The organism is Maridesulfovibrio sp. (genome assembly GCF_965230075.1).
Lineage (GTDB): Bacteria > Desulfobacterota > Desulfovibrionia > Desulfovibrionales > Desulfovibrionaceae > Maridesulfovibrio.
On record NZ_OZ245945.1, the window covers coordinates 1,668,616 to 1,783,958 of the forward strand.

Here is a 115,343-nt window from a genome sequence, read left to right on the forward strand (position 1 = left end):
TTTGATTTTCCCGGACCTGACTATCACCGAGAACCTTGATATGGGTGCGTTCCTGCGTGACGACAAGAGCGGGGTCAAGGCTGATATGGATCATGTCTTCGAGCTTTTTCCTATTCTCTATGAGCGGCGCAAGCAGCTTGGCGGCAACCTCTCTGGTGGAGAACAGCAGATGCTGGCAATTTCCCGTGCGCTCATGGCCCGCCCCAAGCTTCTTCTTCTCGACGAACCGTCCCTCGGTCTCGCACCACTTATTATCCGCCAGATCTTCGAGATCGTGAAAAAGATTAACGAGGAAAGCGGCACCACTGTTTTTTTAGTAGAGCAGAACGCAAACCTTGCCTTGAAGACTGCCCACCGCGGCTATGTAATGGAAAATGGAGAAATTATCCTCTCCGATACCAGTGACAAGCTTCTCGCCAACGAAGATATCAAAAAAGCATACCTTGGACTTTAATTCCATAAATTAAAATCCCCCGGCAGAAATGTCGGGGGATTAGTTTTTCATTAATATTATCTTTGAGTTGTGGTGGATATGTGTATGTGAAAAAAAGCATTTGCATTGTGGTGAGACACATAAGTGTTGACAAAAGTCGGCCTTGCAAATATGCGGTGCCGAACACTTTTAACAACTTTTCTGTTACGGCCTTGAGTCCGGGACAAAAAAGTATATAATCAGTTTATCAAAGATTGAAACTCCCGGCAGGGAAGAACCTGCCAAAACCCCTGAGAAACTGATGGTGCCGCTGCCCGGTAGATCGCCAACAAACGACCGGAGCGGGCCTTTGAGAGGAATCATATGTAATGATTTCTCTTTTCTTTTAGCTAATATTTCAAATCATTTTGCGAGGGCAATATGGAAAAGGTAGTAGGTCAGGCTCTGACTTTTGACGATGTTCTGCTTTTGCCCGCCTATTCGGAAGTTCTTCCCGATAGTGTGGACGTATCCGCCAAACTCACCGAAGAGATCACTCTTGGAATCCCACTGGTCAGTGCCGCAATGGATACTGTCACCGAGTCCAAGATGGCGATCCAGATGGCCCGTCACGGCGGTGTCGGCGTTGTTCATAAAAATATGAGCGTACGCGATCAGGTCCGTGAAGTTGAAAGGGTTAAAAAATCCGAGTCCGGTATGGTTACCGACCCCATCGTGGTTCATCCCGATGACACTGTGGGCAAGGCTCTCGACCTCATGGCTGAATTTAAAATTTCCGGTTTCCCGGTTGTTAAAGGTGAGCACCTTGTAGGTATCATCACCAACCGTGACGTCCGCTTCATCACCGACCGCAATGCGCCCATTTCCGAAGTGATGACCAGCCGCAACCTCGTTACCGTGCAGAAAGGCATTTCTTCCGAAGAAGCAAAACGCCACCTGCACACCAACCGCATTGAAAAACTGCTGGTTGTTGACGAGGAAAACAAGCTTACCGGCCTGATCACCATTAAGGATATTGATAAGGTCAAGAAGTACCCCAATGCAGCCAAAGACTCTCAGGGCCGCCTCCGTGTAGGTGCCGCTGTCGGTGTTGGCCGTGATCTCATGGAGCGCAGCTCCGCACTGATCGCTGCAGGCGTTGACTTCCTGACTCTTGATTCCGCACACGGTCACTCCAAGGGTATCCTTGAAGCAATCAAGGAACTCCGTTCCTGCTACCCCGATGTACAGATCATCGGTGGTAACATCGCAACTTACGATGGCGCCATGGCCCTCATCGATGCAGGTGTAAACGCTGTTAAAGTTGGTATCGGTCCCGGTTCCATCTGCACCACCCGCGTTGTTGCAGGTGTTGGTGTTCCGCAGATCACCGCTATCATGGAAGCAGCCCGTGCCTGTCAGGAACGCGGCATCTGCGTAATCGGTGACGGTGGAATCAAGTTTTCCGGTGATGTTGTGAAGGCTCTGGTTGCGGGTGCAAATACCGTAATGATGGGCTCCATGTTCGCTGGTACTGATGAAAGCCCCGGTGAAAAAGTTCTCTATCAGGGTCGTAGCTACAAACTCTACCGCGGCATGGGTTCCATTGACGCAATGAAGAAGGGTAGCTCTGACCGTTACTTCCAGAAGGACACCAACAAGCTGGTTCCCGAAGGAATCGTTGGACGCGTTCCTTACAAAGGACCCGTATCCGACAGCATCTACCAGATGATCGGCGGACTCCGTTCCGGTATGGGCTATGTGGGTTGTGCTAATATCGCTGAAATGGCTGAAAAAGCACAGTTCACCCGCATGTCTGCCGCCGGTTTCAAAGAAAGCCACGTTCACGATGTAATTATTACCAAGGAAGCACCCAACTACCGGGTTGATTCCTATTAATCAGGAGTCGTCATGCAGCACGATAATAAAGTAATTATTCTGGATTTCGGTTCTCAGTTTACTCAGCTGATTGCCCGTAGAATCCGTGAAGCGGGTGTATATTCTGAAATTCACCCCTGTAATGTTGATCCCCAGAAGATTAAGGATCTCAAGCCCGGTGCACTGATCCTTTCCGGCGGACCTTCCTCCGTCCTGGAAGATGAATCCCCGCAACTTGATCCTTCTCTGCTGGAGCTGGGCATTCCCGTACTCGGTATCTGCTACGGTATGCAGCTCATGACCAACGATCTCGGTGGTCGCGTTGTTTCTTCCGAAGACCGTGAATACGGCCGTGCGGATTTCAAAGGCGATTCCAGCTGCACTATTTTTGAAGGAATTGAAGACATTGAAAAGCTCACCGTATGGATGAGCCACGGTGACCGCGTTGAAGCTATCCCCGAGGGATTCAAGGTTTGCGGTACTACCGAGTCCATTCCCTTCGCAGCAATGGCTAACGAAGAAAAGAAAATGTACGCCCTCCAGTTCCACCCCGAAGTGGCACACACCGAGAGCGGTACTACCATCATCAATAACTTTGTTTTCAAAGTTGCAGGCCTCAAAGCTGACTGGACCATGTCTTCTTTCGTTGAGAACTGCATCGAGGAAATGCGCGAAAAGATCGGTGACAACCAGGTTGTGCTCGGTCTTTCCGGTGGTATTGACTCCACTGTTGTTGCTGTTCTTCTGCACAAAGCCATCGGCAAACGTCTGCACTGCATCTTCGTAGATAACGGCCTGCTGCGTATGCACGAGCGTGAAGAAGTTATCGGCTTCCTCGAAGAGCACTTTGAACTCAACGTTAAATGCGTTGATTCCGCAGACCTCTTCCTCGACAAGCTCAAAGGCGTTGAAGATCCCGAGAAGAAGCGCAAGCTCATCGGTTACACCTTCATTGATGTTTTCAACGAAGAAGCCGGTGCACTCAAGGATGTAAAATTCCTCGCACAGGGTACTCTTTACCCCGATGTAATCGAGTCCGAATCTTTCAAAGGCCCCTCCGCGGTCATTAAGTCCCACCACAACGTTGGCGGACTGCCCGAAGATATGGACCTCGATCTGGTTGAACCCCTGCGCGAACTCTTCAAAGACGAAGTCCGCAAGGTTGCCTACGAACTGGGTCTGCCCGAGTTCATTATCTGGCGCCAGCCTTTCCCCGGCCCGGGTCTCGCTATCCGTGTTCTGGGTGAAATCACTGAAGAGCGTCTTGAAATCCTGCGTCAGGCTGACAAGATTGTACAGAACGAAATGCATGCTTCCGGCTGGTACCGCAAGGTATGGCAGGGTTTCGCTGTTCTGCTGCCCCTCAAGACTGTCGGTGTAATGGGCGATGACCGTACCTATGAGCACGTCATTGCACTGCGTATCGTAGACAGCATCGATGCAATGACCGCTGACTGGTCCCGCATCCCCAACGATATCCTCGCCCGCATGTCCAACAGGATCATCAACGAGGTAAAAGGTGTTAACCGCGTGGTTCTGGATATTTCCTCCAAGCCGCCGGCAACCATCGAGTGGGAATAATTTCCTACTTTATGCTGAATTAATTAAGTGCCTCCGACATTATGTTGGAGGCACTTTTTTTATGATTTTCCCCATAGCTGCGATGCAGAACACAAGATAAGTAGGAAGTTCTATTAAATCAGGACAATTGTACGCTATGTTTCTTTTGGCGTTAATTTGCAAATAGTTAAGAGATAGCCGATTACACTGAATTTCTGTGGAGATAAGACGTAGATAAAGTTTTCGAAATCGGTTACAAGACGTCAGCAAATTTTGAAAAAAGCCTGTGCAGAGTTCAGTCGGGCCTGTGTCGGCTTTCCGCGCGTTAGCGTGTTTTTATTGTCGCAACGAAGAAGGAATTAATATGTTCGGTATCGGTTCTACAGAACTTATCGTAATTTTGGTTGTAGCCCTTATTCTCATTGGACCCCAGAAACTGCCGGAACTTATCAAGAATCTTGGTAAAGGCCTTTCCGAAGTTAAGAAAATGTCCAACGACGTAAAGAGCACTCTGGATGCTGAAATTTCTGCTGCTGATGAAGAAAGGGCACAGAAGGAAGAGGCGGAGCGCGAGGCTGCACGCAAGAAAGCTGAAGCAGAAGCTATGGAAAAAGCTCGTCAGGCTGAAGCTGAGAAACAGCAGGCCGCTGATGAGACTGAAAAAGTTGCTGAAGCACCTAAGACCGAGAGCGAGAAAGCATGAGTTCAGCGGAGAAAGATTCGCGTGAAGTAGGGCAGGAGAGTCCTGAAGAAAAAGAGCAGGCTGAAGAGACTGCCGCAGAATCCCTGAATCCCGAAGAGGAAACCGCCGAAAGAGCTGAGTCCGAAGCCGGACTGCCTGCTGAAAAAGATGCGGACGGACTCGCAGTGTCTGAAGAAGATTCTGACGGTGAAGAGGACGAGGAAGGTGATGACGAGCTTGATGAAGAAGAAGCTCCCATGACCTTTCTTGAGCATCTGGAAGAACTGCGCCGCCGTTTTGTCAGGATTTTTATTGCCTGCGGTATCGGTTTTCTGGCTTGCTATTCTTTTGCAAAGCCGCTTTTCTCCCTGCTTATGGCACCGCTGGTTGCAGTGCTACCGCCTGATTCCACATTGATTTTTACTTCCCTGCCCGAAGGTTTTGTTACTTATCTTAAGGTGGCAGCTGTAGCCGGTATTTTTGCTGTATCTCCTTATATATTTTCCCAGATTTGGGGCTTTATTGCGCCCGGACTTTATGAGCATGAACGTAAGTGGATGATCCCGCTTGCCTTCCTATCCGCATTTTTCTTTGTGGGCGGGGCGTTGTTCGGGTACTACGTGGTCTTCCCCTTCGGCTGTGAATTTTTCATGGGCTTTGCTGATGAGTTCATTAAACCCATGCCGACCCTGCGGGAATACTTAGGCTTTTCGCTCAAGTTGCTCTTTGCTTTCGGTATTATTTTTGAGCTGCCGTTGTTCATCTTTTTCCTCGCCAGACTGGGCGTGGTAACTGCTGAAGGTCTGCGCAGCAAGCGCAAGTACGCCATTCTTGTTTGCTTTATCTGTTCTGCAATTCTGACTCCGCCGGATGTCATGACTCAGACATTGATGGCCGGACCGCTGATTATCCTTTATGAAATCGGTATCTGGGTTGCTTATTTCTTTGGTAAGCGCGGCGGCAGGAAACTCAAAAATGCTGATCCGGAAAATGATGGTCCGGATGATTCCGGTCCTGATGACGGAAGCTCTGCTGAAAACGCAGAAGCTGAATCCCCCGCAGAAGAAAAGCCTGAGGCAGCTGAGTCTGAAAAGAAAAAGAAGTCCAAGGCGACTGACTCAGGTTACGACGAAGATTTGATTGAAATGTAATGGCCTTGAGCAGGCCGCACCATAAGAGAGGTTGGTTTTGTCACAGAGATCCGCAGCAATTACCCGTACCACTAAGGAAACCGATATTTCTTTAAAGCTTAATATCGATGGTGAAGGTAGTACTAATATCGATACCGGAGTTGGGTTTGCAGACCATATGCTGACCCTGATGAGCTTTTGGGCCGGGTTTGATCTTGATCTCAAGTGCAAAGGCGACCTCGAAATTGATTCGCACCATACCCTTGAAGATATTGCGCTCGTTCTCGGGCAGGCTCTGTCCGAGGCCATGGGCGACAAAAAGGGCATCAACCGCATAGGTTTTGCCAAGGTGCCCATGGATGAAGCGCTCGTGGAAGTTGTAATTGACCTTTCAGGACGAGCCTATCTTGTGTATGATGACGACATCCTGCCCCCGATTATTGCCGGGGATGAAAGGGACGTCTGGCGTGAATTTTTCAAGTCACTGGCTTTCAAGGCCGGTATGAACCTGCACATCAAGTTTGAATACGGACGCAACGGCCATCACCTGCTCGAAGGTGCATTTAAGGCTCTGGGGCTTGCTTTCCGCAATGCTCTGTCCGTTGAAAGACAAGGTGTTTCCAGTACAAAAGGGAGTCTCGATTAATGAAACGGCTTTTCCCTCTGCTCATTCTCTGTGTTTTCGCCCTTGGCGCCCTTAGCGGCTGTGCCACCAAGAGCGATCTTGTCAAACTCCCACGCCCTGCCGGAAAAATTGCCGTAGCCGGGTTCACCAACCCTGTCTTTAACTGGGAATTGCTGGCGGGCTATCTGCCGCACGAAGGCAAGCCCATTAATAAAGACATTCTACAGCAGCTTGATGCCAAGATGGTTGGAGTGCTTTCCAAGCATGGTGTAACCGCTTTTGCGCGTCCCGCGATTACCCGCCAGTGTCAGGAAATCGAAGTTTTTGAAAATTTGGGCGGCCGCCGCGAAGCCGCTTTTGCTTATTGGGTGAAGGTCGGTCAGTGCATGAGCGCCGACTACATTCTGGTTCCCCAGATTCTCTTCTGGCAGGACCTGCGCGGCATGCAGAAGGCTGATTTCAACATCCAGCCCGCATCTGTAATTATTGATCTGTATCTTATTGATGTTAACAACAAGCGCATCATCAGAAGATTTCATTACGATGAAACCCAGCAGACTCTTATGGAGAATGTGCTGGAAGCCAAAACTTTCTTCAAACGTGGCGGCAAATGGGTTACCGCAATGCAACTCGCTGATGAAGCTCTTGAGACAGGACTTATGGAGCTTGGTTTATGATCGTTTTTCCCGCTGTAGATATCAAGGACGGCGTATGCGTACGCCTCTCACAGGGACAGGCTGACGCTGTCACCGTATTTTCCAGTGATCCCGTTGCCCAGGCCAAGTACTGGGAAAATCAGGGCGCAAGATATCTGCATGTAGTTGATCTTGACGGCGCATTCAGCGGAATGCCCAAGAACTTTGACCTCATCAAGGATATTTGCAGCCAGCTCAGCATTCCGGTGCAGCTCGGTGGAGGTATCCGTGATATTGAAACCGCATCCAAGTACCTTGAAGCAGGCGTGAGACGTCTGATCATCGGTACCATGGCCCTTGAGGACGAGGAAACTTTCGCAGAGCTTTGCGCCAAGTTTCCCGGTCAGATCGGTGTTTCCCTTGATGCCGTTAACGGACAGCTCAAGTCTCGCGGTTGGGTGGAAGATGCAGGTATCTCCATCTTCGACATTATCCCCCGCATCGAAGCAGCCGGGGCAGCATTCATCATCTATACCGACATCAGCCGTGACGGTATGCAGACCGGTGTAAACGTGAATGCCATGGCTGATCTCTGCGCAAAGACCAAGCTTCCTGTTATTGCAGCAGGTGGTGTTGCAACCCTTGAGGATGTAATCAACCTCCAGCCGCTGGTATCTAAAGGCCTCGAAGGCGCGGTTTCCGGTCAGGCTATCTATACCGGGACTCTCAATTTCGCTGAAGCCATGGAATGGATTGAGAATAACTAACAAGGCTTGCTGCTTCTGAAACTACATGATAGTCATTTTCAATTGGTGGACAGTAGTTTGCCATCCTAAGAATTCTATTATCCAGAATAAATGAAGGAGATTGATCATGAAAAAAGTAGAAGTAAAAGGCATGAGCTGCATGCATTGCGTAAGTTCTGTTGAGAAGGCTCTCAGTGCCATTGAAGGCGTTACTGATATCGCAGTCAGCCTTGAAGATTCCTGCGCAACTTATGAAGAAGCTACTCCGGTAGACGAAGCCAAGGTCAAGGAAGCAATTACCAAGATCGGTTTTGAGGCTGGCGAAGTTAAGTAGTTTCTGTTTTATAGAATTGAATTGAAAAGCCCCGTGCTCTGAGGAGTGCGGGGCTTTTTTGCATTTTTCGAACAACTGATCGCAGTCGCAAAAATGAATCATATGAAAATTGGTTGCCAGTAAATTTAAACTAAGTTAGTTGGTTGTCAGTTAGATAAAAAATAAGAGAGGCTTTTGGATGAAAAATACTTTTGCTTTTCCCGGCCGAGAATTGTTGGTTTCGGAGATTGTAAAATCAGATAACTGCACTCTTATTGACGCCGATGGCAATCAGTACATTGATCTGGAAGCGGGCATATGGTGCACCAGCATTGGCCATGCTAATCTGGCAGTGAGGGATGCTGTCGTTGCGCAGATAGATAATATTTCGCATGTTGGCTTTTGCTATAGCTCTAATGTTGTTGAGCGAGCTGCCGGGTCGGTGCTTGAACTCGTGGACCATGTCGGCGGCAGATGCTCCTTCCTTTGTTCGGGAAGTGAATCCGTAGAATATGGGGTCCGCGTGCTCCGCTCGCTGCTGCAATCGAAGCGGATCATGACTATGTCAGATTCATATTTCGGCGCTTATGGTGATGCGTCTGCAATGGATTCCGACAAGTGGTTTCTCTTTGATTGGAGCGAATGTGAGCGTTGTGCTCATGAGGTTTGTTCCAAGGATTGTTCTGTTTATTCCGCCATTCCATTTGATGATGTTGGGGCTTTTCTGTTTGAACCCGGAAGCTCGTCCGGGATGGTCCGTTTGCCGCCTGCAAAATTGATCAGCAACATAGTTCAGGACGTATCTGCCGCTGATGGATTGTTAATGGTCAATGAAGTTACCACGGGCGTTGGAAGGACTGGAAAATGGTTCGGATTTCAGCATTATGAGATGCAGCCGGACATTGTCGCTATGGGAAAAGGCATCGGAAATGGTTACCCCGTAAGCGCTGTTTCGCTCAACAGTCGTGTTGTCGACCTGCTTGGACCTGATGCCGTTGCCTATGGACAATCCCACCTCAATGATCCTTTAGGCGCTGCTGTAGTAGAAGCAGTGATTAACGAGATTAATGAGCATAATCTGATTCAGCATGCTGAAGTTCTTTCAGATGTTCTTATGGATGGTTTGCAGCGAGTCGCTGCGGGATCAGATTTGATCGAATGTGCACGCGGTCGGGGGCTGATGGCGATTCTTATTATGGCCGATCACGTGGATGTTTCACAAGTGGCGGAGCTGCACAGGCGGTTGGTTTTGCGGGGATTCATAGTGGATCATCGTCTTGGAACCAATGCTTTACGGATGCACCCAGCTCTTACAATCGGTGTGGAAAAAATCTACAATTTTATTGCCGTGCTTGAAGAAGTAGTGAGGGCCATGGAGATTGAATTGGGGTGATGTTGTAGGATAAATTTATGAGATAGTGGAAAGCCCCACGCTCATATGAGCGCGGGGCTTTTTAGCGTTTTCTTAGCGTTATGTTAGCGGCGTAGTTTGTTTCGCAGGGCGAAACCGAATAGGGCGGCTTGGAGGGTTATGAACGTAACTGAGATGCCTTTTAGGAGGTACTGATAACCTTGGGAGTCAGGCAGGCTAATTTTAATTAAGGGCATGTACCACATTGCGTGTTTTAGCCAGTCTTTGTTTGCCCAAGGGGTGAGGCTTATAATGAACTGAAGAAGAATAGGTATAAAAACTAGTACAAATAAGATTGTTCCAGCTCTGATTGGTTCTTCTCCGTAGCCGCTAATGAATTTGTATGTGTTGAGGTAGAGTTTAGATGCTACTTTGTTGATGTCTTTTTTTATCTTTTTGAAATCATTATAGCCGATTCCTGTTGCTGTCAGTATAAGTGAAAGTCCTACAGCAAAATTGAGCAAATATTCGTGTTGCATTTTTAGGAAGAAAGCACAGGCTGGAATCATAAAAATCGCAGTGATCAGTACGTTCCAGAATGGTGTTGAACTAACGCAGTCTAAGCTTTTGCGGGTCATTTCTTTTTCGCGGTAGTGCCAGTGTGAGGTCTGTTCTTCGTCTGCACTTTCGCGGGCGATTCTTTTTAGGCGGCGGTAGATTTCTGCTAGGGTGGTGTTAGTGCAACCGAGAGCCTGTTGCTCTCGTTCATCTAATATGGGGGCAAATCTTTCTTCGCCCCAGTTGCAGTCGATGAATTTGAAAGATTCGATGTTTGTTTCTGTGAATTTGAGGTTTGAAAGGTTTACTGATTCAAAAAGGATTGTTTCTTTTGATATTGCTCCCGTAAAAGTTGTTTCTTCAACGAATGTAGCTTTGCGGAAGTATGACCATTCTTTAAAGAAAGTTAGACGAAAATAAGCGCCCTCTTTGAATTTTGACTGTTCGAAGTTGCAATAGTCGTGGAATATTGTTTTCCGAAACGATGAATGCTTTTCAAATGTAACATTATTGAAAGAAGCAGATCCGTGGAACAGCATTTCGTCAAAGAATGAATATAAAAAATTGGAATTACTAAAGTCTGCTTGTTTCAATGATTCAGCTTTGATTAAATTTATATTTTTGCAGTAACAAAACGAGAAAAAGATATTTTCATGAAATTTTGAACTTCTGAAATAGGCTTCCTCGCTGAATTTTGACCCGAAGAAATCTGCGTTGCCCTTGAATTGTGTACCGTAGAAAGAAGTGTCTTTAATAAATTGTGTTTTGTTGAAATAAGCGTTCCCCTTGAATTGTGCCTCATTGAAATAAGCTTCTTCTTTAAATTTTGCTTCGTTAAAATCCGCGTCAAAGGTGAATTTTGCTTCGTTGAATTCCACGTCATTGTTGAACCTAGAGGCGTAAAAGTTTGTATTTTTGTTGAATACTGCTTCATTGAAATCAGCACCCCCTGTTATTAACACTTCGTCGAAATCTGCATCTCCATTGAACTGTGTTTCGTAAAAAACAGCTGTCCCGTAGAAGTGTGCGCTACGAAATGACGAATCCATTTGGAATTGTGATCCACTGAAATCAGCTAGCCCTTGAAATTGTGAGTCGCTGTAATTTATTGGTGGTAAGGATTTATCATTCTGTCCACTATATTGTGAAAATGAAATATCGTAAGGAATAATAGTGCCTGAAAAATTACATCTAGGATTCCAGTCAAACGGGTCCCACTCATCCCGCTCCTCATCCTCCCCCTCCTCAATAACCCCATCAATTCGCGCAAATACCAACCCATTAAATTGCTCCGCCCTCATCAAAGCAGGCTTCTTGCCGCCTTCCCGCTCGTCATACAACTCAACAAATTTACACTCAGCAGGAGCATGAAAAATACAATATTCTTTCCCCTCAGCATCAATATAAACGATGTCGTAATCTTCACACCAATTACTATGATCAGCCCCAACGCAGCAGCCCATGAGTACCTCTTTTGAATGACGAATTTCAGTAAGTGGTGGTCTTATATCTTATAAGGTTACGTTTAATCCAGCGTAAAAGAGCGGGCTGGAAGGATTCTCGTAAAACTGTATACGCACCAAATAAAAAACGCCCGATTCTCAAAAGAGAACCGGGCGTTAAAAAGTCTTTTACGACTTACAGAAAAGACTACCAGCGGGGGCGTGCTTCTCTGGGGCGTGCTTCGTTAACCTTGAGGTTACGACCGCCGAAGTCTTTACCGTCGAGTGCTTCGATAGCATCGATAGCGCCGTTGTCGTCCATTTCTACGAAACCGAAACCACGGGGGCGACCGGTTTCACGATCTTCGATGAGCTTAACGGATACAACTTCACCGTAAGCTTCAAAGGAAGCGCGGACTTCTTCTTCAGTAGCGGACCAGGGCAGGTTACCAACGTAGATATTCTTAGACATTCTAAATTCTCCAAAAAAAGTAAAAAGTATATTAGTGCCCGTGCACCAAAAAAAAGGGCCGCGTACAAGATGCGTACTCGGCTCCTCGATAGACATGTTCAATTTAAACCAGCGCTAGTCACAGTCTGACCGTGCCTTCACGGGTACGGCTGGTATGTATTGATCGTTTAATCAACTATTTTTGATCTAAAGTCAAGTAATACCGGGCAAGAAAGTGCATATAATGTGCATTTAGACTAGAATGTGCATATAAGTTATTTAAAAATAAGGTGAAAATCCTTAGATAGAAAATAGAAAATTCTGAGCAAACAAAAGCCCCGCACCTATACGAGTGCGGGGCTTAACTATTTATATTGAATTACTTCCTAGAGCTTAACTTTAGGCAGCTCGGGGAGGTTCTTTTCAAGTACGTGTGCAGCCTGCAGCATGGTCTTTTCGTCGAAGGCGGGAGCCATGAACTGGAGACCTACGGGCATGTTGGTTTCCTTGCCGAATGCAACGGGCAGGGACATACCGGGCATTCCCACGAGGTTTAGGGAAATGGTGAAGATGTCCTGCAGGTACATCTGCAGGGGATCGGAAGTCAGGTCACCTACAGGGAAGGCTGTGGTGGGGCATACGGGGCCGGCGATGAGGTCGCAGGACTCGAAGGCCTTGTTGAAGTCTTCGCGCAGCAGGCGGCGAATCTGGGCGGCCTTGCGGTAGTATGCATCGTAGTAACCAGCGGAAAGTACGTAGGTTCCGATGATGATACGGCGCTGTACTTCGTCACCGAAAGCTTCGGTGCGGGATTTGGTATAAAGCTCTGCCAGTTCCTTGGGGTCTTCAGTGCGGTGACCGTAGCGTACGCCGTCGAAACGGGACAGGTTGGAGCTGGCTTCAGCCATTGCGATGATGTAGTAGGTAGCAATGGCGTATTCGGTCATGGAAAGCTTGACCGGAACGGTCTTAGCGCCCAATTCTTTGGCCTTGGCGATCGCTGCGCGGCAGGCTTCGTTGACTTCTTCGGAAAGACCTTCGCCCCAGTATTCTTCGGGCAGGCCGATGGTCAGGCCGGAAAGGTCCTTGCGCTCTTCGAGAGCGGCTACGAAATCTTCCATGGGCTGCTCAGCGGAAGTGGAGTCACGCTGGTCATGACCGCCGATTACGTTGAGTACTCTTGCGGCATCTTCGACAGTCTTGGTCATAGGACCGATCTGGTCGAGGGAAGAACCGTATGCGATGAGGCCGAAACGGGAAACGCGACCGTAAGTAGGTTTAACACCTACACAGCCGCAGAAAGATGCGGGAAGACGGATGGAACCACCGGTATCGGTACCGAGTGCTGCGTAGCACTGGCCTGCGGCGATGGTTGCACCAGAACCACCGGAAGAACCGCCGGGTACGCGGCTGGCGTCCCAAGGGTTGGTGGTGGTTTGGTAGGCGGAGTTCTCAGTGGTGGAACCCATGGCGAATTCGTCCATGTTGGCCTTACCTACGATGATAGCGCCTGCTTCCTTGAGTTTGGCTACTGCAGTGGAATCGTAGAAGGGTGTGAAGCCTTCGAGGATTTTGGAACCAGCGGTGGTCGGTACGCCCTTGGTTGCCAGTGCATCTTTGATAACAACCGGGATACCCCAGAGCGGCTTGGATGCGTCAGGACCAGCGGCGTCCAGCTCTTCGGCCTGCTTGAGGGCTTCCTTGTTGCAGGTGTGGAGCAAGGCTTTGGTTTCGGGTTCGCTTTTGGCGATCTGATCAAGGCAGGCTTTGACGGCTTCAGTAGCGGTCACTTCCTTGGCCATGAGCATGGCGTGGATTTCAGTGAGTGATTTTTCTATGAGTGCGGACATTTTATATCTCTGCGTATTTTAATTAAACAATTCTAGGTACAACGAAGTACTTGCCGTCAGAATCCGGGGCATTGGAAAGAACTTCATCACGGGTGTGTTCTTTCTTGACCTCATCCTTGCGCAGTCTGGTGGTGTGTTCCACCGGGCTGAACATGGGTTCCACTTCGCTGGTGTCGATTTCGTTCAACTTGTCCATGTATGTGAGGATGTTATTGAGCTGTCCTGCAAAGAGTTCAGTTTTTTCTTCTGAAAGATCCAGCCTTGCAAGGCGCGCCACACGGGCAACTTCCTCTAAATTGAGTTTCTCATCACTCATTTTTATCTCCTTATTTTTGCCTCCGGCGGCCAGAGGGGAAAAACTTTTGGGAAAAGTTTTTCCCCTCTGGACTCCCCTTTTCAAAACTTTTTATCGGGGCTTCGCCGCAGGAGACAGAATATTTGCTTTTGATTCAATCCATTATCCCCACGGCCAATTGTGCTGGGTGGGGTGTAGATACTACGCTCGGCGAAGCCCTATTAAAAGTTTTTGGGATTCTTAAACCTTTTTTACAAAAAAGGTTTAAGGCTCCCGGCAGGGCCGCCGGAGGCAATCTATTGTTCAGTATTTTCTAAAGCGGCAGCTTCTTCTTTCTTGGCTTCCAGTTCAGCCTGCTTTTCTTCCCAAGCGCTCACACGTGCTTCGCGACGGGCTTTAGCCTTGGCGAGGGTGTTGCTGACCAGCTCTGCATCGATGCGGGTCTTGCCGTTCTGCTCGGGACGGAACAGGTAGAGCTTTTGACTGGCTTGACCTTCAGCATTCCAACTGATGGGCGCGAGGCTGAAATCCATGTGCTGGGCATCATTGATGCGGGCGTTGACGGTTTCAGCGGTCCAGCTTCGTTGAATGTGCCGAGCTTGCCTGCGAACTTGATGAAGTCGTAACCCAGCGCAACCCAGAAGTCGGGAGTGCCGAGACCTTCACGGTTCATTACCTCTTTGAGGCGTGAAGCACCGTCACTGGCAGGCCACCATGCTCCGGGGGCAACGGTGAGGCGCAGGTTGCGCGCTTCCACGTCACGGGCGGAGTTCAGGGCCTGACTCCAGAGTTCAGGGCCGAGGAAAACGAGGGTGTCTGCCTCATGAAAAAAGAAATGCGGGATCATCAGCTGTGCCTGATGCCATGTATCCGGGATGAATACCGCACCGAAATCTGTTTCCGGCAGGGGCGCATCTTCGCCCAGACCTTCAGCCTCGTTCTGAGCTTTTTTCTGGGGAGCGCGGACCAGATTGCCGACCACCTTGCCCCATTTAGGGAAGTCGCGCGGTGGGTAGGATGCCATGCCGGTGATTTTCGCGCCGCGCATGGAAGCCATGTTAAAGAATTTCTTGGACATCTGACGGCCGAATTTTTCCTGCGGATAAAGCACGGCCAGTTTGGTGATCCCCAAATCGTTGACTGCTAGGTCGAGGGTAGAGCGGATCTGGTCTTCAGGGCTGGAGAAGAATCTCCAAGCCTGCTTGCCTTCCTCAAGATTGCCGGGCTTGGCAAGGAAAGAGAAGGTGACTTTGTCCGCGTAAGTTCCGGCTTGCTCCAGCTGCTTGAAAGCTTTAACGCTGATGGGGCCGCCGATGGTGGTGTACCATGGGGGCAGGTTCTGGAGCCTTTCCAGCCAGTCGGGTGCTTCAGTGTTGATGACCTGCACATCGACGTCGAGACCTGCCTTGGTCATTTCCCACTGCGCAGCTCCGGCACCGCGTACGATTTTCCAGCCGTATTCCTGAAAGCGCCCGGAGATGGGCAGCACAAGGGCGATGCCCACGCGCGGAATACCGTATTCTCCTTCAAGCTTGTTCAGGATTCCGGTGAAGAAAGTTTTGTCTGCGATCTGGCCGTTCTGGATGATGCCGCTCATGGTGCGCCATGACATGGGCCAGTATTCCATGTCTTCAGACTGACGAACTGCTTTTTCGAAGACGAGCAGTTCGTAAGGAAATTTCAGATTGTTGCCGCTTGGAACGAGTTCGTTCATTACATCGATCTCGGCCTTGCTCTTATCTTCAAGACCTTTCATGAACCATTGCTCCAGCTCCTGCTTGTTGCTTTCTTCGGGGGCAATTGCGTAGAGCCGTTCAAGCGCTTCCAGAGACCCGGCATCCTGTGTCATGGAAGACAGTCGTTTACCTGCAGTGGAGCGGATTTCCCAAGGCAGGAAAGGATCTTCCATGGTCTGGGAAAGATGGGTTCTCAGCTTGGGGAAATCTTTGATGGCAGTAAGGGTGTCGTAATAGTAACCCTGCCAGACCGGTGAGCTAATGGCATCTTCGGAAAGCTTCTGCCACTGTTCAAGACGGGCTTCTGCTTCATGGTAATGACCGGACTTAAAGGAGCTGACCGCCAACCTTTCCGTGGCCGGGAGGATTACTCGCTCGGGAATGTCGGTGCGTTCCAGCAGTCTGGTATAGAATAGTTCACTGGTGATGTAGTCCTTGGTCCGCCAAGCCTTGTCTGCTTCGCTGACAAGGGCAGGAGTGGTCATCATTTCAGTGGATACGGTCGGCATTTTAACGGGCTGCTTCTGAAGCGAAACACAGCCGGCTGCGGCAAATATAAATGCCGCCAAAATGACGATGGCAAAAATATGGTTTGAAAGGCGTGTGGCCTTATCTCTATTCATTGATTTTTCCATGCAAAGTTTGTGGCCCATGAAAGTGAATTCGTCAAGGGAAGGTAAAAAAAATCCGGCCTTCATTAATTAATGAAGGCCGGATTAAATTATACTTTACTAATCAGCTATGCAAGCTTGCACGGGAATTATTTTTTCTCGTCTTTAACTTCGGTGAAGTCTGCGTCGACTACATCTTCGTCTGCGCCTGCTGCACCGGCATCAGCTGCACCCTCAGGGCCTGCTGCGCCTTCGGCTCCTGCATTCTGCTGTGCATAGAGCTGTTCAGCCAGCTTGTGGGAAGCCTGAGCCAGAGCGTCAGTTGCCTGCTTGATGGCTTCGGGATCTTCGGTTTCGAGAACCTTTTTGAGGTCTTCGCTTTTAGCTTCGATGTCAGCTTTAAGTTCTGCATCCACGTTTTCGCCTACTTCACGCAGGGATTTTTCAGTGGTGTAGATCAGGGAGTCAGCTTGGTTGCGAGCTTCAATGAGTTCCTGCTTTTTCTTGTCGTCTTCAGCGTGGGACTCAGCATCCTTGACCATTTTCTCGATGTCTTCTTCGGAAAGACCGGAGGAAGCGGTGATCTGGATGGACTGTTCTTTACCGGTGCCCATGTCCTTAGCGGATACGTTTACAATACCATTAGCGTCGATGTCGAAGGTAACTTCGATCTGGGGTACGCCACGGGGAGCTGCGGGAAGTCCGGTCAGCTCGAAACGGCCGAGGGTCATGTTGTCGGCTGCCATGGGGCGCTCACCCTGCAGAACGTGGATGGACACGGAGGGCTGGTTGTCAGCCGCAGTTGTGAACACCTGGCTCTTACGGGTGGGGATGGTGGTGTTTCTTTCGATCAGGTTAGTGAAAACACCGCCCATGGTTTCGATACCCAGAGACAGGGGAGTAACGTCGAGCAGGAGAACGTCTTTAACGTCACCGGCGAGGATACCACCCTGAATGGATGCACCCATTGCAACAACTTCGTCCGGGTTCACGGAACGGTTGGGCTCTTTGCCGAAGAATTCCTGAACTTTCTGCTGTACCAGAGGCATACGGGTCATACCACCGACGAGGATAACTTCGTCAATGTCAGCTGCGGTCAGGCCTGCATCTTTCAGTGCTTTCTGGCAGGGAGCCTTGGTGCGATCAACAAGGTCTTCAACCAGTTTTTCAAGCTTGGCGCGGGAAATTTTGACCATGAGGTGCTTGGGACCATTCTGGTCAGCGGTGATGAAGGGCAGGTTTACTTCGGTTTCCATTGCTGTGGAAAGTTCTTTTTTAGCTTTTTCGCCAGCTTCTTTCAGGCGCTGCAGAGCCATACGGTCAGCGGAAAGGTCGATGCCGTTTTCACGCTTGAATTCTTCAACGAGGTACTGAATTACAGCGTTGTCAAAGTCTTCACCGCCGAGGAAGGTATCACCGTTGGTAGCGCGAACTTCAACAACGTTGTCGCCAACTTCGAGGATGGAAATATCAAAGGTACCGCCACCGAGATCGAATACCGCGATTTTTTCGTTGGCTTTCTTGTCGAAGCCGTAAGCGAGAGATGCTGCGGTAGGTTCGTTGATGATACGTTTTACTTCAAGACCAGCGATGCGGCCAGCATCTTTGGTTGCCTGACGCTGGGAGTCGTTGAAGTATGCGGGTACGGTGATAACTGCTTCAGTGACAGATTCGCCGAGGTAAGTTTCAGCGTCTTTCTTGAGCTGCTGCAGGATGATTGCAGAAACTTCAGACGGGCTGTATTTTTTGCCTTCGATTTCAACCCAAGCATCGCCACCTTTACCGTCTACGATGGGGTAGGGGCAGTGGTCAGCCCATTTTTTTACTTCAGGGGAGCTAGCCTGGCGGCCCATGAGACGCTTGATAGCGAATACGGTTTTTTCAGGGTTGGTAACAGCCTGACGTTTAGCGATTTCACCAACGAGGCGTTCTTTATCAGTGAAGCCTACGATGGAGGGAGTGGTGCGGCCGCCTTCTGCGTTGGTAACACATTTGGGGTCCTTACCTTCCATAACGTAAACGCAGGAGTTGGTAGTACCGAGGTCGATTCCGATGATTTTAGACATATATAAATTCCTCCAGATGTATTTTCAAAATTACTGCATTATGATTTAAGACCTGATTTCTGCTTGTAAAGAGGTCAGGCTATAAAAATCAGGATAATTTGTTCACCATTACTTTTGCAGGGCGAATGACGCGTTCTTTAAGCACGTAGCCGCGCTGCATGATCTGGGCGATGGAGTTGTCGGGAAGATCCGCAACCTGTGCCATTCCCATGGCTTCGTGAAAATTGGGGTCGAACTCTTCGCCGACTTTGCCCACAGCTTTAAGGCCGTGCTTAGCAAGGGTTTCCAGAAACATCTTTCTGGTCATATCCACGCCGATTACGAAGTCCTTGCAGGCATCGAGGTTCTGGGCATGGTCAAGGGCGAGATCGAGGTTGTCGAGCACTGGCAGCAGGTCGGAAAGGATGGAGTCTGCCGCGAACTTTTTCAGTTCATCAGTCTCGCGGGCGAGCCTCTTTTTGATGTTTTCCGTTTCAGCAAGTGCGCGGAGTCTTTCTTCCTTGGCTTCTCCCATCACATCGCATGCGGGGCATACGTGTTCCCGGCAGAGGGCTTTGAGTTCATCTTCGCTTAAAGTCACTTCATTCTCAGCTTCCGCAGTTTCTTCTGCTTCAGTTGCTGCGGTTTCCTGTTCGTTCATTTCTTTATTATCTTCTTTTCCAGACATGGACTCTCCGGTGTCATGAATTAGCGGCCTGAGAACCTTGAAAAAGGACAGTCAGACCGCACAATTAGACAAATAAGCATCCCGCATATCTTGTCAACACATGAAAGGGGATCAAAGGGAACTTTTTTTCAATTCATGCTGTTTTACGGCATTTTGAATCGTCCGTCCTCGTAAATAGTCACTTTTTTGCCGTCGGCAAGGTTTGCAGTAACAATTTTTTCTTCTGTGTTCACGAGATCCCAGTGGATTGAGGAGGTATTGAATCCCAGCGAGTCCATCATCATTTTGTCGAGTATTTCCGGAGGGCCGGCAAATGTTTCGCTCAGGGACTGCCCCAAAGCAATGTGGCAGCTGCCCTGATCTCCACCGAAATTTTCATCAAGGATGGTCTGGGCCATGAAGTGGTCAACCCGTGAGATGGAAGAGTCGGTCAGTGAGAATTCGCCGACCCTACGTGCACCTCCGTCCGCCCGGAGTTGGTCGAGCAGGAATTTCTCCCCGCCCATGGCCTTTACGCGCATGGCGATGCCGTCCATGAATTCAATCTGTACTCCGTAGGTAGCTTTATCCATATATAATGAAGGCAGGTCCGCGTAATAAATTCCGTTTACGGTTCGACAGTCGGGAGAGACGTATACTTCATATCCCGGGATATTGTCTCCGGCGGCTCCCTTCCAGCGCCGGTTTTCACCGGGAGAAAAAAAGAGGTCGCAGAGTTCTGACTGCATACGAATGGTTTTTATATCCAATGAAGTCAGCCAGCGGGCAATCTCGTTGGTTTTGTCTGAAATTTTTTGCCATTCCCGGGCAGGGTCGGGCATGTTCAGGTAGCAGGCCCGCATCAGCCGGGTGGTATAATCTTTGAGGGAAAGACCGGACTTTGCAGCCAGTGCCGCAGTGGGGTAGGCGCATTCGGTCCATGCCAGCTTGCCGTGCAGCTTGCGTTTTTCAATGGATTGCCGAAAAGGACGTGAGCCATTGCGGTTTTCCATGATTGAGCGCGGGTCGACCTCGGTCATGGCCTCTATTTCTTCCGGGGCGTGGATGCGCACAACGCCAGCTGCGCTCGCGTAAAGCTCCTCTTTACCTGGAGGATGGAAGGTCAGCTGACCGTAACTGGAGTTTATGTACAGTTCCGCTTTCATGGCCGGCGTTAGTCCGGTTTCCATGACAGGGTGCAGGTGCTTTTCTATGAGCAAGGCAAATAGGGCTTCTGCCAGCGGTGTTGCCAGATAGTCATATTTAATAATGATAATGTCTTTGTTGTTTAGTCCGTTTTCTTTCTGGCTATCCAATGCCCAGTAAAGAACTTTTGCATATTGGCGCAGGTCTTCGTAAGAGAATAAGTTTTTCATATAAAAGTCTGAAGGGTTAGAAGGGTCATTGATTTATTCAGTCTAAAGGTTCTGCTCAATCTAATCCACAATTAAAATTGTCACATCAGGTTGACATGGTACAATGCATACTTAAATAGTATGAAGTTTTATATGTCAAAAGTTTCATATTAAATTAGTATAGTTTGAGATTGACTTTCAATCGTCTGCGTGTCTATGAAACTCAATTCTCTCAGCGTTAAAGTAGACTGGGCGCTGTTGAAAATGCTATTCATATTCATGTACATAGATATAGAGCAAAGGCAGTAAAGGGGAGTTATGTCTGTATCACTAAGAACAATGAGAAAGGACCAGAAAGGTATTGTTGTTGCGGTTAACGCCAGCGGTGAACTAGGCCGCCGTATCCGCGACATGGGACTTGTCCCCGGCACTGAGTTTATGGTCGTGGGCCGTGCGCCCCTCGAAGATCCTGTTGCCTTGCGTATGAAGGGCTTCACACTGACCCTGCGTAATAACGAAGCTGATTACATCGTAGTCCAGCCGGAGGATTAGGACATGGGTAAGGAATATTTTGTAGCTGTTTCAGGTCAGCCCAACTGTGGCAAGAGTACCATGTTTAACGCCCTGACAGGGGCAACTGCGCGGGTGGGTAACTACCCGGGGATTACTGTAGACCGCACTGAGGGTCGTTATTGTACTCCCGAGTTCTGTGCCAATCTGGTTGATCTTCCCGGTACATATTCCCTTACTTCCTATTCCATGGAAGAAGTTGTCGCTCGTGATGTGATTGTTGATGAGAAGCCGGATGTGGTTATCAACATGCTCGATGCTACTTCCCTTGAGCGTTCTCTTTATCTTGCTGTTCAGTTTATGGAAATCGGTGTTCCGGTTGTGCTCGGCCTGAATATGATGGACGAGGTACGCAAGAAAGGTATCCGCATTGATACCAAGAAGCTTTCCGATCTCATGGGCGTTCCTGTAATTGAGTGTATTGCCCGTCGGGGAGTCGGTAAAGACGAACTCATGGAATCCGTTCAGAAGGTCGTAGAAGAGACCAAGGGGGAATGGAATCCGGTAAATATTTCATATGGTCACGACCTTGATCCGGTTATTGAAGAGATGACATCGATGATCAAGGAAAATGAATTCATGACCGACCGCTACGATCCTCACTGGCTGGCGGTTAAGTATCTCGAAGAAGATGAAATTGTTATGAAAAACGGTCGTAAGGCCGGGCCTCTTGCGGAGCAGCTCGAAGAGAAAGTTCAGAAGGTTTCCGAGCATATTCAGAAAACCCTGAACACTTATCCTGAGGCAGTTCTTGCTGATTACCGTTACGGTTTCATCAACTCCATCCTGAAGCAGGGGGTTATCAGCCGTGAAGATGACCTGCGCTTCGACTTTTCCGATAAAATTGACCTTGTATTGACCCACAAATTTCTTGGCCCGGTGATCATGCTTTTGATCATGTATGGCATGTTTTACATTACCTTCAATGTCGGTGCTGTGCCGCAGGGCTGGGTTGAAAACGGTTTTGCATGGTTTTCCAATACTGTCGGCTCGCTATTGCCGGACGGTTTGCTCAAATCAATGGTCACATCCGGGGTCATTGACGGCGTTGGAGCAGTCATGGGTTTTACCCCGCTGATCCTGATCATGTTTGCCATGCTCGTTTTTTTGGAAGACCTCGGCTACATGGCTCGTGTTTCCTACATGGTCGACCGTGTCTTCCGTTCGTTCGGACTGCATGGAATGTCGATTATGCCATTTATTATGTCCGGTGGTCTTCCGGGCGGCTGCGCTGTCCCCGGGGTTATGACCTGCCGTACCCTGCGCAGTCCTAAGGAACGTATTGCTACTATCATAACCGCTCCGTTCATGATCTGCGGCGCTAAAACAACCGCATACCTTATGCTTGTCCGCGCATTCTATCCGGACAATGCGACCACGGTTATGTTCTGTCTGGTGCTTGTTTCGTGGCTGTTGGCTCTTTGCTTCGGGCGTTTGTTGCGCTGGACAGCACTTAAAGGTGAGTCCACTCCGTTTGTGATGGAGTTGCCGCCTTACCGTATTCCGACTCTGCACGGGGTGGCTATCCATACCTGGGATCGTGTTTGGGAATACGTTAAGAAAGCCGGTACCGTAATTCTCGCTATTTCTATCCTGATGTGGGCTCTGATGACTTTTCCGCAGTTACCGGCCGAACGTGTTGCGGCTTTCGAAACCCAGCGCGTTCAGGTTGTGGAGCAGAGTGCTTCATGGTCCGGTACAGCGCAGGAAAAAGAAGATAAAGTTGAGCAGGAACTTGTGAAAATTAGCTATAACGAAGGTGAAGCAGCCCTCAAGCATTCCTATGCAGGACGTTTGAGCGAAGCTATCTCTCCTGTAACCGATGTCGCGGGATTCCCGTGGCAGGCTAATATCGCTTTTATCGGTGCATTTGCAGCCAAGGAAGTCTTTGTGTCCACCATGTCTACCGCTTATTCCCTTGGTGACGAAGACCCGGAAGAGGCTCTTTCTCTTAGTGAGAAGATTGCAGCAGACAAGGCTTGGACTACTCCGGTGATCTGGTCGGTGTTTATCTTCCTGATGGTTTACGTGCCGTGTATGGTTACTGTGGCAGTTATTGCCCGCGAGACCAATTGGAAGTGGGCAACATTCTCGGTATTCGGGTCGCTTGCTTTCGGCTACACGCTTTCAGTGATTATTTATCAGGTAGGCAATTTGCTGGTCTGATTATAGAAAATATATAGAAAATAGCAAAAGGCGGAATGTTCGGGTGGTAACGAACATTCCGCCTTTTTGCGTGTGGTGTGAGTGGTATAATGAGGCGACTAAAACATCTTAAAGAGGTTCGTAGTAGCAGCGTTTGGGGCTGTGAACTTTGCCTGCTTCTCTGAGAGCCTTAATGGCTTTAGAAACGTCCTTGGATTCTTCGCCAATTGCTTTGGCTACATCACCGGGACGAACGGGCTTACCTGCTTCTTTCATTGCTTCAAGTACTTTATCTTGCATTTGGGATCTCCTTATTTGTTGCTGTTGGTAATTATTACTATTTAAGTTTGCGTTTGCTGTCAACACAAAAATTAAGCCCGCATGAGATTTTCATGCGGGCTTATAATTAACGGTGGTGTTTCGCTAATATGCGAAACCTTACTGAAAGGTTTTGGGCTTCTTAAACCCTTTTGCAAAAAGGGGTAAGGCCCCGGCAGGGCTCTCGGAGGCCTTAACTATTACTCTGTGCTAAAAGTAAGGCCATCATCCCCGGCATCAATATTAATTACATGCTCCTCACGTAATTCCCCGCCGATGATCTTTTTCGCCAGCGGAGTTTCCACGTGCGATTGCAGGTATCTTCGCAGCGGCCTTGCCCCGTAAATGGGATCGTAGGACGCATGGGCGATGAATGCCTTGGCCTTGTCGGTGACTTCCATGGACATCTTCTGCTCTTCAAGACGCGCACGCAGTCCTGCCAGTTGCAGGTCCACGATCTGGACGAGGTCTTTTTCAAGCAGCGGCTTGAAGAGCACGGTTTCGTCCACGCGGTTCAGGAATTCGGGCCTGAAGTGTCCGCGCAGTACGTTCATTACTCCGTCCTGCACACCGTTCTTGAACTCTCCGTTAGCCTCAATCCCCTCAAGCATGAGCTGGGAGCCGAGGTTGGAGGTCATGATGATAATGGTGTTCTTGCAATCCACGGTGCGGCCCTGTGAATCAGTGATCCGTCCATCATCGAGGATTTGCAGCAGTACGTTGAAAACATCGCTGTGCGCTTTTTCGATTTCATCAAAGAGCACTACGGAATAGGGCTTGCGGCGGATGGCTTCGGTAAGCTGACCGCCTTCGTCGTAGCCGATGTAGCCCGGGGGAGCTCCGATGAGCCGTGCGACCGCATGTTTTTCCATGTACTCGGACATGTCCATGCGCACGATGTTTTCTTCACTGTCAAAGAGCGCTTCAGCAAGGGCCTTGCAAAGCTCGGTCTTACCAACCCCGGTGGGGCCGAGGAAGATAAATGAACCGATGGGCCGTGAAGGATCTTTCAATCCGGCACGGGCGCGCAGGACTGCTTCGGATACCGCGCGGACAGCGTCATCCTGACCGATTACCCGGTCATGCAGTATTTCTTCAAGGCGCAGCAGTTTTTCGCGTTCACCTTCCACAAGGCGGCTGACCGGAATTCCGGTCCAGCGGGAGATGATCCCTGCAATGTCATCGGGGCCGACAAATTCCTTGAGCAGACGTTTGCTGTCCGCAGTTACTTTGTCGTCTTCGCCTTCGATATCATTAGAGATAGCTTCCAGCTGGCTTTCCAGACCGGGCAGCACGGAGTATGTTAACTCCGATGCTCGTCCAAGGTCGCCTTTGCGCTGGGCTTCTTCAATGTCAATTCTGGTCTTCTCGATCTGGGCCTTTAGGTCGCGTACAGTATCGATGGAACCTTTTTCTTTTTCCCATTGCTCAACCAGTTCAGACTGCTTGATCTTCATTTCGGTGAGAGTGTCTTCCAGCTTGGAAAGACGCTCACGGGATGCTGCATCATCTTCTTTGCGTAGAGCTTCTCGCTCGATTTCAGCCTGCAGGATCTGGCGGTTGATCTTGTCCAACTCGTAAGGCTGGGAGTCGATCTCGGTCCTGATCATTGCTGCGGCTTCATCAATGAGGTCGATGGCCTTGTCCGGCAGCTGGCGGTCACTGATGTAGCGATCAGATAGTCCAGCAGCTTCCACTAGTGCGCTATCGCTGATGCGCACGCCATGGTGTACTTCGAACCGTTCTTTCAGGCCGCGCAGGATTGAGATGGTGTCTTCGACTGTCGGTTCCTCAACCAGAATGGTCTGGAAACGGCGTTCGAGGGCGGGGTCCTTCTCGATATATTTGCGGTACTCGTCAGTGGTGGTTGCGCCGATGCAGTGTAGTTCACCACGGGCCAGCATAGGCTTGAGCAGGTTCCCTGCATCCATTGCGCCGTCAGTTTTACCCGCGCCGACAATGGTGTGTATCTCATCAATAAAGATGATGATCTGGCCTTCGGATTCCTGAACTTCCTTGAGTACGGCTTTGAGGCGTTCCTCAAATTCACCGCGATATTTGGCACCCGCAATGAGCGCGCCCATGTCGAGCATGAACACGGTCTTATCTTTCAAACCTTCAGGCACGTCCTGTTTGACGATACGTTGGGCTAGACCTTCGATGATGGCGGTTTTACCGACCCCGGCCTCACCGATCAGGATGGGGTTGTTTTTGGTGCGCCGGGAAAGGATACGGATTACGCGCCTTATTTCGGAATCGCGCCCGATAACTGGATCAAGTTTGCCTTTGCGGGCTTCTTCTACCAGATCGCGTCCGTATTTCTTGAGCGCATCATAGGTGGCTTCCGGGTTATCGGTTGTGACGCGCTGGTTGCCGCGGATTGAGGTCATGGCTTCCAGTACCTTGTCTTTGGTCAGGCCGAAGGTCTTGTTGACCTTGCCTGCTCCGCTGGAGCCATGCTCGTCCATGATGGCGAGGAAAAGGTGTTCCACGCTGATGAATTCGTCCTGCATACGCTGGGCGATTTCTTCAGAGGCCACAATAATCCTGTTCAACCGCTGGGTAACAAAGACCTGTCCGGGCTGTGCGCCGGGGCCGCTGACCCGCGGAAGTTTGCGGATTTCATCCTCGACAGCTTTTTTATAGTCTGCGGGATTAATGGATGATTTTTCGAGAATTTTGGAAACAATCCCTTTCTCTTGCTCGATGAGAGCGAGGAGGAGGTGTTCCACTTCTATCTGCTGCTGACCGTTTTTAACAGCCAGAGATTGTGCCGCAGCAATTGCGTCGTTGGTTTTTTGTGTGAATTTGTTCGGATCCATATATAGTCTCCTTTTGCTTTATCTTAGTTGACTTGCATTCAGATTCACAACTCTTTTCAACCCGCTTGGGTGAATTTTGGACGCACTTTTACTGTTCTTCAGGGAGAGAGGGTAGCCCTCCCCCTGAAGTTATCCGGCGTATTAGGCAGGAGTTTGAATCTATTATTAAACTCGCAAGTCATTGCGGTTTTAAATTAACTTTTTCATTTCTTCGATTTGCGACTCAAGTTTTTCGACCCTATCGAGCAGGTCTACAATGATAGATCCGCCTGTGGGGGTTACATCAAGGTCCTTGCAGAGCCTTGAAAGCTTGGTCATGCGATAGAGATCGCGTGTTTCAAAGAGATAATGTCCGTCTCCGGTTGTTCCGGGGCGCACCCATTCCATGCTGATCAGTTCCAGTACCACGGCTTCTTTCAGTCCGGTCATTTCCATAACCTGAGTGATGACCAGTCGTTTGGAACTGGATGGAGGCTGCGCTTCTGTACGTTCTTTAATGTCCATAGCGGGCCTCCTTTAGAATGAGCGGGGTGAGAAGTCGGACTTCTCAGCCAGTTCTTCCCAGAGTTTTTTCATTTCGTCGGTCTCTGCCTTGGGTACCTGAATCATGATGCGCACAAACTGGTCGCCTTTCTTGGCGCCGGTGCCGAGTCCTCGGCCCTTGATGCGCAGCTTCTTGCCACTACCAAGACCAGCGGGAATGTTCATTTCAACCATACCGTCGAGGGTGGGCAGCTTGAATTTTCCACCAAGCGCAGCTTCCCAAGGGGCAAGTTTCAGGTCGAGGATAACGTTGCTCTCTTCAACCTTGAAATCCTTGTGCGCTGCAAGCTTGATTTTCAAGTACAAGTCACCGCGAGGACCGTCATGCGGTCCGGGTGATCCCTGACCGGAAAGGCGGATTTTCTGGCCTTCCTTGATACCTGCGGGAATCTTAACATCCAGAGTCTTGGACTGCACCATAGGATGACCGCCCGGTCCGGTTGCCTTTTCCTGCACGGTCACGGATTTAGGACCGCCTTTATATGCTTCCTCAAGGGTCAGCAGCAGGGTGGTTTCAGAGTTTTCGCCTTTGCGAGGACGCTGCTGGTGAAAACCTCCACCGCCAAAGCCCTGCGCACCGCCGAATCCTCCGGCCCCGCCGAACTGTGCGCCGCCACCGCCGAAAATGGTTTCAAAAAAGTCGCTGAAATCGCCGCCGCCAGCACCGCCGAATCCTCCGAATCCGCCGCCACCACCGAAGTTCATATTCTCGTAGCCCGGAGGCGGACGGAAATTCTGCCCGTGCTCCCAGTCCGCGCCGAACTGGTCGTACATTTTACGCTTTTCCGGGTCCTTTAGAACTTCGTAAGCTTCGTTGATTTCCTTAAACTTCTTTTCAGCTTCCGCATTATCCGGGTTCAAGTCCGGGTGGTATTGCCGTGCCAGCTTCTTGAAAGCCTTGGCAATCTCATCCTTGCTTGCGGACCGGGAAACTCCCAGAAGTTTGTAGTAGTCCTTATATTTCACGCTCATCTTGTAATTACTCCTTGAGTGATTGGGCGATCAACTTTTTCATCGCCACTCTACCAGAATAAAACAGAGTTTGCGCAAGTCAAGCGTAATAATTGAAATTTGGGTGAGGAAAAGTTTCGAGAAAACCATAAATATAAGTTTTGCGTTGACTTTTATAGAAAGAATATTTTTTATATCACATCAGGTTGAAAGAGTAATAATTATGATGCTTACGTGAGGTGGATAATGGGCTTGGAGTTTTCTCAGTTTCAACTGTTTATGGGCGATTCATTTGCTAAGATTAAGGATCTAAGATGTCTTGGTGGACTCTGTGATGAATTAGTATCTATCAAAGATACTGATTATTACGTTGATAGTCTTTCATTTGAAGATGATAGGTTTATGTGGCTCTACATTCGATATGGTAAATCTAGTCCGCGTTCGGATGATGTATATAATCGAAAGACCGGAAATATGGAGTCAAATCCAAGAAGTATTGATCAGTCTGAGTTGAAAGGCCAATTTTTTATTGTTTATGATTCTGACTTTATGAGATTGTATTTGTCTAATATGCAGAAAAAGGGCTTTTTTAAGGAACTATTAAAAAGAGAGTCTGATAAAACTGTCGAAATTAAAAGCATACTTATTTCTATTGATGAGTTTTTAAAAAAGATTAAAATAGTACAGGAAATGGCTTTTACGCGAGAGCAGAATTTAATAAATTCAGTGGAAGATGTGTTTTCGTCTCAGTTTGATTGTTTTGGCCTTGGGATGCCAGTAGAGGCAAGAGTAGCAGCGAAGTTTAATGCTCCGCTTACTTCTAAATTTAAAGAATTTATGAAAAATTTTTCCACAGATAATTTAAAGTATAGTGGGCTGGTGTGTATTGGTAAAGATGAAAAGGATTTTGAGTTTACTTTTAATACTAAAACATTTCAGCAGAAATTAAATGTAGATGCAGAACGTGGAGAGAATGGCTTGTTTTTAGATTCTGAAGTAAGAGATAAAATTATGACACAAATTAAAAGTATTAATGTACGCGAAGCATAAGATTATATTTTTATTATTTTTTGTTTGTTCTTTAATAGGGCAAATTTATTTCGAAGTTAAGATTGATAGCTCTGTACTATCATTTCTTGCAGTGTATTATTCCATATCGTTTGCTTGCTGCACATTTGGTGTCTCAACTTTGTTTGGGTCAAAGTTGTCTGTTTATTTATATGATACAGTTGATCCGAAAATTAAAACACAGCGTATTTTGCAAACAGTTAAGGAATATTATAAATTTATTGTTTGTATAAACTCAGTTGCTATGGCTACAATTTTAATTGTATATTTGGGTGCAAGGTCCAAGTTTTTTACTGAGTTGTTTAAAGAAAAGGTTGTTGTGCTGGATATAAATTATTTTGCAGTCTCTTTGTTCTTTATTTCTTTATATGCAACATATTTAGTAATTGTTATTATATTAGAGGGGATGGAGAAAGAAGCTAAGCTGGAAAATTCAAAATAGTTCCTAAAAATCCTCCGGCAACTCATAATCCTTCTTCTCAGGTACATAACAATAAACACACCGATCCTTCTTCACAAAAAAACGAATCAATATCATCCCGGCAATAAACCCACCGACATGGGCGGCCCATGCGACCTTTTGTGTTCCTTCGGCAAAATGACTGGATACACCGGAGAATACTTGAATCAGGAACCAGAGTCCTAGGAATAGTGATGCCGGAATCTTAAAGAAAAACGGGATGATGATTACAGGAAACAGGGTCAACACCTGCCCGTGCGGGTACAAAAGCATGTATGCTCCCATAATCCCCGCAACTGCACCGGATGCACCTATTACGGGCGCACTGGCAGATGGATTGATGATCATCTGTACTGCAATGGCGATGATCCCGCAGACCAGATAAAATATGAGGAATCGCCCATGTCCCATGGCGTCTTCGATATTGTCTGCGAAAATCCAGAGCATCCATAAGTTTAAAATGATATGCAGCCAGCCGCTATGCAGGAACATGTAGGTGAAAAGCGGCAGCACCCCGGCATCGGGATACCCGGCGGCGACTGCCCATTCAGGATGAAAGAATCTTGCCGGGACAACTCCCAGCAGATGGAATAGAGTCAACCTTCCTTGTGGAGTCAGCATCTGCTGAAACGCAAAGACAATGATGTTCGCGATCATGATTCCGCGCAGTACGTATGGAGTAGTCAGGCAGGGGACGTTGTCGCGGATTGGGATCATGGGAATTCGCCTTTGTTGGAGCTTGAGATTTATGACTTTAAATTCAAGCTTAACAGAAAAAGATCATGATCTCCATGGGGATAAGATTATAAAAAACGACCCCCGCAGCTTAGAGCCGCGGGGGCGTGACGAGATTGAGTTGGTAGGTAAACTAGGGGTACTCACTCCCTAAACACAACCTGATGCCGAAAGCGGGGTTGGACCTTGCGTAGAATTCTTTTATGTATAATGGACTTGCATCCTAACAATTAAATTGTGTTCATTCTTCCGACTACGGTCCTGACCACTCGCCTCAGGTCTCACTTATAAAGTAACACATGGGGCGGGTAAGTCAATACTCACAGTTGTGAAAAGCTAGCTTTCATCAGGGTTGAACAGCTTTTCGAGGTAGTTCTCGAATGATGTTTCCTTGTCCTTGCGCAGGCCTGCCAGAACTTCGAGAATCCTGTCTGTTTCCGAATCAAGTTTAGTCAGCTCAGCGTCATTTTCAATGACGGCGGTGCAGCAATCCATCTTGGACTTTTCGTCCCACTGCCATGAATCAAAAACAGCGAGCATTTCAGGGTCGATGCCGCGTTTTTCGCGCAATTCACCGGTTCTCTTGCCTTCAGGCGTGCGAATCCCGATTACCGCATCGACCAGCTTTTTAGTATGCCAGCCGCCTTCCAGCAGCAAGGGTACTTCAGCCACAGCCAGCGGTTCGTTGGTGTTGATTTTGAAGAATTCTTTTACATCGTGCTGCACAATGGGATGGATGATGTTCATTACTTCCCGACGCAGGTCTTCGTTCTCGCGCATGGCGGTGAAGAGGGCGGCTTTGTCGATGTCTCCGGTTTCGTTGTTGAGAAAGCGGTTACCGAATCTCTGGCGCAGCAGTTCCCATCCTGCGCCATCCTTCTCATATGAGCGGGCTACGGATTCATCCGAGCTGAAGGTCGGTATACCTTTGTCAGCAAGGATTTTGAGCACTGCTGATTTTCCGCCGCAGGGCATGCCGATCAAGCCGACGCGTTGTACGGACTTATCAAGTGCCTTAAGCATAGTGATGAAATCTTCCGGGGGGGCTTGGGTGAAGCTGAGTTCTTCGCCGGATTCCGGATGCGCAAATGAAAGGGAGTAGGCATGCAGCATCTGACGTTCGGCCAGTTTTGCCAGCTGCGGCTGTTCCTGTTCCCAGCGTGCATGAGGCATGGAACCGTATACCTGATCGCCTACCAGCGGATGGCCGATGTGAGCCATATGGACCCTGATCTGGTGGGTGCGCCCGGTGAAAATTTGAACCTTAACGAGGCTGGCACGTCCGGCGGGATCGGACCAGAGAACTTCGTATTCGGAACGGGCATCGCGTCCGCCCTTGAGCACTACGGCCATCTTGGTTTTATGTACCGGGTGTCGGCCCATGGGTTGGTCAATCTCACCGAACTCCCGTTCAGGTACACCGTGCACAATTGCCAGATAAGCTTTGCTGACTTCGCGCTCGGCAAAGGCGGTGGACATGGCCAGACGGTCATGTTCATTCAGGGCCACGGTAATAAGGCCGGATGTAAACTTATCCAGACGGTGCACAATTCCGGGACGCCATTCGTCCATGTCACGGATTTCCGGGAAGTGGTGGATCATGCGGTGAACAAGGGTCCCGGTAGGGCAGCTGGGCGCTGGGTGAGTGGTCAGTCCGGCAGGTTTGTTGATAACTGCGATTTTCCCATCATTATATATAATTTCCAGCGGCAAGTCCTCGGGGACCAGCGAGGTGAGTTCAGCTTCACCTTTGAGGATAAGTTCTTCATTTCCCATCAATTTCTGGTTCGGTTTTTTGCAGACCTTGCCGTTAATCTCAGCAAATCCGGCTTTGATCCAGTCTTTTACTTTGCCCCGGGAAATCCCTTCTTCTTCCAGAGCACTTCCCCAGAATTTATCAAGCCGGGTGTTTCGATCTGAAAATTCTGCGTTCTTTGTCCACAGAAGCTGGTTCTCATTTTCTTGAAAATCTTCATTATTGCACATGTAATTTATTCCATATTGGGTTATATTCGTATTCAGTAAACGACTGCTTGTTAGTAATTTTCAGTTATGCCAAGTAGATATGGTTTAACTGGAAAATAATTTAAAATTTGCTTGACTGTCAAAGCTGTGTCTTATAGAAACACGAAGTTTTGACTTTTCGGATTTTATAACAAATAACATGGGATCAAGGAGGCACCGTGGCGGTACATGTGGTAGACCATCCTTTGGTAAGACACAAGCTCGGCATTCTCCGTGAAGACGGCATCAGCACTAGCCGTTTTCGCGCACTGGCTCAGGAAATTTCCAGGCTGCTTACTTATGAAGCAACCAAAGACCTCGCAACCGAAGCTAAAACCATTAATGGTTGGGCCGGTGAAGTTGAGGTTGAGGAAATCAAGGGTAAAAAAATCACCGTAGTTCCTATTCTCAGGGCCGGCCTCGGTATGATGGACGGCGTTCTGGACATGGTTCCGGGTGCCCGTGTCAGTGTTGTCGGCTTTTACCGTGACGAAGAGACTTTGCAGCCTGTCGAATATTACGTCAAGCTTGCAAGCAACATTGATGAGCGTATCGCTCTTATTCTTGACCCCATGCTCGCTACCGGCGGAACCCTGATGGCAACAATCGATCTTCTCAAGAAGTCCGGTTGTACCAATATTAAAGGTTTGTTCCTTGTAGCAGCTCCCGAAGGGATCGAGAAAATCGTTAAAGCTCACCCGGACGTGGATATTTACACGGCGTCCATCGACGAAAAACTCAATGATGCAGGATACATTCTCCCCGGTCTCGGAGACGCGGGCGATAAGATATTCGGCACTAAGTAAATGTTTTTAAAGGCACCAAATACGGTGCCTTTTTTTTGGGAAAAATATAACGGAGATTACTAATGAGCACATCCAGTACTGAATATAATTTCAGGGCAAAAGACGTTGTCCTTGGCGCACAGATGCTTTTCGTCGCATTCGGCGCACTTGTCCTTGTTCCCCTGCTGACCGGGCTTGATCCCAACGTAGCCCTTTTTACCGCCGGTGCCGGTACACTGGTCTTTCAGGTAGTTACCAAGGGTAAGATTCCCGTATTTCTGGCATCCTCTTTTGCCTTCATCGCACCCATCATCTACGGTGTTCAGACTTGGGGCATTCCGTCCACTCTCTGTGGTCTGGCTGCGGCAGGTTTCTTCTACGTTGTACTCAGCTTTCTTATCCGCTGGCGCGGTACCGATGTCCTGAAGCGTGTCCTGCCTCCGGTTGTTACCGGTCCGGTCATCATGGTTATCGGCCTGATCCTTGCTCCGGTTGCAGTATTCATGGCAGTCGGTAAAACCGGCGATGGTGCTGTTGTGCTGGTTCCCGAAAAGACCGCGTTGATCGTATCCATGGTTTCCCTCGCTGTTACCGTTGCAGTCTCGCTCTTAGGTAAAGGCTGGCTCAAGCTGATCCCTATCCTCTGCGGTATCGCAGCTGGTTATATTACTTCCCTTTTCATGGGACTGGTTAATTTTGATGCAGTATCTGCTGCACCATGGTTTGCAATTCCCAACTTCACCGCTCCTGAATGGAACCTCGAAGCCGTGCTCTTTATTGTTCCGGTAGCAATTGCTCCTGCCATTGAGCACTTTGGTGATGTTCTCGCCATCAGCTCCGTTGCCAACAAGGATTATGTAAAAGAGCCCGGTATCCAGAACACTATGCTCGGTGACGGTCTGGCTACCTCCCTCGCGGCTTTCCTCGGCGGACCTCCGAACACCACTTACTCCGAGGTTACCGGTGCCGTTGCCCTGATTAAAGTTTTTAACCCTGCGATCATGACTTGGGCTGCAATCGTTGCCATGTCCCTCGCCTTCTGCGGCAAGGTCGGTGCATTCCTCTCCACCATCCCCGTTCCGGTAATGGGCGGCATCATGGTTCTGCTCTTCGGTGCGATCATGGTTGTTGGTATGAATACTCTCGTTCGTGCCGGTGAAGATCTCATGGAAGCACGCAACCTTGCTATCGTGGCTCTGATCGTAATCTTCGGTGTGGGCGGTATGTCTCTGCCGACACCTTTCAGCGATGAGTTCAGACTCGGCGGAATCGGCCTTGCCGGTATCCTCGGTGTTTTCTTGAACCTCGTCTTGCCGCAGCCGAAGAAAGAAGAATAGCAATAAGCCGGAGTGGTCCGGCATTGTATAGGTTTGACTTGTGAGAGACTTGTCCGGAGACCCATCGGGGGTGTCCGGGCATTTCTCATTTTTTACTTGCTGGGGAAAGAGCTGCTCTGTAGTTTGTAACCGGAACGAAGTTTTACGGTTGATATACTGTTACAAATAATAAGTAATTTGCGGAGAATGGAATGGATACAGGGTTTAAATATCCTGAATTGAAAGAACTGGCAGCTGGGCGAAAAGTTGCCATGGCAGTCAGCGGCGGTGCGGACAGCCTGCTGTCTATGGTTCTGCTCAAAGAGAGCGGGGCGAATATTGTGGCGGTCCACGGTTGTTTCCTTGGTAAAGAAAAGGCCGAGGTTGCTGTCACCGGGCTGGAGAAGAGATGTGCGGAGCTGGATGTGCCGCTGCATGTCTTTGATCTGACAGCCGAATTTGACCGTTTGGTGGTCGAGCCATTTGTTCAGGAATATCTTAAGGGAAATACCCCCAATCCATGTGCTCTTTGTAATCCTGAGATCAAGTTCGGTGTGCTCTATAAGGCTGCGCAGGACCTTGACTGCGATTTGCTTGGAACCGGGCATTACGTGCGTATTGCCGAAGACGCAAATTATGGAAAGGTGCTGGCCCGTGGTGCTGATATGGGTAAAGATCAAAGCTATTTTCTTTCCCTCGTTCCCCGCGAATCCGTTCTGAATGCAGTCTTTCCCCTTGGCGCCCACAGTAAGGACCAGACTTATGCCGAGCTGGATAAGCGTGGTGTAGAGATTCCGTTACCTTCCGAAAGTCAGGAGATTTGTTTTGTCCCTGACGATGATTACCGCCAGTTCCTGATTGACCGCAAAGTTAAGCTTCCCGGGCCGGGGGTAGCAGTTCTTTCTGACGGTACAAAAGTCGGAAAGCATGAAGGTCTTTGGCGCTACACCCAAGGCCAGCGACGAGGCTTGGGTATTTCATGGAAGGCTCCGCTCTATGTTCTGGATAAGGACATGAAGCGCAACCAACTTATTGTGGGCCCCCGTGAAGAACTTGATGCAGAGGGGTGCGTTGCCGACAACTTTAATTTTCTGGTCGATTTTGAGCGCTGGCCTGAAACCGTGTTCATTCAGACCCGCTACCGACAGCGATCCAAGCCCGCAAGGGCCGCACAGGTTGGCAGTAGCATAAAATTTGATTTCATTGAGCCGCATTCCCGGCCCACACCGGGACAGATTGTGGCTGTATATACAGAAGAGGGCGCTGTGCTCGGAGGTGGTATCATCCGGGAATAGCCCCGGGAGATACGCGCCGTGTTTATTGAGACGCAGAGACTTGTTTTAAGGCCCCTAAAGCAAAGTGATGCCGGATTTCTTTCCGGTATGATGAAAGATCCTGATGTTTATCGCTATATTCTTAAGCAGGAGCCGTGGTCCGAAGGTAAGATAGATTCTTTGCTGCAAAAGCAGGAAGAGTTATTTGCCATACAGGGCTACTGCCTGTTCGGAGTGGAAATGAAGGGGAGTAGAGCACTGACCGGTTACTGCGGGGTGCAACCGCTGGAAGATTTTTCCGAATCTCTGCACGGTGAAGTCGGCATAAGCTGGGTTTTTCAGAAAGATTATTGGGGAGCAGGACTGGCAACTGAATCCGCTTCTGCTTTCGTTGATTATGCTTATTTCAAAACAGACCTTCAGGACATAAAAGCCCTTATCCATCCTGCTAATCGTGGTTCCATGCGTGTGGCATCGAAATTGGGATTTGAGTTTGATGATCTCGTTTTCCGTAACGGCAGGTTGCGGATAATGTATTCACTTCTGAAAGAAAAGTACTCTAACGAACTCCTTGCTCCAGCCGGCTGTGTTGTGGGGCATATGCATTCCGGATTAATTTAATGCTGCTGGGTGAGTGTTCAGTTAATTTGAGGAAGCCTTATATCTTGCGGGGCTTAGGCTGTAGTCCAATTCTGAAACAGATATATAAATAATTTACAATTCACGGGTTGACCTTTGCGTAGCAGGAGAGTAGTAACTAACTCCTGAAAGCGGTTACAGGCTTGTTGCCTACCGAACATTTTGTCCTCAAGGGGCAACGTGAAGTTAAAAATCTAATACGATTCTACTGGAATTTATTTTTAAATCAGTTTAAGTATTTCTCATGGCAAAGGAAAAAAGAATACCGAAGCACAAGGGCGTATACATTCTGCCCAACCTTCTCACCGTGTCGAGCCTGTTTTGCGGGTTCCTCGCGATGAACTGGGTTGTGGAAGGTGCATACGAAATGAGTGCTGTCGCCATTCTGGTGAGCTGTCTGTTTGACGGTCTCGACGGAAAGGTGGCCCGGCTGACCGGAACCAGCAGTGAATTTGGCGTACAGCTCGATTCGCTGGCGGATGCGGTTGCTTTCGGTGTTACTCCTGCGTTCATGGTTTACCACTGGCAACTTCACCAGTTCGGAAGACTGGGTATGCTGGCGGCCTTCTTATTGATGGCTTGCGGTGTGCTCAGGCTCGCCCGTTTCAATGTTCAGGCTGCGACTACTTCCAAGGCTCATTTCATCGGTCTGCCCATCCCTGCGGCTGGCTGTACCCTGTCCACCCTGATTCTGTTTGCCCCCTATATCCCTGAAAATATCGCACAGAGTGTACTGCCTATGTTCACTCTGGTGCTTGTATATTGTCTCGCATTTCTGATGGTGAGTACTGTCCGCTATAATTCTTTCAAAGAATTCGGCGTATTCAAAGCTCATCCCTTCAGCTCCATGGTTACCGTTATTGCGCTCTTTACCATGGTTGCCTCTCAGCCCAAATTTCTGGGTTTCGTGATCTTTGCCGGATACATTATTTCCGGTCCGATCTACACCATTTTTATTCTATCCCGCAGAAGCAATAAGCTACTAGGAAAGTCCTCCAAAGAATTGTCATAAGCTTTTTCCAAGGTAGTTCCACAACTACATCCAGAATAAGCTTGTACGGTACCAAAATTCTTTAGGGGACGGTAAATTACTAAGTAGTTTAACCTGTTTCACTGTTTTATTCCCTATTTTTATTATACACTGCAAATATTCTGTACTTGCAGCTTCCTTCAGGAGATAGATAAATGTCTGATAAAGTTTATATTTTTGACACTACATTGCGTGATGGCGAGCAGTCCCCCGGTGCAACCATGAACATGGGTGAAAAGATCACTATGGCCCGTCAGCTGGAAAAACTCGGTGTAGACATTATTGAAGCTGGTTTTCCCGCAGCAAGTCAGGGCGATTTCGAAGCTGTAACTGAGATCGCAAAATCTGTAGGCGACATTCAGGTTGCCGGACTTTGTCGCGCATTGAAAGCTGATATTGATCGCGCTTTTGATGCAGTCAAGCATGCCAAGAATCCCAGAATCCATACCTTTGTTGCTACTTCTGATATCCATATGAAGCACAAGTTCAACAAGGAACCAGAAGAGATTCTGGAAATGGCTCGCAAGGCTGTGCGCCACGCTGTATCCCTGACTCCCAATGTTGAATTTTCCGCTGAAGATGCATCCCGCTCCCGTTGGGATTTTCTCGCACAGGTTGTTGAGGTTGCTATCGCTGAAGGCGCAACGACCATCAACATTCCTGATACAGTAGGTTACGCCCAGCCTGACGAGTTTGGTAAACTGATCGAATACCTGATCAAGGAAGTACCTAACAGCGATAAGGCAATCTTCAGCGTACATTGTCACAATGACCTCGGATTGGCCTGTGCCAACACACTGGCAGCCATCAAGGCCGGTGCGCGTCAGGCGGAAGTGACTCTCTCCGGTATCGGTGAGCGTGCTGGTAACGCCGCTTTAGAAGAAGTGATCATGGCTTTGCATACCCGCAAGGACTACTATGATGTGGAAACTTCCATCCTCACCGAAGAGCTGTTCCCCTCCTGCCGCAGATTGGCGACCACCATCGGTCAGCCCATCTCGCCGTATAAGGCAATTGTAGGTGCTAACGCATTTGCTCACGAGTCCGGTATCCATCAGGACGGCATGCTCAAGAACCGTCAGACCTACGAGATTATGACTCCGGAATCCATCGGTAAGAAGGGCACATCCATTGTTATCGGTAAACATTCCGGCCGTAATGCTCTGGGTTCCAAGCTTAATGAAATGGGCTACCAGTTGGATGATGAGCAGATCGCACGGGTCTTCTCTGCGGTTAAAGCTCTGGCTGACAAGAAAGAAGAAATTTTTGATGAGGACGTCGAAGCTCTCGTTCTGGAAGAGGCTTATCGTATCCATGACTTGTACCGGGTAAAGGAACTCTCTGTGTTCTCCGGTACTGCCGGAGTTTCTCCGCACGCAGCAATCGTGCTGGAAGACTTCAGCAAGGATAAGGAAAATCCGAATACCATTCAGGAAGTCGGATTTGGTGATGGTCCCATCAACGCGGTGTTCTCTACTATTAATAAAATGGTCAACAGAACACCTAAACTGGAACTTTATTCCGTAAACGCGGTTACCGGCGGTACTGATGCGCAGGGTGCGGTTACGGTCCATATTACTGATAACGGTTTTAAATCAATCGGGCGCGGTTCTGACGAAGACATCATCGTCGCCAGTGCCAAGGCTTACGTCAACGCAATTAACAGGGCTGAACGCATGAAACAGGAGAAAGATAATGCCTAAAACTTTAGCTGAGAAAATTTTACAGGCTCATACCGATGAAACAGTGAAAGAGCCGGGCCAGATTGTCCGCTGTAATGTTTCCATGGTGCTGGCCAACGACATTACCGCCCCTCTTGCCATTAAATCATTCAAGGCCATGGGCGCAGATCAGGTCTTCGACAAGGACAAAGTTGCCCTCGTCTGTGACCACTTCACTCCTAACAAGGACATTGATTCCGCAGAGCAGGTCAAGGTCGTCCGCGATTTCGCTCATGAAAAGAACATCACCCATTATTATGAAGGCGGTGAGGTAGGTGTTGAGCACGCACTGCTCCCCGAGCTGGGACTCGTAGGTCCTTCCGATATCGTAATCGGTGCTGACTCCCACACCTGTACTTATGGTGGCCTCGGTGCATTTGCAACTGGAATGGGTTCTACCGATATCGCAGGCGGGATGGCTCTCGGTGAAACCTGGTTCAAGGTTCCCCCGACTATTAAAGTCGAGATCGAAGGTACTCCTGGCAAGTACATGGGTGCAAAGGATTACATCCTCAATCTCATCGGTACTATCGGCGTATCCGGCGCGCTCTACAAGGCTCTGGAATTCAGCGGTTCCGTTGTGGACAATCTCTCCATTGAAGGCCGTATGACCATTGCTAACATGGCAATCGAAGCTGGTGGTAAGGTTGGTCTGTTCCCGGTTGATGCCAAGACCCTCGAATACTGCAAGGCCGCAGGACGTACTGGTGATGTTGAAATGCGCGCTGATGAAGGTGCAAATTACGAACGTGTGGTCAAGATCGACGTAACCAGCATGAAACCTCAGGTTGCCTGTCCGCACCTGCCTGATAACGTCAAGCCCGTTGATGAAGTCAAGGATATGAGAATTCATCAGGCGGTCATCGGTTCCTGCACTAATGGACGTATCGAAGACCTGCGTGAAGCAGCAGCAGTACTCAAAGGCCGCAAAGCTGATAAGAATGTACGTTTGATCGTACTGCCTGCTACCCCGAATATCTGGAAGCAGGCTCTGCGTGAAGGTCTCATCGAAACTTTCATGGAGTCCGGTGCAATCGTAGGTCCCGCAACTTGCGGTCCCTGCCTCGGCGGTCATATGGGTATTCTTGCTGGTGGTGAAAGAGCAATTGCCACCACCAACCGTAACTTTAAGGGTCGCATGGGTAGCCTCGAGAGTGAAGTTTTTCTCTCCAGCCCCGCAGTAGCAGCAGCGTCTGCAATCACCGGTATCATCACTGACCCCGAAGCCTTATAAAGAATAGGAGAATTTAAATATGTCTATCAAAGGAACAGCACACAGAGTCGGGGCACATATTGATACTGATGCTATCATCCCGGCTCGTTTTCTGGTTACCACCGATCCTGATGAACTTGGTGCGAACTGCATGGAAGGTCTGGAAGAAGGCTGGATTAAGCGCGTTAAAAAGAACGATATCATGGTTGCCGATGAGAACTTCGGCTGTGGTTCTTCCCGTGAACATGCACCCATTTCCATTCTCGGTGCCGGAATTCCGGTCGTAGTTGCCAAGAGCTTCGCCCGAATTTTTTACCGTAACGGCTTCAACATGGGTCTCATTCTCCTTGAAGTAGGCGATGATTTCGAAAATCTTGGCGATGGCGACCAGCTCGAAGTTGACGCAGAAAAGGGCGAAATCAAAAACGTGACCACAGGCGAAACCATCACTTGTGCTCCGGTTCCCCCGTTTATGAAGGGCATCCTCGATTGTGGCGGACTGGTAGAATACGTTAAAGATCGTCTCTCTAAATAGATCTAATCAAGATGCAGGTCAGGTTGTGTATAGAGCGCGTTCTGATCATATAAGGTGGCGAAGCCATATTAAAAAAGTTTGGGATTCTTAAACCCTTTTCAAAGGGGTTAAGGCCCCCGGCAGGGTCGCCGAAGGCATCATCAATATAAAGCGCGATAGCGCATCATATAGGAATTTCAAAATGAAAATATGCGTAATGCCCGGTGACGGTATCGGGCCGGAAATCATGGAGCAGGGCGTTAAAGTCCTGAACGTAATCGGCGAAAAGTTCGGTCATAAATTCGAAACCACCGAAGCACTGATCGGCGGCGCAGCCATCGACGCTACAGGTGGCCCTTTGCCAGAAGAGACCATCAAGGCTTGCAAAGAGTCTGATGCTGTTCTGCTCGGCGCTGTGGGTGGTCCCAAGTGGGATACCATTGATCCGGCTATCCGTCCTGAGCGTGGCTTGCTCGGTATTCGCAAGGAGCTTTCCTTGTTCGCTAACCTGCGTCCTGCAGCGCTGTTTTCCGAGCTGAAAGAAGCCTGTTACTTGCGTGCTGATATCGTTGAGCGCGGCCTCGATGTCATGGTCGTGCGTGAATTGACAGGCGGTATCTATTTTGGTGAGCCGCGCGGCACCAAGACCGAAAATGGCGAGCGCATGGGCTACAACACCATGGTTTATTACGAGCACGAAGTTAAGCGCATTGCCAAGGTTGCTTTTGAAGCCGCCATGAAACGCGACAAACGTTTGTGTTCCGTAGACAAAGCCAACGTTCTGGACGTTTCCCGTGTCTGGCGTGAGATCGTCATCGAGGTGTCCAAGGATTACCCCGAAGTTGAGCTGAGCCACATGTATGTTGATAATGCTGCCATGCAGCTGGTGCGCGATCCTTCTCAGTTCGACGTGATCGTGACCGGAAACCTGTTCGGTGATATTCTTTCCGATGCAGCTGCGGCAATCACCGGGTCCATCGGCATGCTGCCTTCCGCATCACTGGGTGCTTCCAATCCCGGTCTGTACGAGCCCATCCACGGTTCCGCACCGGACATCGCAGGCGAGAACAAAGCCAATCCGCTGGCAACTATTCTCTCCATTGCTATGATGCTGCGCTACTCCTTCAACATGGCAGAAGAAGCAGATTGCATTGAAGCCGCAGTTGAGAAGACCCTCTCTGAAGGACTCCGTACTGGAGATATCATGGATGAGGGCGGTAAGCTCGTAGGCTGCACCGAAATGGGTGAAGCCGTTATTAAGAATTTGTAATGCCTTCGGCGACCAGAGAGGTAAACTTTTGGGAAAAGTTTACCTCTCTGGACTCTCCCTTCAAAACTTTTTAATAAGCTGCGCATATAGATTTCTAGGGCTGTCTTTGGTTGAAGGTAGTTGTGTTTTTTGAGCAGGCTGGTCTAATTGAGACCGGGCTGCTTTTTTGTTTGGTTAGTGTTTGCGTTGGAAAATTTACAGAGCCTTTAATTCTATTGTATCCTGTTTATTATGATTAAATTCAAAAGCGAACGACTTGTCTTGCGTGGATGGCAGGACAGTGATTATGCTCCTTTTGCCCGTATTAACGCGGACCCTGATGTTATGCGCTATTTCCCGGCACCTCTTTCTGAAGCGGAAAGTAATGCTAACGCAGATACCATGAGAGCCTTGATTGGTGAGCGCGGCTGGGGATTCTGGGCGGTCGAAATTCCGAAAGTTGCACCGTTTATCGGTTTTGTGGGGCTGCATATTCCTTCTGTGATACTTCCGTTTTCTCCGTGTGTTGAGATCGGTTGGCGTCTCGATAAACAATTTTGGGGTCATGGTTACGCTACTGAAGCAGCACAATTTGCGTTGGAGTATGGTTTCACTGATCTTGGTCTGGAAGAGATTGTTTCTTTTACTGCCACGCAAAATAAACCGTCACAGGCTGTGATGAAAAGACTCGGCATGAGTCGTGAAAGTGAAACGTTTGAGCATCCGTCAGTCCCTACTGGCAATCCTTTGCGTGAGCATTTTCTCTATCGGTTACAAAAGGCTGATTGGGCTGAAACGCAGCGGTCATAAATAGACTTCGTAGGGCTTAAAATTATCCCAAATTGTGTTTTTGGGCTCGTTGTGCGTCAAGGGTTTTTAGCGATGTGTTACTAAGTGTCTGATAATCGGTTGTTTTTATAGTATTGAATTTGTTGGCCTCCTTTATGCACTGTTAAGTGAAAAGAATAATTAATTTCAGAACAGGAGGCAGTATGCTTATCGCTGTAAGTGCAAATAACTCTAATGTGGACAGCCCGTTTGAACCTCGTTTTGGCAGGGCTGCGGGCTTCGTTGTTTTTGATAGCGAAACAGGTGAAAGTCGTTTTGTGGATAATTCCGGTAATGCTCAGGTTGCTGGTGGAGCCGGATTGCAGACTGCACAGTTATTGGCTGATCAGGGTGTTAGTGTTGCTATTTCTGGCACTTTTGGTCCTAAGGCGGAGCAGGCTTTGCAGGCAGGACGTATTGAAATGGTTACAGTCCAGTCCGGCACCGTGCGTGAACTGGCCGAGAATTATGTGGCTGAATTCGGTGGTGAAGGTCAGCCCGTTGCAGATCTTAAAAGGTCTCCTAATAGCTTGAGTCGTTTTGGTGGCGGTTGTCGTCGTATGGGCGGAACCGGGCGCGGAATGGGCATGGCTGGTGGCGGTCGTGGCATGGGCGGCGGAGGCCGTGGCATGGGTGGCGGCGGTCGCGGTATGGGCGGCGGTCAGTATTAGCTTACAGGAGGTTCAGGATGACTAAAATCGGAATGATCCGCTGTGAAAAGAATGAAAATAAATGTCCTCTGACCAATTGTATTAAATGTCATGACCAGACAATTCAGGGATTCAGCGGGTATGATGTCTGTTCGCTGGCAGGAGTTTTTACCTGCCGTTGTCCCGGCGATAACTTCACGGATATGGTCAAGATTTTAAAAGCCAAAGGCGCGGAATCTGTTCACGTTGTAACTTGCGCCTTTTCTAAAAAAGAACAGGAGGGCTGGAAACTCGGTAACGGGTTTTGCGAAAACATTGATGCTCTGGCAATTAATGCGGCAGCGGAGGCAGGAATTCCCGTAACTAAGGGCACAGCCCATCTCCCAGAAGGGTATACACCGGAGGTATTTAAATAATATTTTTTTAATAGATTATCTTGAGTGAATAAAAAAAAGTCCCCGCACGGTTGGCGTGCGGGGACTTTTTTTTTATTTGTAATGCTGAAAAGCAATCTAGATCAGGCCGCTTTCTTTAAGCTGGGCTTCCAGTTTGGCACTGCTGGCATCAGCTAGGGGAACCAGTGGCAGCCTGAAGGAAGTCTCGAATTTACCCATCATGCCCAGCGCTGTTTTAACCGGGATGGGGTTGGTTTCAACGAACATGACCCTGTTCACAGGCTGCATTTTGAAGTGCAGTTCCTGTGCTTTCTTCATGTCGCCTGCGCGGTATGCCGCACACATGTCAGACATGGTTTTAGGCATGATGTTGGAGACAACGGAGATTACGCCGTGTCCACCAAGAGAGAGCAGGGGCAGTACAGTGAAGTCGTCACCGGAAAGTACGGTGAATCCCTCGGGGCATTTTTCGATTACATCAGAAACCTGACCGAGATTGGCGGTTGCTTCCTTTACACCGACTACATCGGGAACTTCGTTCGCGATCATGGCGATGGTTTCCGGCATGCAGTTGAGTCCGGTTCTTCCAGGCACATTATAAAGGATGAAGGGCATGGATGCCTCTTCGGAAAGGGCTTTGAAATGCGCCAGCAAGCCCGCCGGAGTCGGTTTATTATAGTATGGGGTAATCTGGAGGGTGGCGTCTGCGCCTGCCTGTTTAGCAAGCTTAGTCAGGTTTACGGCTTCCTTAGTATTGTTGGAACCCGCGCCAGCGATGACCGGGACACGTCCCTTGGCCTGCTCGACACAGATTCTAATAACCTCACCTTGTTCTTCATGGGTCAGTGTTGCCGCTTCGCCGGTAGTACCACAAGGTACAAGACCGTCGATTCCCTGTTCGATCTGCCACTCGATCAGTTCGCGGTATGCGTCCTGATCAATCTCTCCGTTCTTGAACGGAGTGACCAGAGCAGTGAATGCTCCTTGGAATGTCATGTTTAAGCCTCCAAATTTAATTTACTTATCATCCGAAATACCACTGAGCAGCTTTAAGACTTCCGGCTCCTCACGAAGCTTTTCAGTCAAGGTCTGCAGAAACCATTTTACGTTCTGGCCCGAAGACCATTTATAGTCTTCATCTCTGGAAGGCCAGTCGTAAATATCGATTCTGTTGACCGCTTTTCCGGTAGGGTAGCTGCGAACCCACAAGGTCTTACCTTTTGCGGTAAGGCTGCCGGAAAGTCCCGGTCCGTCACCGCTCCCGAGGAGAATATCCGGGGGAGCCTCGCCAATGACCGGATTGGCGAGAAATTTTTTCTCCCTGAAGTAACCCCATGAACTCATGGCAATTACCAGATCAGCTTTATTCCTGCTTTCTTTGATCAGTGTGGCGCATTCATCAATAAGATCATCAGGAAGGTCGTCAGATCCTTTTTCAAGGTATGGAAGGACGATTATTGCCGCCTTCTTATCATTAGCAAGAGGCTTGTAAGTAACCTGTGCTTCCATGTTGCCGATCCAGTTTTCCGGAATTCCTTTAGGTGAATTTTGCAGAAAACTCATTTCAGCAGGACTTAGAATTCCTAAATCATAATTAATGATTTGGAAAGCTTCAGTCAGCGCATTTCGTTTTTTATCGGAAACTTTTTTGCCGGAAGTCGGCAGAAATTCAAAAGCACCGCCCAGTATCAGGACGTCATGTTTCTGTGCTACCCGCAGATCCATTAAATAACCGGCCCTCCGGGCCAGTCCACCAAGGGTTTTGTTTCCTCAGGTGGGGCAGGGATTCACAGTCCCGAATGTGTTGGCGGTGTCTGCAATAGACAATAGTACATCCTTGCCAGCGTGGGAAATTGAGGTTCCCATGCTGGCAAGGATAAGAAAAGCAAATATGAGAAGGCGCATTAAGCGTTCAAATATTCTTTCAGTTCTTTACCGGGACGGAAGAAAGGCAGTTTTTTGGGGGTAACGTCAACGACAGCACCTGTTTTAGGGTTGCGGCCGGTGTACCCTTTGTATTCCTTCATCTTAAAGCTGCCGAATCCTCTGATTTCAACTCTGTCGCCGCGAACAAGTGCCTCTTTGATGGCATCTACAAATGCATCAACAATTTCGGCTGATTCATCCACGTGGAGACCTTTTTCTTCCGCAAGACTCTTGATCAGTTCGCTTTTGTTCATGTCCTCTCCCACATCGTGTTGAGTGTGACAAGCTAGTGTTTTACCATTTCTAATACAACTATGCCGAAAAGTTACCCTTTTCGTCAAGCATAATTAATCGTCCAGTGTCGGAAATTTTTTCATGACAGGTCTTTCGCTGAGTCTGCCCATATTTTCCATTCTGATTTTCTGAATTTTGACCGCAATATTCAGGATATCCCGGCTTGCTTCAGATTTGGGAGCATACTTAATGAAAGGAATCTGCCGTCTTACAGCTTCTGTTACCGCAGGATCATAGCGCACATAGCCCATATTTTTCAACTTAATATTAAGAAATTTTTCGCAGGCCATATTCAGGCGATCAAAAGTTTCTCGCGCTTCTTTTTCGTTGGAAGCTTGGTTTACTACTATGTTGAAATCACTGACATTGTGCTGAGAATGAAGAACCTTTATCAAGGCGTAGCTGTCAGTCAGAGAGGTCGGTTCCGGGGTAATGACCACGATTCTCATTTGGGTCATGGCCGCAAAAGAGAGCACGGTTCCGTTGATTCCGGCTCCGAGATCTAGCACCAGATACTGGTAGCTGCCTACAAGTTCGGTGATCTTGCTGAACAGGAGATCCTGCATGTCTTCATCCATCTCCACCAGTTCCGGAACACCGGAAGCTGCAGGCAGGATGTCGAATTTCTTTCCCTGTTCAATGGGGATGACAATATCGGACGGCTTGGCACCGCTGGTGAGCAGGTCCTGCATATTCGATTCCGGAGAAATTCCAAGCAGAACGTCGAGGTTGGCCAGTCCGAGGTCACAGTCCATAAGCAGCAGGCTGTTGCCCCCGGTGTTCAAGGCGTAGGAAAGATTAAGGGATAGGTTGGTTTTACCGACTCCACCCTTACCGCTCATGATAGCAAGGCTTAATGTTTTATTGGCATTGATCATGTCTTATCTTTTCCTTTAATTCCCAGTGAATAAGAATTTTTTTTCATTGGCGTGCACAAGGGTTTCCTTGGTCACTGTTTCAAAATCAAGAATATCGGCAGAGCAGACCTGATCTTTGCCGGCCTTTTTGGCATCATAAAGAGCCTTATCCGCTTTGCCTATCAGTTCATGCATTTCAACATCCACCATGCCTTTGAAGCAGGAGATTCCGGCGGAGCAGGTTACGGAAAAAGTTTCATTGCTACCCGGCTTGGTGAAGGTCAGCCCGCGGATTTTATCCAGTAGTCTTTCCAGCAGTTGCTTGGCTTTAACCAGACCTACACCGGAAAGGATGATCGCAAATTCTTCGCCGCCGATGCGGGCTACGAGGTCGTAGCGGCGAGAGTTCTGGGAAAGGAGATCGGCGAAGTCAATGAGTACTTCGTCTCCTTTCAGGTGCCCCCACGTATCGTTGATCTTTTTGAAATTATCCAGATCAAGTATAGCCAGTGTCAGAGGGGTTTTACTTCTTCTGGTCCTTTCTATTTCCTGATCAAGGGTTCTTTCAAAGACCCTGCGGTTGGAAAGTCCGGTTAGCGGGTCGTGTTCGGTTTTATAGGAAAGTTCCTGTAAAACGGATTGCACATGGATCAAATGCGGGGCCATGTCCCGGTCAAGGGGAACGGTCATCCAGTCGTTCAAACCGTGCCTCTCCGCAAGGATTTCCCAGGCTTCGAGAGTCATTCCCGGACAGAGCCGCAGTACGGCAAGTCCTTCCGGGCATTCGTGGGCGTGACAGACCCCTTTTTCGTTACAGAACCTGTCCCGCACGGAAAGCAGTTCTTCAAGAAGACTGGCTTCATTTTCAGCGATGTACTCAGCGCTCATTTTCTCCGCCATATGCGTCAAGCATGTATTTTCTGATCAGGCCGTCAAGCTCGCCGTCCAGAACCGCTTCGACATTGCCGTCTTCGGCTCCGCAGCGATGGTCTTTGACCAGTCGGTAAGGTTGCAGAGTGTATGTCCTGATCTGACTGCCGAATCCGATGGAATCCTTGGTGGCGTAGTCAGCTCTCTTGCTTTCTTCCTGTCTCTTAAGTTCCTGCTCGTAAAGCCGGGACTTGAGGACTTTCATGGCGGTTTCTTTGTTTTTCAGCTGTGATTTTTCATTCTGGCACTGAACAACAATGTTGGTGGGCAGATGGGTGATGCGTACCGCAGAGTTGGTCTTGTTGACGTGCTGCCCGCCGGGACCGCTGGCCCGGAAAACGTCAAGGCGGATGTCTTCGTCTTTGACTTCGATTTCAATATCCTGTGAAATTTCAGGGTAAACGTCAACCGAGGCAAAGGAAGTATGTCGTCTGCCGGAAGCATCAAAAGGAGAAATACGGATCAAACGATGGATACCGGCTTCACCTTTGAGGAAACCATAGGCGTAAAGTCCCTCAATACGCAGGGTCACGCTCTTGATGCCGGCTTCATCATCAGGCTGGTAATCAAGATAGCTGGTTTTCCAGTTTCTTTTGTCTGCCCAACGCAGATACATGCGTAGCAGCATTTCCGCCCAGTCCTGAGATTCGATCCCACCTGCTCCGGGGTGAATTTCAAGAATAGCCGTGCTTTTATCCTCCGGCCCGGAAAGCAGGGCGGCAAGCTCGGTCTGTTCTACAAGCTTGGCAAGCTTTTCAACGTTCTCGGAAAGGGCTTCAAGGATTTCCTGATCCTGATCTTCCGAGGCCATCATCAGCCATTCTTCTACATCTTCTTTACTGGAGGAAAGGGTTTCATATGAAGTAACCTTTTCTTCGAGCATGGATTTTTCGCGCAGGACAGGGGTCAGCGCGTCCGGCTTATCCCATGCACCGGGTTTGCTCAGGTCGTGTTCTATTTCTTCAAGTCTTTCTTTGCTTTGTGCGTGGTCAAAGACGCCCCCAGAGGGATTGGTATTTATCTATGCAGGTTAAAGCCTTGGATCTGAGGTCTGAAAATTGAAGCATGTTTTGAAATTATTCCTTTATATTTGAATTTCCGCCCTTTTCTTTCGGCGGTTAATAATTATCCATATTGCACCGAGCAGGGTCATAACCAGTGGGGTTATGGTTATTGCTCTGTAGTTTGCGTGGTAAAAAGTGTTGCCGCTAATCAGTTCGGCTTCGGCTGCTACAGCCGCATCAACAAAGAGTTCGGTTGCGTGGCTGACCCGGCCCAGCGGGTCAATGCAGGCTGAAATACCGGTGTTGGTTCCCCTGAGCATGTAGCGCCCTTGCTCAACAGCCCTCATGGTCACAAGGTTGAGGTGCTGTCGTGGTGCGGACGTGTCACCATACCATGCGTCATTACTGATGTTTATCAGTATGTTGGCACCTTTTTCTATCCGTTCCTGTGCCAGTTCCGGAAAGATTCCTTCATAGCAAATGAGCATACCCATAGCAAGGTCGCCGCTTTTCAGCGGAGATGCGTCGGAACCGGGGATAAAGTCACCGGCACCTTGTACCAGCTTACCGAGCGGAAGGTATTCTTTAAAGGGCATGTATTCGCCAAAAGGCACCAGATGTGATTTGTCGTACCAATCCATGTACTTCTTGTTCGGCGAGATAAGATAGGCCCGGTTGTAGAGTGAAAAATCACCCTTACTGTGCAGTACGTATCCGGGAGCTCCGGTCAGGACCGGGGTATTGGTCTCAGTCGCGAAATGCATGATTTCCGCACGCATTATTCCTCCATCCTGAAGGTAGAATGGCATGGCGGTTTCAGGCCAGAGCATGAGGTCGGTTTTGTGGGCAACCTGTTTGCTTAGGCGGATGTATTTTTCAAAAGTGGTTTTTTTATACTTAGCATCCCATTTTTTGGCCTGATCAATATTACCCTGAATAAGGCCGATGGAAGTCTCTCCGGTTTTGGTGAGATTAGAAAATTGTTCCTGGGTGGTGCGCAGGCCGCCAAGTATAATGATCACTGCGACAACAGCTATAGTCCAAATCTTAGCCGGATGTGAAATTTTGCAGCACAGGATTGCCGTTGCAACGGATACCAGCAGTCCGGAAAGCCCGTAAGCGCCGATAAAAGCAGCTCCTTGAATCCATTCCGGTCTGAAAGCCAGAGCGGAAGATAAGGTCATCCACGGAAAACCTGAGAATAAATAGCCTTGTGCTGTTTCCATACTGGTCCAGAGCAGACCGCTGAAAATACAGAGTGCAAATGGGGGGAAGGCTCGTGCAGCTAGGTTTAATATGTAGGTGTAGATGGCATAATATGCGCCTAGCGCCATAGCGATGAGTACGGGGCATGGTATGGCCAAGGCCCATGGAAGACCGCCATAAACTCCTACGGGATAAGCAATCCAGTACATACAGGCCAAAGAGGCCAGTGATCCGGCTATCCAGCCGCGTTTCAGGGCCTTGCGTGGCGAGGCAGCCGAGAAGGCTATCATCCCCAGTGCCAGCGGAAACGCAAGTATCGCAGCAGGAAGGTGGAGCAGGGGATTGGCATAACCAAGCCCGGCAGACAGCATTGCAATAAGAATCGGAACAGCTGGATGCATTCTAGTTACCGGTTGGCGGGTCTATGAGGATTGAAGTGATCTGTTTGGCATCACCTTCATGAACGGTGAACTTATAACCTGAAATATTAATGAATTCTCCAACATGGGGAATCCGTCCAGTAAGTTCGGAAATATATCCGCCGATGGATTCCACATGCTCTGAATCGAGACTTAGGCCTAGTTTTTCAGAGACTTCGGTCAGGGGGACCCTGCCGGAGATGAGGAATTTTCCGTTTTCCAGTTCATTGAAGTCTGAAGGGCGTTCAGCGTCATGCTCATCGGAAATATCGCCGACAATTTCTTCAAGGACATCTTCCATGGTGATCAGGCCGGATGTTCCGCCATACTCATCCTGCAGTATGGCCATGTGTATGCGTCCGGTCTGGAATTCCTTGAGTAGCGTTTTTACTTTGATGTGTTCGGAAACAAAGAAAGGCTCCCGCATGATTTCTTCAAGGGGGGTATCATTCTTACCTCTAAGCAGCGGTGCGATGATATCTTTGGCGTGGATGATGCCTACGATGCGGTCTTTTGTGTCTTGATAAACAGGAATGCGGGAATGCCCGTGCTCAATGATCTCCTCGGCAACATCAGCCAGACCGCCGCCTACTTCGACACCGATCATATCTGTGCGGGGAATCATGATTTCATGGGCTTCGGTGTCCTTGAGTTCAAGGACGTTGAGCAGCATGGAAACGACTTCATCTTTGATTTCGCCGTCTTCACTTGCTTCGAGGATGTGCTCTTCAAGAGGAGAGTCGGTTTTTTTAAAAATATTGACCATTTTGGCCCACAATCGGCCTTCAGAACCGTCGTCCAATTCAATTCTCCTTTTTGCGGTTGATCCAATTTTATAAGTAAATAGAAATCAGGTTTATGTTTATATCTACTTATTATGTGCTGTTCGTGTCAACAAGCTTAATTATTCGTTACCTTCCCTGTAAAGTTCAAGGTAAAGGTTATAGGTCCAGTCGTCCATCTCCGGGCAACCGTTTTGATCGACTTTTTCCCACTTAGGCCTTTTGGTGTCTTCGTCAAAACCCATGAATTTAGATTCAAAGGAAAGCCCAAGTTGTGCCCGCCCTTGAGTGGGATCGATATATACGCGTCTGATTTTACAAACAAAAAGATGGCGAACAATACCCCTGTCACCGAAGTCCACAAGGCTGAGCAACACTAGAAAGTTATTGCCTTTGTTCAGTTTGAACCGGGAAGCCCGTTTGGTTGTCATATGGGTCAGTTCGAGCGATAGGCCTCCTCCGGAAATATCGGAGAGAAACACACTGGAATCCTTACCTCCCATATGCCCGGGGCTATATTCGCCATTTGTGGCGATGAATTTTAGACCTGCATTCAAGCCTTGCTTGGTATCCGGGATTACGTTTGCGTAGTCGTAGTGGCGTGAGGGTGGGGATACCCGCAGGAATTCCCGCTTCTGAGTTTGTTCTACGTGCTCAGGCAAGCTAAGGAAGAGGTTGAAGTATTGCGATCCTTTGGCTTTTACTTCGACAATTGTTGAAGTAAAGTTATAGAAAATGACCATGCCCGCCTGTTTTGCAGGGACATGGAAGAAGCCTGTTACCTCACGGCCTACCCATGTTTTAGCAACATTCCCATCGGCCGGCATTTCGAGAATAAGTTGATTCTCTATGTCTTCAATGGAGCAGGCGATAGTACGTCGTTTTTCAGATTTGGAATAAAAGCTCAGATCAATTTTGGAACGGTAGACAAGGGCCGTTTCAAATATTTTATCAAGTTGCTCTCTGTCGGTTATCCAGCTTGTGGGGACAACGTTCAGTTTTTTCTTCAATTCTTTATTGTTATACCAGAGTACAGCGGCAGCAATGGCGACAATACAGAATCCCACGACAATCAGCATATTGACTGTCTGCTGTGGGAGTCCTGTCTCGCCGAATCCGCGCAGGGTTTTGTATAAAAATTCCTGATCTACTGCCATTGGTTAGCCTTGTCTAAGTGTTAAAGCTCTTTTTTTACTTATACTTATTTTTTATTATTTTGAAAAGTAAATGCTTTAACCAACAAGCCTAATAATTAAATGGCACCGATCTTCTTCAGATGAATTTCAATTGATGAAATTGCAGCTGGGGTAATTCCGGAAATCCGGCTGGCCTGCCCAAGGGTTAGGGGGCGGACTTCTGTAAGTTTTTCAACCGCTTCTCGGGTCAGTCCTGCTACTGCGGAATAATCAATATCCTCAGGTAGGGAGACGGATTCCATTTTACGGAACTTATCCACCAGCTCCTGCTGGCGTACAAGGTAACCTTCGTATTTTATCTGGGTTTCCGCTTCTGCGATTATGTCATCGGCATAGTCTTCAAGCTCAGGCTTGAAATTAGTCATGTCTGCGATGGAAAGCTCGGGCTGACGGAGTATGGCCGCAAGTGAAACTGCCTTATTAGGTACGGTTCCACCTATTTTGTCGATGATTTCGCGGGTCGGTTTGTCCGGTTTGATCTGGGTGGAGTTCATCATTTCCAGAACTTCATCAAGACCTTTCTTCTTAGCAGAATAAAGCGCCCAATGATCGTCTTTGACCAACCCCAGTTCGCGTCCGATTTCAGTCAGACGTAGATCGGCATTACCTTCGCGCAGCAGCAGTCTGTATTCTGCACGGGAAGTGAACATGCGGTACGGCTCCAGTGTTCCCTTGGTGACGAGGTCGTCCACCAGCACGGCAATGTATGCCTGATCGCGGGAAAGCAGGAAAGGATCACGTCCTGTCAGTTTGCAGAATGCGTTGCAGGCAGCCCAGAGTCCCTGTGCCGCAGCTTCTTCATATCCGGAAGTACCGTTGATCTGTCCTGCCAGATAGAGCCCGGGAAGCACCTTGGTTTCAAGGGTCGGCAATAACTGGGTTGGCGGTACGAAATCGTATTCAATGGCGTAGCCCGGACGTACAATCTGGGCCTGCTCCAAACCTTCGATGGAGTGGATCATGCGTTTCTGCACGTCCAACGGGAGGCTGGTGGGGATACCGCTGGGGTAGACTTCAGGACTGTCGTAGCCCTCAGGCTCAAGGAAAATCTGGTGACGTTCCTTTTCAGGAAACCTTGCTACCTTATCTTCAATGGAAGGGCAGTAACGCGCTCCGGTTCCCTTGATCACTCCGGTGAACATGGGAGAGCGTTCAAAGCCGCTGCGGATGGCTTCGTGTGCCTTCTCATTGGTATAAGTTATGTGACAGCTTACCTGCGGCAGGCTGATTTCCTTGGTCCGGAAACTGAACGGCTGTGGCGGATCATCGCCGCGCTGTTCTTCCAGCTTGTCGTAATCAATGGAATCCTTAAGCAGGCGGGGAGTGGTTCCGGTCTTGAGTCGTCCCAGTGTAAGTCCGGCCTCTTCAAGGCTTTTGGACATACCGACGGAAGCAGGGTCGCCCATGCGTCCGCCGCTGAAGTTTTCCAGCCCGATATGCATCAATCCCTGCAAAAAAGTTCCGGTGGTCAGCATCACTGAACGGGAATGGAATTCCTCTCCGATCTGGGTCACAACTCCGGCAACCTTGTCGTTTTCGATGATCAGCGACTCAGCCATAGCCTGCCGTACCCAGAGGTTTTCCTGTGAAAAAATATCCTTTTGGACCACGCGCATGTATTCATTGCGGTCCATCTGGGCGCGGCTGGCGCGTACAGCAGGACCTTTGCGGGTGTTCAGGATACGGAACTGGATTCCGGCCTTATCAGACCAGATGCCCATGTAGCCGCCCAGCGCGTCAATTTCCTTGACCATGTGTCCCTTGGCAAGCCCGCCGATGGCAGGGTTGCAGGATAAATGTCCGATGCGATCTACATTAATGGTCAAAAGCAGGGTTTTCAGGCCAAGGTTTGCGGCAGCCATAGCGGCTTCGCAGCCAGCATGGCCCGCACCTGCGACAATAAGGTCGAATTTTTCCGGCGGCGGCTGTTTTCTGATCATGATACTAACTTATTTTACTAGAAAGGCAGAAGTGCCATTACTTTTGCATCATTGAGTGTGTTGCTGATGGAGCCTTTTTCATTAGGCTGGTGGGCCTGATGCAGCAGGGTGGACCATACAACGGTCTGGTAGCCGCGTTCACGCAGGTGTGCGGCTACGGTTCCACCGCCGATACCGCCTGCTCTGGCGTCTACTCCGTATACTTCTTTGACTGCGTCAACAACTTTTTCCACGATCTCGGCATCAGCCGGGGTGGGCGGTGCAGCCTGACTTTCACTTTCTACGTCCACAGTGATTTTTACGCCGTATTCTTCTGCAACGTAAAGTCCCATACCTTTGACCTGGTCAATGACTTCTTTGAGGTCGTATGTGGGCAGCACGCGGCAGTCGATGTAAAAAACATCCTTACCCGGAATGGTGTTGATGTTTTCTACGTTAGCTTCTTTCTTGGTCGGTTCGAAAGTGGAGTAAGGCGGGGAGAAAAGTTCGTCTTCCTCATCAAAATGGTATTTCAGTTCCGGAACTTCCATGATCATGGCGGCTGCAGCCACAAGGGAGTTTACGCCCTGTTCGGGGGTGGAAGCGTGGCACTGCTTGCCTTCAACAGTTACCTTGAACCATACAGAGGATTTTTCTGCGATTTCAACCAGCGCAGAATCAGGCTCACCGGAATCAGGCACGAGGAAGAGGTCGTTCTTTTTGAACAGGTCTTCGTGCTCTTTTACCATGTATTCAAGACCGTAATGAGAGCCTGTTTCTTCATCGGAAACGAAGATAAGACCGATATTGATGCCCGGGGTCAGGCCGGAATCCAGCAGTGCTTTTGCTGCGATTACAGAGCTGACCAGACCCTGATGGTTGTCCTCAACACCGCGTCCGTAAATGGTGTCGCCGTCCTGTTCCAGCTTGAACGGATCGGTTTTCCAGAGGCTGAGATCGCCTACGGGAACAACATCCATATGCGAAATGATCCAGAGGGTTCTGGAACGATCCTGTCCGGGGATAACAGTAACCAGATTGGGCCTGTAGCCGCACTCAACCCTATCGTCCGGTGCATTGTAGGATTTTACTTCGCCGAATCCGTTTTCTTTCAGATATTCGGTCAGAAAGTCCGCTTTTGCCTTTTCTCCGGTACCGTTGTTGGTGGGGCCGATGGCGGGAATGGCAACCAGCTTGGCGTGGAGGTCGAGAGCTGCGTCTTTCATGTCATCAATTTTTGAAAGAAGCTGAGTGGGCATTGGTATTTCTCCGGTTATGCTTCAGATACAGGGTTATTGAAAATCCGGTCGTGTTCAGGCGTACCAAAGAGAAGAGCCGGAACAAGTCCGGCTCCCATGATACACGAAATGAATCGGTTGAAAAACACTCGTGAGAATGTTTTTCAGGTAATATGCAGTTAACGACTTGCCTGAAAAGACAGTGCTCGCTTGCAACTGGCATCGTACTCATAAAATAAGCTTGAACTCATTTTACGAGCAAAATTAATGAATAATTTTGCTGATGCTCTACTAGCGACCGCGTGCAGCACGCTTGGATGCTTTAAGCGGGTTAACTTTAACTTTACCTTCTTTGTCAACACCGGCACGCACGTGGGTGGCGAAGTTGCATACGCTGTGAGACCACTTTTTAGCGGGCTGAGCGTAGCTGGGACAGTATTTGGAACCTTCGAATTCAACTGCGCGTTCACAACCGTCACATTTTTCAACAACGGTTTCGAGAATTACGCCTTTGTAAGAAAGACCTTCAGCAGTCATTTCTGCACCTTCGAGTGCGTGTACTCTTGCATTCTTTTTAGCCATGTAGCGCCTCCTGTTTGGCAAGTCGCTTGCGAACAAGCGTTAGTTTTATCTTAAATTGCTTTGCTTGGAAAAGCACAAATCCATATGCAGTCTTCCCCTATGTTGTCAAGGAAAAAACTGAATCAAGATTTCAAAAAACATATCCATTTAGCGGTTCTCAATCCGCTTTAAGGCCCATTCTACGGCCTTTTCGGCTTCCCGTGAAATAGTTTCCACATCCACGGTTAAAAATTTTCCTTCTCGGTAGAGAGCCTGTCCATCGCAGACCGTCAGGCTGATATCCTGCCCTCCGGCGGAGTAAATAACGTGCGAGAGGGGGTTGTATACAGGCTTTAGGTGCATCTTGTCCATATTTATAGCAATGATGTCCGCTTTCATTCCCGCTTTAATTGCTCCATTGTCTCCAAAACCAAGAAAATCGGCACCTGAGACGGTTGCCATATCAAGAACTGCCTGTGCGGGCATGGCTTCCGGGTCCTGCAGGAAACCTTTTTGGAGCATGGCGGCGGTGCGCATTTCATCGAACATATCCAGATTGTTATTGCTGGCTGCTCCGTCTGTGCCCAGTCCGGTAGTCACCCCGGCCTCAATAAATTTTGTCAGCGGGCAGATTCCTGAACCCAGCTTGAGATTTGATTGCGGGTTGTGGGCGATCATGGCCTTGGCTTCCCGTATCCAGCTGATTTCCTCGTCTGTGACATCAACGCAGTGATGCAGACGGGTGCGTTCGCGAAGCAAGCCATACTCTTTAAGGATTTCAATTGGCCGTTTGCCAAAAGTATCCAGAGTTAGCTTTGTTTCCGGCACGGATTCCGCTGCATGAATCTGCCAGAGCAGGTCAAGCCGTTCGGCAAGTTCCATGCTTTCGGCCAATTGATCAGGATCGGTAGTAAATACTGCGTGAGGTGTTATCGCCGTTTTAATGCGCTCGTGGCTCGCAAACTGATTGTGCAAAGCTTCTATGACACCCCATGCATCCTGTGCGGTTTTGAAAAAGGGTGAAGGGAGCTTGAAAAAACCTTCTCCGAGCACTGCTTTTATACCTGTTTCATCAACCGCCTTTCCGACCACATCCTCATACATGTAACCGTCAAATATGGCTGTAGTCCCGCTGGCAATCATTTCAGCGCAACCAAGCCGCGCACCTAGTTCAACCAGATCTTTGGTCAACCCGGATTCGATGGGAAACATATAATTATGCAACCATTCCAGCAGGGGCAGGTCATCCGCAACCCCGCGCATGAGGGTCATAGGCACGTGAGTATGGGAGTTGATCAAACCGGGCAGGATAACGGATTTACCACAATCAACGGTTTCATCCGCAACCCATGCTGCCTCAATGTCAGCAGACTTGCCCACAGCAGAAATAGTTGTTCCGCTGACAGCAATAGCCCCGTCCTCAATTAATTCCCGCTCGTCATTCTGGGTAAGAATATAAGAGCCTTTGATGATTAGATCGCATTTGGTTTGTTGCATGAATAGCCCGCACAATTTTTGGGCAACGGAGGTGAAGCCCCGATAAAAGTTTTTGGGATTCTTAAACCCTTTTTACAAAAAGGGTTTAAGGCCCCCGGCAGGGTCGCCGAAGGCCTACATCCTAAATATTTTCAATAGTCTTGATCAGCATGGAAGTGACGTTCTCGGCATTGGCTTTGAAAATAGCGAGGATATCGTCCCATGTGACAGGCGCTTCATCGGTCTTCCAGCAGTCGTAGTCGGTGGACATGGCAACTGCTGCGTAGGGAATTCCGGCCTCGTTAGCGAGGATAGCTTCAGGCGCGGTGGACATGTTGATGATGTCTGCTCCCCATGCACGGAACATGTGTGATTCAGCGCGGGTGGAAAAACGAGGGCCTTCGATTGTAACTACGGTTCCTTTGTCGTGAACGGTAACGCCGAGTTCTTTGCAGGCTGCGGTCATCTTGGCGCGCAGGTCGGCATCGAAGGGTTCTGCCATGGGAGTATGGACCGGTGCGTGCGGAGCAAAGGTCTGATGAAAAGTAAGTTCGCGCTTGCGGGTAAAATCGATGAACTGGTCAATGATTACCAAGTGTCCCCGGTCGATCTCTTCGCGCAGAGAACCAACTGCGGTGGTAGCAAGAATGCAGTCACAGCCGAGATCCTTGAGAGCCTGAATATTGGCCCGGTTGTTGACGTAGGTCGGGGGGATGGTGTGCTCGCGTCCGTGGCGGCCGATGATGTGTACTTCCTTACCCGCGATTTTGCCGGACTTGATGGGAGAGCTGGGTTCGCCCCATACTGTTTTATAGTCTGAGTCCTTTGCATCTTTGAGGATGTCGGGATTGTCCAGTCCGCTGCCGCCGATGATTCCAATTACTGCCATGATTGCTTTTCCTTGTTTGCAAAGGTGAAAAAGAAAAAAGCTCCTGCCGTGATCAGTGATCTGCAGCAGGAGCTTTGACTTGTCTTGATTTAAAGCTGGATGAGGCTGGTAGTATCAATGCCGTTCAGCTTGCTTTTACCGTCGAGGAAAGTCAGCTCAGCGATGAAACCCATGGCAGAAACGTTTGCGCCTGCTTTTTCAACCAGTTTAACCATTCCTTCAGCAGTTCCGCCGGTAGCGAGAACATCATCAATGAGCAGGACATTTTCGTCTTTGGAGACAGCATCAATGTGCATGCTCAGGTTGTCGGTGCCGTACTCAAGGTCGTAACTTACGGAAATAGTTTCGTAAGGCAGCTTACCGGGCTTGCGGATAGGCACGAAGCCGATATCAAGCTTGTTAGCCAGCGGTGCACCAAAGATGAAACCACGAGCTTCGGCCGCAGCGATTTTGTCTATTTTGTAATCAGCAAAGCGTTCAGCCAACTGATCTATAGTATATTGAAATGCTTTAGGCTCAGCCAGAAGCGGGGTGATGTCAAAGTATACGATACCTTCTTTGGGGAAGTCGGGGATATCGCGGATATAGTCCCTCAGGTTCATGAAGTTCCTCCATCGGATTTATTTAATAAAATTTGCTTAAATACTTTCCGGGCTGTTGTCAAAGCGAAGACGCAGGCGCTGGGACTAAAAAAGCTGGAGTCGGTATATGTGTAGGCCAACTCCAGCTTTGAAGTTTGAAAGATAGGTTTGATTAGGTAAGGGAATTACTCATTCCTTCTGCCCGGGTTCCGCCGCCGGAACTGGTGCCGTTGGCTTTATTCTGTTGGTCCTGCAGTTCTGTGAGTTGCGCCTGATACTGCATTAACTCATTTTGCTTTGCGGCAATCTGGTCTTTGTTTTTTTCAGGCTCTTTTTGCAGTTTTTCGATCTCTTCTTTGAGCTTTTTTATCTGTTCTTTAACTTTTTCAATTTGCTGTTCAATGCTTGAAGTGTTTTCAGAGCTTTCTTCGGTTGCTTCCGCCCCAGACTTCATGGATGTCATAGCGGCAAGCTTTTCCTGACCTGCCTGAGAAATGGAAACAGTGTCTCCGTCTGCGCTTTTGCCCATGGTAAGTCTGGTTGACTGGATTTCAGTTTCCTCTGCCGCACTGTTTTTGGCAGTTGACGTTGCGTATGTTTGCTGCGTGTCACCGCCGATACGAAAGTCGAAACTCATATTTTTATCCTCTTTTTAGAGTTATAAGCGTGATACGACTTCCATATCGGCGGACTTTTAGCTTTCTTTAGGGTTGTTTGTTTATTTTTATTTTAATGCGGACAGGTGAGGAAGAATACAGCGGAAAGTGCGCAAAGGATCCACAAGCCCGGTGATACTTCGGAGAGTTTGCCGGTAACGGCTTTCATTAACGGATAGGCGATGAATCCGGCGGTCATGCCGATTCCTAGATTGTAGGTAAAGCTCATCAGGGTAATCACCAGAAAGGCTGGCACAAGTTCGCTGATGTCGGTCAGTTCAAGTTCCTTGCAGGGAGCGAGCATGAGCATGCCCACGACAATCAGGCTGGGACCATATGCACAGGCCGGGATCATTGTCAGCAGCGGAGCGAGGAATAGGGCGGCGAGGAAGAGCAGGGCGGTGGTTACCGCTGTCAGTCCGGTGCGTCCTCCGGCTTCAATTCCTGTTGCGGATTCAACGAATACCCCGGTAGTTGTTGTTCCCAGCAGTGATGCCAGAACAGTGGTGACAGCATCAACCATAAGCGGGCGTTCGATCTGCGGGAGGTCGCCGTTTTTGTCCAGAAGTCCGGCCCGGTGGGATACAGCGTAAAGGGTTCCCATGGTGTCGAGGAAATCAAGGATGAATACGGTCAGGATTACGGAGATGAAGCCCCAGTTGAGCGCGCCCATGATGTCCAATTTGAAAAGGATCGGTTCAAGTGAAGGAGGGGTGCTGAATATTTTTTCCGGCATGGGGGCAACGCCTAAAAACATAGCCGCTGCTGAGGTGGCCAGAATACCGATGATCAGGGCGCCATTGACATTGCGGGCCATAAGGATTGCTGTCAGGAAAAAACAGCCGATAGCCAGCAGGACCGGGATGCTGCTCATGTCACCGAGATGAACCGGGGCACCCGGCACGCCTACAGATACTATCCCGGTGGTGTTCAGGCCGATGAATGCGAGAAAAAGCCCGATCCCGGCTACGAAAGCATTTTTCAGGTTCTTGGGGATTGCCCGGATCAGCCATGAGCGGATTCCAGTAACAGTGAACAGAATAAAAAGTATCCCGCCGAAAAAGATTGCGCCCAGTGCGGTTTGCCATGTATGGCCCATTACCTTGACTACGGTGAAGGCGATAAAAGCGTTTTCTCCCATGTATGGGGCTACTGCAAAGGGACGTTTGGCGTAGAGTCCCATAGCCATGGTTCCGAATACCGCACTGATGATGGTGGCTACCATGCTGGGGCCAAAGGGTATGCCTGCGGCTTCAAGAATTTTGGGGTTAACGATAATGATATAAGCCATGGTGGCAAAAGTTGTCATCCCGGCTATGATTTCGCGGCTGACAGTGGAACCGCGTTCGGTTATCTCAAAGTAGTTGTCCAAAAAAGAACTCATGTGTATCTCCTGAGGTGTTATTTGCATATCAGGAAAATATGCGGCGAAAGCCTTACATATAAACTTTAGGCGGGCAACCTTGAACTTGCCTAGTCGGTTACAGTGAAGTTATGGTTGGTTTTTTAAATATACAAAGTGGAGTTTTTGTGCAGACAAGACACAGAGCCAAAAAGAGCCTCGGGCAGAATTTTCTGCAAGATGCCAATATAGCACGTAAGATTGTAGATAGTCTTAAGATTACGGAAAAAGATTCGATTATTGAAATCGGTCCCGGACAGGGCGCTTTGACAAAATTTATTCTCGAAGCCGGGCCGGAAAGTCTTACGCTGGTCGAAAAGGACCGCGATCTCGCTCCGGCTCTCGAAGCTGAATATCCGGAAGTCCGGGTAGAACTGGAAGATGCCCTCAAATTTGATTGGGCCGGTCTTGATCCCGCTAAAAACTGGAAGATCGTAGGCAACCTGCCATACAATGTGGCTTCTAAAATTATGTGGGATATTGCGGCACAGTGTAATGCTGTTTGCGTCTTCATGGTTCAGCATGAGGTAGCCCAGCGGGTAACTTCCGGACCGGGGTCAAAAAAGTACGGAGCGATCAGTGTCTGGATTCAGAGTTTTTGTCGGACAGATTACCTTTTCAAGGTCCCGCCGACAGTTTTTAAGCCGAAACCTAAAGTTGATTCCGCAGTAATAAAATTTTTTCCACTTCCTGACGAAGAAAAACCCAGTGATATTGAAGGGCTTGCTAAGCTGGTCAAATACTGTTTTCAGTATAGACGCAAACAATTAGGTAAGATACTGAAATCATTCATTTCTGATGCGGTTGTTCAGTGGGCCGAAGATGAGGGTGTTTCGCTCAAAGATCGCCCGGAAGCCTTGTCACCACTGCAATTTCAGACCCTTTATAAATGCGTTAAAAACGATTTTCCCTCTTGACTTGTTGGCGAAAATTTTGTTTTAGATTTTCATCAAGGTCGTTTGTTCAGGCATCCCCGCTTGGTTTTTCAAAGAAAATGCGGGGTAGGGGGCTTGTTTTAAACGGTTTTGAGTGTTAGCTAGACGAATTACTGATCAGGGGTACCTGTCGGTAAAATTATGAACCCAACTCTCGCCTCAGGGTGAGTTTAATGGCAGGCGCGATAACGTGCCGCAATAATCATTTTCCGTTTCAAGGAGGAAGGACTGATGACTAAGGCTGAACTCGTTGTTAAGATTGCTGAAAAAGCAGGAATGACCAAAGCTGATGCAGAACGTTGCCTGAACTACTTTCTGGATACAGTAGAAGAAACCCTCGTTAACGAAGGAAAACTGACCCTTACAGGTTTCGGTACTTTTCAGGTTGACGAAAGAAAAGAGCGCGTAGGTCGCAACCCCCGCACTGGTGAAGAAATCAAGATTCCCGCTTGCAAGGTTGTAAAATTCCGCCCCGGTAAGCTTCTGAAAGACGCTGTAAAGTAGTTTAAGGAGATTTAATTATGTTGCATGGTGAAACCGTTCAGAGTCCTCTTCCTATGGATCTTCCCTGGTGGATGCCTGATCACTTTATCTTCTTCGGCGTCCTCTACATTGTGATCGGTCTTCTTGGTGCCGGTATGGCCTACTGTGCTGTTAAAGCATGGATGGATGCCAAAAAGGACACCGCCGCTCACTAGTATCACTTTCGGGTGAAATTTTTTGTTCAGCATCTGCGTATGCGGATGCTGAACATTTTTTTTGGGGATTGCCCTTGACTCCATGCAATATTTAAGGTTAATAAAAATCTCTTCCGCACATTTTTTGTGCGAGATTAATTTAGGGGGGTGATTTGATTGCCCGGTGTTTATCTCGAAGATTCTGATAACTTTGAAATAGCTCTTCGCCGCTTTAAGAAGCAGGTTGAAAAAGCTGGAGTTCTTTCCGAACTCAAAAAGCGTCAGCACTATGAAAAGCCCAGCGTACAGCGCAAGAAGAAAAAAGCTGCTGCCCGCAAAAGGCTCATCAAAAAAATGCGCAAAATGTCAATGGGTTAGTATATGAGTCTCATTGAGCAGATTGATAAAGATTACATTGCGGCCTTTAAGGCCAAGGATGATGTCAAGAAGGCGGTTCTGAGACACCTCAAGACTGCCATCAAGAATCGCATTGTTGAACTGAAAGGGGAGACCCTTTCTGACGACGAAGTACTTGATCTTGTTGCAAAGCAGATCAAGCAGCGCAAGGACTCTATTGAGCAGTATAATGCTGCTGGACGTCCCGAGCTGGCCGAAGTTGAGGCTGTTGAAGTCGAAGCTCTTTCCGGCTACATGCCGGAGCAGCTTTCCGAAGAGGAAGTTGCGGCTGCTATTGATAAAGCGATCGCCGATCTCGGCGCATCTTCCATGCAGGATATGGGTAAAGTGATGAAAGCCATCACTGAAGCCTATAAAGGACAGGTTGACGGAAAGGTCGTAAGTGGCCTCGTTCGTGCCCGTCTCTCCTGACATCAGCTAAAGCTGAATTTTAACGGCAGGCCCCGGAGTTTCTCCGGGGCTGTTTGCCGTTTTTTCTGTATTGGTGTCCCGGTTCATGCGGGATGCGTGATCTAACACTTTTCTACATTGGAATCCCATGGAGCCAAGATCTCTCCAGCTACTTGAATTTCCGAAAGTTCTTAATGTCCTTTCCGGCCATTGTGTTTCCACGTCCGGTGCAGAGGCTTGTCTTGCCCTGTCTCCCATGGATGATGCCGGTTCCATTAATTCCACAGCCCAATTTTTCAGACAGGGCCAGAATTTCGCAAAAGAAACGGGATTCAGGCTCGGCTCTTTCCCTCCGCTGGAAGGATTATTCCAGTATCTGGTTAAGCCTAACAATGTACTTGATGCTGATGCCCTTTACGCGTTGGTTCAGACCCTCGGTCAGGCCCGTACTCTCAAGGAAGCACTCGAGATCGCTGAAAAGCGGGAATGGGATACCATCATCGAATTTCTTGAAGGTGTAAGCTGGCCTGAAAAGACTTTTTCCGGCCTTAAGCGTTGTCTTGATCAGGATGGTAACATTAAGGACGAAAGTTCTCCCGAACTTTACGATATTCGCCAGTCCATCCGTTCCCTGCACCAGCGTTGCTCCAAGAAAGTTCGCGATTTCATCCACGGTGAAGACATTTCCCGTTTTCTGCAGGATGATTTCATGACCATCACCAACGACCGCTATGTTCTGCCGCTGAAAACAAATTTCAAAGGCCGTTTGCAGGGGATTGTTCACGATTATTCCAATACGGGTGAGACCTGCTATTTCGAGCCCATGTTCCTCGTGGAGCTCAACAACACCATGCAGGAACTCAAGCAGCAGGAAAGGACCGAGGAGCTCAAGATCCTGACCTACCTGACCGGTCTGGTTCGTTCCGAATATGATCAGTGCGAGGCTGCATACGGTTTTCTGGTTGAATATGACGTTTTGCAGGCCAAGATAAATTTTGCCGAAGCCGTTAAAGCTGTTGCTGTCGATGTGCAGTCTGGTTCCGGCTTTGATCTGCGCGGTGCGCGTCATCCGCTTCTCGCTGCTGCCGAGGGTGGTGTTAACCCGCTTAATATCGAGCTGCCCACTGAGCAGAAGGTCCTTATTGTCAGCGGTGGTAACGCCGGTGGTAAGACTGTCTGCTTGAAGACAGTCGGCTTGCTTTCGGCCATGGCTTTCAGCGGAATTCCCGTTCCGGTAGAGAAAGGTTCTGTGCTGCCGTTGTTCAAGGAAATTTTCGTTATCATGGGGGATGAGCAGTCCCTTGAAGAAAGCGTAAGTACTTTTTCCGCCCAGATTCAGTCCATCAGTCGTATTTGGGATTCCATGGATTCCTCAACCTTGTTTATTCTCGATGAATTCGGGGCCGGTACTGACCCGGCACAGGGTGCGGCGCTTGCACAGGCTGTGGTGGACGGTTTGCTTGAAAATGGTGTGACCTGTTTTGCAGCAACGCACTTTCCGGCACTTAAGACATATGCTCTGGTGACCGAAGGAGTACGTGCAGCCAGCGTGCTTTTTGATCCTTCCACCAAAAAGCCTCTTTTCTCCCTTGCCTATGATCAGGTTGGGGCTTCCATTGCGCTTGATGTTGCAAGAGAGCACGGATTCCCTGAATCCCTGCTGAACAAGGCCGAGCAATACTTGCTTATAGATGGTTCTGATTCCGGTTCAGTCATGAACAGGCTCAATGAGCTTGCGGTAAGCCGTGAGAAAGAGCTTGAAGAAATGGATCGTATCAAAGCCAAACTGGAAGCCAAGCGCGCCAAGCTGGAAGAAAAATTTGAAAAAGAACGTCTCACTGTGCTTGCTGATGTCAAAAAGCAGGCTCAGAACGTGCTCAAGGAATGGCAGGACGGCAAGATCGGGCGTAAACAGGCTTTGAAAAAGCTTTCCGAAGCTCGTTCCACTATCGGTGGGGATGAAAAGCCCAAGGCCGAGGTTAAGCCGTTTTCTTTTGATGATATCAAGGTCGGCAAGCCGATTTTGAATATCAGCTGGAACCGTAAAGGTGTGGTCATTGAAAAAGATGAGCGCAAAAAGCGGGTCAAGGTTGATATGGATGGCGTAGCCATGTGGATTCCTGCTGATCAGCTTGGACCTGTGGGCAAGAAAGCCGTACAGGAAAAAGTTCGTCAGGTTGCAGAGAAAGCTGACAAGAAAGCACCCAAGGGTGAAATGACCCTTAAGATCGACCTGCGCGGAAAGCGGGCCGATGTGGCTATCAGCGAGCTGGCACGTTTCTTTGATCAGGCATTGCTGCGCGGGGCTACTGAACTTGAGATTGTTCATGGTCGCGGAACCGGGGCCTTGCGTCGCGAAGTGCATATTTTTCTGGACGGGAATCCGGCGGTTGCCGGGTACAGCCTTGCTCCGGAAGACCGTGGCGGCGACGGCATGACCGAGGTTGAATTAGTATAGTGCAAATTATTGCAGGCCGTGCTATGGATGTTCAGGCTGCAATGATTGTGCATTATTTCAACTGCTTCGAATTGTTTCGATGATGTTACGGAGGATTCTTTGGATAGAGCTGCCATAGAGGCCATCAAAGAACGCCTTGACATAGTCGATATCGTACGCAGGTATGTAGAACTGAAACCTGTGTCCGGTCGCTGGATGGGACTTTGTCCTTTTCATAATGAAAAGACAGCTTCCTTCAGCGTTAATGGGGAAGAAGGCTTTTTCTACTGCTTCGGTTGTCAGGCTTCCGGGGATATCTTTGATTTCTACTCCCATATCAACGGGGTGGAATTTAAAGATGCACTTGAACAGCTTGCAGCAGAAGCCGGGGTGGAGCTTACTCCGGGCAAAGTGGATCCGCAGGCAGCCAAGAGAAGCTCTGAACGTAAAATTTTCATGGATATGCATGAACATGCGGCAAAGTATTTCAGCCGTATGCTCAAGCTTCCTGAAGGGCGTGAAGCCCGAAAATATATCGAAGGCAGGGGCATGGATGCTTCTGTTGTCGAATCTTTCGGTCTGGGGTGCAGTACCGAGGACTGGCAGGGATTGGAAAAGTATTTGGTTTCCAAAGGTTATACAGCCGAGCAGGGAGTCAAAGCCGGACTTCTTTCCCAGAATGCCAAGGGGCGCACTTATGATCGTTTCCGCGCAAGGCTGATCTTTCCCATCACAAATTTATCGGGAAGGGTTATTGCTTTTGGCGGAAGAATAATTACAGATGGAGAACCAAAGTATTTAAACAGTAGTGACACCCCTATCTACAAGAAAGGGGAGCACCTGTATGGCCTTTCAACGGCTAGGAACTCCATAGCCCGAACCAAGCGGGCCCTGCTTACCGAAGGGTACATGGATGTAATCTCCCTGCACCAGTTCGGGTATACAAATTCATGCGGGGTGCTGGGGACGGCACTGACTCCGGATCAGGTTAAACGCCTTTCCGGGTTCTGTTCTAAAATCGACCTCGTTTTTGACGGGGATGCTGCCGGGCTGAAAGCGGCCCTGCGCAGTACGGAAATGATTCTTACGCAGGGAGTTTCCTGCGGTGTCGTTGTCCTTCCCGACGGGGAGGACGTGGATAGCATTCTTCAGGCCCGTGGGGCGGAAGGATTTCAAGTGTTTCTGGATAAGGCCCGTGACGGTCTGGAATTCAGTCTGGAAACATTGCAGAAGGGGTATTCACCCCGTGAAGTTATGGATTGGGCGCAGGGATTCCTGAAGAGGATGACCAGTGCGTCCTTGCGTGCGTTTTATCTGCCTAAGGTCGCCAGCGGCCTTGGAGTGGCAGAAGCGGAATTAAGGTCGGTTTTTTCCGGTGCCCTCAATGCCCCGGTCCCGCAGCAGCAGAATCCTGTACAGCAGGAACAGCATCGCGTGGCGGCTCCGGTGGGGGGACAGGTTAAAGATGATAAATATTTCTTGAGGTATGCGGTAAAACATCCGGAATATGTCGTCGAATTATCGGAAAGGGGAGTAGCTCAGGTTCTGACCTCGCACTGGGGCAAAACACTGTGGTCTAAAATTGCGGCTCACAGCGGGCAGGACATCATCCCGTTACTCGATGATTCTGAAAAAAGATTCTATGCCGGTTGCCGGATGGAGGAAGCTCTCTCCGGTGAAGATCTGGAAGATGAATGGCGACATGTCTGTAAGGTAATTGCCCGGCGACGGTACGATATGGGCCGAAAAAAGCTCACCGATGCTTTGCGCCGTGCTCAGGCTCAAGGCGATACCGAACGCGTAAACGCGTACCTCAAAGTCCTGAACGACTCTGTATGGAGGGATGATGAGCAACATTAAGGATATTCAGGCGATTAAAACTCTGATTTCCGAGGGTAAGAAACAGGGGTTTCTGACCTTTGAACAGCTGGGTAAGGCTCTGCCTGCCGAGTTCAACAAGGCTGATCAGCTTGATGACGTTATCAAGATTTTCGACCAGTTGAATATTGCGATCGTCAATACACCCGAAGACGGTAAGAAAATTATGGACGCGGGTGTTGATAGTGATGACCAGATCGATCTCACTGAAAGCGAAGAGGAAAGCGTAGATTACGTTTCCCGTTCCACCGATCCCGTGCGCATGTATCTGCGTGAAATGGGTGCGGTAGGTCTTCTGGATCGTGAGGGTGAAGTTGTCATCGCCAAGAAAATTGAAAACGGCGAGATGGATGTTCTTTATGCACTGGTTGAAATCCCGGTTGCAATCGAAGAGCTTATCAGCGTCGGTGAAGATCTTGACGAATCTCGTATTAAGCTGAAGGACGTCGTTAAAACCATTGAGGAAGACGACCCCAGCGAAGATGAGATGAACCAGCGCCAGCGTGTTATTTTTCTGCTGGATGAAGTTAAGAAGCTTTACGAGAAAAAACGAGACCTGTACTTCAAGCTCGATGACTGCGCTACCCTTGATAAGAAGGTCGCCAAGCAGCAGAACGAGATTGTAAACTATAAGACTGAAATTGTAGAAAGACTTCGCGACATTAAAATCGAGAAGACTCTCATCGATCAGATCATTGAAACTGTGGGTGACTACGTCAGGCAGATGCATAACTGCCAGCGTGACCTTTCCGCGTACATTCTCTCCACTGGTAAAACCCAGCAGGAGATTAAAGATCTGTTCAAACAGATCGACGAGCGTGAAATCAATCCTGTTGCCGCTTCTGACGAACTCGGCATGACAGTGGATGAGCTCTTTTCTTTTAAGGAAATGATTTCCGGTAAGATGGAAATTCTTGTCCGCTTACAGGATAAATGTTGCCACAATGTGCATGAGCTTGAGGAAGTGCTCTGGCGTATCAAGCACGGTAACCGCAGTGCTATGCGTGCTAAGCAGGAGCTTATCCGCGCTAACCTGCGCCTTGTTGTTTCCATTGCCAAGAAATACACCAACCGCGGCCTGCAGTTCCTCGACCTGATTCAGGAAGGTAACATCGGCCTGATGAAAGCGGTTGATAAGTTTGAATACCAGCGTGGTTACAAGTTCTCCACTTATGCAACCTGGTGGATCAGACAGGCTATCACCCGCGCTATTGCGGACCAGGCCCGTACTATCCGTATCCCGGTCCATATGATCGAGACTATTAACAAGCTGATTCGTACCTCCCGTTACCTCGTACAGGAACTGGGACGCGATCCTTCCCCGGAAGAGATTGCAGAACGTATGGATTACCCGCTGGAAAAAGTTAAGAAAGTACTTAAGATTGCCAAGGAACCCATTTCCCTTGAAACACCCATCGGTGATGAAGAGGATTCGAGTCTCGGTGATTTTATTGAAGATAAGAAGGCCGCAGCGCCTGCTGAAGAGGTGGTCAGCACCAAACTCGGCGAGCAGATTGCGACCGTTCTTTCCGACCTTACCCCCCGTGAGGAACAGGTACTGCGTAAGCGGTTCGGTATCGGCGAGAAATCCGACCACACTCTTGAAGAGGTTGGTAAGCTGTTCAACGTTACCCGTGAGCGTATCAGGCAGATTGAGGCCAAGGCCTTGAGAAAGTTGCGTCATCCTGTTCGCAGCGCACTACTGCGTTCCTACTACGAAAATTAAAAATAAGAGAGCGGTACGGATTGTTGTCCGTGCCGCTTTTTTATATGATGTAGAGACAGCAAGCTTCCGGTTCTGTGGGAAGGATCGGATGCGGGGCATTTATTTACCTTTACGCGAGGTAGGAATAGTGAGGTTCCGGCTCCGGCTGTCCCTGTGTGTCGGCTCTGGTGCTGCGGATTTATTTTAAGTTCGTCGTGCTAGCCAGCCCGGCCAAACGCTTTAAGATTTGAGGATAAATATCTGATGGACAATTCTACTGTTTTGTTTCTTGTACCTGTTATCGCACTTGTCCTTGATCTCGTTTTAGGAGATCCTAAGTGGTTCCCCCATCCCGTACGCTACATCGGGATGGCTCTCGACAAGTACAAAAACTGGGTTTTTTCCACCGGCATGTCCCGTAAAATTATGGGCGGCGTAGGTGTACTGGCTTTCGCTATAGTGGTCTGGAGTGTGCTCAAGATTTTTCTGGCAATTCCCTTCATTGGTGTGCTGATCGGACTGTATCTTGCTTACGCAGGTCTGGCTCTTGGCTCTCTGCTTAATGAACATAAGAATGCTGCAGCCCTGCTGGACAGCGGTAGAACCGAAGATGCCCGTAAGGCAATTGCCGAACTGGTCAGCCGTGATGTATCCGAACTGGATGAAAACGGTCTGCGCAAGGCGCTTGCTGAATCCACCAGCGAAAACCTGAATGACGGTTTCGTTGCTCCTTTCTTTTACCTCGTAGTAACCGGTCCTGCCGGTATGTGGGTTTACAAAACCATCTCCACCATGGATTCCATGTGGGGCTACAAGAATGAAGAATTTAAGGAGTTCGGTTACTACGCAGCTAAGGCTGACGATGTGCTGGCTTTCATTCCCGCACGTATCACCGGTTTTATGATGTTGGCTGCTGGTCGTATCATGAAGCTTGATTGGGAATCCGCTTATGATAATCTCATCACTGATGCCAACAAGACCGAAAGCCCCAACGCTGGTTGGTCCATGGCTCCCGCAGCATGGCTGCTCGGCGCTTCCATGGGTGGCAAGGCTGTATACTTCGGTGAAGAAAAAGAAAAGCCCGTTCTCGGCCCTGAAGGCGGTGAATGGACTTCCCTGAAGCTGAAGAGACTCGGTGCTCTGGTAATGACCACCGCAATCTTCTCCGCTGTTCTGCTCGACATCTATTTTGTAATGGTCTGGGCATCCGGCGCAGTTCACTAGAAATTAATCAGCTTTCAAGTTGACAACGAACCGGAGTTCCGCTTTGCGGGATTCCGGTTTTTTCATACCAATAAAAAAGGAGACTTGAATAATTCAAGTCTCCTTTTTCTATTTAATATGTCTGCCTTCCCAAACTAGCTCAAGCCAAAACTATTAAAAGTTTTAGTATAGTCGAGAGAAACTTTTTACAAAAGTTTCTTTTGCCCTTGGAGAGCAGCCGGAGGCAAATCTATTTCTTCCCGAGTTCTATGCTGCGTTCATAGCTTTTGCGTACCGCGTCAATGATATTGCCGCGGGTGGCTGTACGATCCAGATGCACGAGAGCTTTAACGGTGGTTCCCGCAGGGGAGGTCACCATTTCGCGCAGATGTGCAACATGAAGCTTACTTTCCTGAGCCAGTGTAGTTGAACCCTCAAAGAGTTTCTCCACCATGCCGCGAGCAAGGTCGCGGGGCAGGCCAAGTTCAACTGCGGACTCGATCATGGCATCCATGAAATAAAAGACGTAAGCGGGACCGGAGCCGATAACAGCAGTGAAACTGTCAAACAGGCTCTCTGCGAGTACGTGGACATCGCCGAGAGGAGTGAACATTTCACTTGTGAAAGAGCGTTGCTCTTCGCTCAGATGGGTGTCGTCAAGGCAGACAGCAAATACCCCTGCGTTAACCAGAGCAGGTGTGTTGGGCATAACCCGCACCACTGCACATCTGTTTTCGCATAATTCCCTGAGCTGGCTCACAGTGAGTCCGGCGGCAATGGAGATGACGCATTTTGTCTCGTTGAGCTCGGGAGCAATATCTTCCAGAACTGCGGGAGCGTGCTGGGGCTTGACCGCCAGCACGATAAAGTCGGATTCCTTGGCAAGATCGCGGGCATTTTCACACTGGGTGAGTCCGGTCTCTTCAGCAAGGGCTTTCAGTGCCGCTTTGTTCAGGTCTGAGCCAAGCAGGTTGATGCTGTCATCGCCAGCCATTCCTCTGATTATGGCGGCGCCCATGTTGCCTGTGCCGATAAATCCAACTTTTTTAGTCATATTAGTTTACCATTTCGAGGTTGCTGAAGAAGTAGGGTACTTCGATAGCTGCGGTTTCGGGAGCATCGGAGCCGTGGCATGCGTTAGCTTCGATGCCAGCGCCGAAAGCCTTGCGGATGGTACCTTCTGCTGCTTCATTGGGGTTAGTGGCACCCATGAGGTCGCGGTAACGCTTGATGGCGTCTTCACCTTCAAGAACGGAAACAACACAGGGGCCGGAAATCATGAATTCAACAAGCTCACCGAAGAAGGGACGCTCTTTGTGTACTGCGTAGAAACCTTCAGCCTGAGCCTGAGTCATGTGGATCATCTTGGTTGCCTTGATCTTCAGACCAGCGTCGGTGATCATTTTCAGGATGTCGCCGATTTTGCCGGCTTTAACTGCATCAGGCTTGATGATGGAAAAAGTAAGTTCGCTCATTGTTTAAGTCCTCCAAGTGTATTCTTTTTTGCGGATTTTCGCATTTCTCAGGTTTTACCCTGAATCGGGAAGTTCATGCTGCTGCGATTAGGAAAAAAGCATCCTGTCCGTGGCAACATCCTCGCCGCGAAGGGAGTAGAATCGATCAAGTAGATCTTCTACCTTCAGCCCCTTCTTCTCCTTCCCGGAAATATCCAGAATTATCATGCCCTGATGGAACATGATCAATCTATCGCCCATGTTGATGGCCTGATTCATGTTATGGGTAACCATAAGCGTGGTCAGGTTGTCACGGCGCACAACGGCGTCGGTTATATCAAGAATTTTGCGTCCTGTCTTGGGGTCAAGCGCGGCTGTATGCTCGTCCAGTAACAAAATGTCCGGCCTTGTCATTGTTGCCATAAGCATGGTTAAAGCCTGTCTTTGTCCACCGGACAGCAGTCCAACCTTATCCGCAAGTCTGTTTTCAAGCCCAAGTCCGAGAGTCGCAAGCTGTTCTTGAAACAGCTCCCGGTCACGTGCTTTTACGCCCAAACCCAGCCCTCTGCGTTTGCCTCGTTTGAGGGCCAGCGCCATGTTCTGCTCAATGGAAAGTGAGCCGCAAGTGCCAAGCAACGGGTCCTGAAATACGCGACCCAGATTGGCGGCACGTTTGTGTTCCGGCCAGCGGGTAACATCTTTACCTGCAATGGAAATGGAGCCACTGCTGAGCATGAAGGTTCCGGCAATTGAGTTCAGAAAAGTTGATTTTCCGGCCCCGTTGGAGCCGATAACGGTAATGAATTCTCCGGCATTAACAGTGAGGTCAATTCCGCGCAGAGCCTGTACTTCATTGACGCTGTCCGGATTGAAGGTCTTGGCTGCTTTTACAACTTTAAGCATTATGCAGCCCTCCTTTTGAGCAGTCCGCTCTTAATCTGCGGGGAGACCAGAGCCACAACGACCAGCGCTGCGGTCACGAGGTTCAGGTCACTGGGAGTGAATGCGAAGTCGCCCAAACGTACGCCAAGAGCCAGCGCGATGGCGATGCGGTAGACAATGGAGCCGAGCAGGGCGGAAAGCATAGCCCGTGTAACATTGGGTTTGCCGAAAAGGGTTTCCCCGATGATAACTGAAGCAAGGCCCGCGATGATGGTACCGATACCCATGTTGACGTCAGCTGCTCCTTGGTTCTGAGCTACCAGAGCGCCGGAGAGGGCGACCATACCGTTTGAAAGGCCGACACCGAAGATGATCATCATATCGCGGTTAACGCCGAGGCTGGTAATCATTTTGGGGTTGTCTCCGGTGGCGAGCATTGCCAGTCCGAAAGATGTTTTCAGGAACCAGATCAATGCAAGCAAGGCTGCACCGGAAATGAGTGCGAAAAGAATGGGAGTGGAAAAGTGGGGTGCCAGTCCGCTAAGTTCAATAAACTGGTCAATGAGGGTGTCTTCGCCAAGCAGGGTCATGTTCGGCCGGCCCATAATGCGGATATTTATTGAGTAAAGGGAGATCATGGTCAGAATGGAAGCCAGCAGGTGCAGTATTTTGAACTTTGTGTTCAGGATTCCGGTTACTGCCCCGGCAATAAATCCGGCCCCTACAGCCATGGCCATGCCCGCAAGCGGATGATAGCCATTGCTGATGGCAACCGCCGATACAGCAGCCCCAAGCGGCAGACTGCCGTCTACAGTAAGGTCAGGAAAGTCCAGCACCCGAAATGTCAGGTACACACCTAGTACCATGAGCCCGAAAGCAGTCCCCTGCTCAATAGCTCCCATAAATGCATATAAACTGATCATGAGTATATGCCGCCTCCGGCGGCCCGAAATGAAAAAGTTACGTAAAAAGACGAAATAATGTCTATGGATGATATTATAAGCGGTTGTGAAGAATTGTCCGCTGCAATCCGTCGGGGCATTATGTAAATCAAAATCCAGCGGTTTTACAAGGGTAAATAAGGGTTAATTTTAAATGAGAATCAAGCTTTGTTTCTGAGCTGATGCAAAGATTGTTTAATTGGATTACATTGAATTAAGTTCCGGTTGAAATGTAGTTGCTGAATGAAGGAGAGCAAACATGAATTTGAGTAGAGCATATGCGGGCAGAAGGAGTTTTAACTGTGTTTGGATTGGAATTACGTTTTGTATCCTAAGTGTTCTTCTGTTTCTGCCCTTGGCATGGGCCGGAGATGGATTGAAGTTAGAGTTGCCCCGTATTGCTGTTGTCTCCACCGGAGGAACCATTGCTGAGAAGACAGATTCCCATACTGGGGGAGCGGTTCCAGCTGTATCCGGGAAAGAACTGGTTGCTGCTGTCCCAGGGTTGGCTGTTGTTGCCGAGATAAGTGTTCATCAATTATGCAATATTGATAGTTCCCAGATGAGTCCGCAAATCTGGGCGGAGTTAAGCCAAAAGGTTAATGAGCTGTTGGCTGATAAGGATGTTGACGGTGTTGTTGTGACTCATGGAACGGATACCATGGCCGAAGGTGCGTACTTTCTGGATTTGACGACTAGAAGCAATAAGCCGGTGGTATTTACCGGAGCCATGAATGATGCTTCCAGTGCTGATCCTGACGGTCCCGGAAATCTTATGAATGCCGTGATTCAGGCTGCATCTGCTGATGCCCGGAATTGGGGTGTAACTGTCACCCTGAACAGATACATCAATTCTGCACGGACGGTGCGTAAGACCCAGACAACAAACATGCAGACCTTTATGTCTGGCGAAAAAGGGTATTTGGGATATATTTCTGGAAAAAAAATTTACCGTATTAATGAGCGGGTGCATCGGCGGCATCTGCCTTTGCCCGCAAAGTTGCCGAAGGTAGTTTATATATCAATGTATGCTGGTGCGGATGGTTCGCTTGTGCGCCATGCTGTTGATTCCGGTGCAAAGGGGCTGGTAATTGATGGTGTTGGAGCAGGAAATGTGAATAAGGATGTTTATGAGGCCATTAAATACGGGCTAAGCAAAAAGGTAGCAGTGGTGATTTCTTCCTCTGTTTATTTCGGTTCGGTTGAGCCGATTTACGGCGGTCCGGGAGGTGGGAAGACATTGTCTGATAACGGCTGTATTCTTGCCGGAAATCTTAAAGGACATAAAGCCAGATTGCTGCTCATACTTGGACTGGCGAATTACGGAAATGATTATGAAAAACTAAAAGAGCTGTTTGCAAAATAGTTTTCATAAAAAAAGGCGCGGAACTTTCCGCGCCTTTTAAATTTTTATGTCGTGCAAGTGTTTACTTAATAACCTTGTCGGCCCGATTCATAACTTGTGTAGGAATTTTCACTCCCATTTTAGCTGCTGCTTTTTCGTTTACGAAGAGGCGTAGGTTCTGAAGTGTTTCGACTGGCATGTCTGCAGGCTTGGCTTTGCCGCCGAGAATGCGGGCAGCCATGTCTGCAGTCTGCAGACCCATGCGGTAGTAGTCGACAGCCAGCGCAGCCACGGTTCCGCGTTCAACGGAATCGGTGTCTGCGGAGAATATAGGCAGCTTGTTCTGGCGGCAGACCTTGATAGCTGCTTCAAGGCCGGAAACAACGGTGTTGTCCAGCGGGATGTAGATTGCTTCACATTTACCTACAAGACTCTTAGCAGCCTGATAAACGCCGCTGGAGTTGGCAATGGATGCTTCTTCTACTTTGATTCCGAAATCCTTGCAGATTTCCTTGAGCAGGTTGGTCAGCACGATGGAGTTGGCTTCGCCTGCATTGTAGATGGTACCGATGGTTTTAACATCGGGCATAAATTCTTTAATTAGCTCAACCTGACGCAGAACCGGACTCATGTCAGTCATGCCGGATATGTTCTTCCCAGGCAGCATGAGGCTTTTTACCAGACCAGCAGCTACGGGGTCAGTAACTCCGGTGAAGAGTACGGGGATATCCTTGATCTTCTGGGCTACGGCCTGTGAAGACGGGGTGGTAATGGTCAGGACCAGATCGGGATTTTCACCCTTGATCTGGTTAGCGATCTGAATGTTGGTAGCCTGATTACCCTGAGCAATATGCTCATTGTAAATTACGTCGAAACCGGCTTCTTTGAGTCTATCCTTAAAACCGTCCCTCATGGCATCGAGGGAGGGATGTTCTACAATCTGGGAAATAGAGACTGTGTAAGTCTGGGCGGAGTGAATGACGGGGACCGTCACCATGAACAGAAGTACGAGAAATAGGAGGATTTTTTTCATCCTGATACAACCCTTTATTGAAAAATTATTTAATAAAAAGAATCTGCCCTTAAAATGACACTTAAGTCAAGACAGGATCAAAATTATTTTTTATAATTATAGATTTAGCCGCAGATTTAAATCCCGGCTGCATGGCAATCCTGCAATAGCTGTATGGCACCGGGCTTAGCTGTTGGGGCGCAACGAACTTACCGGAACAATCCTGATTTTACCTTTGTTTTCAGCAACCCATTGGCGGATGGCTTTGAGAGTCTCGTGGTTCGGATGTCCGATAGCAATGGCTTGTCCTTTTTTGCGGGCGATTTTGGCTGCCTTGGAAAGCTGGTATTTAATAGCACCAACATCCTTGACGTTATCAAGGAATATGTTGCGTTCATAAAAGGTTACACCAGCTTTGGAGGCGGCTCGGCGTCCCGCACTTTTGGGGGTTGTGCGGCTGTCGAGGAAGAACAGGTGCTTTTTGTGCAACTGTTTCAGGGCAACAAGCATACCGCTGTAGTTTTCCGTGAAGCTTGAGCCCATGTGGTTGTTCAGTCCGGTGGCACCGGGTACTTTGGATATAGCTGCAAGGGTTATCTGGCTGATTTTGTCTGCATTCATACCTACCAGCAGGGCATCAGCACCGGGGTTGACTTTGGGATAACCTTTAGGCTGCATGGGCAGGTGGACCATGATTTCATTGCCGCTTTTTCTGGCGATGGCGATAGTCTTCTTCACATGGGAACTGTTGGGCCAGATGGAAAAAGTAATTTTTGCATCCAGTGCGGCTAACCCTTTGGCGAGCCTGAGATCCTCTCCCATGTCATCAATTACGATAGCCAGCTTGGGAGCATTGGGATCAAGTTTAACCGGAGCTGGTTTCTGTGTCTTTACTACCGGGGTAAAGATGGAAAATTTGTGAGTGGGGACACCGTTGATGCTGATCAGCCATTTGTCCGTTGCAACTTCGTGCAGGCTGGCGTTAAGCGCAGTGTATTCCAGTCCCTTCTCAATGTCGGCAAGGAATGCCTTTTTATCGCCTGCTACGGGAAAGCTGAGTTGCTGGAAGTGGTAATCGCGTCCCTGATGTTTTTTCAGGGATACATCTTCCAGCCGCAGATCGCTCATGGAGATTTTGGCGGCTTTGAGGGTATTGATCAGGCTTAAGTCGATTTGTTTGACCAGATCATCAAGGTCGCCTTCCATGGGCTCTTCGTAGAGCTGGGGAGAAGTTGTCTGCTCAGCGAGAGCCTGATTTTCATCGGAGGGATTCTTGGAAGCATTGCTTTCCGGTGAAGGTGCAACGACCAGAGCAATTATCAGGCATAAGGCTGCCGCAAAGACAACAGTCAGGGCACCAATAGTGAGAGGCTTGGAAAGATGAGCCCGAAATCCCGGTTTGGTTTCCGGGATTTCGGGCTGTTTGTTTTGTTCGGAGCTGTTTTGATCCACTTTTTTAAACCTTAATGTTACTTGATTTCTTTCAGGCGGGGAAGCTGTTTCACCATCTGCAGGGCCAGTCTGAGCTGGTTGTCCCTTTCAAGCATTTTTTTGGCTTTGTCATCCTGTACCATGGCGTCTTTTTTGTCTTTGCCGTTGTTTTCAAGGTGACGGCTGAGGTCTTTTTCACGCAGGATGAAGCGGTCATCTTTATCTTTGTCTTCCACCGGGGGAACAAAGGGGTAGATGATATCGGGATCAATTCCCTCGGCCTGAATGGAGCGGCCGCTGGGAGTGTAATAAAGGGCGGTGGTCAGTTTGATACCGGAACCGTCAGCCATGGGAATAATGGTCTGTACGGAACCCTTACCGAAGGTGCGCTCACCGAGCAGCAGGGCACGGTCATGATCCTTGAGTGCTCCGGCTACGATTTCGGAAGCTGATGCGGAACCTGCGTTGATCAGGGTCACGATGGGCACATGCACGTCAGTGGCCTGTTCTCCTGCCATGAAATCCTTGCGGCTGGCTTTGTTGCGGCCTTCAATGTAGACGATCAGACCGTCGTTAATGAAGGTGTCAGCAACGGATACTGCCTGTGTGAGCAGTCCGCCGGGGTTGTTGCGCAGGTCAAGTATCACACCTTTGAGGGTATGTTTTTTCTTGTATTCGCGAAGTGCCTTATGCATTTCACGAGTAGTGTTTTCATTGAATCTTGTCAGTCGCAGGTAGAGGATACCGTCTTCCAGTTCTTGGCTCTTTGCGCTGATGATGGGAATGGTGTCGCGGGTGATGGTTATTTTTTCAGGTTTGTTGGCATCTTTGTGCAGGATGGTCAGGATAACATCAGTGCCGCGTTTACCCCTGATTTTGCCTACGGCTTCCATAAGGGAAATGGACTGGGTGGATTCACCGTCAATTTCAAGAATGATATCACCAGCTTTGAGTCCAGCCTTGTAAGCAGGAGTGTCCTCAATGGGGGAAATAACAGTCAGGCGACCTTTTTCCATGCTGATCTCAATACCGATGCCGCTGAATTCACCGCTGGTGGATTCCTGCATTTCCTTGAAATCATCAGTGGAAAGAAAAGTGGAGTGCGGGTCAAGCTGTTCGAGCATGCCCTTTACTGCGTCATCAACTAGTTCTTTGCGGGAGATGTCGTTAACGTAATTATGTTCCACCAGATCTAATACCTGCGAAAATCTGCGCAGGGGTTCAAAACGGTTTTCATCAACGGCTTGTGTCGGTTCCGGTGCAACGGAGACTACGAAAAGAGAGATGATCGCAATCATCCACAAGGTTTTTCTCATGTGTTCCTCCAGCGTGGTGGGTGCTGTATCTTGCTCAAGTTATTGTACATTAGTTTCGGGCAAGCCATTTTTGCGGGTTAACGGGTTTCTGATGGAAACGCAATTCAAAATAGAGTCCCGTTTCTTTCAAGTTAGGGTAATACCCTGTTTTACCGATAATTTCATCCTTTTCAACCTCCTGCCCGGTTTTAACGAAACTTTCGGCCAGGTAGGCGTAAAGGGAGTAGTAGTTGTAGCCGTGATAAATAATCACAACCCGCCCAAATCCCCTGAGGGTGTCGTTGTGCACGACTTTTCCCCAGAAGATTGATTTAACATCAACATTTCCGGTGGTCTGGATTCCGATACCGCGTACAGGCGGTTTGGCGGAAGGCTTGAACCGGACCTTGGTATCCCCCTCGCATGGGCGGGGTAAGGACCCTTTAAAATTGGCAATTTTTTTGCTTGTCAGGCTTTTCAGTCTGTAATTCAGTTTGTTGATTGTTTCAAGGAGACCTTTCAGTTCCTGCTCTCTGCTGATTTTCAGGGCGCGGATGGATTTGATTCCGGCCAGCAGGCTGAGTTTATCCTTGAGTAATCCATCTTTGGTGCTGTTGATTTCTGAAAGCTTGGATTGCGCTTTCAGACGCAAATCTTTCTGGATTTCAAGGTTGGCGGCGATTTGGTCTGCTTTTTCCTGTGCCTTGTCTAATTCAACTTTGGTGTCATTATAGAGTGAAGCCAGCCAGACGAAATTACGGTCAGCCTTTTCCCAGTCATCCAATGATCCGAACCTATTCTCAAGCTTGCGCGAATGGACAGGCCAGAGCTTGGTCAGCATGGTTTTCAGCTTATCAACTATTTCTGCCAGTTCATCTTCAAGAACGCGCTGGTCCGCCTTGGCTGCCTGTTCATCTTCCATGATGCCCGCGAGGTCGTCTTCCTGACGGAAAAGCTCACGCTCCACATCACTGATGCGATCCTCAATGGCAGCAAGTTCCCCGAACATTGAACGTTCTTCACGGGTAAGTTTGAGCAGTTCCTGTTTCTGAGCTTTAACGGTCTGCCTGGTGTCCTGAATTTCTTCCTTAAGCCTGTTTACCGTGGAGTCCGCAGAAGCGGGCATAGCACCGCAAAGCAACAGCAATGCTAAAGTCACGATGATCAGGGATGTTTTGGTAAGTATTCGGGACATAGGCTGAAATCAGTTTTCCAGAAATTTACCCAGAGGGCAGTTTTCGCAGTCAGGGTTTGATTTTTTGCACCAATGTTTGGCTGCGCGTACAATCAACGCGTGGTATTCATTGTACATTTCTACGTCGGGATCAAGCACATCCATGAAATAATCCTGCAATTCATGATAGTCGATGTCCTCATGGATCAGCATGTGGCGGTTGAAAATCCTGCGTGTGTAGGCATCTACCACGAATACAGGTTTGTTCAATGCATAGAGCAGAATGGAATCTGCTGTCTCTGGTCCGATTCCGTTGACTGCCAACAGTTTCTCGCGCAGTTCAAAGGTCTCTACTTCTTCCAAGTCCGTGATACACGTTGCTGAATTCTCGTCAAGGAAATCGAGGAAATTATTGAGTCTTACCGCCTTCATACGGAAAAATCCCGAAGGCCGGATCAGCTCCTGCAACTCGTCCATGGAGAATTTACGTAAGCCTTGTGGAGTTAATCCGTCGTTCTCCTTCAGGTTATTGATGGCCTTTTCCACGTTAGTCCAGTTGGTATTCTGGACCAAAATGGCTCCCACGGCAATCTCGAACGGGCTTTCACCCGGCCACCAATGGCAAGGCCCCAGCCTTTCGGAAAGGGCTTTGTAATAATTAAGTAGAATATCTTCACGATTCATTTTAAGTAAAGATGCGAAGCATTAGTAAAAGTTTTTGGGATTCTTAAACCCTTTTTTCAAAAAGGGTTTAAGCCGCCGGAGGCTATATCTTTTAATCAAAAAGCGCGAAGCGCATCAAATTAGTCTGCACTGACATCGCGCCAGAGGAGTCCGGCCCATTCACCAATGGTGAAGATTTCCGGGGCGGGCAGTCCTGCTTCAATGTAGGTTGCTGCTACTTTCTCGGCCTGTTCCACAAGGATACCGGAAAGGATCAGGATGGAATTATCTTTCAGGCGTGCAGTGACATCAGGGCAAAGCTCGATGAGTGGTCCGGAAAGGATGTTTGCAACCACCAGCTCGTATTTGAGTTTCGGGTCAATGGAATCGGCACTGCCTACGGAAAGGATGATGCCGCCTACATTGTTGTTATCGATGTTTTCTTGTGCACAGACGATGGACTGCGGATCAATGTCTACACCGACACCTTTCAGGCCGAGCTTGGCAAGGGCAATGGCGAGGATCGCGGAACCGGTACCGAGATCGAAAAATTCCATATCCGCATTCAGTTTCCCTTCTTCAGCCAGTTTGCTGATCAATTCAAGGCAAAGAGCAGTGGTGGGGTGGCTGCCTGTGCCGAAAGCCATTTTAGGTTCAATGATGATGTGGTCCTTGCCTTCGGTTTTCTTTTCTAGCAGCCACGGGGGCAGGATTTCGAATTGTCCGCAGGTTACGGGTTCGAAATAATCCTTCCATGCAAGTCCCCAGTTCTCGTCTTCGATTTCTTCGCCCACGCATCCGGCGTTAGGCCAGCGTTTTTTGATCTCTTCCACGATTTCCATGCCCAGAGGATGGTCTTCCAGATGGATGGTGTAAAAAATGGAATCGTCATCAAGTGGCTTTTCCTCCCAGCCGTGAGCTACACGTGTGCCGAGGTAAACCTGACATTCATCGCTTTCAAGCTCGGAAAGAGTGAATTGAATTCTAAGCAGTTTAGGCATTGGTGTTCCTTATATTGAGATCTGGTTTGATTGTTTAATTAATGGTCAGTGTTTTCGAGATAGCAGTACATGAAAATGCCCAGATACTCCACCGAGTACCTGAGCATTTTATGTTTATTTGCTTAATCCCCGTCGAGCAGGGAAGAATCGTATGTTTTAGACAATACGGTCAATGAGATTACCCTTGCCGGTCAGGCTGTGTATTGCCTGATCCACAACTTTTTGCTGTTCATCTGTATGCAGATGCAAAGTGGACGCATCAATAGAGTCCGGAACTGCGTCCGGCATTTCAGCCAGTCTTCCAGATGGCTGCCAAGGCTCAATGCTGGTGTCCTGAACACCGCCTTGTACTGGTGTGGCAAGTGCAATATCATCCATAGATTAAAGATAAGCCCGTATGGCTTGTTGGTCAAGCTATGCCTGCTCGGCAAGCAATCCCTCAAGCGCATTGAGAAATGCAACGAGGTCTTTTTTATCAATGGTCAGAGCAGGGAGCAGTCTGAGTATTGTTCCCTTAGTCAGGTTCAATATAAAACCTTTTTCGCGCAGGGCGGTGAAGATTTCACTGCCGTCAAAGTTCAGTTCCACGCCGAGCATCAGACCGAGTCCGCGAACAGATTTGATTTTGCCGGGGAATTTTTCCTGCAATTTGCCAGCCTCGGCTTTGAAGAAATCTCCCAGTTCGGCTGCGCGTTCATCAAGTTTGTCCTCGGTCATAATATCGATGACCTTGGATGCGACTTTGGAAACCAGTGCGCCTCCGCCAAAGGTGGTGGCGTGGCTGCCGGGAGTGAAACCCTTGGCGACTTCCTCGGTTGCTAGCATGGCGCCCATGGGCAGTCCATTGGCAAGGGCCTTGGCGGAAGTGAAAATGTGCGGGGTCACTCCGTAATGCTGGTGTGCCCACCATTTGCCTGTCCTGCACAGGCCGGACTGTACTTCATCAACGATGAGCAGAATGTCATTTTCTTTGACCAGTTCGGTTACTGCCTTGACGTACTCCTCGGGCAGGGGCTTGATACCGCCTTCACCCTGTACCATCTCGATCATGACCGCAGCGGTCTTCTCAGTGATGGCGGATTTGAGGGCTTCAGCATCGCCTGCGGGGACGTATTTGAATCCTTCGGGCAGGGGAGCGAAGCCGTCTTTAATGGGGCCGGTCTGCCCGGTGGCGGTCAAGGTAGCCATGGTCCGTCCGTGAAAGGAACCCTCAAGGGTGATGATTTCGAAGGCGTCCCTTTCTTTTACGGTGCGCATGTATCTTCTGGCCAGCTTGATGGCTGCTTCATTGGCTTCTGCACCGGAGTTGGCGAAGAATACTCTGTCAGCATCGCAAGTGGCGAGGAGCTTTTCAGCTAGTTCGACCTGTTCTTCCTGATAGAAAAGGTTGCTGACCTGAACCAGTTTGCGGGCCTGTTCAGCCATGATGTCCGCGAGGTCGTCGCGGCAGTGGCCGATGTTGACCACGGAAATGCCGGAAAGTAGGTCTATGTATTCTTTACCTTCAAGGTCCCACAGTCTGGAACCTTTAGCTTTGCTAACGTTTACGGGATATCTGCCGTAGGTGTTGCAGATGGATTTCTGTTCGGCGGCTACAAGTGTATCGTGTTTACTCATGGTATTATTTTATATCAGTGGAGATTACTTTTTTCCTGTATGCCCGAATCCTCCGGCACCTCTGGTTGTGTCGGAAAGTTCTTCGCTGGGAGTCAGCCGGGCATGGCAGTAGGGCATGAAAACGAGCTGTGCAATGCGCTGTCCACGCTCAATTCGTCGCTTCTCTCCCGATGTGTTGAGTAGGGAAACTTTGATCTCTCCACGGTAGTCAGGGTCGATTACTCCGACTCCCTGACTGACGGTCAGGCCGTCTTTGGTGCCCAGTCCGCTGCGGGAATAAATAAACCCGGCAATACCCGGAGAAGTGATTTCAATGGCGATTCCGGCGGGGAAGGCGTACCTGCCGCCTGCTTCAATTTCCACGAAATCCTCTTCAATACAGGCACGCAGGTCCACTCCGGCGGAGTTGGGGGTCGCGTAGTCCAGACCGCCTTCGCTGGCTGTCTCACTGAGGAATTTTACTTTTACTTCAACTGGATTGGATTGGGTGGGATTCATCTTTCTATCCTTGAACAAGTGATATTTTGAAGAGGCAGAATGCTCTTGTAAGGCTAATGTGTCAACTTTCTATCCAGATTATTGCTAAACTGTCTTGAAAAGTTAACCTGAATAAGGCAAATAATAAAAATGAGTGTAAAAGGTTCGGGGTTTCTGATATATTCGACCAATCACCCCGTTTCGAATCAATATTCAAGGAGATAACTATGCAGCCGCTTCGCGTTTATAGCGTCGTTCCACGTCTGCCCAGTCAGCTGAAAGAGCTTTGGGACTTGGCATATAACTTTCTTTTTGTCTGGAACAGCGACATTGCCAGTATCTTTTCTTCCATTGATCAGGTCCTCTGGCGGGATTGCCAGCAGAACCCTGTGAAGTTTCTGAACAGCCTGCCTCAGCAGCAGCTTGAGGAATTGGCTAACGATGATTTTTTTGTGCAGCGTCTCAAGGAAGCCGCCAAGGTGCAGAGAAATTACCTTGCACGTGAAGGTTGCTCCTACAAATTTGACGGTGCCAAGAAAGACCAGCCTGTCGTAGCCTATTTCAGTTTTGAATACGGTATCGGCCTCAGTCTGCCTATTTATTCCGGTGGTCTCGGTATTCTTGCAGGTGATCATCTCAAGTCAGCAAGTGACCTGAACATTCCTTTGATTGGGATCGGTCTTTGCTATCAGCACGGCTACTTCCGTCAGTATATGACTCAGGACGGCTGGCAGCAGGAAAGGTACCCCAGCCATGATTTCGAGGAAATGTCCATCAAGGCGGCAAAGGATAAAGACGGCAAGGACGTGATGTTTTCTCTGGATATGAAAGGTCAGCCTCTTCATGTAAAAGTCTGGTACGTAGAGGTCGGACGCGTAACACTTTACCTGCTTGATACAAATATCCCGGAGAACCCGGCTAATTTCAGGGCAATCACTGCACGTTTGTATGGTGGTGATCTTGAAATGCGCCTTTGGCAGGAAATCCTGCTTGGCATCGGCGGCGTTAAGGCTCTTGCCGCTCTTGGCCTCGAGCCGAGTGTTATTCATATGAATGAAGGACATTCCGCTTTTGCAGGGCTGGAACGTATCCGTATTTTTATGACTGAGCACGGTCTCTCCTTTGAAGCGGCTATGGAAATGGTTGCCTCTTCGAGTATTTTTACCACGCACACCCCGGTCCCGGCGGGTAACGACCGTTTTCCGGCAGACCTGATGCGTCCTTACTTTGAACCATATGCCCAGACCATGGGACTTGCGTACAAAGTTTTTCTGTCTCTCGGCAGGGAAGACCCCCGTGATGATGCGGAACAATTTTGCATGACCGTGCTGGCTTTGAAGCTTTCCCGTTTTAACAATGGTGTATCCAAGCTTCACGGACATGTTTCTCGTAATATGTGGCAGAAGGTCTGGCCGCAGTATCCGGTGGAAGATGTTCCTATTGGCGCTATTACCAACGGCGTGCATATGCCGACATGGGTTGCAACTGATTTCTCTTTGCTCTTTGATCGTTATCTTGGCCCCAACTGGCGTGAGGACCCGGATTGCGCAAAGGTTTGGAGACAGACCGATAATATTCCCGATGCTGAGCTTTGGCGTACCCATGAGCGGCTCAGGGAACGGTTGGTGGACTTCGTGCGTAAACGTCTACGCCGACAGCTTATGAATATCGGTGCGAGACGCAAGGAAATCGAGCTTGCGGATGAAGTGCTTGATCCTCGCGCTTTGACCATCGGTTTTGCGCGCAGATTTGCCACTTATAAGCGTGCCGGATTGCTGTTTAAGGATAAAGAACGTCTGCTCAAGATAATTTCCGATTCCAAGCAGCCTGTGCAGTTTATTTTTGCCGGTAAGGCACACCCGCAGGATAACGAAGGTAAGAAACTCATTCAGGATCTTATTCAGTTCTGCCGTCGTGAAGAATGCCGCATGAGTCTTGTCTTTCTTGAAGACTATGACATGAAAATTGCCGATTACATGGTTCAAGGTTGTGATGTCTGGCTGAATACTCCGAGACGTCCTCTTGAGGCCTGCGGTACCAGCGGCATGAAAGCCATGGCAAACGGTGTGCTCCAGTTCAGCACCCCGGACGGCTGGTGGGATGAAGCCTATCTGCCCGATAACAGCCTCGGCTGGGCAATTGGTCGTGGCGAAGACTACAATGACCATGAATATCAGGATTTTGTAGAGAGTCAGACTCTTTACAAAGTACTTGAAAATGACATAATTCCCGAATTCTATGACCGAGGCCACGGCAGCCTTCCCCGCAGCTGGATTGCCAAGGTCAAGAAGGCGCTACGAATTCTGGGACCGGAATTCAATGCTAACCGTATGGTGGAAGATTACACTGAAAAGGCTTATCAGCCTGCATACAGTAACTACGCCACCATGCATAAGGATGACTTCCAGGGTGCCAAGGATCTGGCAGCATGGAGAATGGAAGTGATGACCAAGTGGTCCAGCCTGAAGGTTCGCAACATTCGTTCAGAAACTCATACCGATGTTTATGTTGAGGAACCGATCATTATTACTGCAGAGGTCTTTCTCAACGGATTGACCCCGGATAATGTTCAGGTGGAAATCTATGCCGGACCTGTAGGTCAGGATGGCAAGTTCGCCCGCCGCAACACCGTGGTTATGACTCCGGAAGAAGATATGGGTGGAGGCTGGCATGTCTATCAGGGCGAGGTTATGCCTCATGAGGCCGGAAGGTTCGGTTATACCGTGCGTATCCTGCCCAAGCATGAACTCCTGCTTGATCCTCATTCTCTTGGACTGATCCATTGGGCACAATAAAAGGAACTAGATGCCGAAAGGAAAAATTAAAATAATCAAGTCACGAAGCGGGGTCCTCAAGGGCCCCGTTTTCTTTTTGTTGTTTTGCAGCCTGTTATTCAGTGCGGCAACTGTATCAGCGTTCGAAGCTAAAGTTCGTTATGTAATAGACGGCGACACCTTCATTCTCGCTAATAACAAGCATGTGCGTATTGCCGGGATTGATACCCCGGAAATAGGGCGGGATGGCAAACCTGATCAGTACTATGCCCAGCAGGCGAAATCCATGTTGAACAAGTTGATCCTCGGCAAGCGGGTGCGCATTGAATATGCCGGGAAAGGGACAGATCGTTATAAGCGTATAATCGGCTGGGTCTATGTGGATGATGTCTTTGTAAACAAACGAATGATCCGTAACGGTGCGGCATTTTTTTATTTCCATAAGGGAAATGATAGGGGCAAACAGAAATTACTTCTCCAAGCCCAGAGAAAAGCCTATGATGAAAAGAAAGGTTTCTGGCCATTTATCGGCAAGCTAAAAAAATACAACAAACCATGGGTAGGTAATAAAAACAGCCGTCGCTGCTTTCTTACCGGTGATAGATATGCCAAAAAGATCAGTTGGAGAAATAAAGTGAAATTTTCCAATCTCGGCGAAGCCTTTTATGATGGTTACTCACCAGCAAGGCATTTAAATTTTTGGCCTGTTGTTAAGTAAAGTGAGGCAATAAAGTGCTTTTCAGAAAATTTGCCAGTACGTTCCATGAATTTCGCATTGTGCGTGACCCGGACCTGTGCATCGACTGTAAGGTCTGTATCAAACAGTGCTCTTATGAAGCGCATTTCTGGGACGACGCACGTGAAAAAGTAACCCATGATAATCGTAAGTGCGTAGGCTGCCACCGTTGTGCGGCTTTGTGTCCCACTGCGGCATTGACCATCAAGCTGAATGAGTCTGATTTTCGGCCCAATGCTACTTGGCGTCCTGAGTTTGCGCGCAATATTTATAATCAGGCCGAGAGTGGGGGTGTGCTGCTGGCAGGCATGGGCAGCCCGGTGGATATTCCTGTTTACTGGGACCGTCTGCTGCTTGATGCCAGTCAGGTAACCAATCCATCCATTGATCCCTTGCGTGAACCAATGGAATTGAAAACCTTCCTCGGTGCCAAGCCGGATAAGGTTGAAGTTGAATTTGACCCGGACGGTAATCCGAAACTTAAAACCGAGCAGACCCCTCAGATAGAATTGGCTACTCCGATCACCTTTGCAGGTATGTCATTCGGAGCTATTAATTACAACCTGCATGCGGCAATGGCTATGGCAGCCAAGGAACTCGGTACGGTTTACAATACCGGGGAAGGAGGGCTGCACAAGTCGCTTTACGAATACGGGCAATGGACTATTGTGCAGGTGGCTTCCGGGCGTTTTGGCGTACATAGCGATTATTTGAATGCCGGAATAGCTATTGAAATTAAGGTCGGACAGGGGGCAAAGCCAGGAATCGGTGGACACCTGCCGGGTGAGAAAATTAACGGTATGATTTCCGAAACCCGTATGATCCCACCGGGTTCAGATGCAATTTCACCCGCACCTCATCACGATATTTATTCCATTGAAGATCTGTTGCAACTTATTTTCGCGCTTAAGGAAGCCACAGAATATCGGGTTCCAGTGGCGGTTAAGATCGCGGCAGTGCATAATGTTGCGGCCATCGCGTCCGGCGTGGTCCGTGCAGGGGCGGATATCCTGACCCTTGATGGTATGAAGGGCGGAACCGGTGCGGCTCCGGCCATGACCCGCGACAATGTGGGGATTCCCATTGAGTTGGCTCTTGCCAGCGTGGACCAGCGGCTGCGTGATGAGGGTATCCGTTCCAAGGCTTCGATTATTGCCGGGGGTGGATTCCGCTGCAGTGGAGATGTCATCAAGGCCATTGCTCTTGGTGCGGATGCGGTCAATATCGGTACTGCAGCTCTGATTGCCGTGGGCTGTACCCTTTGTGGACGTTGTTACACAGGAAAATGTCCGTGGGGTATCGCTACCAATGATAAGAGACTGGCCAAGCGACAGAATCCGGAAGTTGCTGCGGAACGGCTGGTTAACCTTGTGCGCGGCTGGTCCCATGAGATTGAGGAAATGCTCGGCGGCATGGGGCTTAACTCAATTGAAAGTTTGCGTGGTAACAGGGATAAGTTGAGAGCTGTAGGGCTGACTGATGCTGAAATGCAGATTCTGGGTGTGAAACATGCGGGACGGTAAGTAAAATATGAAACGTATTTATCCTGACAGGGAGTTGTGCATCGGGTGTGGGCTGTGTGTGCTGGGCTGCCTCGCTGCCCATTCCAAATCACATGATCTTATCCTTGCGTATAAGGAAGAGCGAGCCAAGGGATTAGTCGCTCGCAAACGGTTAATTGAAGATGATGAAGTGTGTGTTGCCATCAGTTGCAGGCATTGCGAGGAACCGGAATGTGTACCGGTTTGTATTTCCGGGGCCTTGAGCAAAGATGATGAAACCGGAATCACAATGTACGATGCTGATAAATGCGTGGGCTGCTGGTCCTGTATTATGGCTTGTCCGTACGGGGCTATCCAGCGTGACAAGTATAATAATATGATTATCAAGTGTGATCTTTGCGCGGGTAGAAAGAACGGTCCGGCCTGCGTGGAAGCCTGTCCTAACCGGGCTTTAAAATATGAGGAGAGGTAGCCATGGCATACGTGATCATCGGTAACGGCATTGCTTCGCTTGGAGCCATTGACGGTATCAGGAAATATGACCGCAAAACCCTGATTACAGTGATTGGGGCCGAGAATACTGCTGCCTATGGCAAGCCGCTGACCTCTTATTTACTTGCCGGGAGGATAAGTCCGGAACGGCTGTCCATGCGGCCTGATGACTATTACAAGGGCAAGAATGTAACCCTCAAGCTGGCTACATATATTGATAGGATAGATCTCGAATCTCAGGAGTTACAGACTTGCGAAGGTGAACATATTTCGTTTGAAAAGCTTCTCATTGCTACAGGCGGGAAGCCATATGTTCCTCAGGTTAAAGGACTTGAAGGAGACGACGTATATAATTTTACCGCTGCAAAGGATGCCTACCGTTTGATTGAATCGGTTAAAGATTTAAAGCGGGCGGTTGTTATCGGCGGTGGTTTAATCGGTATTAAGGCTGCGGAGTCATTGTACAATAGGGGAGTGGAGGTTGCTGTAATTGAGGAGCGGGAACGCATCCTGCCGCTCGCTTATGACGACGAAGCTGCCGGGTTAATTGGCAAGCGGGTTGAAGAGGCCGGAATGCTGATCCGTTGTGGGGTGAGCGCTAAGGAAATTGTGCGTGATAAGCAGGGTAAACTGCGTGGAATCCTGCTGGATGATAAAAGTTTTCTTGAAGCTGATGCCATTGTTATCGCTATCGGTGTGGTTTCCAACACTGAGCTTGCAGAGCAGGCAGGAATCGAAGTTGATAAGGGCGTTGTAGTGGATGACAACATGTTTACCGGTGAAGAAGGCATATACGCTGCAGGGGATGTGGCGCAGGCCCGGGATGTGATTTTTGATAAAGATAAAGTCGTTCCGATCTGGTCCAATGCCTATACTCAGGGGTACTATGCCGGACGAAATATGGCTGGAAATAAATCCGCATATCCCGGAACCATGTCCATGAGTTCGATCAGCTTTTTCGGCTTGCCCACAATATCTGTAGGTGAGGTCAATCCCGATGCTGAGAATTCTGATTATGAAATCTATACTTTCTTTGATGAACGCAAGCAGAGTTACCGTAAGCTGGTGTTCAAAATAGATCGGCTTGTCGGCTATGTGTTGGTAGGGGATATTGATTTTGCAGGTATGTATACTTCGTTTATCAAGTTCAAATTCAAAGTGGACGCACATACAAGAAAGCGTTTGAGTGAAGGTGAACCGGACGTTCTCATGTGGCCGGATGAATTTTTCAACAAAGCATGGAACCCGGATTCAGAGTAGCCCGCCGGAGGCATCATATGAAAGCACCAGAAAATTATCATGATTTTGAGAAGGACATATCCGGTTGCGGTGTGTTCGGTGTAATCAGCAAGAGCCGTGAATGCATTCCCGGTGATATTCCTATCCGGGCCATGGCTTGTATGCATGATCGGGGTAACGGGTTGGGCGGCGGCTTTGCGGCCTATGGTATTTATCCGGAACTGGCCGATAAATATTGCCTGCAACTACTCTGCGATGACCAGCAGGCACTTGATAAGGCTGAAGTGATCATCAAAAGATTCTTTGATATTTACGAGGCCGAACCCATCAGGACGAGGAAAGTTCTGACCATCCCGGACCCGCCTGTTGTCTGGCGCTATTTTGTTTACCCTAAAGAGTTGCGGACCCAGTCTCATTTCAGCGGTGGGAGTGAATCCGATTATATTGTCGGCGTGGTCATGAAGATTAATAAAGAGGTTCCGGGCGCGTTTGTTCTTTCCAGTGGTAAAAATATGGGCGCTTTTAAGGGCGTTGGCTACCCGGAAGATATCGCGGAGTTTTATAGGCTGGATGAATACGCGGCTTATATCTGGACCGGACATAACAGGTTTCCGACCAATACTCCGGGCTGGTGGGGTGGAGCGCACCCGTTTACCATTCTGGACTGGTCCATTGTGCATAACGGGGAAATCTCTTCATATGGTATCAACAGGCGGTACCTTTGTACCCATGGGTATGAATGTACCATGGATACCGATACGGAAGTTGTTGCATATTTAATTGATTTATTGGTACGTAAGCACGGTTTGAGCCGAAAACTGGCTTCGTCTGTTTTTGCACCTCCTTTCTGGGAGGAAATCGAAAAAATGGATGAGCCGGAGAAAAAGCTTTACAGCGCACTTAGAACCACATACGCAAGTGCAATGTTAAATGGTCCGTTTGCCATTTTGGTGGCGGATTCCGACAGCCTTTGGGGGTTGAATGACCGTATCAAGTTGCGGCCCCTTGTAGTAGCCCAGAAGGATGACCGGGTGTTCATGTCCAGTGAGGAAAGCGCTATCCGGTTGGTTTGTCCCGATCTTGATGCGATCTGGATGCCCAAAGCCGGAGAACCGGTAATAGTTCAGGCGGACGGGTGCTGATATGGCAGGATCATTTAAGATAGATGCTACGGATATGGACTACCGCAGACTCAATGAGATCGTACGGGAAAATGTTCGCAACGGAATTGATGAATTCGTTCTCGACAATGTTGTTGGACAAAGGTACATAGCTACAGCCCTTAAAGGGAATTTGACTTTCACAGTCAACGGCACGCCCGGTCAGGACATGGCTTCTTTTATGAAGGGGCCGAGAATAGTTGTGAACGGCAATGTGCAGGACGGCACCGGAAACACCATGGATGACGGCAGGATCGTTATCAAGGGACTCGCCGGGGATGTTCTGGGATACGCAATGCGCGGCGGGACTATTTACGTTCAGGGCGATGTCGGGTATCGGGTAGGAATCCATATGAAGTCTTATATGGATCAGCAGCCAGTGATTGTTATCGGCGGTAAGGCCGGTGATTTTCTTGGCGAATATATGGCCGGAGGAGTGATTTTACTTCTTGGCATGTTTTCTGGTAAACCAGATGCTCCCGTCGCGGGAATGTCCTTGGGAACCGGGATGCACGGTGGAGTGATCTACGTGCGCGGAGATGTTCCCGAAGATATGGTCGGCCATGAAATAAAGGTTGAACCCGTGGATAAAGGCGATCTTGAGGCAATAGCCGAGATTGTCCGGGATTATTCAGAGGAAATCGGTGTGGATGCGGCAAGCATAATGGCTTCAGACTTTATGAAGCTTCTGCCTCGGTCACACCGCCCGTACGGGAATATGTATGTTCCCGTGTAATAGGCGGATTGTTTTATTCGTACACAGTCTTTTCAGGAGGACGTAATGTTTTTTGCAGATGTCGCACACGCGATGGGTGCAGCCGGACAGCAGGCTCAGGGCGGGCCTATGGGCGCACTTGGTTCTTTTCTCCCCCTCATCCTCATGTTTGCAATTTTCTATTTTCTGCTCATCAGACCGCAGCAGAAAAAAGCTAAAGAGCACAAAGCTATGCTGGATGCAATCCAGAGGGGCGACCGTGTTCTTACCGCAGGCGGTATCTACGGCAGAGTAACTGCTGTGGATGGCGATGAGCTGACCGTTGAGCTTGCTGAAGGCATGCAGGTCAAGGTTGAGAGATCTTTTGTTTCCAACCTCGCCAACCCTGTGAAAAAAGAAGAAAAGAAAGATAAGTAATCTTTTTGTATAGTGAAGCCTATAAGGCAAGTCACTTTTCGGATAAGTCCGTAAGTGCTTGCCTTTTTAGTGTTTTTGTAACCTATCCTAGTTGAATTTATAAAGGGAGAGGAGATGAACGGGAGTCTTCGTTGGAAAATAGTCCTGACCCTGCTTGTTGTTGTGCTTGGAGTTGCTTACCTCCTTCCTTCACTGCCTGGTGTTCAGAATTCGGGAATGGCTCGCTTCCTGCCTGATGACAAAATCAGTTTGGGACTTGACCTTAAGGGCGGTATCCACCTCACACTTGGTGTTGATATGGATAAAGCCATGGATAACAACCTTGCTCGTATGGGAGATGACCTTAAGGCCGTTGCCCGTGAGGAAGGTGTAATTGTTTTGAAGCCTAAAGTGCTCAAGGGTGAGAGAATCGAAGCGGTTCTTCTTAAGGAAGCCCAGAAGGACAAGCTGGAAAAGCTTGTTAAAGACACCTTCGGCAACCTGACCATCCTCAGTACTGCAGTGCAGCCTGACGGCAAAGTCACTTACGTTTTTGCTCCCACTCCGGAATACAAAAAGTACCTGACCAAGCTGACTATGGATCAGGCAATTAAGACCATCCGCAACCGTATTGACCAGTTCGGTGTGGCGGAGCCGGATATCCGTAAGCAGCAGGGCAATCGCATTCAGGTGCAGCTGCCCGGTATGCAGGATCCCGAAAGAGCTATCAAAATCATCGGTAAGACCGCTCACCTCGAGTTCAAACTCGTGGATGAAGTTGCTGACATTGAAAAAGCGCAGAAGGGCATTGTTGCCCCTGGTCGTGAACTCACTATCATCATGCACAGACTCCCCGACGGTTCTTACGTTGAAAAGCCCATTGTTCTTAAAAAAGACGCTATGCTGACCGGTGAATACATCACCGATGCCCAGACCCGTTTTGACCAGTTCAACCAGCCTTACGTCACTCTGAACTTCAATAGCAGGGGCGCAAGAATCTTCGAACGCGTCACCGGTGAGAACATCAAGAAACGCATGGCTATCGTTCTGGACGGAAAAGTTTATTCCGCACCGACCATTCAGGATAAGATTGCAGGTGGACGCGCTTCCATTACCGGTAGTTACACTACTGAAGAAGCTCACGACCTCGCCATTGTCCTTCGCGCAGGTTCACTGCCTGCTCCGGTTAAAATCCTTGAGCAGAGAACAGTTGGTCCTTCCTTGGGACAGGAATCCATTGATAAGGGCATTTCCGCTGCTGTTGTAGGTAGTGCGCTCGTGCTCGTGTTCATGCTCATATACTACGGCTTTGCCGGTTTTGTTGCTGACGTGGTGCTGGTGCTTAACGTTGTCCTGATCCTCGCTGGTCTTGCAGCTTTCGGCGCAACCCTGACCCTTCCCGGTATCGCAGGTATCATCCTGACCATCGGTATGGCTGTTGATGCGAACGTCATCATTTTTGAACGAATACGTGAAGAACTCAGAAGGGGGCTCACTGCCAAGGCCGCTATTGTTGAAGGCTACAGCAGAGCGACCCTGACCATTCTGGATGCAAACATCACCACTGTGATCGCTGCGGTTATTCTTTACCAGTTCGGTACCGGGCCGGTGCGCGGTTTTGCGGTAACTCTTACTCTGGGTATTATTACCTCCATGTTCACCGCTATTTTCGTGACCCGCATCTTGTTTGATCTTTACACCTCCAAGCGTGCCGCTGATGCGCCGCTGAACATTTAAGGAGAGTGAATAAATGGGATTGCAGATAATTAAACCCGATACCAAGATCGATTTTATCGGATTCAAGGCCAAGGCGTTCGTTATTTCCGCTGTGCTGATTCTCCTCGGACTCGGCTCACTGATCATGAACGGCGGCCCCAAGTACGGCATCGACTTTGCCGGCGGTATTGTGGTTCAGGTTAAGTTTGATAAACAAGTAGAAGTGAAGGCCGTTAAAGGTGCTCTCAAGGAAGCCAAGCTTCCCGGACTGGTTGTTCAGAGCTTCGGCCATGATGATGATAATGAGATCCTGCTCAGGACTTCTTCATCCGATATCAGTTCCTCCGAAGTAAGGGATAGAATCTCCACCGGACTTGAATCCGGTATGGATGGTACCGGATTTGAAATTCAGCGTCTGGAAATGGTTGGCCCTAAAGTAGGTGCTGACCTGCGTACAAAGGCTCTTGAAGCTCTGTACTTTGCAGTTCTGCTGATTGCCATCTACATCTCCGGTCGTTTTGAGCAGCGTTGGTTTGCCGCAGCAATCATGGCCGGTGGTCTCTTCGGCGGGATCACTCTGCTGCAGATGCTCGGTATGTCGACCACCGTACTCATCTTCGGCGCGCTGTTCATTACTATTGGATTGTGCTGGTATCTGAAGTTGAACTATGCTTTGGGTGCTATTGTGGCACTTATCCATGATATTATGATCACTGTGGGTATTTTTTCCCTGCTCGGCAAGGAGTTTGACCTGACCATCATCGCAGCCCTGCTGACCATCATCGGTTACTCCCTTAACGATACCATCATCGTTTTTGACCGTATCCGTGAGAACCTGCTCGGCAAGATCAGCGATTGCCTTGCTGATACCATCAACATCAGTATCAACCAGACCCTCAGCAGAACCATTCTTACTTCCGGCACAACCCTGCTGGTTGTTGCGGCTCTGTTTGCTCTGGGCGGCGGCGTTATCCACGATTTCGCCCTTGCACTGCTCATCGGTGTCGGTGTCGGTACTTATTCTTCAATCTTTGTTGCCAGCCCCATCCTTCTCGGATTCGGCCCCAGCAAAATTGAAGATGATGTGGAAGAAGCTGAAGCTGCATAGTTTCAGATACTTTCAGATTGCTTATTTAAGCGGGGACGGTTTAGGCCGTTCCCGCTTTTTTTATGATCATTTTCTGTGAATTGATCTTGTGGGTTGGTTTTGTTAATTTTGGCAGTCGTTAAGGAATGCCTTTTAAGTGAGCTGAGGAGTTGTTTTGCATAGCCCATTCTTTTTTTTGCATATTCCCAAAACTGCGGGAACGACATTAAACCACATCTTTGCAGCCAGATTTCCCGAAGAATCAATTTGTTCTGTATACACCAAAGAAGAGAATGAGTTCTTAAAGAATATCAGTGCTGAAGAACTGGACCGTATCCAGCTTGTTCAAGGGCATATTTTTGTTCATGATTTCGATGAGTTTTTCTCCGGTTTTTTGGGCAAATATGCATTTACATTTCTTCGCGATCCTGTTGCGCGGGTCATTTCGGAATATAACTTTTTGCGGACCTGGCCGGATAATCATCTTTACCGTTATTTGAATGATGAGAAAGTTTCATTGACCGAATATGTCAGCAGCCAGCGCCCTGAGCTTATATATAGAGGTAAGAATTTAATGACCCGATCTCTTTGCGGTGCTGTTGATGACGGTAGAAGCATGCTTGAGCGGGCAATGGAGAACTTGCAGAGATTGCACCTTTTTGGGCTTACTGAACGTTTTGACGAAAGCCTGCTGATGCTGAAAAGGATGATGAATCTTGAGAATATTTTGTATGAAAAGCATAATGTTAGGAAGAAGCGGAGCAAAGTAACCGAGGAAGAACTTGCTGTTATCAAAGAGTATAACAGTCAGGATATTCAGCTTTACGATTTTGCTGTTGAGCTCTTTGAGCAGCGGGTTAATGAATTGGGTGATGATTTTAAGAGTGAGCTGTCTTTGTTTAAAAAAATGAATGAACGTTACCAGCGGATAGCTGCGCTTCTTATGGAGCAGAATAAAGATGATGAAGATTTCATTTATGGCAAATAGAATCTGGGTTTAGATAACTTGCTTTGATTTTTTATGTTTGGTTAATGTTTTTATTAACGGGAGTTCTTTTGGGGATTCCCTTTTTTAGTCTGTAATTCGGTTGCTATTGATTATTTATTAAAATTTGCATCATTAAATTTTGCTATTCTTAAATATATTGCAAATTATTGCGATAAGAGTATGGTTTCCCGTAAGGGGATGACGGCAACAGTCCGTCTTTTTAATTTCTGGTTTAGATTCATACTCCGTTCTTAGTCCTGCGTGCTTGTTTCTACCCGTCTGCATATATTCTGTTCATAGCCATAATCGGCTTTTTACCTGCTTTCCTTGTGGAATGCGGGGCTTTCTTTGTTTCATTTTTTAAGGAGATTGTTTTGAATACTAAGATGATCGGTGCCATTAGTGTGGTTGCCGGAACCTCTATTGGTGCAGGTATGCTCGGCCTGCCTATTACCCTTGGGAGTTTAGGTTTTGCTACCGGGGCAAGTGCGCTCGTGTTTATGTGGATTGTGGCTTCTTACTCCGCTTTGATGCTTCTGGAAATCAATCTGGAGTTTGGGAAGGGAGTTAATTTTAACTACATGACCCGTAAAATTCTCGGACGCACCGGGCAATTGATAGGTACCGGGAGTGTATTCTTTTTATTATATTGTCTGATTGTCGCTTATTTAAGCGGTCTGGGAGGGCTTGTTTCCAACGCAACAGGGCTTGATGCGCGTATGGGGACTGCCATATTTACGGCTATAAGTATTGTTGTGCTTGTCGCTGGAACCCATTTTGTGGTTCAGGCAAATAAGTTTCTTTTCATTGGTATGATCGTTGCAATGCTGGCTAGTTTTGTTGCTTTGGGCGGTCATATGGATATGAACTATCTGTCTCAGGGGAATCCTACTCCAGCAGCCTTATTTGTTACTCTTCCGGTTCTCATTACCTCTTTCGGTTACCATGTTTGTATTCCAAGTATTGTGAGCTATATCGGTGAGGACAAGAAGGGCCTTATTCGTATTCTGGTTATTGGTGGAGCCGTGCCCAGCTTATGTTACCTCCTTTGGCTGTTATTGTCGCTGGGTAGTACAACCCCGGCTCAACTGGCAGCAATGAGCAATGTTGATGCCTTGGTGGAATTGATTAGTGGTGGAATCGGCTGGGTCAAAACCATTGTTTCTGTTTTTGCGACCCTTGCACTGGTAACATCCTTTTTCGGTGTTTCATTGAGTCTCTTTGACCTTGTTGCCGAAACCTTCAAGCGTAAAGATGACAGCATGGGGCGCACCGGGACCAGTCTGATTGTCTTTGTCCCGCCGCTAATAGCATCTTTAATGGCTCCGGACGGCTTCATTGCCGCACTGGCGCATGCAGGGGCAGCATTCACAGTTATCGCGGTTCTGCTTCCGTGTATTATGATCTGGAAAATGCGCGCGGCAGGGCTGAATCAGAAGTTCAGGGCTTTTGGCGGGCGTCCGGCAATTGTTGCCAGCTTTCTATGCGGGATGGCGATCATTCTCGCAAACTACGTTCATGCATAAAAAAAAGGGGCCCGTTTGGGGCCCTTTTTTGTTAGTAGCGGAAAATCCAAGGCAGGATGATGACCGAGAATCCGGTCCATATTGCGTAGAATGGCAGATATCGGGCAAGGCTTGTTTCAATATCGTCCAGTGATCCTTTGCCGGAATGGTAGCGCAGGTAGCCCAGCCCCATAGCTGCAAGGTTGCCGAAAGTAACCAGATTGGAGCCAAGGACACTTAGACGGTTTGCAGTCAGACCGAATTCAAACACTCGCCAGCCGATGGCACAAATGCCTAAGATATCGAGGATTACAGTTGCCACAACCATAAGGCTGATTATAGCTGTTGTTAATTTCCCGGATTCCTTCTCACCGCGTCCGGTCAGGGTAAATATGGCCGTTGCCAGAACGCAGAGTAGCAGGATGTTGTAGGTGAGCAGGGTGTCCCGGTCCTGAAATAGCTCAGCAGTATTCCAAGCCATCGCTCCCATGTAGCATAATATGAGTACCAGTAGTAGCGGTGAGAATATTCGGGCTAGCAGGGGAACCAGTTTTCGGGCTGCTGAATAGGTGTCCGTAGCCCAAGCTGCTACAAGCGGGATAGATGCGGCGCCGTATATAGCCAGATCTTCAATTATCCAACTTTTATTCAGGTTCAGTATGTCCAGCAAACCGGAGGTCAGCAGAAGCAGTATCCCCCCTCCAAGAAATAATAATCCGGAATGAATTATCCATTCTCCACTGAATCGCAGGTATTCAATACGTTGTTCTGTGGAACGCCAGTCCTCACTCGTACGGCTGAGTCCGTAAAGAGTCCAAAGTAGGAGTGGCAGGTTCAAGCATGCCAAAGCATAGGTGTCGTCCCATCCTTTAGGGATTAAAAATATGATTAAACCCAGAGCAACGCTGACTCCAAGTCCGATTACAGCAAGCTTATGAGGCCAGTTGCGCATGTGCATGGTATAAAGGAACATGGCTGTCAGCGGGATTACAGAGACCATCCAGCCGAGCAGTTCATAGTTATCCCGATTAGTCCAATCCGGAAGCTTTAATAGAGTTCCGGCCAGAAAGCAGAGTAGGAGCATTATGGTCAGATCGATAGTGGAGAGGGTGGTGGCTTTAGGGGGGGAGTACTCAAGGCGTGCCTGCCATGCGCGAAACAGGAGTGAGTCCTTTTGATCAGCAAATGCTTCCTGATAATCCTTTTTAAAGTGCTTAGGGTTGTCTCGATAGATTTGTTCCAGAGTTTCAGGTTCTGCTATGGCTTCCCTTATCTTTGATTCGATGCTCATAATTTTTCCTTCATAACGAATGTTGGGTGGGATCAGTGATTATTATTGCCGAAAATATTCTTAAGATGAGCATCTCGTCAATCTCTGATGAAAAAATGCAATTTTATAATGTTGTAGATTTTATTTGTGTAATTTTTACTTAATGGCGAAATTTTAATGTAGTGAGATTGTTTTATGTTGTCGTGGTGATGTAGTAGTCAAAGATGTTGATGCTTTTTTGCAACAAAATAACTAAATATGTCAAAAAAGATATAATAATAAGTTATGTGCTTCGGGGGATATAATTTAAAATCTTTGACAAGAATGCGCGCAGGTATATAATTGGTCCACTTATTAACAAGATGGATTTATTTAAGAACGAAGGTTGTTTTTACTAATTTTTCAAAATTTATAGGTGGTTATTATGCCAAGAATCCTCAGAATTAATACTCGCACCAAAGAATTCAAATTTGAAGAACTCGGTGATTACGCAGGTCTCGGCGGACGCGCCCTTACTTCCAGAGTCGTAAACACAGAAGTTCCCGGCGATTGTCATCCTCTTTCCGCAGAAAACAAGCTCGTATGGGCTGCCGGTATTCTCGCAGGTTCCGGTGCTGCCAATTCCGGTAGACTCTCCTGCGGTGCCAAGTCTCCCCTGACCGGCGGTATCAAAGAAAGTAACTCCGGTGGTCAGTTCGCACAGGTTCTGCCCCGTCTTGATATTCTGGCAATTGTCTTCGAAGACAAGCCCGAAATGGACGCTCCTTTCTCTATTGTTGAAATTTGCGCAGACCGTGTAGAGTTCAAAGACGCGACTCCCATCGTAGGCATGGACAACTATCCTGCACACGAAGAACTCAAAAAAATGTACGGCGACAAGGCTGTTACCGCTCTGGCAGGACCTGCCGGTGAACAGTGTCTCGCTGCATCCACCATCCAGTTTTCCGATCCTCATCTGAATCCTGCACGTTCCGCAGGTCGTGGCGGCATGGGCGCGGTCATGGGTTCCAAAAAGGTTAAGGCTGTTGTCCTTGATCCTGAAGCTAAAGGCCGCATCAAGCCTGTTAATGAAGATGCTTTCAAGGTTGCACGTAAGCGTTGGCTCGAAATCCTCATGGGCCACCCCGTAACCAGCGAAGGTCTGCCCGCATTCGGTACCGCTATCCTCGTTAACATCATTAACGAAGCAGGCGCACTGCCCACCAAGAACTTCCGCTATGGTCGTTTTGACGATGTTGCAGAGATCTCTGGTGAAAAAATCGCTGAAGTTATCGAATCCCGTGGTGGTAAGACCAAAGAAGGTTGTCATACTGGTTGTGTTATCCAGTGCTCGCAGCGCTACAATGACAAAGACGGTAACTACCTGACCTCCGGTTTTGAATACGAAACCGTTTGGGGCTTCGGCGCAAACTGCCTGATCAAAGACATTGACGATATCGCCACCATGGACCGTATCTGTGACGAAAAAGGTATCGATACCATTGAAATGGGTTGTACCATGGCTGTTGCAATGGATGGCGGTGTTCTCGAATGGGGCGACAGTAAAGCAGGTATCGAGCTGCTCAAGAAAATCGGTTCTTCCGATGCCATGGGCCGCATCATCGGTAACGGTGCTGACTTCGCAGGTCAGGCTTTCGGCGTAGACCGTATTCCCACTGTTAAAGGTCAGGGGCTGCCCGCATACGATCCTCGCTCCGTAAAGGGTGTTGGCGTTACCTACGCAACTACCCCCATGGGCGGTGACCACACTGCCGGTTACGCCGTAGCTACCAACATCCTCAAGGTTGGTGGTGATGTTGATCCCCTTTCCAAGGAAGGCCAGATCGAACTTTCCAAGAACCTCCAGATTGCTACCGCAACTATTGACGGTCTCGGCCTTTGTCTGTTCGTAGCATTCGCAGTTCTGGATACCGAAGATGCAGTTCAGTGCATGTGTGACCTCGTTGCCGCAACACACGGCATCGAATTCACCGCTGATGATTTCATCGCCCTCGGCGTGAACACCCTTAAGGACGAACTTGAGTTCAACCGCAAGGCCGGCTTCACCAAGAGCGACGACCAGCTGCCCCGTTTCTTCAGCGAAGAAAAGCTTGAGCCCCATGACACTGTCTGGGAATACACTGTTGAAGAACTTCAGGCTGCTAAAGTCTAAAGCTGCTTAAAGTAAGAAATGAGTTAAGCCCGGTTGAGAAATTCTCAGCCGGGCTTAATTTTTATGTGTTCTTGATTACATGTACTGAAACCGGGGACTGCTTGATTACCTGATCTGCAACACTTCCAATAACATCAGGAGCGGAGTTTTTCTTCTCGCGTCCCAGACCGTGGCTTGAAATGACAATCAGGTCTGCATTTTCCTTTTCCACATGCTTGATGATGTTTGTTACCGGATCACCCAGAGTTAACCGTATCTCAATCAACGGACAGCTGCGCAGTTCTTCTTCACAGAGTTTATTGAGGGCTTTTCTGGCCTTTTCAACTTCCCAGTCCCGGAAGTCGTTAAGCCTGTCCTGATCAGGGTAGTTACCGTATGCGGGAAAGTAGGAGCAAAGATCAATTGTGGAGTAGAGCACCACAACCTTAGCCCCGTAAAGGGTGGACAGGGAAACCACTTCATCTATTGATTCTCGTGAGTAGCGCGACAGGTCCGTTGGCCACAGGATAGTTTTCACTGACATATGTACCTCCATTTTTTGAAATGGAATTAATATCTACTCATAATATAAGTTCTGGTTGTAAAATTAAAAGAGCGCTGAGCCTGTATGTTCTTATTCTGGCTGTTTTTGGGTGGGGTCGTCTTTTTCAAAGAGTGCATGAATTATGTTCCAGAGAATAAGCGCGGCAAGGATGCCGCATAAACGGGTAATAGGCGGTTGGAGTTCCGTTCCCGGTCCAAGACCCTGCACGAGTGTTAAAGTGAGGGCTATGCCTCCCTGTAACCCCATGTATGAGCATCGCGGGTCTCCATGGTCGATGTAGGAAAAGATAAAGATCAGGACCCAGTAAAGTGCACCCCACGTAATCAGATAATGTCCTGCAGGGCTTCCAAGCAGGATGAGTCCGATACTCCCCCCGGTTGTGCAGCCTATTATACGTAGAATACCTTTGTGCCATGACTGCATAGGGTCAGGTTGGAGCAGGATCAGCGAAGTTACTCCGATCTGCAGTACTCCCGGCAGGTCCAGCCATTTCCAGATCAGCGGCACTGAAACCATAGCCAAGGCGAGGCTTATGGCTTGTTTGACCAATTCTGATTCCTGTTCAGGGGACATTTTACTTTTAGTGGGGCTATTCGTGGTCGGTTTAACTGATTCCGGTGATGTGGGATTAACAATGGCGCTCATGATGATGGCCATGATTGTCCCGAGGCTGATTTCAAAAGTGCGGTAAAAAGCAAAGTTGAATATTGATTCCGGTATTACCAGCCCGGCAATGGAAAGCAGTACAATCATAAATCCGGCCATTACCCATGCATAGCTGTCCCAGCCTCTGGTATCGGATACAATTACCGTAGCTATGGAAGTAAAAAAGATAATGCACAGGATAGCAAAGACATTGTCAATAAATGTTCCGAGTAGAATCAAGGATAGTATGCATCCGCCGATAGTTCCGGCTATGCGTAGCGCACCTTTGACTAGGGATGCATCATAGCTGGAGCGTGAAACCACCAGTGCTGAAATTCCGGACCAATACGGCTTATCCAGATTAAGCCAGTTGGCGATCAGTACTGCCCCCAATGCTGCAGAGGCAGCCCCAAGTGCACAGCGGGCTTGTTCTTTGTTGAAACTTTGTAGTTCCTTGGCAATTCCTTGCCTAAATTCTTTGATGACTATGGCGGCGTGCATTGCTGACCTCAATAATAAACAACAGTCCGGGCATCGGAGCCGCTGAGCAGTCTTGCTCCATGTGGATTCTTGATTTTGATGCGTACGGGAAAGCGGCGGGACAGTCTGATCCAGTTTGTTTTCGGTTCTACGTAAGGCAGCAGTTTACCGGTAACCGGACTGCGTGAAACTCCGCGGGCAACGCCTTGAACTTCGCCATCAAAAAGGTTCCATGGATAATTATCCAGATGTACGGTTACATGCTGTCCGGGTTTGATGTGCCGGACCAGTTGTTCCCGGTAATTGGCAATGACCCGCCAGTCTTCATCTGACACTACAGCCATGATCGGCTGGCCGACTTTTGCATAATCTCCGGGTTTAATGTCCAAGGCGGTGATAAAGCCGTTTACTGGCGCATACAGTCTGGTGTGTTCGGTTTGGAATTCAGCCATATCAATTGGGCCTGTGCATGGCGCACATCATGTGTCTGGGCCTCTACGGAAGCTTTAGCTTCATCAACTTCTGATTCTGCTTCTTTATGCTTGTCCAAAGCTTTGCGATAGGCTTCCAGCTTTTCATCGTAGGCCTGTTGTGAGACGGTTCTTGATTTGATTAGTTTACGAAATCTTTGTTCTGTCGTCTTAGCCAGTGTGAGGGCTGCTTCGCTTTCCTTGAATATTGCTTCTGCCGCATTCAGGTTTTTCTTTTGTGCCGCCAGTTTTGATCTGGACTGATCCAGTCTTGCTTGCGAACTGCTAAGATTGATTTGAAATGGTGTAGGGTCAATGACAGCCAGTAGATCGCCTTTGTTGACCTGTTGGTTGTCCTTTACGGGTATAAGCTGGATATGTCCTTCCACACGTGGAGCCATGCGGATGATGTCTGTTTCCAGATACGCGTCATCTGTGTAAGCTGCAAAATATGTTGAAATCCAATATACAAAGAGAAGAAATAGAGCTGTGAAAAGTAATTTGAAGACTGTTTTGCGGTTCATGCTTGTCCCCTGAATCAGGTTAAGTCCGGTGTGCTGGGATTTGCTCGGTAGATATATGTTATGCGCAATATAGCACAACAATAAAAAAACGGCACCTCTCAACCATAGTGGTTGTGAGGTGCCGTTATACATCTTGAATTATTGCTGTAGTGCTACATCATCATGTAATATTTGCGGAGCATCTCCAGCGGGTAAGGAGAATCCCAGTGGTTGGTGAACTTGGCCGCTGCGTAGTAGACTAACAGGATCACCAATGATCCGGCTGCAATTACATACCACGGCAGTTTGACCTTGCTTAAGCGGTCGGTGACGTTCAGGCACCCATCCACGGGACAGGCGTTGATGCATTGTGTACAGCCCACGCATTCTGCTGAATTTATGGTCTGCTTCAGGTCTACTTCAATTCCGCCGGGGCAGGCCTTATTGCACTTCCCGCAGCTGATGCACTTATCTTCGTCCCGTTTGATAGCGATGGGGGATACTTTAGCAAGAATTCCCAGCAAAGCCCCATAAGGGCAGAGGAAGCGGCACCAGAAATAGGGAATGAAGATACCCAATACCAATATAGCCCCGACAATCAGGGCCGCAGTCATGCTCATATCAATAAAGAAGAGCATCATTTTTGCTTCAGCTGTGAAATTGTAAGGGGAATGGATAAAGGCATCGAGTTCACGCCCGCCCATTTTAAAAATAGCAATCACGAAAAAGGCTAAGGCAATGTATTTGGGCATAAGCATCCCGAATTCAATCTTGCCTTTGATTGTGACGGTCTTGCCTATTCTGCGGCCTATTTTGTTGAGCAGGTTGTGGATGAATCCTACCGGACAGAGATAACCGCAGAATCCCTTGCGAACGATTAAACTCATGACCAGAATCGCAATAAAGATGGTCAGTCCCGCGGGGTGGACTTCATCGAATATGCCCTTGGTGAAGAGCTGTTTCAGGGAAAGCAGGGCGCTGATGGGCAGGAAGCCTTCAACTGCTCCTGGTTTGGTCACGGCAATGTCTGAATTGCCGATCATCCATTGGTAGAAAAGATAAAAGCGGTATCCCACCCAGATGCAGAACAGAGTCATGGCACACTGAATGGAATCCCGCAGCAGTTCAGGGGATATTTTTTTCATTTTTCCTTTGCCGGGAAGATTAATCTTCCTGATGGTCTTTCAGGTCGTTGTAAACATAGTCCCTAAGAGCCTGTACCCACGGGCGCGGGGTTGTCCCGGTTACCTCGGTGAACTTGGAGGTGTCTAGGACTGAGTAGGGCGGTCTGGTGGCCTTGGTGGGGTAGGCGGATGTGGGGACAGGGTCGACCCGGCAATTGATGGCACAGCTGTTGATGGCCTCGGTGGCCAGTTCGCACCAGCTTGCCTTGCCGGAGTTGACTACATTGAAAATTCCCTTGGCTTCGTTCTTGAGCAGCTCAATAGAGTAATCAGCAAGGTCCGGGGTGTAGGTCGGAGAACCGGCTTGATCATGCACAACAGTCAGGCTTTCACGTTCTTTGGCAAAGTTCAGGATTTTGTGTACAAAATTGGTTTTGTGCGGTCCGAAGAGCCATGCCGTGCGGATGATCAGGATCTCATCGTAATCAAGCTCGCCTAGTCGTTCTTCGCCAGCCAGTTTGGTCTCACCGTATACGGATTGAGGATTTGTGCGGTCCTCTTCCGAGTAGGGTGAGTCTTTTTTACCGTCAAAGACAAAGTCAGTGCTGTAGTGGATCAGCTTGATATTGAATTGCTTGCAGAGTCTGCCCAGAGTGGCGGGCAGGGTGGTGTTCAGCAGGTGGGCGTTGTTTTCTTCGTCTTCAGCAAGATCGACCATGGTGTAGGCCACAGTGTTGAAGATGAAGTCCGGTTCTTCCCTTTCCAGCAGCGCGGTTAGGGATTCCTCGTTCAGGGGGTCAAAGTCGGAGCGGGACAGGGGAACAGTTATTACTTCCTGAGTCTGCAATTTTTCAGTGAGGCTTTGTCCAAGAAGTCCGGTGCGTCCGCCGAGGATTACGGCTTTTTTACCTGCTAAATCAATCATTTTCGTTCTCCGTACCACTGGTCCATGAATTCGCGGTAAGCTCCGCTGCGCACGTCTTCAAGCCATTGACCGTTGGTCTGGTACCATTCGATGGTTTTGCGGATTCCTTCGTCAAAGGTCACTGCCGGGGCGAAGCCAAGTTCTTTTTCAGCCAGTGAATAGTCCATGGCATATCGCATGTCGTGTCCGGGCCTGTCTTTGACATAAGTTATGAGTGACTCATCTTTTCCAAGAATTGTCAGAAGTTCTTTGACCAGCTCAAGGTTGGTTTTCTCGGCGGCCCCACCGAAGTTATAGGCCTTGCCGGGTTGCCCTTTGACTAGGGTCAGTTCCACTCCGGTGCAGTGGTCGTCAACGTAGATCCAGTCCCTGATGTTGGAGCCGTCCCCGTAAATGGGCAGGCTTTCACCTGCTGTTGCTTTAATAAACATAAGCGGGATGAGCTTTTCCGGGAACTGGTAGGGACCGTAGTTGTTGGAGCAACGGGTGATGGAAACGGGAAATTTGTAAGTCTCGAAGTAAGCCCGGGCCATGAGGTCCGCTCCGGCCTTGGAGGCGGAGTAGGGACTGTTGGGTTCGAGGGGATTCTCTTCGCTGAAGGCCGGATCGTTAGGGCTGAGGGTGCCGTATACCTCATCAGTGGAGACGTGGACGAATTTTTCAATTCCGGCATTGCGCGCGCATTCCATCATGTTTTGAGCACCAAGGGTATTGGTGGTCAGGAAGGGGGCGGGATCATTGATGGAGCGGTCTACATGTGATTCAGCCGCAAAGTTGACCACAGCATCAATTTTGTAGTCGTGCAGCACGGAGGTTACAAATTCCTTATCGCAGATGTCACCATGAAGGAAGGTGTAGCCGGATTCATCATCCTGCTCCAGTTCAAGCAGGTTCTTGCGGTTTCCGGCGTAGGTCAGCTTATCAAGGTTGAACAGTTTCCAGTCTGGATGCCGTTCTTTCATTAGGTAAATAAAGTTGGTCCCGATAAAACCGCATCCACCGGTAATAAGAAGTCGCATAGATTCTCCGCTGATGATTAAAATTCAAGGGCGAACATACCTGTTGCCGCAGTGTTATGCAAGAAAGTGCAGTGTGCAAATTGATGTGCAGTGACGGTGTTTATTTAAAGGAAACCTCTGCATCCAGACAGGATAAAGCTTGGTAGAGAATGATCCCCGCAGATGTGGAAAGGTTCAGGCTGCGCACATTGTCAGTGGTGGGAATGTTCACAGCATGTTGGAATTCATCAAACATCCATTCCGGCAAGCCACGCGTCTCCGGGCCAAGCACAAGATGGTCCCCGGGAAGGAATTTAAAATCGAAAAGATGAGTTCCCCTTTTGGCACTGGTGGTGACCAATCTTTGGGGCTTTGCGTTCTCTTTGTACTCCTGCCAGTTTTTCCAAACCAAGAGTTTCACTTTGGGCCAATAGTCCAGCCCGGCTCGTTTGAGGTGTTTGTCGGAAATGGAAAAGCCCAGCGGCTCGATAAGGTGAAGCTGGGTATCTGTTCCGGCACAGAGTCTTGCAATGTTTCCGGTATTGGGTGGAATTTCAGGCTCAAAGAGAACTATACTGAAAGGATTAGTAAATTTTTCCTGTGTCATGGCTGGAATCGATAGCAGGAGAATATGCTTAGGGCAATCCCTCAATCGGGATTAAAAATCGGGCATAAAAAAATGTCCGGATCAATCGCGGGAGGGAGGCAGAATCGCTTTTGTATATAATTCTTTTCTAAGCTGTTCGTTTCTACCGTTTCCTGCACTCGCCTATCAGTCCAGAACATTTTTCTAAAGATGGGGTGAAGAACGACTCGTATGTTTAATGGCTGTTGCCTGAAATTTAATTTTGTTTAGTCTGTTCTTTTTGTCCGTCTTGATTATTTATTAGCAGAATGCGTGCCATATTTTATGTGTAGTGAGTAACTGCTTCGAATGGTGAATCTTTTTATTTGGAATGTGGAGTAAGGGATTTGGAGGAGCTTTGAGTTGTCACAAAATAGACGGATTTTTGGCAGCTATTTTGATGAAATTGTCAAAGCTGAAATACAAAATTGTAGGAAGAAAAAAGGGACTGCGAGGGAAATGAGACTGGTCGGCATCAAACAAGGCTCCATTTAGGGATAGGGCTTCAAAGTCAGCGTTTCTGTAGCTTGTTCTTCTTGTTATGAATAAAAGATAAATAAACGCGATCAAAACAGTATGTTGTTCAGATATGCATGCAATTAGTTGACGCTATACTAATTAATGATATAACGAAATGCAGTCTTATTAAGTTAACTTAATTATTGTTGAGTCTTGTCGTTGATGCTCTAGCTGAGGTTGTTTGCAAGAATTTTCGTTCTCATATTGATTTTGTAGGGATAGGTTGGTTGCAGTGTCTGTTAAGGGTCGGTTGTTCTTCTTTTTGTGTCTATTAGGCGTGTTTTGCATTGTTTCGGTTAGTCATGCTGAAACTGTCCCCATTCCTTCCAGAGACCGTATTGATAATTTGGATAGAGTTTTTGAAGTCCCTGAGCCTAAATCCAGTCCGGAGCTTGTCTTTCCTGAGATGAAAGGGACAAAAGCTCCGCCCTCAGTTGAGGGGATGTTTATTTTTCTGAATCGGATTGAGATTACTGGAAATACTGTCTTCACAACTGAAGAGCTACTTGCTCCTTATAAAAATCTTTTTAATACGAAGATCCCTGCGAAAAAGGTTTTTGAAATATCTCAAGAGCTGACAGTAAAATATGGGAAAGCTGGCTACGTCCTTTCAAATGTTGTCGTTCCTCGTCAGGATGTTGATGAGGAAGACGCGGTCGTTAAGCTTATTGTTACTGAAGGTTACGTGGATAATGTAGACTATGAAGGGGACGAAGAGCTGCTTGCGAAGATGCAGGGCCGGCTCGAATATGCTGAGAATGAGATCATATCAAGTAGGCCCGCAAACGTTCGTAAAGTAATACGGGCATTACTTATTTTACGGGATATCCCCGGCTTAAAACTGTCGTCGACTTTATCTGCATCAGAGGCTCATTCCGGTGCTGCCAATCTTACCATTAGGCTTGAGCAGAAATATGTAGATGGTTCTGCAAAGGTCGATAACCGAGGTACGGATTCAGCTGGTCCTGTTCAGTATACCGCATCATTTAATTTTAATGGGCTCACCGGAGTAGGGAGTCAGGATAGGATTACTTACAGGCAGGCTGATCAGGCGCAAGAATATCTAAATATTTTTTATGAGCACTCGCATCAGCTTGAAAGCGGTACCCGTCTTTATGGCTCATTTGCCTATGGTGCCAGTGACAAACTGGACAACGATTTTACCAAAATTTTTGACTATGAGAGTAAAAGTGAAACCTTGAAGTTGGGGTTGAGCTATCCGATTATCCGTCAGCGGGAAAAGAACCTTTCCTTCGAATTGGATTTCGAATCCCGTAACAGTTATTCCTACATTCTTTCCGAAACCAACAGTAAAGATCGTGTGCGTAAACTGCGTGCTGGATTCAACTGGGATGCCATTGATTCAACTGGAGGTATGACTCAGGTTCTGGGTGGAATTACCACTGGGCTTGATGTCTTCGGTGCTACAAATTTTTCTCCAAGTTCTTCACGTAGTAATGTCCCGGCAAATTCTTTTAAATTCAATCTTTATGCGTCACGCACGCAGAATCTTCCCTATCAGTTTTCTTTATATGCCGCTGTAGATTCGCAGTGGGCTGAAGTTCCTCTTTATTCAGGGGAGGAATTTGCCGTTGGTGGCACTGGTTTTGGTCGGGCCTATGATTCCGGAGCAATCAGTGGTGAAGTCGGTTGTTCAGCCATAGGTGAGATTCGCAGGAACTTCCAACTCCATGAAAAGATTACCATTCAGCCTTATGCCTTTATGGATTGGGGTTGGGTAAAAAATGTGAAGCCTGCCGCAGGAACAGAAAAGGAATCCGACCTTGCGTCACTTGGGGCCGGAATGCGTTTTTATCCGACAATTCCTTCAATGCTTGGTGATGACCGAATTTATTTGGATGTGCAGTGGGCCAGACCATTGGTCAAATTACCGGGTGTTCATCTCGTAGATAATATCTTCTTCAACTTCACATATTCATTTTAATGGGTGTTGATATGCTTAAGAGATCCAGCTCATTTCTTCTGTGTTTTATTTGTCTGACTTTACAGCTTCTTCTTATTGTTCCCGTATCAGTTTCGGCTAATCCGCAGGGCGGTCAGGTTGTCGGTGGAGATGCAAATATTAGCAGCTCAGGCAATACAATGAATATCCAGCAGAATTCTGATCGGGCTATAATCAATTGGAAGTCTTTTGATATAGGCAAGCATGAGTCTGTCATTTTCAATCAGCCTTCAGCTACTTCCGCAGTTCTGAACAGGATCAGGAGCGGAGCACCTTCAGAGATACTTGGTAACCTCAAGGCTAACGGGCAGGTCTATTTGGTCAATCCCGATGGGTTTGTTTTCGGGGACAGTGCCAGAATCGATACCTCTGGCTTCATGGCCACCACCAGCGATATCCTCAACGATGATTTCATGAAAGGGAATATGGATTTCAATATTCCCGGAACTGCCGGAGCTCATATCATCAATAGAGGGCAAATAAATGTGGCTGATTGCGGCTTTGCTGCTCTGGTTGCGCCGGTTGTGCGTAACGAAGGGATCATTGCCGGACGTTATTCCCGTGTAGCACTCGCGTCTGGAGAAAAATTTCAGTTCGACGGATACGGCGACAACTTGATCAACTTTGCCGTATCCGAAGAAACACTTAGTGAGTTTTACGATACAGAAGGCAACCTCCTCAAAGAAACAGGAGTCTACAACGACGGTCATATCAAGGCAGACGGCGGAGTCGTCCTGCTCAAGGCCCAGCAGCTCAGCAAGATTGTTAAAGGTGTTGTTAGTAATACCGGAGTAGTCGAAGCGAAGACTGTTGAACGCCGTAATGGACGCATCATTTTTGGCGGTGAAAGGAATCAGGATACCGAGGTCATCATCAAGGGAAAGCTCGATGTTTCCGGTGAGACAGAGAATGATCAGGCTGGATTTGTAGATATCGAAGCCAGGAAAGTTGAACTCTCAGGAGACATTGATGCAACAGGCCTGATCGGCGGGCGCGTGCATCTCATGGGGGATTACATCTGGCTCGAAAATGCCCTGATTGATGCTTCCGGTTATGGAGATGGCGGAACCGTTCTGATCGGCGGTGACTATCTGGGTGGCAGGGCTTCAGATGATACCTACAGGCGTCTTGGTATCAGTCGCGAGCTTTATGAGTTTGATACAGCCACAAATGTCGCCATGATGGATTCTGTTGTTATCAAGTCCGATTCTCTTGTTGACGGAGATGGCGGTAAGATAGTTCTCTGGGCGGATAACAATATGTTTGCTTATGGGGATATTTCGTCTTCAGCCAATAGAGGAGACGGTGGCTTCATTGAGGTCTCCGGGGCTAAATTTCTGGATATTAATGGGTTGGATGTGTTTGCTGATTCCGTGAGTGGGGAGCAGGGGACTGTTTTGTTTGATCCTTTGTCTGTAACAATTCTAAGTACAAGAGCTTATAATAAAGCTTTTGGGAGACGTAATAGGTGGAATTATCCATATAGCTTTGGTTCCCCTAGTTTACTGGAAAACGATAATATTGCAGATTCCATAGGAGTGATAATTAAAAGTTCTCAAGTAGAAAAGTACTTAAATAAAGGAATTAACGTTACAATTCGTACGTCTGGTGGGGTGGACGGAACTTTGGAGGTCATGGATTCTATTGAAAAAACAAGCGGTGGCGATGCGACATTAACTTTAGCCACGGGGCTGATGATACTTGGTAGTCTACGAGAAACCGGACCTAACGTTGCTATTGGTTTATTGGTTGAGAATGGACGTAGAATTGATATAAAATCGACTTCTGGAAGGTTAAATTTAAATTTTGATGCGGATACAATTGGTTTCAATGGAGTTGATATTAGTACTAACGGTGGGGCTTTCTACGGATACGATAATTTACATTTATGGAGTGAACTCGATGGGTTTCGGGATGTTTCATATAATGAATTATTTGAGCCAAATCATGTCGTAACTTTGAATACTTATGTGACTCATCCATCAGACTCAAATGCCAATAGCGATGTTGGTTCTTCCACCTCCACCCCCCAGTCAGGTAAGAAAGATCCTGTGAAGGATGCTGATGATAATTCGGCTTATGTGGGGGGAAATATTCCTTCTAAACCCAAGCTTACTCCAGTCCAAAAAGAGGTAATAAAAGTTAAAGCGGATGGTGGTTTGATACAGGATCTGTTGGATAATGGCGTGATCAAAAACGAGATGGCAAATGATGTCACTAATGTTCTAACCGACTATGGACTTAGTCAGTCTGAGGCACGTGAATTTGCTGATAAGATTTTAAATTTTAAGCCGTATGATTTTAATGATATCAGTAGATTCATGTCTTCAAAAACCAAAAAGAATCTTGCTCTGCTCGAGAATAGTAAAGTTACAGATGATAAAGTGCTGGCTAGCTTAATTAAGAATTCTTTGTTGTCCTTTTATCGGGATAGTCAGTTTGATAATTTAAAATTGAGTGATGGAAATACTATTATTGGTGTTTTAAAAAAGGCAAACCCAAATACTCTGCCTGTGTGGATAAAGAATTTATTAAAGAATCATGGCGCTTCTATGGAGAAATTGAAAAATGATTCATTTTCTTTTGAAGCTAATGCTATTGATAAAGCAATGTTAGAAGATCAAGCTGCTCTTTTGAAGACCACCTCAGATATTCTCAGTTCTACTCAGAAAGCCTTAAGCAGCCTTCCTGTTCTAAGTAGTACTGGGTTTAATAAGATTTCTGAAAGTATTGTTGAAGTTACAGAGCTTGGAAAAATATTAGCAAGTGACGCCCCAAAAAACGAAAAGGATATTGCAGCTGCTGAGAAAGTTGCTTCAGTTGCGGGGATTCATGATGTCGCAGGAGCTCAAAAAATTGAAGGTATTTTAACTGTTGGTCTTGGTCTTGTTAAAGCTATTAATAGTCTTAAAGATAATGATTCAAATTTAGCCTTAGAACAGATGGTGACAGTGTCAGAAGGTCTCGCTAAGTTAACGAATGATAGAAATCTTAAAATGTCGATACAGTCAGCGGGCAACATATTATATATGAAAACTAAAGGAGCTGTTATACTGACTGATTCTTTAGGCAAAAAACATAAGTCTGAAATAGGAACAGCTGTTAGTAGTTTAGTTTCTGAAATAGGATGGACTCCAATCGGGAAAGACCTTAAATCTTATGCTAAAGTGTATAGTGAATATAAAGATGCTCAATCCTCTAACGAGTCAATGAAAGCTATAAAAAGTCTTATGACATCTTTTAATTCTATTATTGATGGTGTAGGTGGTGATGTTCCAGGAATTGGAATTTTAACTTCTGCTTCTCAGGGGATTCTTTCTGCTTTGGAGTATTCGTATAAAAGTGAAGCGATAAGAAAATCATCTTATTTTGAGCAGCTAAATGGTCGGATTAAGGATCAGCAAAAGATGATGGGTTTAAAATTGAAAATTACCAACAACTTTAAAAATAAAATGTATGGTGAATTTTATGCTCAACAGGTTCGAGAAATGAGATAGGAGTGGGCAACTATAGTTAGCTACATAAAAAACGTCCCCACCAACTAATAACAGTTGGTGGGGACGTTTTTTGCTCTTCTAAGAACTGCCAGATGTATTAAATAGCAGCAATACACTTAATTTCCACAAGTCCGCCTTTGGGCAGTCCGCTTACTTCGATGGCGGCGCGGGCGGGTTTGTGGTTGGCGAAGAATTCGGAATAGACTTCGTTTACTTTGGCAAAGTCGTTCATGTCGGTCAGGAAGACGTCCACGCTGATGACTTTGGTCAATGCACTTCCGCAGGCTTCAAGAATGGCTTTGAGGTTCTCAAGGGCCTGCCTAGTCTGCTCCTGTACGTCTTCGGAAATAAACTCACCTGTTGTCGGGATAAGCCCGAGCTGGCCGCTGAGGAAAGCCTGTGAGTTATAGATGGTGGCCTGTGAGTAGGGTCCGATTGCTGCGGGAGCATTCTCGGTATTTACGGTAGTAACGATCATAACCATTCCTTTTGTTTTAAGATTGTTTGGGGAGTCCCCATAAATATTTATCCGCAAAGCTGTCCGGAATAAATTTTGTTATCTGGACCAGTGCGGCGACTATCAGGCAGGACATGATCAGCCGTCCCCAGAATAGGCCGGATACGTGTCCGCCGATCATCATAAGCAGCAGGGTGTCTTCAATCAGGCTGTGGCAGATACTCATCAGGGTCAGGGAATAGAAGACGTCTCTTTTATCAATGCGCCCTGATTTTGTCTCATGGATGATCATGCCGCCTCCGTAAGAAAGACCCATGGTCAGGCCTACTACGGTCAGGGCGGAAGCCTTGGTGCCGATTCCCATCATGGTCAGGAAAGGACGTAGTAGGAAATCCATTGCTGCAATAACCCGTATTTTGGTCAGGATACGCATGATCGCCAGCAGGCAGAAAATGATGCCGAAGATGGAAATCAGGTTACGGATTTCACCTAAGGCCCATTCCAGAATCGTTTTTTCGACTGCGGAATTGTCCGGAGTCAGCAGGATGTTCGCCGGTCCCTGCAGAACGTCGAGATTTTGATAAATCAAGTGAAGTACCAAGCCCATCAGAAAGGCAGCTGCCATTCTGATCATTAGCTGGAAGCCTAGCTTGGGGCCTGAGCTTTGGACCACTCGCAATTCTACAGGCATTGAATGGGCAACAAGAATCATTGTGCCGAGCACAGTTGCTTGTGCGGCAGTGAGTGGCTGGTCTTGAGCAAGACTCAGAAAGACAATCAGCCCGCTGTAGATGTTGTTGATTAATGCAGTAGCCCAGACAAGGCCCATTTCACCGGGTAAACCTACCAGTTTCATTATCGGTGCCAGAGGAGCAGCAAGGTATCCTACTAGGTTGAACTCCTGAAGGATTTTAACAGCGATAACTACCGGAATCATAATCTTGAACAGGTCAAGGCTGATACGGGCAGCGTCTTTAACAGTATCGAGAGCAGGTTGGATAAGATTTTCTTTGAGAGAC

General features: G+C 48.4%; 105 protein-coding genes and 1 pseudogene (2 of these 106 only partly in view). 51 read left to right on the forward strand and 55 right to left on the reverse strand.

The window, feature by feature from the left end; genetic code table 11:
- The 10 genes and pseudogenes from ACO05Z_RS07530 to ACO05Z_RS07575 form a co-directional block, all read left to right on the forward strand.
- Window positions 1-454, forward strand: partial view of an ABC transporter ATP-binding protein gene (locus tag ACO05Z_RS07530; RefSeq protein WP_421901552.1) — the 3' portion only. Its footprint begins 254 nt before the window's first position; the window shows 454 of its 708 coding nt (coding positions 255-708); its start codon lies beyond the left edge, outside the window; it ends in the stop codon at window positions 452-454.
- Between the two features lie 399 nt (window positions 455-853).
- Window positions 854-2,311, forward strand: coding sequence for an IMP dehydrogenase (guaB, locus tag ACO05Z_RS07535; RefSeq protein ID WP_421901553.1), 1,458 nt, complete (start codon window positions 854-856; stop codon window positions 2,309-2,311).
- 12 nt (window positions 2,312-2,323) lie between these two features.
- A complete protein-coding gene (guaA, locus tag ACO05Z_RS07540; RefSeq protein ID WP_421901554.1) occupies window positions 2,324-3,871 on the forward strand; it encodes a glutamine-hydrolyzing GMP synthase in 1,548 nt (515 codons plus the stop codon).
- Window positions 3,872-4,214: 343 nt separating this feature from the next.
- Window positions 4,215-4,553, forward strand: coding sequence for a Sec-independent protein translocase protein TatB (gene tatB, locus ACO05Z_RS07545; protein WP_421901555.1), 339 nt, complete (start codon window positions 4,215-4,217; stop codon window positions 4,551-4,553).
- 236 nt (window positions 4,554-4,789) lie between these two features.
- Window positions 4,790-5,554, forward strand: a pseudogene (gene tatC / locus ACO05Z_RS07550) (twin-arginine translocase subunit TatC); the annotation flags it as partial.
- 166 nt (window positions 5,555-5,720) lie between these two features.
- Window positions 5,721-6,308: an imidazoleglycerol-phosphate dehydratase HisB gene (gene hisB, locus ACO05Z_RS07555; protein ID WP_420246784.1), complete on the forward strand. Its 588-nt coding sequence runs from the start codon at window positions 5,721-5,723 to the stop codon at window positions 6,306-6,308.
- Complete coding sequence (locus ACO05Z_RS07560; protein ID WP_421901556.1) at window positions 6,308-6,964, forward strand: hypothetical protein; 657 nt, start codon at window positions 6,308-6,310, stop codon at window positions 6,962-6,964. Before hisB ends, ACO05Z_RS07560 begins: the two co-directional genes overlap by 1 nt.
- The gene (hisA, locus tag ACO05Z_RS07565) at window positions 6,961-7,689 is read left to right on the forward strand and encodes a 1-(5-phosphoribosyl)-5-[(5-phosphoribosylamino)methylideneamino]imidazole-4-carboxamide isomerase (protein WP_421901557.1); all 729 of its coding nucleotides are present in this window, start codon (window positions 6,961-6,963) and stop codon (window positions 7,687-7,689) included. Before ACO05Z_RS07560 ends, hisA begins: the two co-directional genes overlap by 4 nt.
- A gap of 106 nt (window positions 7,690-7,795) precedes the next feature.
- On the forward strand, window positions 7,796-8,002 hold the full coding sequence (locus ACO05Z_RS07570) for a heavy-metal-associated domain-containing protein (RefSeq protein ID WP_421901558.1): 207 nt from the start codon (window positions 7,796-7,798) through the stop codon (window positions 8,000-8,002).
- Between the two features lie 178 nt (window positions 8,003-8,180).
- Window positions 8,181-9,374 (forward strand): aminotransferase class III-fold pyridoxal phosphate-dependent enzyme, encoded by a 1,194-nt coding sequence (locus ACO05Z_RS07575; protein ID WP_421901559.1) that lies wholly within the window; start codon window positions 8,181-8,183, stop codon window positions 9,372-9,374.
- 83 nt (window positions 9,375-9,457) lie between these two features.
- Here the strand turns inward: ACO05Z_RS07575 and ACO05Z_RS07580 are convergent, their stop codons facing one another.
- The 8 genes from ACO05Z_RS07580 to ACO05Z_RS07615 all read right to left on the reverse strand — a co-directional run bounded on the left by ACO05Z_RS07580 (window position 9,458) and on the right by ACO05Z_RS07615 (window position 20,363).
- Window positions 9,458-11,353 (reverse strand): pentapeptide repeat-containing protein, encoded by a 1,896-nt coding sequence (locus tag ACO05Z_RS07580; RefSeq protein WP_421901561.1) that lies wholly within the window; start codon window positions 11,351-11,353, stop codon window positions 9,458-9,460.
- A 187-nt stretch (window positions 11,354-11,540) separates the two neighbouring features.
- Entirely contained in the window at window positions 11,541-11,804 is a 264-nt protein-coding gene (locus ACO05Z_RS07585) for an RNA recognition motif domain-containing protein (protein WP_421901562.1), read from the reverse strand.
- A gap of 365 nt (window positions 11,805-12,169) precedes the next feature.
- Window positions 12,170-13,633 carry an Asp-tRNA(Asn)/Glu-tRNA(Gln) amidotransferase subunit GatA gene (gene gatA, locus ACO05Z_RS07590; RefSeq protein WP_421901563.1) on the reverse strand — a complete coding sequence of 488 codons (1,464 nt, stop codon included), beginning with the start codon at window positions 13,631-13,633 and terminating at the stop codon, window positions 12,170-12,172.
- Window positions 13,634-13,655: 22 nt separating this feature from the next.
- Window positions 13,656-13,949, reverse strand: a complete 294-nt coding sequence (gatC, locus tag ACO05Z_RS07595) for an Asp-tRNA(Asn)/Glu-tRNA(Gln) amidotransferase subunit GatC (RefSeq protein ID WP_320175952.1) — start codon at window positions 13,947-13,949, stop codon at window positions 13,656-13,658.
- Window positions 13,950-14,301: 352 nt separating this feature from the next.
- Window positions 14,302-16,287, reverse strand: a complete 1,986-nt coding sequence (locus ACO05Z_RS07600; RefSeq protein WP_421901564.1) for a penicillin-binding protein activator — start codon at window positions 16,285-16,287, stop codon at window positions 14,302-14,304.
- A gap of 137 nt (window positions 16,288-16,424) precedes the next feature.
- The gene (gene dnaK / locus ACO05Z_RS07605; protein WP_421901565.1) at window positions 16,425-18,341 is read right to left on the reverse strand and encodes a molecular chaperone DnaK; all 1,917 of its coding nucleotides are present in this window, start codon (window positions 18,339-18,341) and stop codon (window positions 16,425-16,427) included.
- An 88-nt stretch (window positions 18,342-18,429) separates the two neighbouring features.
- Window positions 18,430-19,008: a nucleotide exchange factor GrpE gene (grpE, locus tag ACO05Z_RS07610; RefSeq protein WP_421901566.1), complete on the reverse strand. Its 579-nt coding sequence runs from the start codon at window positions 19,006-19,008 to the stop codon at window positions 18,430-18,432.
- 143 nt (window positions 19,009-19,151) lie between these two features.
- The gene (locus ACO05Z_RS07615; protein ID WP_421901567.1) at window positions 19,152-20,363 is read right to left on the reverse strand and encodes an aminopeptidase; all 1,212 of its coding nucleotides are present in this window, start codon (window positions 20,361-20,363) and stop codon (window positions 19,152-19,154) included.
- A gap of 297 nt (window positions 20,364-20,660) precedes the next feature.
- On the opposite strand from ACO05Z_RS07615, the gene ACO05Z_RS07620 reads away from it, so the two are divergent.
- Window positions 20,661-20,894, forward strand: coding sequence for a FeoA family protein (locus tag ACO05Z_RS07620; RefSeq protein WP_421901568.1), 234 nt, complete (start codon window positions 20,661-20,663; stop codon window positions 20,892-20,894).
- A gap of 3 nt (window positions 20,895-20,897) precedes the next feature.
- On the forward strand, window positions 20,898-23,078 hold the full coding sequence (gene feoB / locus ACO05Z_RS07625; protein ID WP_421901569.1) for a ferrous iron transport protein B: 2,181 nt from the start codon (window positions 20,898-20,900) through the stop codon (window positions 23,076-23,078).
- A 108-nt stretch (window positions 23,079-23,186) separates the two neighbouring features.
- Here the strand turns inward: feoB and ACO05Z_RS07630 are convergent, their stop codons facing one another.
- From ACO05Z_RS07630 to ACO05Z_RS07645, 4 genes are all read right to left on the reverse strand, one after another.
- Window positions 23,187-23,357 (reverse strand): transcriptional regulator, encoded by a 171-nt coding sequence (locus ACO05Z_RS07630; protein WP_163295103.1) that lies wholly within the window; start codon window positions 23,355-23,357, stop codon window positions 23,187-23,189.
- A 218-nt stretch (window positions 23,358-23,575) separates the two neighbouring features.
- Window positions 23,576-26,197, reverse strand: a complete 2,622-nt coding sequence (gene clpB / locus ACO05Z_RS07635) for an ATP-dependent chaperone ClpB (protein ID WP_421901570.1) — start codon at window positions 26,195-26,197, stop codon at window positions 23,576-23,578.
- Window positions 26,198-26,386: 189 nt separating this feature from the next.
- A complete protein-coding gene (locus ACO05Z_RS07640) occupies window positions 26,387-26,701 on the reverse strand; it encodes a chaperone modulator CbpM (protein ID WP_015851453.1) in 315 nt (104 codons plus the stop codon).
- Window positions 26,702-26,713: 12 nt separating this feature from the next.
- The gene (locus ACO05Z_RS07645) at window positions 26,714-27,712 is read right to left on the reverse strand and encodes a DnaJ C-terminal domain-containing protein (protein WP_421901571.1); all 999 of its coding nucleotides are present in this window, start codon (window positions 27,710-27,712) and stop codon (window positions 26,714-26,716) included.
- Window positions 27,713-27,937: 225 nt separating this feature from the next.
- Between ACO05Z_RS07645 and ACO05Z_RS07650 the strand changes: the two genes are divergently transcribed.
- Together ACO05Z_RS07650 and ACO05Z_RS07655 are read left to right on the forward strand one after the other, a co-directional pair.
- A complete protein-coding gene (locus ACO05Z_RS07650; RefSeq protein ID WP_421901572.1) occupies window positions 27,938-28,741 on the forward strand; it encodes a hypothetical protein in 804 nt (267 codons plus the stop codon).
- Window positions 28,742-28,895: 154 nt separating this feature from the next.
- Window positions 28,896-29,201, forward strand: coding sequence for a hypothetical protein (locus ACO05Z_RS07655; RefSeq protein WP_421901573.1), 306 nt, complete (start codon window positions 28,896-28,898; stop codon window positions 29,199-29,201).
- Window positions 29,202-29,204: 3 nt separating this feature from the next.
- On the opposite strand, the gene ACO05Z_RS07660 is transcribed toward ACO05Z_RS07655, so the two are convergent.
- Window positions 29,205-29,936, reverse strand: coding sequence for a rhomboid family intramembrane serine protease (locus ACO05Z_RS07660; protein WP_421901574.1), 732 nt, complete (start codon window positions 29,934-29,936; stop codon window positions 29,205-29,207).
- 354 nt (window positions 29,937-30,290) lie between these two features.
- The gene (gene coaE / locus ACO05Z_RS07665; RefSeq protein WP_421901575.1) at window positions 30,291-31,940 is read right to left on the reverse strand and encodes a dephospho-CoA kinase; all 1,650 of its coding nucleotides are present in this window, start codon (window positions 31,938-31,940) and stop codon (window positions 30,291-30,293) included.
- A 197-nt stretch (window positions 31,941-32,137) separates the two neighbouring features.
- Between coaE and upp the strand changes: the two genes are divergently transcribed.
- The 12 genes from upp (at window position 32,138) to ACO05Z_RS07725 (ending at window position 43,593) form a co-directional block, all read left to right on the forward strand.
- Complete coding sequence (gene upp, locus ACO05Z_RS07670; RefSeq protein ID WP_421901576.1) at window positions 32,138-32,764, forward strand: uracil phosphoribosyltransferase; 627 nt, start codon at window positions 32,138-32,140, stop codon at window positions 32,762-32,764.
- 62 nt (window positions 32,765-32,826) lie between these two features.
- Window positions 32,827-34,080 carry a uracil-xanthine permease family protein gene (locus ACO05Z_RS07675; protein ID WP_421901577.1) on the forward strand — a complete coding sequence of 418 codons (1,254 nt, stop codon included), beginning with the start codon at window positions 32,827-32,829 and terminating at the stop codon, window positions 34,078-34,080.
- 191 nt (window positions 34,081-34,271) lie between these two features.
- Entirely contained in the window at window positions 34,272-35,354 is a 1,083-nt protein-coding gene (gene mnmA / locus ACO05Z_RS07680; RefSeq protein ID WP_421901578.1) for a tRNA 2-thiouridine(34) synthase MnmA, read from the forward strand.
- An 18-nt stretch (window positions 35,355-35,372) separates the two neighbouring features.
- Window positions 35,373-35,954, forward strand: coding sequence for a GNAT family N-acetyltransferase (locus tag ACO05Z_RS07685; protein ID WP_421901579.1), 582 nt, complete (start codon window positions 35,373-35,375; stop codon window positions 35,952-35,954).
- A gap of 262 nt (window positions 35,955-36,216) precedes the next feature.
- Window positions 36,217-36,984, forward strand: coding sequence for a CDP-diacylglycerol--serine O-phosphatidyltransferase (gene pssA / locus ACO05Z_RS07690; protein WP_421901580.1), 768 nt, complete (start codon window positions 36,217-36,219; stop codon window positions 36,982-36,984).
- 173 nt (window positions 36,985-37,157) lie between these two features.
- Entirely contained in the window at window positions 37,158-38,705 is a 1,548-nt protein-coding gene (locus ACO05Z_RS07695; RefSeq protein ID WP_421901581.1) for a 2-isopropylmalate synthase, read from the forward strand.
- Window positions 38,698-39,957, forward strand: coding sequence for a 3-isopropylmalate dehydratase large subunit (leuC, locus tag ACO05Z_RS07700; RefSeq protein WP_421901582.1), 1,260 nt, complete (start codon window positions 38,698-38,700; stop codon window positions 39,955-39,957). Before ACO05Z_RS07695 ends, leuC begins: the two co-directional genes overlap by 8 nt.
- Window positions 39,958-39,976: 19 nt before the next feature.
- Window positions 39,977-40,471: a 3-isopropylmalate dehydratase small subunit gene (locus tag ACO05Z_RS07705; protein WP_421901583.1), complete on the forward strand. Its 495-nt coding sequence runs from the start codon at window positions 39,977-39,979 to the stop codon at window positions 40,469-40,471.
- Between the two features lie 181 nt (window positions 40,472-40,652).
- Window positions 40,653-41,720 carry a 3-isopropylmalate dehydrogenase gene (gene leuB, locus ACO05Z_RS07710; protein ID WP_421901584.1) on the forward strand — a complete coding sequence of 356 codons (1,068 nt, stop codon included), beginning with the start codon at window positions 40,653-40,655 and terminating at the stop codon, window positions 41,718-41,720.
- Window positions 41,721-41,951: 231 nt separating this feature from the next.
- Window positions 41,952-42,509, forward strand: coding sequence for a GNAT family N-acetyltransferase (locus tag ACO05Z_RS07715; RefSeq protein ID WP_421901585.1), 558 nt, complete (start codon window positions 41,952-41,954; stop codon window positions 42,507-42,509).
- A gap of 182 nt (window positions 42,510-42,691) precedes the next feature.
- Entirely contained in the window at window positions 42,692-43,198 is a 507-nt protein-coding gene (locus ACO05Z_RS07720; protein ID WP_421901586.1) for a NifB/NifX family molybdenum-iron cluster-binding protein, read from the forward strand.
- Between the two features lie 17 nt (window positions 43,199-43,215).
- Window positions 43,216-43,593 (forward strand): CGGC domain-containing protein, encoded by a 378-nt coding sequence (locus ACO05Z_RS07725; RefSeq protein WP_421901587.1) that lies wholly within the window; start codon window positions 43,216-43,218, stop codon window positions 43,591-43,593.
- Window positions 43,594-43,689: 96 nt separating this feature from the next.
- Here the strand turns inward: ACO05Z_RS07725 and dapA are convergent, their stop codons facing one another.
- From dapA to ACO05Z_RS07810, 17 genes are all read right to left on the reverse strand, one after another.
- A complete protein-coding gene (gene dapA, locus ACO05Z_RS07730) occupies window positions 43,690-44,568 on the reverse strand; it encodes a 4-hydroxy-tetrahydrodipicolinate synthase (protein ID WP_421901588.1) in 879 nt (292 codons plus the stop codon).
- A gap of 21 nt (window positions 44,569-44,589) precedes the next feature.
- A complete protein-coding gene (locus ACO05Z_RS07735) occupies window positions 44,590-45,477 on the reverse strand; it encodes a UshA-like (seleno)protein family 2 (protein ID WP_421901589.1) in 888 nt (295 codons plus the stop codon).
- Complete coding sequence (locus ACO05Z_RS07740; protein WP_421904176.1) at window positions 45,477-45,806, reverse strand: HU family DNA-binding protein; 330 nt, start codon at window positions 45,804-45,806, stop codon at window positions 45,477-45,479. The genes ACO05Z_RS07735 and ACO05Z_RS07740 overlap by 1 nt, the downstream gene beginning before the upstream one ends.
- Window positions 45,807-45,845: 39 nt before the next feature.
- Window positions 45,846-46,670 (reverse strand): MinD/ParA family protein, encoded by an 825-nt coding sequence (locus ACO05Z_RS07745; RefSeq protein ID WP_421901590.1) that lies wholly within the window; start codon window positions 46,668-46,670, stop codon window positions 45,846-45,848.
- A 15-nt stretch (window positions 46,671-46,685) separates the two neighbouring features.
- Window positions 46,686-47,537: a GGDEF domain-containing protein gene (locus tag ACO05Z_RS07750; protein WP_421901591.1), complete on the reverse strand. Its 852-nt coding sequence runs from the start codon at window positions 47,535-47,537 to the stop codon at window positions 46,686-46,688.
- Window positions 47,527-48,646, reverse strand: a protein-coding gene (prfB, locus tag ACO05Z_RS07755) for a peptide chain release factor 2 (protein WP_421901592.1) whose coding sequence is annotated in 2 segments (ribosomal slippage) — window positions 47,527-48,570 and window positions 48,572-48,646 — 1,119 coding nt in all. Because the reading frame shifts where the segments join, the coding sequence is not laid out codon by codon here. The genes ACO05Z_RS07750 and prfB overlap by 11 nt, the downstream gene beginning before the upstream one ends.
- A 17-nt stretch (window positions 48,647-48,663) precedes the next feature.
- Window positions 48,664-50,190 carry an apolipoprotein N-acyltransferase gene (gene lnt, locus ACO05Z_RS07760; RefSeq protein ID WP_421901593.1) on the reverse strand — a complete coding sequence of 509 codons (1,527 nt, stop codon included), beginning with the start codon at window positions 50,188-50,190 and terminating at the stop codon, window positions 48,664-48,666.
- 1 nt (window position 50,191) lies between these two features.
- Window positions 50,192-51,010, reverse strand: a complete 819-nt coding sequence (locus tag ACO05Z_RS07765; RefSeq protein ID WP_421901594.1) for a hemolysin family protein — start codon at window positions 51,008-51,010, stop codon at window positions 50,192-50,194.
- A 102-nt stretch (window positions 51,011-51,112) separates the two neighbouring features.
- Entirely contained in the window at window positions 51,113-52,147 is a 1,035-nt protein-coding gene (locus ACO05Z_RS07770) for a hypothetical protein (RefSeq protein ID WP_421901595.1), read from the reverse strand.
- 95 nt (window positions 52,148-52,242) lie between these two features.
- A complete protein-coding gene (mnmG, locus tag ACO05Z_RS07775; protein ID WP_421901597.1) occupies window positions 52,243-54,126 on the reverse strand; it encodes a tRNA uridine-5-carboxymethylaminomethyl(34) synthesis enzyme MnmG in 1,884 nt (627 codons plus the stop codon).
- Between the two features lie 17 nt (window positions 54,127-54,143).
- Window positions 54,144-55,364, reverse strand: coding sequence for a M20 family metallo-hydrolase (locus tag ACO05Z_RS07780; RefSeq protein ID WP_421901598.1), 1,221 nt, complete (start codon window positions 55,362-55,364; stop codon window positions 54,144-54,146).
- A gap of 270 nt (window positions 55,365-55,634) precedes the next feature.
- On the reverse strand, window positions 55,635-55,925 hold the full coding sequence (locus ACO05Z_RS07785; RefSeq protein ID WP_163295075.1) for a PxxKW family cysteine-rich protein: 291 nt from the start codon (window positions 55,923-55,925) through the stop codon (window positions 55,635-55,637).
- Window positions 55,926-56,072: 147 nt separating this feature from the next.
- On the reverse strand, window positions 56,073-57,401 hold the full coding sequence (locus tag ACO05Z_RS07790; protein WP_421901599.1) for an amidohydrolase family protein: 1,329 nt from the start codon (window positions 57,399-57,401) through the stop codon (window positions 56,073-56,075).
- 121 nt (window positions 57,402-57,522) lie between these two features.
- On the reverse strand, window positions 57,523-58,269 hold the full coding sequence (gene mtnP / locus ACO05Z_RS07795; protein WP_421901600.1) for an S-methyl-5'-thioadenosine phosphorylase: 747 nt from the start codon (window positions 58,267-58,269) through the stop codon (window positions 57,523-57,525).
- Between the two features lie 89 nt (window positions 58,270-58,358).
- Window positions 58,359-58,871 (reverse strand): adenine phosphoribosyltransferase, encoded by a 513-nt coding sequence (locus ACO05Z_RS07800; RefSeq protein WP_421901601.1) that lies wholly within the window; start codon window positions 58,869-58,871, stop codon window positions 58,359-58,361.
- A gap of 151 nt (window positions 58,872-59,022) precedes the next feature.
- Window positions 59,023-59,487 (reverse strand): hypothetical protein, encoded by a 465-nt coding sequence (locus ACO05Z_RS07805; protein WP_421901602.1) that lies wholly within the window; start codon window positions 59,485-59,487, stop codon window positions 59,023-59,025.
- A 92-nt stretch (window positions 59,488-59,579) separates the two neighbouring features.
- Complete coding sequence (locus tag ACO05Z_RS07810; RefSeq protein ID WP_421901603.1) at window positions 59,580-60,890, reverse strand: NCS2 family permease; 1,311 nt, start codon at window positions 60,888-60,890, stop codon at window positions 59,580-59,582.
- A gap of 146 nt (window positions 60,891-61,036) precedes the next feature.
- Between ACO05Z_RS07810 and rsmA the strand changes: the two genes are divergently transcribed.
- The 9 genes from rsmA (at window position 61,037) to cbiB (ending at window position 70,571) form a co-directional block, all read left to right on the forward strand.
- Complete coding sequence (gene rsmA / locus ACO05Z_RS07815) at window positions 61,037-61,825, forward strand: 16S rRNA (adenine(1518)-N(6)/adenine(1519)-N(6))-dimethyltransferase RsmA (RefSeq protein WP_421901604.1); 789 nt, start codon at window positions 61,037-61,039, stop codon at window positions 61,823-61,825.
- 222 nt (window positions 61,826-62,047) lie between these two features.
- Window positions 62,048-62,347: an HU family DNA-binding protein gene (locus ACO05Z_RS07820; protein WP_324292750.1), complete on the forward strand. Its 300-nt coding sequence runs from the start codon at window positions 62,048-62,050 to the stop codon at window positions 62,345-62,347.
- A 53-nt stretch (window positions 62,348-62,400) separates the two neighbouring features.
- Window positions 62,401-62,541 carry a hypothetical protein gene (locus ACO05Z_RS07825; RefSeq protein ID WP_421901605.1) on the forward strand — a complete coding sequence of 47 codons (141 nt, stop codon included), beginning with the start codon at window positions 62,401-62,403 and terminating at the stop codon, window positions 62,539-62,541.
- A gap of 156 nt (window positions 62,542-62,697) precedes the next feature.
- Window positions 62,698-62,898: a 30S ribosomal protein S21 gene (gene rpsU / locus ACO05Z_RS07830; protein WP_015336888.1), complete on the forward strand. Its 201-nt coding sequence runs from the start codon at window positions 62,698-62,700 to the stop codon at window positions 62,896-62,898.
- Window positions 62,899-62,901: 3 nt separating this feature from the next.
- A complete protein-coding gene (locus ACO05Z_RS07835; protein ID WP_421901606.1) occupies window positions 62,902-63,348 on the forward strand; it encodes a GatB/YqeY domain-containing protein in 447 nt (148 codons plus the stop codon).
- Window positions 63,349-63,475: 127 nt separating this feature from the next.
- Complete coding sequence (locus ACO05Z_RS07840) at window positions 63,476-65,785, forward strand: endonuclease MutS2 (RefSeq protein WP_421901607.1); 2,310 nt, start codon at window positions 63,476-63,478, stop codon at window positions 65,783-65,785.
- A gap of 99 nt (window positions 65,786-65,884) precedes the next feature.
- Window positions 65,885-67,624 (forward strand): DNA primase, encoded by a 1,740-nt coding sequence (dnaG, locus tag ACO05Z_RS07845; protein ID WP_421901608.1) that lies wholly within the window; start codon window positions 65,885-65,887, stop codon window positions 67,622-67,624.
- Window positions 67,611-69,368 (forward strand): RNA polymerase sigma factor RpoD, encoded by a 1,758-nt coding sequence (rpoD, locus tag ACO05Z_RS07850; protein ID WP_421901609.1) that lies wholly within the window; start codon window positions 67,611-67,613, stop codon window positions 69,366-69,368. The genes dnaG and rpoD overlap by 14 nt, the downstream gene beginning before the upstream one ends.
- Before the next feature lie 243 nt (window positions 69,369-69,611).
- Window positions 69,612-70,571 carry an adenosylcobinamide-phosphate synthase CbiB gene (gene cbiB / locus ACO05Z_RS07855; RefSeq protein WP_421901610.1) on the forward strand — a complete coding sequence of 320 codons (960 nt, stop codon included), beginning with the start codon at window positions 69,612-69,614 and terminating at the stop codon, window positions 70,569-70,571.
- Window positions 70,572-70,800: 229 nt separating this feature from the next.
- On the opposite strand, the gene proC is transcribed toward cbiB, so the two are convergent.
- The 4 genes from proC to ACO05Z_RS07875 form a co-directional block, all read right to left on the reverse strand.
- A complete protein-coding gene (proC, locus tag ACO05Z_RS07860; RefSeq protein ID WP_421901611.1) occupies window positions 70,801-71,604 on the reverse strand; it encodes a pyrroline-5-carboxylate reductase in 804 nt (267 codons plus the stop codon).
- 1 nt (window position 71,605) lies between these two features.
- On the reverse strand, window positions 71,606-72,025 hold the full coding sequence (ndk, locus tag ACO05Z_RS07865) for a nucleoside-diphosphate kinase (RefSeq protein WP_421901612.1): 420 nt from the start codon (window positions 72,023-72,025) through the stop codon (window positions 71,606-71,608).
- 87 nt (window positions 72,026-72,112) lie between these two features.
- Window positions 72,113-72,907 carry an ABC transporter ATP-binding protein gene (locus ACO05Z_RS07870; RefSeq protein ID WP_421901613.1) on the reverse strand — a complete coding sequence of 265 codons (795 nt, stop codon included), beginning with the start codon at window positions 72,905-72,907 and terminating at the stop codon, window positions 72,113-72,115.
- Window positions 72,907-73,809 (reverse strand): ABC transporter permease, encoded by a 903-nt coding sequence (locus ACO05Z_RS07875; protein ID WP_421901614.1) that lies wholly within the window; start codon window positions 73,807-73,809, stop codon window positions 72,907-72,909. The genes ACO05Z_RS07870 and ACO05Z_RS07875 overlap by 1 nt, the downstream gene beginning before the upstream one ends.
- Window positions 73,810-74,203: 394 nt before the next feature.
- Between ACO05Z_RS07875 and ACO05Z_RS07880 the strand changes: the two genes are divergently transcribed.
- Window positions 74,204-75,193: an asparaginase gene (locus ACO05Z_RS07880; RefSeq protein ID WP_421901615.1), complete on the forward strand. Its 990-nt coding sequence runs from the start codon at window positions 74,204-74,206 to the stop codon at window positions 75,191-75,193.
- 61 nt (window positions 75,194-75,254) lie between these two features.
- On the opposite strand, the gene ACO05Z_RS07885 is transcribed toward ACO05Z_RS07880, so the two are convergent.
- The 9 genes from ACO05Z_RS07885 to dut form a co-directional block, all read right to left on the reverse strand.
- Window positions 75,255-76,205, reverse strand: a complete 951-nt coding sequence (locus ACO05Z_RS07885) for an ABC transporter substrate-binding protein (RefSeq protein WP_421901616.1) — start codon at window positions 76,203-76,205, stop codon at window positions 75,255-75,257.
- A gap of 165 nt (window positions 76,206-76,370) precedes the next feature.
- Window positions 76,371-77,636: a divergent polysaccharide deacetylase family protein gene (locus tag ACO05Z_RS07890; RefSeq protein WP_421901617.1), complete on the reverse strand. Its 1,266-nt coding sequence runs from the start codon at window positions 77,634-77,636 to the stop codon at window positions 76,371-76,373.
- A 17-nt stretch (window positions 77,637-77,653) separates the two neighbouring features.
- Entirely contained in the window at window positions 77,654-78,931 is a 1,278-nt protein-coding gene (locus tag ACO05Z_RS07895; protein WP_421901618.1) for a S41 family peptidase, read from the reverse strand.
- A gap of 49 nt (window positions 78,932-78,980) precedes the next feature.
- Complete coding sequence (locus tag ACO05Z_RS07900; protein ID WP_421901619.1) at window positions 78,981-80,105, reverse strand: murein hydrolase activator EnvC family protein; 1,125 nt, start codon at window positions 80,103-80,105, stop codon at window positions 78,981-78,983.
- Window positions 80,106-80,114: 9 nt separating this feature from the next.
- Entirely contained in the window at window positions 80,115-80,768 is a 654-nt protein-coding gene (locus ACO05Z_RS07905) for an endonuclease III domain-containing protein (protein WP_421901620.1), read from the reverse strand.
- Window positions 80,769-80,887: 119 nt separating this feature from the next.
- Window positions 80,888-81,748, reverse strand: a complete 861-nt coding sequence (locus tag ACO05Z_RS07910; protein WP_421901621.1) for a 50S ribosomal protein L11 methyltransferase — start codon at window positions 81,746-81,748, stop codon at window positions 80,888-80,890.
- A gap of 156 nt (window positions 81,749-81,904) precedes the next feature.
- Entirely contained in the window at window positions 81,905-82,126 is a 222-nt protein-coding gene (locus ACO05Z_RS07915) for a hypothetical protein (protein ID WP_421901622.1), read from the reverse strand.
- Between the two features lie 36 nt (window positions 82,127-82,162).
- Complete coding sequence (locus ACO05Z_RS07920) at window positions 82,163-83,365, reverse strand: aspartate aminotransferase family protein (protein WP_421901623.1); 1,203 nt, start codon at window positions 83,363-83,365, stop codon at window positions 82,163-82,165.
- Window positions 83,366-83,389: 24 nt separating this feature from the next.
- Window positions 83,390-83,863 (reverse strand): dUTP diphosphatase, encoded by a 474-nt coding sequence (dut, locus tag ACO05Z_RS07925; RefSeq protein WP_421901624.1) that lies wholly within the window; start codon window positions 83,861-83,863, stop codon window positions 83,390-83,392.
- Between the two features lie 206 nt (window positions 83,864-84,069).
- Between dut and glgP the strand changes: the two genes are divergently transcribed.
- From glgP to ACO05Z_RS07985, 12 genes are all read left to right on the forward strand, one after another.
- Window positions 84,070-86,637 carry an alpha-glucan family phosphorylase gene (gene glgP, locus ACO05Z_RS07930; protein WP_421901625.1) on the forward strand — a complete coding sequence of 856 codons (2,568 nt, stop codon included), beginning with the start codon at window positions 84,070-84,072 and terminating at the stop codon, window positions 86,635-86,637.
- A 10-nt stretch (window positions 86,638-86,647) separates the two neighbouring features.
- The gene (locus ACO05Z_RS07935) at window positions 86,648-87,334 is read left to right on the forward strand and encodes a thermonuclease family protein (protein ID WP_421901626.1); all 687 of its coding nucleotides are present in this window, start codon (window positions 86,648-86,650) and stop codon (window positions 87,332-87,334) included.
- Between the two features lie 14 nt (window positions 87,335-87,348).
- Window positions 87,349-88,875, forward strand: a complete 1,527-nt coding sequence (locus ACO05Z_RS07940; protein ID WP_421901627.1) for a glutamate synthase-related protein — start codon at window positions 87,349-87,351, stop codon at window positions 88,873-88,875.
- 7 nt (window positions 88,876-88,882) lie between these two features.
- A complete protein-coding gene (locus tag ACO05Z_RS07945; RefSeq protein WP_421901628.1) occupies window positions 88,883-89,326 on the forward strand; it encodes a 4Fe-4S dicluster domain-containing protein in 444 nt (147 codons plus the stop codon).
- Between the two features lie 2 nt (window positions 89,327-89,328).
- Window positions 89,329-90,606: an NAD(P)/FAD-dependent oxidoreductase gene (locus tag ACO05Z_RS07950; RefSeq protein WP_421901629.1), complete on the forward strand. Its 1,278-nt coding sequence runs from the start codon at window positions 89,329-89,331 to the stop codon at window positions 90,604-90,606.
- Between the two features lie 17 nt (window positions 90,607-90,623).
- The gene (locus ACO05Z_RS07955; RefSeq protein WP_421901630.1) at window positions 90,624-91,727 is read left to right on the forward strand and encodes a class II glutamine amidotransferase; all 1,104 of its coding nucleotides are present in this window, start codon (window positions 90,624-90,626) and stop codon (window positions 91,725-91,727) included.
- Window position 91,728: 1 nt separating this feature from the next.
- Window positions 91,729-92,481: a hypothetical protein gene (locus ACO05Z_RS07960; RefSeq protein WP_421901631.1), complete on the forward strand. Its 753-nt coding sequence runs from the start codon at window positions 91,729-91,731 to the stop codon at window positions 92,479-92,481.
- Window positions 92,482-92,526: 45 nt separating this feature from the next.
- Complete coding sequence (gene yajC / locus ACO05Z_RS07965; RefSeq protein WP_015851513.1) at window positions 92,527-92,877, forward strand: preprotein translocase subunit YajC; 351 nt, start codon at window positions 92,527-92,529, stop codon at window positions 92,875-92,877.
- A 114-nt stretch (window positions 92,878-92,991) separates the two neighbouring features.
- On the forward strand, window positions 92,992-94,593 hold the full coding sequence (gene secD, locus ACO05Z_RS07970; protein WP_421901632.1) for a protein translocase subunit SecD: 1,602 nt from the start codon (window positions 92,992-92,994) through the stop codon (window positions 94,591-94,593).
- 13 nt (window positions 94,594-94,606) lie between these two features.
- The gene (gene secF / locus ACO05Z_RS07975; RefSeq protein WP_421901633.1) at window positions 94,607-95,680 is read left to right on the forward strand and encodes a protein translocase subunit SecF; all 1,074 of its coding nucleotides are present in this window, start codon (window positions 94,607-94,609) and stop codon (window positions 95,678-95,680) included.
- Window positions 95,681-95,834: 154 nt separating this feature from the next.
- Window positions 95,835-96,647 (forward strand): sulfotransferase family 2 domain-containing protein, encoded by an 813-nt coding sequence (locus tag ACO05Z_RS07980; protein WP_421901634.1) that lies wholly within the window; start codon window positions 95,835-95,837, stop codon window positions 96,645-96,647.
- 374 nt (window positions 96,648-97,021) lie between these two features.
- Complete coding sequence (locus ACO05Z_RS07985; RefSeq protein WP_421901635.1) at window positions 97,022-98,173, forward strand: amino acid permease; 1,152 nt, start codon at window positions 97,022-97,024, stop codon at window positions 98,171-98,173.
- Between the two features lie 31 nt (window positions 98,174-98,204).
- Here ACO05Z_RS07985 and ACO05Z_RS07990 read toward each other — a convergent pair whose 3' ends face one another.
- Entirely contained in the window at window positions 98,205-99,443 is a 1,239-nt protein-coding gene (locus ACO05Z_RS07990) for a hypothetical protein (RefSeq protein ID WP_421901636.1), read from the reverse strand.
- Window positions 99,444-99,846: 403 nt separating this feature from the next.
- Here ACO05Z_RS07990 and ACO05Z_RS07995 point away from each other — a divergent pair, with 403 nt between their 5' ends.
- Complete coding sequence (locus tag ACO05Z_RS07995) at window positions 99,847-101,574, forward strand: aldehyde ferredoxin oxidoreductase family protein (RefSeq protein WP_421901637.1); 1,728 nt, start codon at window positions 99,847-99,849, stop codon at window positions 101,572-101,574.
- Between the two features lie 61 nt (window positions 101,575-101,635).
- Here ACO05Z_RS07995 and ACO05Z_RS08000 read toward each other — a convergent pair whose 3' ends face one another.
- The 8 genes from ACO05Z_RS08000 to ACO05Z_RS08035 form a co-directional block, all read right to left on the reverse strand.
- The gene (locus ACO05Z_RS08000; protein ID WP_421901638.1) at window positions 101,636-102,097 is read right to left on the reverse strand and encodes a universal stress protein; all 462 of its coding nucleotides are present in this window, start codon (window positions 102,095-102,097) and stop codon (window positions 101,636-101,638) included.
- A 90-nt stretch (window positions 102,098-102,187) separates the two neighbouring features.
- On the reverse strand, window positions 102,188-103,264 hold the full coding sequence (locus ACO05Z_RS08005; protein WP_421901639.1) for an FUSC family protein: 1,077 nt from the start codon (window positions 103,262-103,264) through the stop codon (window positions 102,188-102,190).
- An 8-nt stretch (window positions 103,265-103,272) separates the two neighbouring features.
- Window positions 103,273-103,695, reverse strand: a complete 423-nt coding sequence (locus ACO05Z_RS08010; RefSeq protein ID WP_421901640.1) for an HlyD family secretion protein — start codon at window positions 103,693-103,695, stop codon at window positions 103,273-103,275.
- On the reverse strand, window positions 103,650-104,237 hold the full coding sequence (locus ACO05Z_RS08015) for an HlyD family secretion protein (protein WP_421901641.1): 588 nt from the start codon (window positions 104,235-104,237) through the stop codon (window positions 103,650-103,652). Before ACO05Z_RS08015 ends, ACO05Z_RS08010 begins: the two co-directional genes overlap by 46 nt.
- A gap of 152 nt (window positions 104,238-104,389) precedes the next feature.
- Entirely contained in the window at window positions 104,390-105,361 is a 972-nt protein-coding gene (locus tag ACO05Z_RS08020; protein ID WP_421901642.1) for a 4Fe-4S binding protein, read from the reverse strand.
- A gap of 19 nt (window positions 105,362-105,380) precedes the next feature.
- On the reverse strand, window positions 105,381-106,265 hold the full coding sequence (gene rfbD / locus ACO05Z_RS08025; RefSeq protein WP_421901643.1) for a dTDP-4-dehydrorhamnose reductase: 885 nt from the start codon (window positions 106,263-106,265) through the stop codon (window positions 105,381-105,383).
- Window positions 106,262-107,284 (reverse strand): dTDP-glucose 4,6-dehydratase, encoded by a 1,023-nt coding sequence (rfbB, locus tag ACO05Z_RS08030; protein ID WP_421901644.1) that lies wholly within the window; start codon window positions 107,282-107,284, stop codon window positions 106,262-106,264. The genes rfbD and rfbB overlap by 4 nt, the downstream gene beginning before the upstream one ends.
- A 100-nt stretch (window positions 107,285-107,384) precedes the next feature.
- The gene (locus ACO05Z_RS08035; protein ID WP_421901645.1) at window positions 107,385-107,870 is read right to left on the reverse strand and encodes a tRNA (cytidine(34)-2'-O)-methyltransferase; all 486 of its coding nucleotides are present in this window, start codon (window positions 107,868-107,870) and stop codon (window positions 107,385-107,387) included.
- Window positions 107,871-108,639: 769 nt separating this feature from the next.
- Here ACO05Z_RS08035 and ACO05Z_RS08040 point away from each other — a divergent pair.
- Both ACO05Z_RS08040 and ACO05Z_RS08045 read left to right on the forward strand, forming a co-directional pair.
- Complete coding sequence (locus ACO05Z_RS08040; protein WP_421901646.1) at window positions 108,640-110,352, forward strand: ShlB/FhaC/HecB family hemolysin secretion/activation protein; 1,713 nt, start codon at window positions 108,640-108,642, stop codon at window positions 110,350-110,352.
- An 11-nt stretch (window positions 110,353-110,363) separates the two neighbouring features.
- Window positions 110,364-113,867: a filamentous hemagglutinin N-terminal domain-containing protein gene (locus ACO05Z_RS08045; protein ID WP_421901647.1), complete on the forward strand. Its 3,504-nt coding sequence runs from the start codon at window positions 110,364-110,366 to the stop codon at window positions 113,865-113,867.
- A gap of 97 nt (window positions 113,868-113,964) precedes the next feature.
- On the opposite strand, the gene ACO05Z_RS08050 is transcribed toward ACO05Z_RS08045, so the two are convergent.
- Window positions 113,965-114,345 (reverse strand): RidA family protein, encoded by a 381-nt coding sequence (locus ACO05Z_RS08050; RefSeq protein WP_421901648.1) that lies wholly within the window; start codon window positions 114,343-114,345, stop codon window positions 113,965-113,967.
- 16 nt (window positions 114,346-114,361) lie between these two features.
- Window positions 114,362-115,343 carry the 3' portion of a hypothetical protein gene (locus ACO05Z_RS08055; protein ID WP_421901649.1) on the reverse strand. Its footprint extends 2 nt past the window's final position, so only the last 982 of its 984 coding nucleotides appear in the window; the start codon is cut by the window's right edge — 1 of its three bases falls inside, at window position 115,343; its stop codon occupies window positions 114,362-114,364.

Excerpts from the sequence above, each read along its gene's own strand:
- guaB (WP_421901553.1), top strand. The coding sequence starts at position 854 with ATGGAAAAGGTAGTAGGTCAGGCTCTGACTTTTGACGATGTTCTGCTT.
- guaA (WP_421901554.1), top strand. The coding sequence starts at position 2,324 with ATGCAGCACGATAATAAAGTAATTATTCTGGATTTCGGTTCTCAGTTT.
- tatB (WP_421901555.1), top strand. The coding sequence starts at position 4,215 with ATGTTCGGTATCGGTTCTACAGAACTTATCGTAATTTTGGTTGTAGCC.
- ACO05Z_RS07560 (WP_421901556.1), top strand. The coding sequence starts at position 6,308 with ATGAAACGGCTTTTCCCTCTGCTCATTCTCTGTGTTTTCGCCCTTGGC.
- hisA (WP_421901557.1), top strand. The coding sequence starts at position 6,961 with ATGATCGTTTTTCCCGCTGTAGATATCAAGGACGGCGTATGCGTACGC.
- ACO05Z_RS07570 (WP_421901558.1), top strand. The coding sequence starts at position 7,796 with ATGAAAAAAGTAGAAGTAAAAGGCATGAGCTGCATGCATTGCGTAAGT.
- ACO05Z_RS07575 (WP_421901559.1), top strand. The coding sequence starts at position 8,181 with ATGAAAAATACTTTTGCTTTTCCCGGCCGAGAATTGTTGGTTTCGGAG.
- ACO05Z_RS07580 (WP_421901561.1), bottom strand. The coding sequence starts at position 11,353 with ATGGGCTGCTGCGTTGGGGCTGATCATAGTAATTGGTGTGAAGATTAC.
- ACO05Z_RS07585 (WP_421901562.1), bottom strand. The coding sequence starts at position 11,804 with ATGTCTAAGAATATCTACGTTGGTAACCTGCCCTGGTCCGCTACTGAA.
- gatA (WP_421901563.1), bottom strand. The coding sequence starts at position 13,633 with ATGTCCGCACTCATAGAAAAATCACTCACTGAAATCCACGCCATGCTC.
- gatC (WP_320175952.1), bottom strand. The coding sequence starts at position 13,949 with ATGAGTGATGAGAAACTCAATTTAGAGGAAGTTGCCCGTGTGGCGCGC.
- ACO05Z_RS07600 (WP_421901564.1), bottom strand. The coding sequence starts at position 16,287 with ATGAATAGAGATAAGGCCACACGCCTTTCAAACCATATTTTTGCCATC.
- dnaK (WP_421901565.1), bottom strand. The coding sequence starts at position 18,341 with ATGTCTAAAATCATCGGAATCGACCTCGGTACTACCAACTCCTGCGTT.
- grpE (WP_421901566.1), bottom strand. The coding sequence starts at position 19,008 with ATGTCTGGAAAAGAAGATAATAAAGAAATGAACGAACAGGAAACCGCA.
- ACO05Z_RS07615 (WP_421901567.1), bottom strand. The coding sequence starts at position 20,363 with ATGAAAAACTTATTCTCTTACGAAGACCTGCGCCAATATGCAAAAGTT.
- ACO05Z_RS07620 (WP_421901568.1), top strand. The coding sequence starts at position 20,661 with ATGTCTGTATCACTAAGAACAATGAGAAAGGACCAGAAAGGTATTGTT.
- feoB (WP_421901569.1), top strand. The coding sequence starts at position 20,898 with ATGGGTAAGGAATATTTTGTAGCTGTTTCAGGTCAGCCCAACTGTGGC.
- ACO05Z_RS07630 (WP_163295103.1), bottom strand. The coding sequence starts at position 23,357 with ATGCAAGATAAAGTACTTGAAGCAATGAAAGAAGCAGGTAAGCCCGTT.
- clpB (WP_421901570.1), bottom strand. The coding sequence starts at position 26,197 with ATGGATCCGAACAAATTCACACAAAAAACCAACGACGCAATTGCTGCG.
- ACO05Z_RS07640 (WP_015851453.1), bottom strand. The coding sequence starts at position 26,701 with ATGGACATTAAAGAACGTACAGAAGCGCAGCCTCCATCCAGTTCCAAA.
- ACO05Z_RS07645 (WP_421901571.1), bottom strand. The coding sequence starts at position 27,712 with ATGAGCGTGAAATATAAGGACTACTACAAACTTCTGGGAGTTTCCCGG.
- ACO05Z_RS07650 (WP_421901572.1), top strand. The coding sequence starts at position 27,938 with ATGGGCTTGGAGTTTTCTCAGTTTCAACTGTTTATGGGCGATTCATTT.
- ACO05Z_RS07660 (WP_421901574.1), bottom strand. The coding sequence starts at position 29,936 with ATGATCCCAATCCGCGACAACGTCCCCTGCCTGACTACTCCATACGTA.
- coaE (WP_421901575.1), bottom strand. The coding sequence starts at position 31,940 with ATGTGCAATAATGAAGATTTTCAAGAAAATGAGAACCAGCTTCTGTGG.
- ACO05Z_RS07675 (WP_421901577.1), top strand. The coding sequence starts at position 32,827 with ATGAGCACATCCAGTACTGAATATAATTTCAGGGCAAAAGACGTTGTC.
- mnmA (WP_421901578.1), top strand. The coding sequence starts at position 34,272 with ATGGATACAGGGTTTAAATATCCTGAATTGAAAGAACTGGCAGCTGGG.
- pssA (WP_421901580.1), top strand. The coding sequence starts at position 36,217 with ATGGCAAAGGAAAAAAGAATACCGAAGCACAAGGGCGTATACATTCTG.
- ACO05Z_RS07695 (WP_421901581.1), top strand. The coding sequence starts at position 37,158 with ATGTCTGATAAAGTTTATATTTTTGACACTACATTGCGTGATGGCGAG.
- leuC (WP_421901582.1), top strand. The coding sequence starts at position 38,698 with ATGCCTAAAACTTTAGCTGAGAAAATTTTACAGGCTCATACCGATGAA.
- ACO05Z_RS07705 (WP_421901583.1), top strand. The coding sequence starts at position 39,977 with ATGTCTATCAAAGGAACAGCACACAGAGTCGGGGCACATATTGATACT.
- leuB (WP_421901584.1), top strand. The coding sequence starts at position 40,653 with ATGAAAATATGCGTAATGCCCGGTGACGGTATCGGGCCGGAAATCATG.
- ACO05Z_RS07715 (WP_421901585.1), top strand. The coding sequence starts at position 41,952 with ATGATTAAATTCAAAAGCGAACGACTTGTCTTGCGTGGATGGCAGGAC.
- ACO05Z_RS07720 (WP_421901586.1), top strand. The coding sequence starts at position 42,692 with ATGCTTATCGCTGTAAGTGCAAATAACTCTAATGTGGACAGCCCGTTT.
- ACO05Z_RS07725 (WP_421901587.1), top strand. The coding sequence starts at position 43,216 with ATGACTAAAATCGGAATGATCCGCTGTGAAAAGAATGAAAATAAATGT.
- dapA (WP_421901588.1), bottom strand. The coding sequence starts at position 44,568 with ATGACATTCCAAGGAGCATTCACTGCTCTGGTCACTCCGTTCAAGAAC.
- ACO05Z_RS07745 (WP_421901590.1), bottom strand. The coding sequence starts at position 46,670 with ATGATCAATGCCAATAAAACATTAAGCCTTGCTATCATGAGCGGTAAG.
- ACO05Z_RS07750 (WP_421901591.1), bottom strand. The coding sequence starts at position 47,537 with ATGAGCGCTGAGTACATCGCTGAAAATGAAGCCAGTCTTCTTGAAGAA.
- lnt (WP_421901593.1), bottom strand. The coding sequence starts at position 50,190 with ATGCATCCAGCTGTTCCGATTCTTATTGCAATGCTGTCTGCCGGGCTT.
- ACO05Z_RS07770 (WP_421901595.1), bottom strand. The coding sequence starts at position 52,147 with ATGGCAGTAGATCAGGAATTTTTATACAAAACCCTGCGCGGATTCGGC.
- mnmG (WP_421901597.1), bottom strand. The coding sequence starts at position 54,126 with ATGATCAGAAAACAGCCGCCGCCGGAAAAATTCGACCTTATTGTCGCA.
- ACO05Z_RS07780 (WP_421901598.1), bottom strand. The coding sequence starts at position 55,364 with ATGCCCACTCAGCTTCTTTCAAAAATTGATGACATGAAAGACGCAGCT.
- ACO05Z_RS07785 (WP_163295075.1), bottom strand. The coding sequence starts at position 55,925 with ATGGCTAAAAAGAATGCAAGAGTACACGCACTCGAAGGTGCAGAAATG.
- ACO05Z_RS07790 (WP_421901599.1), bottom strand. The coding sequence starts at position 57,401 with ATGCAACAAACCAAATGCGATCTAATCATCAAAGGCTCTTATATTCTT.
- mtnP (WP_421901600.1), bottom strand. The coding sequence starts at position 58,269 with ATGGCAGTAATTGGAATCATCGGCGGCAGCGGACTGGACAATCCCGAC.
- ACO05Z_RS07800 (WP_421901601.1), bottom strand. The coding sequence starts at position 58,871 with ATGAACCTGAGGGACTATATCCGCGATATCCCCGACTTCCCCAAAGAA.
- ACO05Z_RS07805 (WP_421901602.1), bottom strand. The coding sequence starts at position 59,487 with ATGAGTTTCGACTTTCGTATCGGCGGTGACACGCAGCAAACATACGCA.
- ACO05Z_RS07810 (WP_421901603.1), bottom strand. The coding sequence starts at position 60,890 with ATGAGTTCTTTTTTGGACAACTACTTTGAGATAACCGAACGCGGTTCC.
- ACO05Z_RS07825 (WP_421901605.1), top strand. The coding sequence starts at position 62,401 with ATGGATCTTCCCTGGTGGATGCCTGATCACTTTATCTTCTTCGGCGTC.
- ACO05Z_RS07835 (WP_421901606.1), top strand. The coding sequence starts at position 62,902 with ATGAGTCTCATTGAGCAGATTGATAAAGATTACATTGCGGCCTTTAAG.
- ACO05Z_RS07840 (WP_421901607.1), top strand. The coding sequence starts at position 63,476 with ATGGAGCCAAGATCTCTCCAGCTACTTGAATTTCCGAAAGTTCTTAAT.
- rpoD (WP_421901609.1), top strand. The coding sequence starts at position 67,611 with ATGAGCAACATTAAGGATATTCAGGCGATTAAAACTCTGATTTCCGAG.
- cbiB (WP_421901610.1), top strand. The coding sequence starts at position 69,612 with ATGGACAATTCTACTGTTTTGTTTCTTGTACCTGTTATCGCACTTGTC.
- proC (WP_421901611.1), bottom strand. The coding sequence starts at position 71,604 with ATGACTAAAAAAGTTGGATTTATCGGCACAGGCAACATGGGCGCCGCC.
- ndk (WP_421901612.1), bottom strand. The coding sequence starts at position 72,025 with ATGAGCGAACTTACTTTTTCCATCATCAAGCCTGATGCAGTTAAAGCC.
- ACO05Z_RS07870 (WP_421901613.1), bottom strand. The coding sequence starts at position 72,907 with ATGCTTAAAGTTGTAAAAGCAGCCAAGACCTTCAATCCGGACAGCGTC.
- ACO05Z_RS07875 (WP_421901614.1), bottom strand. The coding sequence starts at position 73,809 with ATGATCAGTTTATATGCATTTATGGGAGCTATTGAGCAGGGGACTGCT.
- ACO05Z_RS07885 (WP_421901616.1), bottom strand. The coding sequence starts at position 76,205 with ATGAAAAAAATCCTCCTATTTCTCGTACTTCTGTTCATGGTGACGGTC.
- ACO05Z_RS07895 (WP_421901618.1), bottom strand. The coding sequence starts at position 78,931 with ATGAGAAAAACCTTGTGGATGATTGCGATCATCTCTCTTTTCGTAGTC.
- ACO05Z_RS07900 (WP_421901619.1), bottom strand. The coding sequence starts at position 80,105 with ATGTCCCGAATACTTACCAAAACATCCCTGATCATCGTGACTTTAGCA.
- ACO05Z_RS07905 (WP_421901620.1), bottom strand. The coding sequence starts at position 80,768 with ATGAATCGTGAAGATATTCTACTTAATTATTACAAAGCCCTTTCCGAA.
- ACO05Z_RS07910 (WP_421901621.1), bottom strand. The coding sequence starts at position 81,748 with ATGCCTAAACTGCTTAGAATTCAATTCACTCTTTCCGAGCTTGAAAGC.
- ACO05Z_RS07915 (WP_421901622.1), bottom strand. The coding sequence starts at position 82,126 with ATGGATGATATTGCACTTGCCACACCAGTACAAGGCGGTGTTCAGGAC.
- ACO05Z_RS07920 (WP_421901623.1), bottom strand. The coding sequence starts at position 83,365 with ATGAGTAAACACGATACACTTGTAGCCGCCGAACAGAAATCCATCTGC.
- dut (WP_421901624.1), bottom strand. The coding sequence starts at position 83,863 with ATGAATCCCACCCAATCCAATCCAGTTGAAGTAAAAGTAAAATTCCTC.
- glgP (WP_421901625.1), top strand. The coding sequence starts at position 84,070 with ATGCAGCCGCTTCGCGTTTATAGCGTCGTTCCACGTCTGCCCAGTCAG.
- ACO05Z_RS07935 (WP_421901626.1), top strand. The coding sequence starts at position 86,648 with ATGCCGAAAGGAAAAATTAAAATAATCAAGTCACGAAGCGGGGTCCTC.
- ACO05Z_RS07945 (WP_421901628.1), top strand. The coding sequence starts at position 88,883 with ATGAAACGTATTTATCCTGACAGGGAGTTGTGCATCGGGTGTGGGCTG.
- ACO05Z_RS07950 (WP_421901629.1), top strand. The coding sequence starts at position 89,329 with ATGGCATACGTGATCATCGGTAACGGCATTGCTTCGCTTGGAGCCATT.
- ACO05Z_RS07955 (WP_421901630.1), top strand. The coding sequence starts at position 90,624 with ATGAAAGCACCAGAAAATTATCATGATTTTGAGAAGGACATATCCGGT.
- ACO05Z_RS07960 (WP_421901631.1), top strand. The coding sequence starts at position 91,729 with ATGGCAGGATCATTTAAGATAGATGCTACGGATATGGACTACCGCAGA.
- yajC (WP_015851513.1), top strand. The coding sequence starts at position 92,527 with ATGTTTTTTGCAGATGTCGCACACGCGATGGGTGCAGCCGGACAGCAG.
- secD (WP_421901632.1), top strand. The coding sequence starts at position 92,992 with ATGAACGGGAGTCTTCGTTGGAAAATAGTCCTGACCCTGCTTGTTGTT.
- secF (WP_421901633.1), top strand. The coding sequence starts at position 94,607 with ATGGGATTGCAGATAATTAAACCCGATACCAAGATCGATTTTATCGGA.
- ACO05Z_RS07990 (WP_421901636.1), bottom strand. The coding sequence starts at position 99,443 with ATGAGCATCGAATCAAAGATAAGGGAAGCCATAGCAGAACCTGAAACT.
- ACO05Z_RS07995 (WP_421901637.1), top strand. The coding sequence starts at position 99,847 with ATGCCAAGAATCCTCAGAATTAATACTCGCACCAAAGAATTCAAATTT.
- ACO05Z_RS08000 (WP_421901638.1), bottom strand. The coding sequence starts at position 102,097 with ATGTCAGTGAAAACTATCCTGTGGCCAACGGACCTGTCGCGCTACTCA.
- ACO05Z_RS08005 (WP_421901639.1), bottom strand. The coding sequence starts at position 103,264 with ATGCACGCCGCCATAGTCATCAAAGAATTTAGGCAAGGAATTGCCAAG.
- ACO05Z_RS08010 (WP_421901640.1), bottom strand. The coding sequence starts at position 103,695 with ATGGCTGAATTCCAAACCGAACACACCAGACTGTATGCGCCAGTAAAC.
- ACO05Z_RS08015 (WP_421901641.1), bottom strand. The coding sequence starts at position 104,237 with ATGAACCGCAAAACAGTCTTCAAATTACTTTTCACAGCTCTATTTCTT.
- ACO05Z_RS08020 (WP_421901642.1), bottom strand. The coding sequence starts at position 105,361 with ATGAAAAAAATATCCCCTGAACTGCTGCGGGATTCCATTCAGTGTGCC.
- rfbD (WP_421901643.1), bottom strand. The coding sequence starts at position 106,265 with ATGATTGATTTAGCAGGTAAAAAAGCCGTAATCCTCGGCGGACGCACC.
- rfbB (WP_421901644.1), bottom strand. The coding sequence starts at position 107,284 with ATGCGACTTCTTATTACCGGTGGATGCGGTTTTATCGGGACCAACTTT.
- ACO05Z_RS08035 (WP_421901645.1), bottom strand. The coding sequence starts at position 107,870 with ATGACACAGGAAAAATTTACTAATCCTTTCAGTATAGTTCTCTTTGAG.
- ACO05Z_RS08045 (WP_421901647.1), top strand. The coding sequence starts at position 110,364 with ATGCTTAAGAGATCCAGCTCATTTCTTCTGTGTTTTATTTGTCTGACT.
- ACO05Z_RS08050 (WP_421901648.1), bottom strand. The coding sequence starts at position 114,345 with ATGATCGTTACTACCGTAAATACCGAGAATGCTCCCGCAGCAATCGGA.